This window comes from Maribacter sp. 4U21 (assembly GCF_002742365.1).
Taxonomy (GTDB): domain Bacteria; phylum Bacteroidota; class Bacteroidia; order Flavobacteriales; family Flavobacteriaceae; genus Maribacter.
Map to the genome: position 1 here is coordinate 1 of NZ_MDGN01000051.1, position 88635 is coordinate 88635.

The 88635-nt window shown below is 38.8% G+C and carries 78 protein-coding genes, 1 tRNA gene and 1 pseudogene; 38 read left to right on the forward strand and 42 right to left on the reverse strand.

Translation table 11 applies throughout. The features are described from left to right. Positions 1-162 precede the first annotated feature (162 nt). The 3 genes from BFP77_RS10320 to rseP all read right to left on the reverse strand — a co-directional run bounded on the left by BFP77_RS10320 (position 163) and on the right by rseP (position 2253). On the reverse strand, positions 163-597 hold the full coding sequence (locus BFP77_RS10320) for a hypothetical protein (RefSeq protein ID WP_099573951.1): 435 nt from the start codon (positions 595-597) through the stop codon (positions 163-165). A 148-nt stretch (positions 598-745) separates the two neighbouring features. After that, positions 746-819, reverse strand: a tRNA-Asn gene (locus tag BFP77_RS10325). 81 nt (positions 820-900) lie between these two features. After that, complete coding sequence (rseP, locus tag BFP77_RS10330) at positions 901-2253, reverse strand: RIP metalloprotease RseP (protein ID WP_099573952.1); 1353 nt, start codon at positions 2251-2253, stop codon at positions 901-903. A 160-nt stretch (positions 2254-2413) separates the two neighbouring features. On the opposite strand from rseP, the gene BFP77_RS10335 reads away from it, so the two are divergent. The 5 genes from BFP77_RS10335 to BFP77_RS10350 all read left to right on the forward strand — a co-directional run bounded on the left by BFP77_RS10335 (position 2414) and on the right by BFP77_RS10350 (position 7542). Then, complete coding sequence (locus BFP77_RS10335; RefSeq protein WP_099573953.1) at positions 2414-3088, forward strand: SCO family protein; 675 nt, start codon at positions 2414-2416, stop codon at positions 3086-3088. A gap of 109 nt (positions 3089-3197) precedes the next feature. Continuing rightward, entirely contained in the window at positions 3198-3431 is a 234-nt protein-coding gene (locus tag BFP77_RS10340; protein WP_099573954.1) for a FeoA family protein, read from the forward strand. Between the two features lie 7 nt (positions 3432-3438). Further along, entirely contained in the window at positions 3439-5682 is a 2244-nt protein-coding gene (feoB, locus tag BFP77_RS10345; protein WP_099573955.1) for a ferrous iron transport protein B, read from the forward strand. Position 5683: 1 nt separating this feature from the next. Next, positions 5684-5833 carry a hypothetical protein gene (locus tag BFP77_RS16990; protein WP_164721458.1) on the forward strand — a complete coding sequence of 50 codons (150 nt, stop codon included), beginning with the start codon at positions 5684-5686 and terminating at the stop codon, positions 5831-5833. Positions 5834-6039: 206 nt separating this feature from the next. Beyond that, positions 6040-7542: a carboxypeptidase-like regulatory domain-containing protein gene (locus BFP77_RS10350; RefSeq protein WP_099574024.1), complete on the forward strand. Its 1503-nt coding sequence runs from the start codon at positions 6040-6042 to the stop codon at positions 7540-7542. Between the two features lie 144 nt (positions 7543-7686). On the opposite strand, the gene BFP77_RS10355 is transcribed toward BFP77_RS10350, so the two are convergent. Beyond that, positions 7687-8073, reverse strand: coding sequence for a DUF423 domain-containing protein (locus BFP77_RS10355; RefSeq protein WP_099573956.1), 387 nt, complete (start codon positions 8071-8073; stop codon positions 7687-7689). Between the two features lie 109 nt (positions 8074-8182). Here BFP77_RS10355 and BFP77_RS10360 point away from each other — a divergent pair, with 109 nt between their 5' ends. Next, positions 8183-8587 carry a TonB-dependent receptor gene (locus BFP77_RS10360; protein WP_099573957.1) on the forward strand — a complete coding sequence of 135 codons (405 nt, stop codon included), beginning with the start codon at positions 8183-8185 and terminating at the stop codon, positions 8585-8587. A 10-nt stretch (positions 8588-8597) separates the two neighbouring features. Here the strand turns inward: BFP77_RS10360 and BFP77_RS10365 are convergent, their stop codons facing one another. Both BFP77_RS10365 and BFP77_RS10370 read right to left on the reverse strand, forming a co-directional pair. Continuing rightward, entirely contained in the window at positions 8598-9011 is a 414-nt protein-coding gene (locus BFP77_RS10365) for a DUF2141 domain-containing protein (RefSeq protein ID WP_099573958.1), read from the reverse strand. Between the two features lie 55 nt (positions 9012-9066). Further along, positions 9067-9507, reverse strand: a complete 441-nt coding sequence (locus BFP77_RS10370) for a hypothetical protein (RefSeq protein ID WP_099573959.1) — start codon at positions 9505-9507, stop codon at positions 9067-9069. 253 nt (positions 9508-9760) lie between these two features. Between BFP77_RS10370 and BFP77_RS10375 the strand changes: the two genes are divergently transcribed. After that, positions 9761-12490, forward strand: coding sequence for an alpha/beta hydrolase family protein (locus BFP77_RS10375; RefSeq protein WP_099573960.1), 2730 nt, complete (start codon positions 9761-9763; stop codon positions 12488-12490). A gap of 45 nt (positions 12491-12535) precedes the next feature. Here the strand turns inward: BFP77_RS10375 and BFP77_RS10380 are convergent, their stop codons facing one another. Genes BFP77_RS10380 through BFP77_RS10390 form a run of 3 tightly spaced genes read right to left on the reverse strand, consistent with a single transcriptional unit; the run spans position 12536 to position 14576 of the window. Continuing rightward, positions 12536-13018, reverse strand: coding sequence for a nuclear transport factor 2 family protein (locus BFP77_RS10380; RefSeq protein ID WP_143751894.1), 483 nt, complete (start codon positions 13016-13018; stop codon positions 12536-12538). A gap of 50 nt (positions 13019-13068) precedes the next feature. Next, positions 13069-13890 carry a ZIP family metal transporter gene (locus BFP77_RS10385; RefSeq protein ID WP_099573962.1) on the reverse strand — a complete coding sequence of 274 codons (822 nt, stop codon included), beginning with the start codon at positions 13888-13890 and terminating at the stop codon, positions 13069-13071. An 11-nt stretch (positions 13891-13901) separates the two neighbouring features. Continuing rightward, on the reverse strand, positions 13902-14576 hold the full coding sequence (locus BFP77_RS10390) for a metal-dependent transcriptional regulator (protein WP_099573963.1): 675 nt from the start codon (positions 14574-14576) through the stop codon (positions 13902-13904). A 101-nt stretch (positions 14577-14677) separates the two neighbouring features. Here BFP77_RS10390 and BFP77_RS10395 point away from each other — a divergent pair, with 101 nt between their 5' ends. Next, positions 14678-16945, forward strand: coding sequence for a TonB-dependent receptor (locus tag BFP77_RS10395; RefSeq protein WP_099573964.1), 2268 nt, complete (start codon positions 14678-14680; stop codon positions 16943-16945). 51 nt (positions 16946-16996) lie between these two features. Continuing rightward, positions 16997-18145 carry a lycopene cyclase family protein gene (locus tag BFP77_RS10400; RefSeq protein WP_099573965.1) on the forward strand — a complete coding sequence of 383 codons (1149 nt, stop codon included), beginning with the start codon at positions 16997-16999 and terminating at the stop codon, positions 18143-18145. Here the strand turns inward: BFP77_RS10400 and BFP77_RS10405 are convergent. After that, positions 18142-19116, reverse strand: coding sequence for a polyprenyl synthetase family protein (locus BFP77_RS10405; protein ID WP_099573966.1), 975 nt, complete (start codon positions 19114-19116; stop codon positions 18142-18144). The genes BFP77_RS10400 and BFP77_RS10405 overlap by 4 nt on opposite strands. Positions 19117-19258: 142 nt before the next feature. Here BFP77_RS10405 and BFP77_RS10410 point away from each other — a divergent pair, with 142 nt between their 5' ends. The 8 genes from BFP77_RS10410 to BFP77_RS10440 all read left to right on the forward strand — a co-directional run bounded on the left by BFP77_RS10410 (position 19259) and on the right by BFP77_RS10440 (position 27593). Then, positions 19259-19789 (forward strand): RNA polymerase sigma factor, encoded by a 531-nt coding sequence (locus BFP77_RS10410; protein ID WP_099573967.1) that lies wholly within the window; start codon positions 19259-19261, stop codon positions 19787-19789. A gap of 11 nt (positions 19790-19800) precedes the next feature. Next, positions 19801-20208 carry a hypothetical protein gene (locus BFP77_RS10415; protein WP_099573968.1) on the forward strand — a complete coding sequence of 136 codons (408 nt, stop codon included), beginning with the start codon at positions 19801-19803 and terminating at the stop codon, positions 20206-20208. After that, a complete protein-coding gene (locus BFP77_RS16995) occupies positions 20208-20354 on the forward strand; it encodes a hypothetical protein (protein WP_180272340.1) in 147 nt (48 codons plus the stop codon). Before BFP77_RS10415 ends, BFP77_RS16995 begins: the two co-directional genes overlap by 1 nt. Before the next feature lie 88 nt (positions 20355-20442). Beyond that, positions 20443-21048 carry a TetR/AcrR family transcriptional regulator gene (locus BFP77_RS10420; RefSeq protein WP_099573969.1) on the forward strand — a complete coding sequence of 202 codons (606 nt, stop codon included), beginning with the start codon at positions 20443-20445 and terminating at the stop codon, positions 21046-21048. Further along, entirely contained in the window at positions 21049-22389 is a 1341-nt protein-coding gene (locus BFP77_RS10425) for a TolC family protein (protein ID WP_099573970.1), read from the forward strand. Between the two features lie 24 nt (positions 22390-22413). Continuing rightward, a complete protein-coding gene (locus BFP77_RS10430) occupies positions 22414-22773 on the forward strand; it encodes a four helix bundle protein (protein ID WP_099573971.1) in 360 nt (119 codons plus the stop codon). Positions 22774-22830: 57 nt separating this feature from the next. Continuing rightward, the gene (locus BFP77_RS10435) at positions 22831-24003 is read left to right on the forward strand and encodes an efflux RND transporter periplasmic adaptor subunit (protein ID WP_099573972.1); all 1173 of its coding nucleotides are present in this window, start codon (positions 22831-22833) and stop codon (positions 24001-24003) included. A 92-nt stretch (positions 24004-24095) separates the two neighbouring features. Continuing rightward, on the forward strand, positions 24096-27593 hold the full coding sequence (locus BFP77_RS10440; protein WP_099573973.1) for an efflux RND transporter permease subunit: 3498 nt from the start codon (positions 24096-24098) through the stop codon (positions 27591-27593). A gap of 68 nt (positions 27594-27661) precedes the next feature. On the opposite strand, the gene BFP77_RS10445 is transcribed toward BFP77_RS10440, so the two are convergent. Then, positions 27662-28009 (reverse strand): toxin-antitoxin system YwqK family antitoxin, encoded by a 348-nt coding sequence (locus BFP77_RS10445; protein WP_099573974.1) that lies wholly within the window; start codon positions 28007-28009, stop codon positions 27662-27664. Positions 28010-28265: 256 nt separating this feature from the next. Between BFP77_RS10445 and aspS the strand changes: the two genes are divergently transcribed. From aspS to BFP77_RS10465, 4 genes are all read left to right on the forward strand, one after another. Beyond that, positions 28266-30014, forward strand: a complete 1749-nt coding sequence (aspS, locus tag BFP77_RS10450) for an aspartate--tRNA ligase (RefSeq protein ID WP_099573975.1) — start codon at positions 28266-28268, stop codon at positions 30012-30014. A 242-nt stretch (positions 30015-30256) separates the two neighbouring features. Further along, positions 30257-32044, forward strand: coding sequence for a chloride channel protein (locus tag BFP77_RS10455; protein ID WP_099573976.1), 1788 nt, complete (start codon positions 30257-30259; stop codon positions 32042-32044). A gap of 23 nt (positions 32045-32067) precedes the next feature. Then, the gene (locus tag BFP77_RS10460) at positions 32068-32334 is read left to right on the forward strand and encodes a hypothetical protein (RefSeq protein WP_099573977.1); all 267 of its coding nucleotides are present in this window, start codon (positions 32068-32070) and stop codon (positions 32332-32334) included. A gap of 71 nt (positions 32335-32405) precedes the next feature. Beyond that, positions 32406-32597: a cold-shock protein gene (locus tag BFP77_RS10465; RefSeq protein ID WP_099573978.1), complete on the forward strand. Its 192-nt coding sequence runs from the start codon at positions 32406-32408 to the stop codon at positions 32595-32597. A gap of 100 nt (positions 32598-32697) precedes the next feature. On the opposite strand, the gene BFP77_RS10470 is transcribed toward BFP77_RS10465, so the two are convergent. Further along, positions 32698-33141 (reverse strand): nucleoside deaminase, encoded by a 444-nt coding sequence (locus tag BFP77_RS10470; RefSeq protein ID WP_099573979.1) that lies wholly within the window; start codon positions 33139-33141, stop codon positions 32698-32700. A 97-nt stretch (positions 33142-33238) separates the two neighbouring features. On the opposite strand from BFP77_RS10470, the gene BFP77_RS10475 reads away from it, so the two are divergent. Continuing rightward, positions 33239-35005 carry a 1-deoxy-D-xylulose-5-phosphate synthase gene (locus BFP77_RS10475; RefSeq protein ID WP_099573980.1) on the forward strand — a complete coding sequence of 589 codons (1767 nt, stop codon included), beginning with the start codon at positions 33239-33241 and terminating at the stop codon, positions 35003-35005. Beyond that, complete coding sequence (locus BFP77_RS10480) at positions 35002-36126, forward strand: DUF3078 domain-containing protein (RefSeq protein WP_099573981.1); 1125 nt, start codon at positions 35002-35004, stop codon at positions 36124-36126. Before BFP77_RS10475 ends, BFP77_RS10480 begins: the two co-directional genes overlap by 4 nt. Here the strand turns inward: BFP77_RS10480 and dgt are convergent. Next, positions 36123-37466, reverse strand: coding sequence for a dGTP triphosphohydrolase (gene dgt, locus BFP77_RS10485; protein WP_099573982.1), 1344 nt, complete (start codon positions 37464-37466; stop codon positions 36123-36125). The genes BFP77_RS10480 and dgt overlap by 4 nt on opposite strands. A 163-nt stretch (positions 37467-37629) precedes the next feature. Between dgt and BFP77_RS10490 the strand changes: the two genes are divergently transcribed. The 3 genes from BFP77_RS10490 (at position 37630) to BFP77_RS10500 (ending at position 41189) form a co-directional block, all read left to right on the forward strand. Then, complete coding sequence (locus tag BFP77_RS10490) at positions 37630-38022, forward strand: carboxypeptidase-like regulatory domain-containing protein (protein WP_099573983.1); 393 nt, start codon at positions 37630-37632, stop codon at positions 38020-38022. Positions 38023-38221: 199 nt separating this feature from the next. Further along, entirely contained in the window at positions 38222-40465 is a 2244-nt protein-coding gene (locus tag BFP77_RS10495; RefSeq protein WP_099573984.1) for an inorganic phosphate transporter, read from the forward strand. Continuing rightward, the gene (locus BFP77_RS10500) at positions 40452-41189 is read left to right on the forward strand and encodes a DUF6503 family protein (RefSeq protein WP_180272341.1); all 738 of its coding nucleotides are present in this window, start codon (positions 40452-40454) and stop codon (positions 41187-41189) included. Before BFP77_RS10495 ends, BFP77_RS10500 begins: the two co-directional genes overlap by 14 nt. A 13-nt stretch (positions 41190-41202) precedes the next feature. On the opposite strand, the gene nadD is transcribed toward BFP77_RS10500, so the two are convergent. The 6 genes from nadD to BFP77_RS10530 form a co-directional block, all read right to left on the reverse strand. Then, a complete protein-coding gene (nadD, locus tag BFP77_RS10505) occupies positions 41203-41787 on the reverse strand; it encodes a nicotinate (nicotinamide) nucleotide adenylyltransferase (protein WP_099573985.1) in 585 nt (194 codons plus the stop codon). Next, positions 41784-42374, reverse strand: coding sequence for a guanylate kinase (gene gmk, locus BFP77_RS10510; RefSeq protein ID WP_099573986.1), 591 nt, complete (start codon positions 42372-42374; stop codon positions 41784-41786). The genes nadD and gmk overlap by 4 nt, the downstream gene beginning before the upstream one ends. Next, on the reverse strand, positions 42375-43232 hold the full coding sequence (locus BFP77_RS10515) for a YicC/YloC family endoribonuclease (protein WP_099573987.1): 858 nt from the start codon (positions 43230-43232) through the stop codon (positions 42375-42377). Positions 43233-43285: 53 nt separating this feature from the next. Then, the gene (locus tag BFP77_RS10520; RefSeq protein ID WP_099573988.1) at positions 43286-44104 is read right to left on the reverse strand and encodes a 3-keto-disaccharide hydrolase; all 819 of its coding nucleotides are present in this window, start codon (positions 44102-44104) and stop codon (positions 43286-43288) included. Between the two features lie 15 nt (positions 44105-44119). Further along, a complete protein-coding gene (locus BFP77_RS10525) occupies positions 44120-44869 on the reverse strand; it encodes a 3-keto-disaccharide hydrolase (RefSeq protein ID WP_099573989.1) in 750 nt (249 codons plus the stop codon). A gap of 87 nt (positions 44870-44956) precedes the next feature. Further along, positions 44957-46009 carry a sugar phosphate isomerase/epimerase family protein gene (locus tag BFP77_RS10530; protein ID WP_099573990.1) on the reverse strand — a complete coding sequence of 351 codons (1053 nt, stop codon included), beginning with the start codon at positions 46007-46009 and terminating at the stop codon, positions 44957-44959. A gap of 160 nt (positions 46010-46169) precedes the next feature. Here BFP77_RS10530 and BFP77_RS10535 point away from each other — a divergent pair, with 160 nt between their 5' ends. Then, on the forward strand, positions 46170-47873 hold the full coding sequence (locus tag BFP77_RS10535; RefSeq protein WP_099573991.1) for a GMC oxidoreductase: 1704 nt from the start codon (positions 46170-46172) through the stop codon (positions 47871-47873). Between the two features lie 68 nt (positions 47874-47941). Next, on the forward strand, positions 47942-48400 hold the full coding sequence (locus BFP77_RS10540) for an ASCH domain-containing protein (protein ID WP_099573992.1): 459 nt from the start codon (positions 47942-47944) through the stop codon (positions 48398-48400). A 51-nt stretch (positions 48401-48451) separates the two neighbouring features. Here the strand turns inward: BFP77_RS10540 and BFP77_RS10545 are convergent, their stop codons facing one another. Genes BFP77_RS10545 through BFP77_RS10560 form a run of 4 tightly spaced genes read right to left on the reverse strand, consistent with a single transcriptional unit; the run spans position 48452 to position 52322 of the window. Next, positions 48452-49591, reverse strand: a complete 1140-nt coding sequence (locus tag BFP77_RS10545; protein ID WP_099573993.1) for a Gfo/Idh/MocA family protein — start codon at positions 49589-49591, stop codon at positions 48452-48454. A gap of 45 nt (positions 49592-49636) precedes the next feature. Continuing rightward, positions 49637-50866: a nucleoside permease gene (locus tag BFP77_RS10550; protein WP_099573994.1), complete on the reverse strand. Its 1230-nt coding sequence runs from the start codon at positions 50864-50866 to the stop codon at positions 49637-49639. Positions 50867-50869: 3 nt separating this feature from the next. After that, positions 50870-51313, reverse strand: a complete 444-nt coding sequence (locus BFP77_RS10555) for a DinB family protein (protein ID WP_099573995.1) — start codon at positions 51311-51313, stop codon at positions 50870-50872. Between the two features lie 16 nt (positions 51314-51329). Next, positions 51330-52322 (reverse strand): sugar phosphate isomerase/epimerase family protein, encoded by a 993-nt coding sequence (locus BFP77_RS10560; protein ID WP_099573996.1) that lies wholly within the window; start codon positions 52320-52322, stop codon positions 51330-51332. 171 nt (positions 52323-52493) lie between these two features. Between BFP77_RS10560 and BFP77_RS10565 the strand changes: the two genes are divergently transcribed. Genes BFP77_RS10565 through BFP77_RS10575 form a run of 3 tightly spaced genes read left to right on the forward strand, consistent with a single transcriptional unit; the run spans position 52494 to position 55781 of the window. Then, positions 52494-54212 (forward strand): GMC oxidoreductase, encoded by a 1719-nt coding sequence (locus BFP77_RS10565; RefSeq protein WP_099573997.1) that lies wholly within the window; start codon positions 52494-52496, stop codon positions 54210-54212. Next, on the forward strand, positions 54212-54859 hold the full coding sequence (locus tag BFP77_RS10570; RefSeq protein WP_099573998.1) for a gluconate 2-dehydrogenase subunit 3 family protein: 648 nt from the start codon (positions 54212-54214) through the stop codon (positions 54857-54859). Before BFP77_RS10565 ends, BFP77_RS10570 begins: the two co-directional genes overlap by 1 nt. Position 54860: 1 nt before the next feature. Further along, complete coding sequence (locus BFP77_RS10575; RefSeq protein ID WP_099573999.1) at positions 54861-55781, forward strand: hydroxypyruvate isomerase family protein; 921 nt, start codon at positions 54861-54863, stop codon at positions 55779-55781. Positions 55782-56436: 655 nt separating this feature from the next. On the opposite strand, the gene BFP77_RS10580 is transcribed toward BFP77_RS10575, so the two are convergent. The 3 genes from BFP77_RS10580 to BFP77_RS10590 all read right to left on the reverse strand — a co-directional run bounded on the left by BFP77_RS10580 (position 56437) and on the right by BFP77_RS10590 (position 61083). Beyond that, on the reverse strand, positions 56437-58938 hold the full coding sequence (locus BFP77_RS10580; protein WP_099574000.1) for a ribonucleoside-diphosphate reductase subunit alpha: 2502 nt from the start codon (positions 58936-58938) through the stop codon (positions 56437-56439). Positions 58939-59078: 140 nt separating this feature from the next. Continuing rightward, positions 59079-60065: a ribonucleotide-diphosphate reductase subunit beta gene (locus BFP77_RS10585; RefSeq protein ID WP_099574001.1), complete on the reverse strand. Its 987-nt coding sequence runs from the start codon at positions 60063-60065 to the stop codon at positions 59079-59081. A 472-nt stretch (positions 60066-60537) separates the two neighbouring features. Beyond that, complete coding sequence (locus BFP77_RS10590; RefSeq protein WP_099574002.1) at positions 60538-61083, reverse strand: hypothetical protein; 546 nt, start codon at positions 61081-61083, stop codon at positions 60538-60540. A 508-nt stretch (positions 61084-61591) separates the two neighbouring features. Here BFP77_RS10590 and BFP77_RS10595 point away from each other — a divergent pair. Both BFP77_RS10595 and BFP77_RS10600 read left to right on the forward strand, forming a co-directional pair. Next, positions 61592-62326, forward strand: coding sequence for a LytR/AlgR family response regulator transcription factor (locus BFP77_RS10595; protein WP_099574003.1), 735 nt, complete (start codon positions 61592-61594; stop codon positions 62324-62326). Between the two features lie 191 nt (positions 62327-62517). Beyond that, positions 62518-64311 (forward strand): tetratricopeptide repeat-containing sensor histidine kinase, encoded by a 1794-nt coding sequence (locus BFP77_RS10600; protein WP_257212939.1) that lies wholly within the window; start codon positions 62518-62520, stop codon positions 64309-64311. Here the strand turns inward: BFP77_RS10600 and BFP77_RS10605 are convergent. After that, positions 64304-64873: a DUF3109 family protein gene (locus BFP77_RS10605; protein WP_099574005.1), complete on the reverse strand. Its 570-nt coding sequence runs from the start codon at positions 64871-64873 to the stop codon at positions 64304-64306. The two genes, BFP77_RS10600 and BFP77_RS10605, sit on opposite strands and share 8 nt — an antisense overlap. A 115-nt stretch (positions 64874-64988) precedes the next feature. Between BFP77_RS10605 and BFP77_RS10610 the strand changes: the two genes are divergently transcribed. Both BFP77_RS10610 and BFP77_RS10615 read left to right on the forward strand, forming a co-directional pair. Next, positions 64989-65573, forward strand: coding sequence for a MarC family protein (locus BFP77_RS10610; RefSeq protein WP_099574026.1), 585 nt, complete (start codon positions 64989-64991; stop codon positions 65571-65573). Positions 65574-65607: 34 nt separating this feature from the next. Beyond that, positions 65608-65814 carry a hypothetical protein gene (locus tag BFP77_RS10615; protein WP_099574006.1) on the forward strand — a complete coding sequence of 69 codons (207 nt, stop codon included), beginning with the start codon at positions 65608-65610 and terminating at the stop codon, positions 65812-65814. Positions 65815-66022: 208 nt separating this feature from the next. Here BFP77_RS10615 and BFP77_RS10620 read toward each other — a convergent pair whose 3' ends face one another. The 6 genes from BFP77_RS10620 to BFP77_RS10645 all read right to left on the reverse strand — a co-directional run bounded on the left by BFP77_RS10620 (position 66023) and on the right by BFP77_RS10645 (position 71361). Further along, positions 66023-66361 carry a hypothetical protein gene (locus tag BFP77_RS10620; RefSeq protein ID WP_099574007.1) on the reverse strand — a complete coding sequence of 113 codons (339 nt, stop codon included), beginning with the start codon at positions 66359-66361 and terminating at the stop codon, positions 66023-66025. A gap of 1 nt (position 66362) precedes the next feature. Beyond that, positions 66363-67667 (reverse strand): DUF6973 domain-containing protein, encoded by a 1305-nt coding sequence (locus BFP77_RS10625; protein ID WP_099574008.1) that lies wholly within the window; start codon positions 67665-67667, stop codon positions 66363-66365. Between the two features lie 86 nt (positions 67668-67753). Beyond that, positions 67754-69376: a S41 family peptidase gene (locus BFP77_RS10630; protein ID WP_099574009.1), complete on the reverse strand. Its 1623-nt coding sequence runs from the start codon at positions 69374-69376 to the stop codon at positions 67754-67756. A 19-nt stretch (positions 69377-69395) separates the two neighbouring features. Beyond that, complete coding sequence (locus BFP77_RS10635) at positions 69396-69827, reverse strand: deoxycytidylate deaminase (protein ID WP_099574010.1); 432 nt, start codon at positions 69825-69827, stop codon at positions 69396-69398. Positions 69828-69915: 88 nt separating this feature from the next. After that, on the reverse strand, positions 69916-70500 hold the full coding sequence (locus BFP77_RS10640; protein ID WP_099574011.1) for a HupE/UreJ family protein: 585 nt from the start codon (positions 70498-70500) through the stop codon (positions 69916-69918). A 120-nt stretch (positions 70501-70620) separates the two neighbouring features. After that, a complete protein-coding gene (locus BFP77_RS10645; protein ID WP_099574012.1) occupies positions 70621-71361 on the reverse strand; it encodes a TerB family tellurite resistance protein in 741 nt (246 codons plus the stop codon). 132 nt (positions 71362-71493) lie between these two features. Here BFP77_RS10645 and BFP77_RS10650 point away from each other — a divergent pair, with 132 nt between their 5' ends. The 3 genes from BFP77_RS10650 (at position 71494) to BFP77_RS10660 (ending at position 73407) form a co-directional block, all read left to right on the forward strand. Further along, the gene (locus BFP77_RS10650) at positions 71494-71904 is read left to right on the forward strand and encodes a BrxA/BrxB family bacilliredoxin (RefSeq protein WP_099574013.1); all 411 of its coding nucleotides are present in this window, start codon (positions 71494-71496) and stop codon (positions 71902-71904) included. Between the two features lie 91 nt (positions 71905-71995). Beyond that, positions 71996-72733: a lysophospholipid acyltransferase family protein gene (locus BFP77_RS10655; protein ID WP_099574014.1), complete on the forward strand. Its 738-nt coding sequence runs from the start codon at positions 71996-71998 to the stop codon at positions 72731-72733. Then, positions 72730-73407 (forward strand): HD domain-containing protein, encoded by a 678-nt coding sequence (locus BFP77_RS10660; protein WP_099574015.1) that lies wholly within the window; start codon positions 72730-72732, stop codon positions 73405-73407. Before BFP77_RS10655 ends, BFP77_RS10660 begins: the two co-directional genes overlap by 4 nt. Before the next feature lie 13 nt (positions 73408-73420). Here the strand turns inward: BFP77_RS10660 and BFP77_RS10665 are convergent. The 9 genes and pseudogenes from BFP77_RS10665 to BFP77_RS10705 all read right to left on the reverse strand — a co-directional run. Next, positions 73421-74746, reverse strand: a pseudogene (locus BFP77_RS10665) (glycosyltransferase); the annotation flags it as partial. Between the two features lie 259 nt (positions 74747-75005). Continuing rightward, the gene (locus BFP77_RS10670; RefSeq protein WP_099574017.1) at positions 75006-76079 is read right to left on the reverse strand and encodes a PA0069 family radical SAM protein; all 1074 of its coding nucleotides are present in this window, start codon (positions 76077-76079) and stop codon (positions 75006-75008) included. A 46-nt stretch (positions 76080-76125) separates the two neighbouring features. Beyond that, a complete protein-coding gene (locus tag BFP77_RS10675; RefSeq protein WP_180272342.1) occupies positions 76126-77679 on the reverse strand; it encodes a hypothetical protein in 1554 nt (517 codons plus the stop codon). Between the two features lie 17 nt (positions 77680-77696). Continuing rightward, positions 77697-78479, reverse strand: coding sequence for an enoyl-CoA hydratase/isomerase family protein (locus BFP77_RS10680; RefSeq protein ID WP_099574018.1), 783 nt, complete (start codon positions 78477-78479; stop codon positions 77697-77699). An 11-nt stretch (positions 78480-78490) separates the two neighbouring features. Further along, positions 78491-79924: a sensor histidine kinase gene (locus tag BFP77_RS10685; RefSeq protein WP_099574019.1), complete on the reverse strand. Its 1434-nt coding sequence runs from the start codon at positions 79922-79924 to the stop codon at positions 78491-78493. A 153-nt stretch (positions 79925-80077) separates the two neighbouring features. Beyond that, positions 80078-80629 (reverse strand): CopD family protein, encoded by a 552-nt coding sequence (locus tag BFP77_RS10690; protein ID WP_099574020.1) that lies wholly within the window; start codon positions 80627-80629, stop codon positions 80078-80080. 88 nt (positions 80630-80717) lie between these two features. Then, positions 80718-83843, reverse strand: coding sequence for a WD40/YVTN/BNR-like repeat-containing protein (locus BFP77_RS10695; protein WP_099574021.1), 3126 nt, complete (start codon positions 83841-83843; stop codon positions 80718-80720). A 93-nt stretch (positions 83844-83936) separates the two neighbouring features. Then, positions 83937-87071: a VPS10 domain-containing protein gene (locus BFP77_RS10700; protein WP_099574022.1), complete on the reverse strand. Its 3135-nt coding sequence runs from the start codon at positions 87069-87071 to the stop codon at positions 83937-83939. 297 nt (positions 87072-87368) lie between these two features. Next, positions 87369-88472 carry a lactonase family protein gene (locus BFP77_RS10705; RefSeq protein WP_099574023.1) on the reverse strand — a complete coding sequence of 368 codons (1104 nt, stop codon included), beginning with the start codon at positions 88470-88472 and terminating at the stop codon, positions 87369-87371. Between the last annotated feature and the right edge of the window lie 163 nt (positions 88473-88635).

The following is an 88635-nucleotide window of genomic DNA, read 5'->3' on the forward strand; positions in this document are numbered from 1 at the left end:
TCGACTTTTTAATGGTTCACTTTCGTCCGGCGCACGTGGCTCACTTTAACCCGGCAAGGGTGGTTCACTTTAATCTGGCGAGGGTGGTATACTATGACCGATTTTTGCACCATACCACGAAATTGAACGTGCAATGTTAAGTTGAAATTATTACAATCATGATTACTTACCAAAAAGTTTTTTAAGTTGCTTTTCATTGACCATAAAATAGGAATCAATCTCCCCTTTTTTACTAAAATGGAAAGACAGCCACTTTTCTTTAACTAACATTAAATCATATTCACCTACTTTCAAAGTTAAAGTATTTCCCTTCTCATAAACATCAAGTGCAGCTTGGTATAATAATTCTAATTCTTCCTTACTAGCATTAAATCCAACTATCCTAGTATCATCAATTCTTGCAAATTCCGCATTGGTAAATTTAAAAAAGTAATAGTCTTTTTCAGATGCTGATTTATAAAGACAAGTTTGGTTAATTTTAGGTTTCCAATGGCAGCCAATTAAAATAGGCTCATCAATTTGACCCTGTATAGATATTTGACTATGCAAGTTTTGAAACGCAATTAAGGTTGTGATAAGGATAATTAAATTTTTCATTTGAATAGCCGTTTTGCTACTAATTTAGGCTATAAATTTGGAAAAGAAAGAATAAAACAACTAGGCTAAAATTACTTTTGCGTTACAAATGTGTTACAAGGGAAAATAAAAAAAGGTTTACATTTCTGCAAACCTTTGATTTTCAATGCTCCCCCTCTTGGGCTCGAACCAAGGACCCTCTGATTAACAGTCAGATGCTCTAACCAACTGAGCTAAGGAGGAAAATAACCCGCTTTAATCACTCAAAGCGGCTGCAAATATAATCGTTTTTTAAAACTCGCCAAACAAAAAAAACCGCTTTTTCTATTTAAAAAGCCATTTATAGACATCATTACCGTTCGCAAACAATAACAAGGCAATTAAAAGAAAGAATCCTGTCATCTGCGCATACTCCAAAAACTTATCGCTTGGCTTTCTTCCCGATATTATTTCATACAAAAGAAACATCACATGGCCCCCATCTAACGCAGGTATCGGTAGGATGTTCATAAAGGCTAAGATAATAGATATAAAGGCCGTTGCGCTCCAAAATGCAGGCCAGTTCCAAGAATCCGGAAAAAGACCTCCAATGGCGGCAAAACCTCCAACTCCTTTGTAAGCACCTGTAGAAGGGTTAAAAATTTTCTTCATTTGCTTTACGTAGCCGGACAAAGTGCTTACGCCTTTATCAATTCCCGCAGGTATGGATTCCAGAAAAGAGTATTTAACCGTCTCTATTTCAAAATACCCCTTTTCTTGATATTCTTCCATGGAAGAAAGTCCGACGATTACCCCTAATTTTCCCTCGTCCGAAACTTCCGCTTCCATAGGTATGGTTACCCCATCTCTTAAAACCGACAACTGCACCTTCTTCCCCTTATTTTCTGTGAGAATAGGCACTATTTCATCTTGGTAGTGTACCTCGTTTCCATTTATACCTATGACAGCATCCTTTTCCTGTAGTCCAATATTGGCGTTTTGAGAATCTTTGGGCACCTCTCTAATGACGAACGGTGTACGCATACTTAAGAAACGAATCTTATCCTCATCCTCTAACAAAGTAGCAATGAAATCCACCGGGATTTCCTGTTCAAAAGTGCGACCATCCCTTTGAATGGTCATTGTATTGCCATTGACAATCTCTATAGGAAGTGCTCCGAATTTTTCAATTTTCTCACCATCAATGGCAAGTATTAAATCTCCCGTCTGTACCCCTAATTTATCGCCTATGTTTTTCTCCGTAACTAAAAGTCCGTCCTTTAGGCTATCCGCAGGTATATATTCTTCACCATAAGACCAAGCCATTCCTATATAAATGATGACCGCTAGAATAAAGTTTACCGTTACCCCACCTAGCATAATTATCAATCGTTGCCAGGCCGGTTTGCTTCTAAACTCCCACTCCTTGGGCTCCTCTTTCATGGCTTCGGTGTCCATACTCTCATCAATCATCCCGGCAATTTTTACATATCCGCCTAAGGGCAACCAACCGATACCATAGACGGTCTCCCCTATTTTCTTTTTGAACAAGGAAAATTTAACATCAAAAAACAAGTAGAATTTCTCGACGCGTGTCTTAAATAATTTTGCTGGGATAAAATGTCCAAGTTCATGCAATACGATAAGCAGGGACAGGCTTAAAAAAAATTGTATCGTCTTTATTATAATGGGACTCATCAGTGTCTTCTAAAATTTAAATCGGACAAAAGTACATTTTTACAGGGTCTTAAAAAAAGAAACTCGCTACCCTTGGTCTATTTTAAGAATATTTTGGCAGCGATTACCAACGCACGGCTTGAAACCTTCACAGCCCTAACGTACCTTTGTAAAAAAAACGATGCGCTCTTTTTTTGGCAGATTTAAATTTTTAGGAATAGTACTTCTATTATTGTCAGCGGTAATCATCTATTTGTTCTATAATGCGCTGAAACCTAAAAAGCTGCTGCCTGTTTATTCTCCGGCAATGGTTAATTCGGAACTGGTTCCAGAAGAAATACAGCATATTCGTAAGTATCATACTATCGCGGACTTTTCGCTTACCAACCAAAATGGGAAAACCATCACGGAGGCCGATTACCGGGATAAAATCTATATCGCCGATTTCTTTTTTACCACTTGCCCTACGATCTGTCCTATCATGACAAAAAATATGGCCGATATACAGGCCCAAATTATGGACGACCCCAATGTATTATTATTGTCCCATACCGTAACCCCCCAAATAGATTCCGTTGCGCAATTAAAAAAATACGCTTTAGAAAAAGGAGTGAACGACGCAAAATGGAATTTGGTCACGGGCGATAAAAAAGTTATCTATGAACTGGCCAGAAAATCATATCTAGCGGTAAAGACCGATGGTGATGGAGGTCCATTCGATATGATACATACAGAGAACTTTATTCTGGTAGATAAGGAAAAACGCATACGTGGTTTCTACGATGGCACTAAGAAAGATGCCATTGAAGAGCTCCTAGAAGATTTGGCGCTATTGAAAGCATCGTACCTAGAGTAATTTTTGAGAAAACCCTAAGTTAATCCAAAGGGCTTTTTTTATTTTTACAGATTCCCTTTCAGTTTTTTCCCTTATTTTTGCCCTTACTTAAAATGAATCTAAATAAAAATTGGAGACAACTGTTGGGCATCTAAAGCGGGGGGAGAGAGGAATCATAAAAGAATTCGCAGAGGACGCGTTGCCCATAAAACTCCTAGAATTGGGCTGCCTGCCCGGCAATGAAGTAGAGTTGATACAAGTTGCACCCCTCCAAGATCCCATATACATTAATGTTAACGGTTCGCATATCGCTATCAGACGATCCATGGCTTTTAAGATTGCCTTAGAAATCATTAAAGAGTAGCATAGCTATGGCCAAACAAATCAATGTAGCGCTTATAGGAAACCCGAATACGGGAAAAACTTCGGTTTTTAATCAGCTTACCGGACTCAATCAAAAGGTAGGGAACTACCCCGGAATCACCGTTGAGAAAAAAGAAGGTATTTGTAAGCTTCCCCGTGGGGTCAAGGCCCATATCTTAGACTTGCCGGGAACATACAGTCTTAACACCACCTCTTTGGATGAGAGTGTGGCGGTAGAATTATTACTGAATAAAAATGATAAAGACCATCCAGATGTTGCCCTGGTAGTATCGGATGTTGAAAATTTAAAACGTAACCTTCTTCTATTCACACAGATAAAAGACCTTAAAATTCCTACGATACTAGTCATAAACATGGCCGATAGAATGTCTCGTAAAGGCATTAGTATAGACATTCCTTTGCTAGAAGAGAAACTAGATACCAGAATTGCTTTGGTCAGCACCAGAAAGGGCACAGGTATTACTGAATTAAAGGAATTCATCGCCGATTTTAAAAATCTTTCTAAAAGACCAGTTGTAGATACTACCGTTATTGCTCCTGACTACTTTGACGGATTAAAAAATACTTTCCCGAACGAAGACCTGTATAAGCTGTGGTTGGTCATCACCCAAGATGTAAACTTTATGCCTATTGAGAAAAATCTCATTAAGGACACCTCTTCTTTTGATACCAAGTCAAAATCCGAGCTCAAAAGATTGCAGCAAAAAGAGACCATTTTAAGATATCAGTACATCAACGGCATTTTAAAGGAAACCTATAAGATTGATGTCAACGCGGCCAAAGGGTTTAGGGCCGGTTTAGATAAGATACTTACCCACAAGATTTTTGGTTACCTAATTTTCTTCTTAATCCTATTAATTATTTTCCAAGCTATTTATGGGTGGAGCGAATATCCCATGGATATGATAGATTCTTTTTTTGCCTCTGCAACGGAATGGGTGAAAAACACCTTGCCGACAGGGGTATTCACGGACCTTATTGCCGAAGGCATACTAGCGGGTATAGGGGGAATCGTAATCTTTATTCCTCAAATTGCATTTCTATTCCTCTTTATATCATTATTGGAAGAGACCGGCTATATGAGTAGGGTGGTTTTTTTAATGGACCGCGTTATGCGCCCTTTTGGACTAAGTGGTAAAAGTGTAGTACCATTAATATCCGGTACGGCATGCGCCATCCCAGCTGTTATGGCCACCAGGACCATAGAAAACTGGAAAGAACGTCTTATCACTATTTTAGTAACCCCTTTTACCACCTGTTCTGCCAGGCTACCCGTTTACTTAATTATCATAGCCCTAGTTATTCCAGAAGGAAGTTTTTTAGGACTTAGTTATAAGGCCCTGATTTTAATGTTGCTTTACCTCCTAGGTTTTGGGGCAGCAATACTCTCTGCCGTAGTGTTGAACAAAATCCTAAAAATAAAAAGCAGGTCCTTTTTCGTAGTAGAAATGCCAAACTATAAGCTCCCCTTGCCCAAAAATGTGGCCTACACCGTATTGGAAAAAACCAAAAGTTTTGTATTGGGTGCGGGTAAAATTATTCTAGCCATTTCAATTATCCTATGGTTTTTGGGCTCCTTTGGAATTTCGAACAATTTCAAAAACGCCGAACAGATTGTTGAACAACGTATTGAAAGGGACGGATTCTCCGCATTTAATCAATCGGACGTGGAAACGAAACTAGCGCTTTACCAACAAGAGCTGAACGATAGCATTTCTAAAAACGCTTACCAATTAGATAAAGTTGACTTTACGGATGCTATTGAGAACAAGAAGACCGAACTTTTTAAAGCTGCTAAAAGCCAGGAAATTGCAAGTTTTAAGCTCGAAAATTCTTTTATGGGATACGCAGGCAAGGTTATTGAACCCCTTGTAAAACCTTTGGGTTATGATTGGAAAATAGGTATTGCCGTTTTAACCTCGTTTGCCGCTAGAGAGGTGTTTGTTGGAACTTTGGCCACCATATATAGTGTTGGTAGTGGAGAGGAAAACACGGACACCATTACGCAAAGAATGGCAGCGGAGGTAAACCCAAAAACTCAAAAGCCGGTTTTTAACTTGGCGACCGGCATTTCAATTTTATTGTTTTACGCCTTTGCCATGCAGTGTATGAGCACCTTGGCCATTGTTAAACGTGAAACCAATTCTTGGAAATGGCCGGCAGGTCAGCTCGTTTTCATGAGTCTTTTTGCTTATATTGTAGCTTTAATCGCCTATCAACTTTTAAAATAAAATGGATATCCTACAACAAATACTGGTCTACCTTACTTTAGCGATAGCCATTGGGTACATCCTTAAAAAATTCTTCCTTCCCAAATCCTTGTTCGGAACCAAAAAACAGCAGTCCAAAGCATGTGGACAAGATGATTGTGGCTGTCATTAAGGTTTAAATGAGCAGTTTTTCAATTTTATCGTAACAAATGAGACGTTTTTGAAGTCTTCCTTAAACCGAACTTAGTTCGTCAAAAAAATAATAAATACATCCTAATAAAAACAAAAACAGGCCGGTATTACGCCTACCTATTCTTTAGTTTGTAATTAAGTTATTCCTATTATATGCGAAAGACCTTTACCTCAATAATTGCAATAATGACCGTTTTTCAATCATTCCCAACTATTCAGGCTCAGACACTCAGCTCCAAAATATTGGACAGCGTTACGCAGAAACCAATCCCTTACGCTACAGTTTTATTGAACAATAAAGGGGTTATAACCAACGAGGAAGGTCAATTTACTTTTTTGTTGGACAAAGGTATACAGCCAACGGATTCCTTGTTCATATCATGTATCGGTTATGAGTCTCTAGGCAAACCTATTGAAGAATTCAAAGAAAGTTCCATCTATCTCAGTCCTAAGGCTATTGAGCTAAAGGAAGTTATCGTTTCCAACAAGAATTACACCCCTAAAGAGATTATAGAGCTGGTCGAGGAAAACTTAGAAAAAAACTATAGGCTGGGTTTTACCAAAAAAAGGTTGTTTTTGAGAGAATCGTATGAAAATACCATCATCAAAACCGATTATACCATAAAAGAGTCTACCATACCTGCGTTTAGCAAACCCTTTTTGGATAGTGTTATACGATCGGTTCCTAAAAGGGATACCTATTATACGGAAATGATAGGCGATTTATATGGTAGTGAGGACGATGACGAACAGAAACTAGACTTGATTAAAGCTTCTGAACTGTATGACAAGAGTAAACGTATAGATATAGAGAACCTAGAAGAACGTTTTAATGAGATCATTAAGAAAAACGTGAAAACCGATTCTTATTTTAAGGTGAAATCCGGCTTGTTCGGCACTCGGTTAGACGCAGATGAACTATTTGATGCAGAAGTAGATTCCACAGATGTGGCGGCTTTAAACAAAGAACTGGAAAACAAAAAGAAGGAAAAGGAGAATCAGAAAAAATTCTTTGCCAATTACAAACGTAGAACGCTAGGGAATCTGTACGGCAATCTTCCCATATTTAAGGATACCGACTACAATGTACTTTTTAAACCTAGACGTTTTGAACTTACACTGGAAGACTTTACCTATATCGGTGAGAAAGCATTATACGTTATTCGTTTTGAACCTAAGGGGTCAGAAGAATTTCGCGGTAAGCTTTATATTGATTCCGATGATTTTGCCCTAGTAAAGATGGATTTTGAGAATACCGAACCCATCCGAAACTTTAAGCTCTTGGGCATTTCTATCAATGAATATCTCGCTAAGGGCAGCATCTTGTTCGGCAAGGACGAAGATGGATTATACGGTTTAAAGTATTATGAAATAACAAAAGGAAACAGGGTTGGCTTTAGAAGACCTGTTCAGATCATTGAGAAAAATAAAAACATAAAAGGAAGAAGAAAGCAAAATGAGCTTCATTTAAAAATCGATGCCGCCTTTGGTGGACTAAATCGTTATGAGGTCGTTGTTTTTGATACCGAGAAAATTAGCGATACCACCTTTGAAAACTTTAAAGAGTCTAACGAGGTGTTGCCACAGTACATGGCTAATTACGACCCAGAATTCTGGAAAGGGTATACGATTATGGAGCCTAATACTGCGATAAAAGAATTTACCTCCGAGGTGGCGGCAGAAAAATAAAGCCCTTATATTCTAAAAGAAAAGAACATTGCTTTAAAGCCTATTTTATCATTGGGTTTAGTAATTTCTTTAAACAATAAATAAATGGTCTAGGCTTATAAATCAGTTCCTAGGAAAACATGTGCTTCTAAAACAGCAGAGACTTTAAATCAAGTTCCGAATAAAGGAATACAATAAAAGCGCCCAGCCCACTACCAAAAATAATCCTCCAAGGGGAGTAATTGGACCTAAAAACTTCAATTTCTTCCCTTTTGAGGAACTAATACATAGTCCATAGATACTAAAGGAAAAGAGAAGGATCCCGATAATAAAACAGTACACCATATATTTTTCCAATGACGTATCCAGGTTTAGGTTAAAACCTAGCATCAATAGAACTAGGGCATGATACATTTGATATTTGACCCCAGTCTCAAAACTGTTCAACTGTTCCTCGTTAAAACGTTTTTTTAAAGCGTGCGCTCCGAACGCGCCAAAAACTATTGCCAATAATCCAAAAAGTGCTCCCAAGCATTGTGCAAGTAAAACCATAGTATTCCTTGTTTAGTTCCTTTAATTATTGAATAACGAAGTTCCTGATAAAGATTTACATATTACCCAACAAAATGGATTATATTTAGAAAGCTAATAATCCGCCATAATGAAAAACGTATCACTACTTTTAACCGTAATTGCTGTGGTAATTTTGTACAGCTGCGGTAGCTCAAAATCCAAGGATACTTCCAAATCGGAACTTGAACAAGAGCTCACCGAAAAAAATAGAGGTGCCGTTTCCCTACTTACTAGGGTAATACAGTTGCCCGGCATAGTTCGCAGAAACGGAAGGCCGGTAATCAACAAAACGGCGAATTCTATTTTGGCAAGTGCTACGGAAGAACCGCTGTATATCCTTAATTCCTATATCGTTGGTAGTTCCTTTAATTCTGTAAATCAGTTGGTAGATAGTTTTAATGTAAAAACCATAGAAATACTTTCGGATGCTGCAGCAGCGGAGTATGGCACCAGAGCGGCTAATGGCGTCATAAAAATCACAACGTATGACTAATAATTATTCCTTAGTCTAACACTATTGTAATTTCAGTGTTCCCAGCAATTTTGAATGCACATTCGTCAAATCTAGGAGGGCCGAACATTTTCATTTTTGCTTTTGAAAAGGCTACGGCTTCTTTGGGAATACCGAACATATTGGTATCTAAAGCATCATTCCCGTTTTCGTCATGGAAAATGGCCACGGCATAGTTACCTTCCGGAATATCGTTTATTTGAATAATCGTATTCCCTTCTGTTGCCTTTTTAGAACCCATTTTATAGACCTTATCAAACTTTAAAAATGATTCGTGGTCTTTATAGACAGCGGCACAAATAGCACCTGCGTTAGACGGCACACCCTCAATCTTAAGGCTAAGATTATGTTGGCTAAAACCGGTGTAAACCATTAAAATCAAAAAAGAACTGATTATTTTTTTCATAGGGATTTGAAGCGTTGATAGCTTCAATAATTTATAAATTATAGTGTCTATTGTTCTAGTTTGGAACGGTAACATCCAAACTTTTTTCTTGTAGGTGGTTAAATAAGTTTAATGTTTCAACAGAATCTTTAAGGTTTACGAACAATTTGAGCGAGTCCTTATAGACTATTTTTATTTTCTGTTGTGAAATATTATCTACGAAAACATGAATTTCACTTTCTGTAAGAGAATCCTTGAATGCTCTAAAAATACCTTTTTCCTTTTCCAACGCAGAAAATCCATTCAATCTTTCCATTGGCGGTATACGCTCTACGAACAGCACACTATCCATGTCGGCATAAGGAATAGTAACACGATAAAATCCAGAAAGTAATTGAATTTCATTAGGTTCTAATTTTACCCAATTTTTGTAATGCATCACCAAGCTAGAGAGGCATATGATGAAAGTAATAATCATTACCAAATTCCAAAACCAATGTCTTTTTTTGCTTGTCATACCATTCTTAACTATTGACCTACTGTAATTTAATTTCTTCAAAGATATCACTATGTACTATAATCATAACGACACCTTAAGAACACTATTGCCACCTCACTCTTATAATTAAAAATGTTCTTTTAAGGTTCTAACGCAAACATTATTCCAATAATCCCTTTATATTTAAAAGCATTAAATAATTAGACCCTATGAAAATTATAATACCCTTTCTGCTACTGTTTATTTCCCTGACTGTTTCCGCACAAAAAAAGTGCTGGACCACAGCGATTATGAGCTTTGGAGCACTATTGAAGGAGAGAAATTAGCCCCAAATGGCAAGTATGTAGTTTACGCTTTGGCAAAGGGAGAAAAGGACCATTTCCTGAAGATAAAGGACATTGACGGAAGGGAATTATTGTCGTACGACCGCGGGAAGCAAGGACTATTCGGTTATGATTCCAAACACCTGTTCTTTACAATAAAACCTTGGAAAGATAGCCTTAGGGCCATGAAAAGCAGAAAGGTAGAGAAGAAAAATTTGCCAAAGGATTCTTTAGGAATTTTCAACCTAGAAAATAAGAGCCTTACCAAAATAGGGAATCTAAAATCGTACAAAGTACCGGAAAAATGGTCCGGTTATGTGGCCTACATGCTAGAAGAGGTGAAAATTGATAATACGTCAAAAAGTAAAGATTCGGTCCAAAAGAAAAAGCCTAAAAAAAAGAACGTAAGTAAGGAAAATGGCTATCACATAGTGCTACGTAATCTCGAAGACCATACGGAGGATACCTTAAAATTCGTAACGCACTATACCTTTTCAAAAAAGGATAACATGTTTGCCTATAGTACTACGGGTCCAGGTAAAGACAGTAACTCGAGTGTCGTTGTTATGGATTTGGAGAATGAAGAAACAAACAATATTCACTCGGCAAAAAGCGCCAAATATTTCCAACTTGAGTTTAGTGAGACAGGCCGGTATCTTGGTTTTGTGGTAGATGCGGACACCACCAAAGCACAGATACGACCCAATGCACTTTTTCTATGGAAAAAAGATACTGAGAAAGCAGAAAAACTAATTGATTCGTCCAGTGCCCCTAAGGATTATTTGGTTTCATCTGATGGAAAAGTACATTTCTCCAAAGATGAGTCCAAATTATTCTTTGGTTTAAGAAAACCTCCTGTTATAAAGGACACTACCCTTACCGATGATGAAATCGTGAACGTAGAGGTATGGACCTATAATGAACCCCGGTTGTACACTGTACAAGAACTACAGTTAAAAAATGACACCATACGGTCCTTTGAAACCGTAATCCATTTAAAAGATAACAAACTAGTACAACTGGCAAATATCGAGTTTACAGAAAGTGAACTGGGTGATGAAGGCAATGCTGCTTATGCGTTAATAGGCACCTCAACACCTTATGAATTAGAAAGTCAATGGAAGGGTTTTAAGGAATATGATTATGCCGTACTGGATGTCCGTACGGGAGAAACCGTAAGGAAAATCAAAAAATCCGCTCAAATGAAGCTTAGCCCACAGGCTAAGTATGCCTATGGTTACAGCAGGGTAGATACCACTTGGTTTACTCATGATATGAAATCGGGAATCTATAAAGCACTAACAAAAGACAAGGTTTTTTATAATGAATTCCATGATTACCCAGACCACCCTTATGCCTATGGAATGGCCGGCTTTACAAAAGATGATGCTTCAGTTCTACTTTATGACAGATACGACATCTGGGAATTTAATCCAAAAACAGGCGAAGGAAATAGATTAACCAAAGGGCGTGAAACAAAGACCAGGTACCGTTTGGTTCAATTGGACAAAGAAGAACATTTCTTAAATCCCGATACGAAATGGTTATTTACGGTATTTGATGAAACTACCAAGAATTCCGGTTACGTACTTTTCAACCCAAAGAATCAAAAATTGACCGAGCTGGTATCAGGACCATATCGGTATTCCAATCCTAAAAAGGCTGTCTTGAGTGAACAACTGTTATTTACGAGGGAATCTTTTAAGGAATTCCCGAATCTAAGAACAACCGACTTCGATTTTGAGAATATCACTGTGCTAAGCGATGCCAATCCGCAACAAAGCGGGTATAATTGGGGCACCAATGAACTTATCAATTGGACATCCCTAGACGGTAAAGAGCTAACCGGAATGCTTATAAAACCAGAGAATTTTGACCCGAACAAGAAATACCCCTTACTCGTAAATTTTTATGAACGTAGTTCGGACGGTCTGCACCGTCACAGAATACCCAGAGCGGAGCGATCGTCTATTAACTATAGCTTTTATACCAGTAGAGGCTATATAATATTTAATCCTGATGTGGTCTATCGTGTAGGTTATCCTGGTGAAAGCGCTTATAATTGTGTCATTCCTGGTGTAACTTCCCTTATAGAAAAAGGATTTATAGATAAGGACAATATTGGTGTGCAAGGACATAGCTGGGGAGGGTATCAAATTGCCTATTTAGTGACAAAAACCGATATTTTCAAAGCAGCTGAATCCGGTGCTCCCGTACCCAATATGATTAGTGCCTACGGAGGTATTCGTTGGTGGACAGGGCTTAGTAGACAATTTCAGTACGAACATACCCAAAGTAGAATCGGAGGTACACCGTGGGAATACCCAGCGCGTTATATAGAAAACTCCCCAATTTTCAACATCGATAAAATAAATACACCACTATTGGTCATGCATAACGATGCAGATGGCCATGTGCCTTGGTATCAAGGTATTGAATTCTTCGTTAGCCTTAGAAGGTTGGGAAAACCATCTTGGTTTCTAAACTACAATGGGGAACCACATTGGCCATTAAAATTACAGAACAGAAAAGATTTTAACCTAAGAATGGCCCAATTTTTCGATTACTATCTCAAGGGCGCTCCAAAACCCGTATGGATGGAGAAAGGAGTCCCTGCCCTTGAAAAAGGAGTTAACCAAGGGTATGAGTTGATGGATTCTATTGAGCGGAACAACTAATAAGTCGGATAGGATTTCTATTGTATGTTGAAGGAATAATACACCCTAAAATTTTAAGAACTCTTGTTTTTGGAAGTCTTCTTGGGAGATGTTATTACCATTAATATGTGTAGTATCCCAATCTTGGGTAATTTTCCAATGGCCATCAATCTTTTTAATGACTATATGAAACTGTCCGTAATTATAGCTAAGTTCTTTTCCCGTATAGGTGGTTCCTATTTTATAAAAACCAACTTCATATGACGTTGTTTCATTGGTGTGTCTGCTATCAAACCAAAAATCTAGCGTTATACTGGCTCCATCCTCCCTATTTTTATCAAAACGCTTTATATTGTCAGACTTAAAACTATTGTTGGTATCTATGCCATTTAGTGTAACCCGCAATACCTCTTTCGCATAAGTTCTGTTTAAAGCCTCACCGTCCAAGGCTTCAAAAGCCTTTTGAAAAGGTCTCCAAACGCTGGTATCTATTTCTCTCTGAATATTCAAGACTTCGATTTGCGCACCCACCGTGACGGATGACAGCATAATCGCCATTGCTATAATATATCTCGTAAAAATTCATTTTAAAGTAAGTATTATCCTAATCCCACATCTAAGGTCATCATCACTATAAATCCTCCAATAAAGCCCAATACGGCAACATCAGAGTGTTTATCTTGCTGTGTTTCGGGAATTACTTCTTCCACTACCACAAAAATCATCGCTCCTGCAGCGAACGAAAGTGCATATGGTAATATAGGTTGAAAGGTCAATACCGCCCAGGCACCAATAACGGCAGCAATTGGTTCTACTATAGCGGAAGCTTGACCGTACATAAAGCTTCTCCTTCTAGACAATCCTTGTCGGCGCAAGGGCATCGCAACTGCAAAGCCTTCTGGGAAATTCTGAAGACCAATACCCAATGCCAAAGCCACGGCACCACCTATACTTGCTCCGTCAAAGCCGGCCGCTACCCCACCAAAGAGAACCCCTACCGCCAAACCCTCCGGAATATTATGTAAGGTTATAGCAAGTGTCAATAGGGTGGTTCTGTGCCACGGTGTCTTAACGCCCTCCGCTTCACTTTCTTTAAAGTTCAAATGCAAGTGGGGTAATACTTTGTCCAATCCAAACAAGAATAACGCACCAAGAGCAAAGCCAACAGCAGCGGGTATTACTTTTATAAACCCTTCACCGGGGCTCATTTCAATTCCCGGAGCCAAAAGACTCCAGAAACTAGCGGCTACCATGACACCTCCTGTAAAACCCAGCATACCATCCATGACAGCTCTATTGGGATTTTTAAATAAAAAAACCAGGCTGGCACCAAGGGCGGTCAATCCCCACGTAAAAAGCGTTGCATAGAATGCCGCCAAAATTGGGTTGATAGATTCAAAATAGTTAATTACCTGTTCCATAAAATCTTGCGCTAATTTTTATTCAACTCTTGTTCCACTATCTCTAAAAATAGATTGGATGCAATTTGAGCGGAAATACGTAGTTTTTGTTCAGAAGTTTCTAATTGTACCGACCCATCGAATTCCTCTTTGTCCAATATTTTCAGGGTATCGCCCAGAGCAATCTTATTTTTATCCAAGAATTTTAAAAAGGCCGCTGAAGAATCGTTTACACCAATACAAATGCCCTTACTACCAATAGGAAGTTCACTAATCAGCTTTTTTACCGATTTGGTAAATCTACCGTCCTTCGAGGGAATAGGATCTCCGTGGGGATCAACTTTTGGGCTTCCCAAATAGCCTTCCAATTTATCAATAAGCTGTTCACTCTTAATATGTTCTAGCTGCTCCGCTACCTCATGTACCTCATCCCAGGCAAAATCTAGTTTTTCTACTAAGAAGACTTCCCACAAACGATGTTTCCTAATAATGGACAATGCGGATAACCGTCCTCGTTCGGTTAAGGATACGCCTTTATATTTTTTATAGAAAATAAGGTCTTTATCAGATAGCTTTTTGATCATATCTGTTACCGAAGAAGGTTTGGTATCCATTTGCTTAGCTATTGCGTTAGTAGAAATCGCAATTTGCTCGCCTTTACTAAGGTGATAAATTCCTTTGATATAGTCTTCCTCAGAGAGTGTCATTCACAAATTAAAATATATGCTAAAATACATTTTTATATATAAAAACAAATTTTTAGCTTTGTCTAAATTAATATTTTGATTTATTTAAATATTATTCAAGAGTGTTCAAAAAGCTATATCTTTATTTTTCTCTTTTATTTCTGTTCTCTTCTTTTTGTAATGCACAGAGAGGGAGCATTTTAGGGGCCATTTCCTCCGAGGGAGCACCCGTACCATTTGCCAACATTTATTTAAAAAATACCCAGACGGGAACTACATCTGACGAGAATGGTACGTATCAATTAAATAATCTTGAGAGCGGAACACAAAGAATTATCGTTTCGGTACTGGGTTATCATACTTTTAGCACCAATATCGAACTGAACAAAGGACAAACTAGACTTTTAGATATTGAACTTGTTCCATCTATGGAAGCATTGGATGAAATGGTCGTAACCGGAACTTTAAAAGCGGTACGACGTTCAGAGAGTCCGGTCCCCGTAGAAGTATATAGCCCTACATTCTTGAAAAAAAATCCTACCGCAAGTATTTTTGAAGCCTTACAGAATGTGAACGGCGTGCGACCACAGATTAATTGTAACGTTTGTAACACAGGTGATATACATATTAATGGTCTAGAAGGTCCATACACCTTGGTTTTAATTGATGGCATGCCAATTGTCAGCGGCCTGGGCACGGTCTACGGCCTAACAGGAATACCAAATTCGCTCATAGATCAGATTGAAATTGTTAAGGGTCCCGCCTCCAGTTTATATGGAAGCGAAGCCGTAGGTGGACTCATTAATATCATTACCAAGAATTCCTTGGAAGCCCCGGATTTTTTTGCCGATGCTTTCGCCACGGGCTGGGGTGAATACAACTTGGATGTTGGCGCTAAAATAGCGATTGGACAAAAGACGGATATGTTACTGGGAGTAAACTATTTCAACTATGATGAGATCATAGATAATAACGGGGATAATTTTACTGACCTCACCCTACAGGACCGTATTTCTATCTTTCAAAAGTGGAACTTTAAGCGGAGTAAGTCCAGAATTCTCTCCTTAGCCGGTCGCTTCTTCTATGAAGATAGATGGGGAGGGGAGCTCCAATGGACTCCCGCATTTAGAGGAGGAAATGAAGTTTATGGGGAAAGTATTTATACCCGCCGATGGGAAATCATTGGAAAATATCAACTACCCGTAGACGAAAAAGTAATGCTTTCTTTCTCTTACAACGACCATAATCAAAACTCGGTTTATGGAGACCTTTCGTATTTGGCAGACCAAAGGATTGGTTTTACACAGCTAACTTGGGATAAAATATGGGGTAATCATGACGTATTATTCGGTGCTGCACTTCGCTATAACTACTACGACGACAATACAACGGCTACCATTGAGCCAGATGAAATTGTTATTCCTAGTCTGTTCGTACAAGATGAAATAGCCTTCTCCAAGAAGCATTCCCTTTTATTGGGTATGCGCTATGATTATGACAAAAGACACGGTAACATTTTTACCCCCAGAACCGCTTACAGATGGAAAATAACCGATAACGACATTCTCCGGTTTAATGCAGGAACAGGTTTTAGGGTCGTAAATCTTTTTACGGAAGATCATGCAGCATTGACCGGGGCAAGGGAAGTGGTGGTAACGGAAGAACTAAATCCGGAGCGTTCATTCAACTTTAACCTAAATTATCTTAAAAAGATATACGGTGATAACGGAACGTTTATAAGTTTGGATGCCTCCGCATTTTATACCAACTTTAGCAATGCAATACTACCTGATTACGACACCAACCCCAATCAGATTATTTACGATAATTTAGATGGAAAATCGGTTTCTCAAGGAGTTAATGCCAATATTGATGTTGTCTTCCCAAATGGATTCAAATTTTTACTTGGGGCTACCTTTCAAGATGTTGCACAGACTGAAAGCGGAGTTAAACAAAGGCAAATCTTGACAGAGAGTTATACTGCAACCTGGAATATTGGTTACACGTTTAGAAACCTTGACCTGAGTATAGATTACACAGGAAATCTTTATGGTCCTATGAGACTACCCGTTTTAGGGAATACCGACCCCCGAAGAGACTTTTCACCCGTTTGGAGTATCCAAAACATACAGTTCACCTATAAAGGTTTAGCGGACTTTGAATTTTACGGAGGTATTAAAAATCTTTTGGACTGGACCCCTAACAGAGGCAATCCCTTCATTATAGCCAGAGCAAACGACCCTTTTGATAAGGAAGTGGCTTTTGATTCCAACGGCAACCCCCTTGCCACACCTAATAATCCAAATGCCCTTACCTTTGATTCCTCCTATGTTTATGGTCCAAACCAAGGTATTCGCGGATTTTTTGGTATGCGTTACAGAATAAATTGAATAACCTATTCTTATTTTAAATACAAGGCTATTAATTGTTATTTTTGATTGATGCCCAAATTACAATACGATTACATCATTATAGGAGCAGGAGCAGCAGGTCTTATGCTTGCGGACGCTATGGGGAAAGATGTCTTTTTTGAAACAAAATCCATTCTATTGCTTGATAAAGAAACCAAGGAAACCAATGATCGCACATGGTGTTTTTGGGAAAAAGGAGAAGGTACATTCGACGCTATTGTTTATAAGAAATGGGACCATATTTTTTTCGCAGGAAAGGGTTTTTCCAAGCGGTATGATATAGCTCCGTATACTTATAAAATGGTCCGTGGTATAGATTTCTATTCTGCCTATTTAGCCCGTATAAGAAGCTATCCCAACATTACCTTCAAGACTGAAAGCGTTACCAATATAGAGGAGCAAAAAGAAGAGGTGTACGTACACACCTCGGCAGAAACCTATTCGACCAAGGAAGTATTAAATAGCATTTTCGACTATGAAATGGCGACCCAGCAGAATAAATACCCTGTACTTCAACAGCATTTTATAGGATGGGTGGTAAAAACTAAAAAACCAATTTTTGACGCTAGTCAAGCCACCTATATGGATTTCTCCATAGCACAGAAAGGGAATACCAGGTTTATGTACATACTACCCTACAGTGATGACACGGCACTTATTGAATACACCTTGTTCTCTGATAAGCTTCTTCCAAAAGAAGAATACGAAAAGGCCATAAAGGAGTACCTACATAACAATCTAGATTGCTCAGTGTACGAAATATTGGAAAAAGAACAAGGGAGCATACCCATGACATGTTACGATTTTAAGGAACACCACACTGATAAAATTCGGTTCATCGGTACCGCCGGCGGATGGGCCAAACCTAGTACTGGCTATACCTTTATGAGTACCTCAAAAAAAATTCCACAACTTATAACCTTCTTAAAAACCGGCAGGCCGTTAAAGGAATTAGATTTTAAGAATCGCTTTTGGTATTACGACCTACTTCTTCTAGACGTACTTCATAGCAAGAATGAAAGCGGACATTTAATATTCCAAAAACTCTTTAAGGAAAGGAATCCTCAATTGATCTTTAAATTCTTAGACGAAGATACTAGCGTCATGGAAGACATCTACTACATTTTAGGTTGTCCTAAAATACCATTTACGACTGCTTTGATAAAACGCTTATTCTAAACAGTTCTTCGCATAAGATTCTCACCAAAAGCTCTGAGAATATCCTTTTTTTCTTGTGTTAACTCTAAACTCTCTAATACCGCAAAAGCTTTTTTGGTATAGCTTACGATAGCGTCTTGGGTAGCAGTGGCTGCTCCACTTTCGCTGAAAATTGTTCTAACCGCTTTTACTTTACTGTCCGTTTCTTTAGGTTGTATGGAGTAGAGGTCCATAAGTTGTTTTCGGTTACTTACGGTGCCTGCCTCCATTGCCTTGATAAAGAGATAGGTCTTTTTGTTTTCTATAATATCTCCCCCAACTTGTTTCCCAAAGGTTAAAGGGTCGCCGTACACATCCAAATAATCATCCTGTAATTGAAAAGCAATCCCTAGATTCAAACCAAAAGCATACAGTACTTCTTGAGACTTTTCTGAGGCTTCGGCAACAATAGCTCCCATTTTCATGGCAGCCGCTACTAAAACAGCAGTTTTGTATTTTATCATCTTAAGATACTCTTCAAGGGTAACATCTTCCCTGGTTTCAAAATCAACATCGTACTGTTGGCCTTCACAAACTTCTAAAGCTGTTTTACTGAATAATTTTGCTAAATCTTTGAAAATATGAACTTCATAATTTTCAAATAGTTGATACGCCATAATTAGCATAGCATCTCCGGATAAAATGCCCGTATTTGTGTCCCATTTTTCATGAACCGTGGGTTTACCACGTCTTTTGGGGGCATCATCCATAATATCATCATGTACCAATGAAAAATTATGGAACACTTCAATAGCCAATGCAGCGTCCAAAGCATCGGTATGATCCTTTTCAAAGAGCTGTGCGGTTAATAAAACCAATACCGGTCTCAAGCGTTTACCACCTAATTGTAAGATATAGGTGATAGGCGCATAAAGGTTTTTTGGCTCCTTTGTCTCCGTTTTGGATTCCAAATAAGAGATAAAATCATTACGATACTTTTCTATGGAGAGCATAGTCGAATTTTTTTCAAAAATACATCCATTGTTACAAATAGTTCATATAACCGTCAAATGATATAAAGAAAATAGATAGAAAAAATGCAATAGATTTTTAATTCGTCGTCTTTACTAATAAGGATCGCTTTAAAAACCGTCAATGGTTTCTGAGAAACAAGATAATAACAACCTGAATGATTTTTTTAGAGACGAATACCAGTCTTTAAAAAGATATGTGCGCTCTAAAATTGAGCACACTACGGAAAGTGATGCTGAAGATATCATACAAGACGTGGCTTTAAGAATTTTTTCAAGACCACCCAATGCGATTCCTATTAAAAATGTGGGAGGGTTTGTTTACAATGCCGTTAAAAATAGGATTATCGACATTATGCGAACTAAAAAAGAAAGCATTAACGATGAGAAAGACATTGAGCGACTTTGGACGGATTTCACCGCAATGTTCTATGAAGGCCCAACGATGGCATATTCAGAGCGGTTAAGGGAAAAGTTGAAGCAAGCGATAACCGCCTTAAAACCGCCTTACAGAGATATTATACTGGCGGTTGATTTTGAAGGATATACCTACAGAGAAATTTCAGAAGAGACAGGAATTCCTCAAGGAACACTGATGTCTAGAAGACACAGGGCAATAGCATTATTAGTAAAACATTTAGAAATGAAACAATAAAAAAATAAGATATGGAGTACAAAGATCATTTAGAAAGGCAAGTAGAGAACAAAGTAAAATATTACGTAGTCAAAATCTGTAAAGTACTATTCTTTATAGTGCTTGGGTTAGCAATTGCCTTTTTGGTAGGGTATGTAGTTATGCGCTTATGGAATTGGCTCATGCCAGAACTTTTTGGCCTGCCTACAGTTGGGTATTGGCAAGCGGTAGGTATTTTAATCTTAGCCAAAATAATTTTTGGTTTTGGCGGTGGAGAAGGACCTAGGAGCAGTAGTAAATCCAAGACCCGCTCTAGTTCTAAAAAATGTGTATCACTACGAAGAGATTTTTCAGAGTGGCAACACTATGATGAATTCTGGAAAGCGGAAGGCGAGGAAGCTTACAATAATTATTTAGAAAGAATTAAAAAAGAGGAATAATGAGCGCAGCGAAAAATAATTTAGATAAGAGAAAGTACAAATATCCAACCAGACCATTTTACTGGAGTCTTAATGCTAAATCCGCATATACGGCAAGCCTGCAAGAAAAATCAGATGGTAGAACGATTACCGATAAAAAAGTGTGACCATACAATTAAGAATGTGTTAAAAAAGTGTAAAACTCAGGAAACTTTTAATGTTTTTAAAGTTTCCTGACGTACATTTGCTTTCGCTATGAAAGAAAACATTTTAATTAAGGCAACTGAACTATTCTTGGAACAAGGTTTCAAAAGTGTGACTATGGATGATCTGGCTGCGGAAATGGGTATTTCAAAAAAAACTATTTATAGTCATTATGATAATAAGACAAACTTAGTACAACAATGTACACTTCATCTCTTTGAGTTTATACGCACCGGTATTGATGCCATAATAGCGTTGAAAAAAAATCCGATTGAAGAGCTTTACGAAATTAAAAAGTTTGTTATGCTGCACCTTAAAGGTGAGAAATCCTCACCAGAATATCAGCTTCAAAAGTATTATCCGGAAACACATTTAGCCTTAAAGAAAAAGCATTTTGAAATGATGCAAGATTGCGTCGTAGACAATGTAAACAGGGGTATTGGTTTGGGAATATACAGGGAAAATCTGAACGTGGAATTTGTTTCCAGAATCTATTTCTCTGGAGTAACTAGTATAAAAGATCAAAAATTGTTTCCATTGAATAAATTTCCAATCGCTCAATTAATGGATGATTATCTAGAGTATCATTTACGAGGAATAGTAACTCCTAAGGGAAGGAAAACATTAAATAAAATCATCAATTCAAACCAAGAATAAATGCAACCAATCAGATTACTAATACTGGCATTGTGCATAGGTAGTTGGTCTTTTGCCCAAGAAAAGACCTATAGTTTTACACTTCAAGAAGCGATAAGCTTTGCACTTGAGAATAATTATAGTGCCATCAATGCGGATCGCGATGTGTTGGCCGCTAAAAAACAGAAATGGGAGACCATAGCCACCGGGCTTCCGCAGATTACAGGTGCTGTTAATTATCAGAATCAATTAATTCAGCAGGTGGTGCAACTACCCGGGGAAATTGCAGGTGGTGAGCCCGGCACCTTCGTAGAAGTAGTCTTTGGTCAGCCGCAACAGGTCAATGCCGCAGCAACATTAAGACAACAACTTTTTGATGGATCCTACATTGTGGGCGTACAGGCAACCAAATCCTTTTTAAGTTATAGCGCCAATAACAAAGAAAAGACAGAACAGGAAGTAAGAAAGGCCGTAGTGGAGGCCTACGGCAATGTATTGTTATCTCAAGAAAGTGTGCTAATTCTACAAAAGAATAAGGAAACATTGGAAAAAACACTTTTTGAGACCACAAAAATCTACGAAAATGGCTTAGGAGATGAAGAAAGCGTTGAGCAGTTACAAATTACGCTATCCTCAATAGACAACCAATTGAAAAATGCCATGCGCTTGGAGGAAATTACCCTTCAAATGCTCAATTTGGTGATGGGAATCGAGTTAGATGCACCTACCCGATTAGAGGAAAATTTAGACAATCTTACGCAAACTCAAATAGATTTTAATCTTTTAGAAAGTGAATTGACTATTGAAAATAATGTCGATTATAAATTAATTACCAATCTTAACGAACAGCGGTATTTTGAATGGAAACTCGCCAAAAGCAGGGCCTTACCAACGCTTAACGCATTTGCCTCTTACGGTGGTCTATCTTTTGGAGAGGATTTCTCTTTTTTTGATAACGGACAACAATGGTTTGAATTTTCTACGGTTGGCGTAGACCTGAGCATTCCCATTTTCAGTTCAGGAAAAAGAAGTGCCAGCACGGCTAGAGCCAAAATAGCCCTGGAAAAAGCCAAGACGCAGCTCACGGAGGCGGAGCAACAGATACGTCTTCAGTTACAGACTGCAAAAAGTAATTACACTTTGGCCATAGAACAATATCAAACATCAAAGAATAACCTTAACCTAGCGGAGCGCATAGAAAATAAAAATCAGATTAAATACGCAGAAGGTCTTGCAAGTAGTTTTGAACTTCGCCAGGCACAGACACAACTCTATGATGCGCAACAAGGTTATTTACAAAGTATGGTAGAGGTAATTAACAAAAAAACGGCATTGGAAATTATTCTAAACGAAAGTTTATAAAGTTTAATGGTTTAGAAGTTAACTATGAGATTATTCTCTTTTGAAAAATTAAAAGTTTGGCAGAAATCAAGAAATCTGGCCATTATGATTTACAAAACAACCAAGGTTTTCCCAGATGACGAAAAGTTTGGCTTAATATCTCAAATGCGGCGTTGTGCCATTTCAATTTCCTCAAATATTGCAGAGGGAACGGGTAGACATACAGCAAAAGATAAAGCTCGTTTTACAGAAATAGCATATGGTTCGGCACTAGAACTATTGAATCAAACTATAGTATCAAATGATTTGGAATTTCTAACCAATGAAAACTACGAACTTATTAGAACAGAACTAACGGAGATTACTGCAATGTTGAACGCACTAAGAAAATCACAATTGGCATGAAAAATCTAGATAAAAACCTAAACTTTTCAACCTTATAAACTATTAAACGTATTACAAATGAAAAACATTAGTTATTTTTTATTCCTTGCAATTCTATTAACAGCTTGCGGAGGTTCTAACGAGAAATCCGTAACAGAACTTATCGCTGAAGGGAACCTTGAAACGATTAGGGAAAGGAAAAATGAGATTTCAGAAGCTTATAAAAACTTAGGTCAAGAGATTAAGCAGCTAGATTCTGCGATTGCCGCGCAGACCGGGGAAGGTAATCTACCCCTTGTTTCAGCCATTACTGCGAAAACAGAAAAGTTTGACCACTTTTTGGAACTTCAAGGCGATGTTACTACAAAACAGAACGTGCTCATTTACCCAGAAATGCAGGGTACGCTGCAACGTGTTTATGTAAAAGAAGGACAGCAAGTTTCCAAAGGGCAGCTATTGGCCTCCATTGATGATGGTGGTATGGCCAGTCAACTTTCACAATTAGAGACCCAAGCAGATTTGGCGAAAACAACCTTTGAAAGGCAAGAGCGTCTTTGGAATCAGAAAATTGGCTCTGAAATACAATATCTGCAGGCAAAAACAACCTACGAAGCAGCGCAAAGTGCCGTAAAGCAAATTAAAAGTCAGTTAGGAAAATCAACCATCAGAGCCCCTTTCTCCGGCATTATAGATAATGTGATAAAAGATCAAGGAACGGTAGTTGCACCAGGCCCAGGTTCGGAAGTATTTAGAATAGTGAACCTTTCTGATATGTATATAGCGATAGATGTCCCTGAAACGTATTTAGGTGATATTAAAAAAGGAAATTCCGCCATAGTATATTTTCCTGTCTTAGGCGACACGCTAATTTCTGAAATAAGACAGACCGGAAATTTTATCAACCCAGGAAACAGGGCATTTAAAGTAGAGGTTGCTGTTCCTAATAGGGATAATACGATAAAACCGAATTTAACGGCAAAAGTAAGCCTCAATGATTACTCTTCAGAAGCCGCGGTCTTAGTTCCACAAGGGATTATTTCAGAAAATGCAGAAGGACAACAATACCTTTATATTGCGAGCGACAGAACAGAGGACAAGGCGACGGCAAAGAGACGGATTATCACTACCGGACGTACACAAGGTAACATGGTTGAAGTATTATCTGGAATTACAGCTGGAGATTTGCTCATAAAAGAAGGAGCAAGGAGCGTAAAGGATGGTCAAAGCGTACAGATTTTAAGTACGGACTAGCATCTACATAATTAGCATAAAAACTTAAGTAACAACTAGAAATGTTTTTAGTGTAATTACTCACTCATAAAAACAATAACTAAAGACTTAAAATGAGTAAACAAAAGAAAAACGCCGACAAAGAATTTAGCTTATCGTCCTGGGCCATAGATAATCCATCTGTAATCTATGTAATGATTGCACTCTTCCTTTTAATAGGCTATTCAGGGTATCAGGCCATGCCCAGAGAAGATTATCCAGAAATTGTGGAGACCAAAATATACGTGAGTACCCCCTATCCGGGAAATACCGCTGAGGATATTGAACGATTGCTTACCGACCCTCTTGAAGACCGACTAAAAAATGTGAGTAATGTAGTGGAAACCACCTCTACCTCTCAAGAAGATTATTCTATTATTACGGTCGAATTCGATGAGGACATCACCGTTGAACAGGCCAAACAAAAGGTAAAGGATGAAGTAGACGGGGAAAAAGCCAGTGAAGATTGGCCCACCTTCAACGGTGCTAAGGTAGAGCCAAATATCTTTGACCTTAATCTTGCGGAATCCTTTCCCATCATGAACGTGAATTTCACGGGGGATTATCCAGTAGAAAAACTAAAAGAATTTGCGGAATACTTAGAGGAAGAAATTGAAAATTTACCGGAAATAAAACAAGTGGATATTCGCGGTGCGCAAAAGAAAGAGGTAGAAGTAGCTGTTGATGTATATAAAATGATGGCGGCCAAAGTAAATTTTCAAGATGTAATCGGTGCCATCAGTAATGGCAACATGACCATGTCCGCTGGCAATATTAAAACTTCGGAACAACGGCGTACCATCCGCGTATTGGGCGAGATTGAAAAACCGGAAGAACTGAACAATTTCGTAGTAAAATCGGAAAATGGCTCCGTCTACCTTAAGGATATTGCCAAAGTGTATTTTCAGGAAAAGGAAAAAACCACTTATGCACGTGAATTTGGGGAAAGTGTAGTAATGCTGGATATAAAAAAACGGTCCGGCAAAAATACGATTGCCGCCACTACACAAATTCGCGAAATAGTCAAAAAAGCTCAGGAGAATTACTATCCCGCTGACCTGAATATATCAATTGCCAACGATTCATCGGATAGAACTTTGAACCAGGTAGATGATTTGGTGAACAACATCATCTTTGGTATTATTCTGGTGGTCACCGTCTTAATGTTTTTCCTCGGTTTTAGGAATGCGTTGTTCGTAGGATTTGCCATACCCATGTCCATGTTCATATCCTTTGCTGTGCTAAACTTAGCGGGTTACACCTTAAATACCATGATTCTTTTTGGAATGATCATGGGGCTTGGAATGTTGGTGGATAATGGTATCGTAGTGGTAGAAAACGTGTATCGTTTAATGAGTGAGGGCATGAGCCGCACAGAGGCTGCAAAGAAGGGAATAGGGGAAATTGCGTTCCCGATCATCATATCTACGGTTACCACGGTAGCAGCCTTTGTTCCGTTGGCATTTTGGCCGGGTATATTCGGTCAATTCATGATTTTCTTTCCTATAACCTTATCCGTTGTTTTAGGATCATCACTATTCGTAGCCATCTTCATGAACTCCATGTTGGTTTCACAGTTTATGGACACGGAAGAGAAAGAACTTACTAAGAAACAACTATTGCGCATTAGTGCCATACTGAGCGGTTTTGGTATTTTCATACTCATCTTCGGTGGTGCCATGAGAGGTCTGGGTACGGTAATGATTTTTACCGCTATCCTCTTTTGGGTATATAAATACGCCATAAAGAAATGGGCTACGAAATTTCAGAACAGCACCATGGTGCGTTTTGAAAATTGGTACGAAAGGCGCATAAAACACGCTTTAAGAGGCAAAAACGTGTACTGGTATTTCGGAATCACCTTCGCTTTATTGATAGCAACTTTTATGCTCTTCGGCATGTCGGTAGGCTCTGGCAGAACAAAAATCGAGTTCTTCCCGGAGAACACCCCCAACGAAATATACGTCTATATTGAGTATCCTGAAGGGACTTCCATCACCAAAACCAACACACTTACCAAAGCCATAGAGGATCGTGTTTATGAGGTTGTCAATAGAGAAATGTATATAGACCCGGACGGAGAGAACTACTTGGTAGAATCTGCCGTTTCTCAAGTTGGGGAAGGTGCCGGAAACCCCCAGACCGATGGTGGCTCCTCAGCAGAGATGCCGCACCGTGGTAAGGTTACCGTTTCTATGAGAGAGTATAAATACCGAAACGGCCTGGATACGGAGAAGTTGCGTGGTGAAATTCAGGAAAGCCTAACAGGTATCTATCCCGGCGTTTCTATTTCCGTTGAAAAGAATGCAGATGGCCCACCACCGGGATACCCCGTAAATATTGAACTGGAAGGTAAGGACTATAACGAATTAATTGGAACGGCTGAAGATATCAGAAACTTTATCAATACAAAAAACATCGCCTTCATAGAAGAATTGAAGATTGATGTAAATAAGAGCAAACCTTCCATGCAGGTAACGGTAGACCGTCAAAAAGCAGGAGAACTGGGTGTAGCCGTTGGTCAGGTAGGGCAACAATTAAGGCGTTCTCTATTTGGGGAAAAAGCGGGTGTTTATAAGTTAGATGGCGACGATTATGATATTAACGTGCGCTTTAACGAGGATATCCGTTTTGATAAGAATGCCCTTTTCAATCAAAATATAATTTTCAGGGACCCTGCTACCGGTCAAATAAAAGAGGTTCCCGTCTCTGCCGTGGCGTCACAGAAAAACTCGTCTGGCTATAGTGCTATAAAGCATCGTAACGGTAATAGGGTAGTTACGGTATATTCCGGACTTAAAGCAGGAGGTAACCCGGCCTTGGTCGTGGAGGAAATTAAAAAAGTAATGGAAAACTACGAAGGTATTCCAGATACGGTAAAGGTAGATTTTACTGGAGAAATTGAAGAACAGAATAAACAAATGAACTTTTTAGTAGGTGCATTTTTCTCGGGACTTGGGCTTATAATGCTTATTCTCATTTTTCAATTCGGTGGTATTTCCAAACCACTGATCATAATGATTGCTATATTCTTAAGTTTTATCGGAGTATTCGGAGGACTAATGCTCACTGGGTGGTCCTTTGTAATTCTTATGACCATGATGGGAATTATTTCCCTTGCCGGTATTGTGGTAAACAATGGAGTAGTACTTCTAGATTATACACAGATATTGATAGATCGTAGAAAGGTTAAACTTGATTTAGAGGATAAAGACTTGTTACCTATGGATGAAGCTACCGAAATCATTGTTAAAAGTGGAAAAGCCAGATTAAGACCTGTAATATTAACGGCGATTACAACAGTGCTGGGTTTAATCCCCTTAGCTATAGGACTCAACATAGATTTCTTTTCGTTGTTCTCTCAATTTGACCCAAAAATTTATATCGGCGGAGATAACGTTATTTTCTGGGGTCCTCTGGCCTGGACCGTAATTTTTGGTTTGATAGTAGCCACTTTCCTTACCCTGATCATTGTGCCGGTATTGTTCAATATCGTATACAGAATTAAAACTGCCATAAGAGGTCGTGGAAGTAAAAATGCCGTAACAGATCGTTTAGAAGCGGCAGCTTAAATAAACATGAACACTAAAAAAAGCCTGTACTTTGAAAGTACAGGCTTTTTCCATTACATAAATTATCGTTAGTCCTTTGCAAGAGACCTACTTTGTTTCGCATTGGTTACAGCAGCTATCTTGTTGTTATCAAAATTAACTTCTCTTAGCACATCACCTTCCCAGAACAACCATTTTCCTGTTTTGGCACCTTTTACGTAGTTTCCCATTGCAATTTTATCACCTTTTTCGTTGAACATAATCCATTCACCTTCCAGTTTTTCGTTCAGGAAATAACCCTGCTGCGCCACTGCACCATTAGCATGAAAATAAGTCGCTTTGACCATGTCTCCTTCTTTTTCAAATTTCGGAGCTATGTCTTGGGCAAAGGCTCCTAATGAAAATGACATCAAAGCTATTATTAGTATTTTTTTCATGATATAATTCTTTTAAATTGATATTTATCTAACATTAACGTTACAAAGTTAGAATTATTTTACAATAAATAAATTATTACATAACTTTTAATTTACATTAAATTAACATTGAAAATCTAATTTATTGATATTTAGACCATTAAATTAAACACTTTAACATATTTGAATTTGCTGTTTCACCTATAAAACCTCCAATTTAGATAGATATTTAATGGATGAGACTTCTTAAATTTGCCCTTTATTTAAAGATACGACCATGTACAGAAGCCATTCCTGCGGAGAATTAAGAGAATCACATATTGATAGTGCTGTCACACTTTCTGGATGGGTATCTAAGACAAGGGACAAGGGTTTTGTTGTTTGGGTAGACATTAGAGATCGTTACGGAATTACACAATTGGTATTTGATGCGGACCGGACTTCCCCCGAGTTGTTGGAACAAGCGAGAAATCTTGGTCGCGAATTTGTTATACAAGTAAAGGGTAAAGTAATTGAACGTGCCTCTAAGAACGCCAACATCCCAACAGGAAATATTGAAGTTTTAGTTGAAGAACTTATTGTCTTGAACGAATCCAAGACTCCTCCTTTTACCATAGAAAACGAAACGGATGGTGGAGAAGATTTGCGTATGAAATATCGTTACTTGGATATTCGTAGAAATCCGGTAAAAAACAACCTCATCTTCAGAAGTAAGGTTACCATGGAAGTTAGAAAATACCTGTCTAACCAAGATTTTATAGAAGTAGAGACACCTTATTTGATTAAATCCACACCAGAAGGTGCCCGCGATTTCGTGGTGCCTAGTCGTATGAACGAAGGACAGTTCTATGCATTACCACAATCGCCACAAACCTTTAAGCAATTGCTTATGGTAGGTGGTATGGATAAATATTTTCAGATTGTAAAATGTTTCAGGGATGAAGATCTAAGAGCGGACCGCCAGCCGGAATTTACACAAATAGATTGTGAAATGGCTTTTGTTGAGCAAGAGGATATATTGGATGTATTTGAAGGTTTAACAAAATATCTGTTACAAGAGATAAATGGTATTACCGTAGATAGCTTTCCTAGAATGACCTATGATGAAGCCATGGCCAAGTACGGTAACGATAAACCGGATATTCGTTTTGGCATGGAGTTCGGCGAATTGAACAACGTGACTCAACACAAAGAATTCAATGTCTTCAACAAGGCCGAATTGGTCGTAGGTATTGCCGTCCCGAGTGCAAATACGTATACACGCAAGGAAATTGACAAACTGATAGATTGGGTTAAAAGACCACAAGTGGGCGCTTTGGGTATGGTGTACTGCCGGTGTAATGAGGATGGCAGTTTTAAATCTTCTGTGGACAAATTTTATGACCAAGAGGATTTGGCCAAGTGGGCAGAAGCAACGGGAGCCAAACCGGGAGATCTTATTTGCGTGCTATCGGGACCAACGAACAAGGTACGAGCTCAATTAAGTGCTTTACGTATGGAGTTGGCCACACGATTGGGCCTAAGAAAAAATACTGAATTTGCGCCATTATGGGTGGTAGACTTTCCTTTATTGGAATTGGATGAAGAGACCGGTCATTACCACGCCATGCACCATCCGTTTACTTCACCGAAACCGGGCCAGTTAGCATTATTGGAAACAGATCCGGGAGCCGTACGCGCCAATGCCTATGATTTGGTATTGAACGGGAATGAAATAGGCGGTGGCTCCATTCGTATACATGATAAAGAAACCCAAGCTACCATGTTCCGTCACTTAGGGTTTACCCCTGAAGAAGCCAAGGAACAATTTGGGTTTTTAATGGACGCCTTCCAGTATGGTGCACCTCCGCACGGTGGAATTGCTTTTGGCCTGGATAGACTAGTAGCTATTTTAGGCGGACAGGAAACCATACGTGATTTTATCGCCTTTCCTAAAAATAATAGTGGCCGTGACGTAATGATTGACGCTCCTGCCGCTATTGATGACGAACAATTAAAGGAATTGAACTTGAAATTAGATTTGTAATTTTCTTTAATTATAATTTTCTGGTTCTACGAATTCCATTCGTATCCAATGATGAGGTAAAGTCAATACGACTTATTTCCCTTTTTTAAAGGACAAGGAAGTCCATTGAAAACGCTGTAATTATAACGAGATCTGCGCTGTTTAAAAAATCGTCTAACAAAATAGATTATTTTTAAGAAGAAAATTACTCCGAGGGAAGCTTAGGAGTATTTTTAATCTCGGTTATCGAGTAAAGCACAGTAATGCCCAACCAGAAAAACAGTCTTTTAAAACGTATATATAAGTGGAGGTACAAACATATTTCCAACAAAACCTTTATTTACATTCTTAGCGTAATCGTTGGACTATTAGCTGGCCTAGCTTCGGTAACCCTAAAGAACATCACCTATTTTATAGAGGCCTCTTTAGAGAATGGTATTATCCTTACAAGGAATCAACTTTACTTTGTACTTCCTATCCTAGGATTAACGCTGGTTTTTCTATACGTAAAATACATCCATAAAGAAAAATTGAAACATGCCGTTTCATCCATTTTGTTCTCGCTTTCAAAAAACAAAGGTATCATCAGCAAAAAACAGATACTAACCCAACTTGTTGCAGCACCGCTAACGGTCGGTTTTGGTGGTTCGGTAGGTTTATTGGGACCCGCGGTGGCCTCTGGAGCGGCCATTAGTTCCAATCTTGGACAACTCTTTCATATCAATACCAAAACACGGTCATTACTAATTGCCTGTGCCTCGGCCGGGGCTATATCTTCCATCTTTCAAGCTCCGATTGCAGCGATAATCTTTGCCGTGGAGGTCTTTAGTCTAGACCTGACCATGATCTCTATGTTACCCCTATTGCTCGCTTCCATTTCCGGCGTACTTACCTCCTACTTTTTTTTGGGTAACGAAGTGCTTTTTAAATTCACCATTACACAATCATTTGAGGTAAGAGACACCTTGTTTTATATTCTGCTTGGTGTGGGTACGGCAATAGCCTCCATATACTTTACCAAAATGTACTTTGGTATTATGAAACTATTTAAACCCCTTAGAAGTCCAAAATACCGTTTATTGGTTGGTGGATTGGCCATAGGTATAATGCTCTACTTTATTCCGCCTCTTTACGGTGAAGGCTTTGGGTTTATTAACCACCTATTAGACGGGAATCACTTACTTGCACTGGGCACTACGCCTTTTGATGCATTTATGGATAATATTTGGGTAGTCATTGCCCTATTGTTCGGTATTACCATCTTCAAGGCGGTGGCCATGACCACCACTTTAGCCGCAGGCGGTGCAGGAGGTATTTTTATTCCCACCATGGTTATGGGCAGTGCATTGGGGAACGTTGTGGGGAAGGTCATCAATAACCTAGGCCTCGGTCTGTCCGTATCAGAAAGCAACTTTACGTTGATAGGTATGGCTGGTCTTATTGCGGGAGTACTCCATGCCCCTTTAACGGCCATTTTCTTAATAGCTGAGATTACCGGAGGATATGAACTTTTTGTTCCTTTAATGATTACCGCTTCCATTTCATACATCATTACCAAAAATGCGATAGACTACACTATTTATACAAGGGAACTGGCAGAAAGCGGTGATTTGTTAACGCATAACAAAGACCAAGCGGTTTTGACACTTATGCAGCTTGATGATATCATTGAAAAGAACTTTAAGACCGTACGCCCGGATATGACCTTGGGAGCTATGTTGCACGAGTCCGTTGCCAAATCGGCAAGAAACATTTTCCCGGTAGTGGATACCAACAATTCCTTGGTAGGCATTATACTATTGGACGACATACGTGAATTTATGTTCGACACCGCATTGTATAAAACAACCCGAATAGAGACGTTTATGCATAACGCTCCAGAACATATATTCTACGGTAAGGATAATATGCAACAGGTAATGCAAAAATTTCAGGATAGTGGGGCGTGGAACCTTCCGGTCATTAAAAATGGAAAGTATATAGGCTTTGTTTCTAAATCCAAACTGCTAACGGCCTATCGCAGAGAGCTTATTAATTTCACGAGCAACTAATTTTCATTCTGTAAATTTGCATTATGAAATATCTGATATCGCTTATTGTCTGCATTGCTTTTGGCCTTATCATTTATGGCTTTTCCTTAGATGAAACAGAAGAAGCGATTGCCGATAAGTATATCGGTTCCGGAACTTTGACCCTATTTCTTGTTGCTATGCCGCTTTTCTTATATAAAGAAAGCAAAACCAGAAGGTGGAACGACTATATGCTTACGGAAGAAAACGTAAGGAAAATGCAAGGAAAAGAACCTAAGAATACTGATAATCAGGATACTCCGTCCAATTAAATTCTTCAACGCCACGTTTCTTAGACAAAAAATGATTAAATTAGAGTACTAACATTTAATCTTTAATTTTCATGACTGGCACAGTTAAATTTTTTAATGAATCCAAAGGATATGGCTTTATTACCAATGACGACACCGGAAAGGACATCTTCGTTCATGCAACCGCCCTTAACGGAACGGAGCTGAGAGAAGGAGACAAAGTGGAATACGTTGAAGAAGAAGGAAGAAAAGGAATAGTTGCAGGGCAAGTTCAAGTCCTTTAACCAAACGTATTACATCTTGTAAGAATTAGAACCATGCCAATGCATGGTTTTTTTATCGGTTCTTTTGAATTTTCCTGAAATTCAGTACTTAGGTACGTCACTACTTCCGCCTTTTTTCAAAAAAACGTTTCAATAGGGTCGTTGATTCCATGGCCAAAATACCACCCGTAATGACTGTTTTAGGATGTAATTGCGTCCCCATAACCCCACACCCCCTTTGTTCATCTTTTGCACCAAAAACAATTTTGCCTATTTGGCTCCAATAAAGGGCACCAGCACACATTTGGCAGGGTTCTAAGGTAACATATAGGGTACAGTCGCGGAGGTATTTTCCGCCCAGGAAATTGGCCGCCGCCGTAATGGCCTGCATCTCGGCATGTGCAGTAACATCGTTCAACTGCTCTGTTAGATTATGGGCCCTAGCTATAATTCTATCCTGGATAACGATGACAGCTCCAACAGGTATTTCGTTCTGATCAAAGGCATATTCCGCCTCCTGAAGGGCCTTTTTCATAAAATAGGAATCATCATAGGGTAAAATCATAAATCAAAAATACAATAAGCCTAGCTTTAATAACTAGGCTTTAAAACAATTGTTTAACCTATTAAAAGAAGTATTTTTGTGGCTTAGCACTTCAATCTTGGATACGTTTTTAGACCATATTAACTCCCCGGCTGATTTAAAAAAGCTTTCCGTGCATCAACTTCCTGCACTAGCGAAAGAACTTCGAACATTCATCATAGACATCGTAGCCACTAAAGAGGGTCATCTAGGAGCAAGCTTGGGCGTTGTGGAACTTACCATTGCGTTGCACTATACATTCAACACACCCGAAGATCAACTTATATGGGACGTTGGTCACCAAGCATACGGACACAAAATTTTAACGGGCAGAAAGGAAATTTTTGAAACCAATAGGCAGTTAAACGGAATAAGCGGTTTTCCAAAACGAGAAGAAAGCAGCTATGACGCCTTTGGCACCGGACATAGTTCTACATCTATCTCTGCCGTACTGGGCATGGCCCTAGCCGCGCAAATTCAAGGGAAAAGGGAACAACAACATATTGCCGTCATCGGGGATGCCTCTATTGCCAGCGGAATGGCTTTTGAAGGACTTAACCATTTAGGTGTTACAGATGCCAATGTGCTCATTGTCCTAAACGATAATGCCATTGGTATAGACCCTAGTGTAGGGGCATTGAAAAAATATCTCACCAATGTCAAGAAAAGAGTTGCAAAGGACGAAAATATTTTTGAATGTTTAAACCTTAATTATTCTGGACCCATAGATGGCCACGACCTCCAAGCACTGATAACGGAGTTAAATCAACTAAAATCTGTTCCAGGTCCAAAGCTATTGCATGTCATAACCACCAAAGGTAAAGGGCTTCAAAAGGCAGAAGAGAACCAAGTGGTTTATCATGCTCCGGGTAAATTCGACAAAAACACCGGAGAGTTAATTCCAAAGGCAATGAAACCAGGGCCGCCAAAATACCAGGATGTTTTTGGTCATACGTTGGTAGAGCTGGCTAACGATAATGAAAAAATTGTTGGTATTACCCCTGCAATGCCTACGGGAAGTTCCTTGAAGTATATGATGGAAAAAATACCCGATCGCGCTTTCGATGTGGGCATTGCCGAACAACATGCCGTAACGATGGCAGCAGGGATGGCCACGCAGGGCCTAGTTCCTTTTTGTAATGTTTACTCTACCTTCCTACAACGTGCTTATGACCAGCTCATACATGACGTTGCCCTACAAAATCTACCTGTCATATTTTGTTTGGATAGAGCAGGAATCGTAGGACAAGATGGCCCCACGCATCATGGTGTTTTTGACATTGCTTATCTCAGGTGCATTCCTAATCTTATCATCTGCGCACCAATGAACGAGATACAATTAAGGAATATAATGTATACTGCTCAACTAGGTCTTCAAAAACCGATTGCCATTAGATATCCGAGGGGAAAAGGTCGTTTGGAGCATTGGAAACGACCCATGGTAAAAATGGAAATTGGCACATCTTTTGAACTCAAAAAAGGAAATAAGATAGCCTTATTAAGTACCGGTCCAGTTGGTAATACGATAACCGATATAATCGAAGAAATTGATTCTAAGGACATGATAGGGCATTATAATTTTCCTTTCGTAAAACCATTAGATCAAAAAAGACTGGCACACCTATTGGCATCTTACGAACATATTATCACAATTGAAGATGGCAGTAGTATCGGTGGCTTTGGGAGTGCAGTGGTAGAATTTGCGAACGAAAATGATATCACTAAAAATATTAAGATATTTGGAGTTCCGGATGAATTCATACCACATGGAACCGTGGAAGAACTTTATAAATTAGCCGGGATAGACAAACAAACTATCAAAGAGTATTTAGCGTATATCACATGACCAGGATCACGAATAAGACCGTATGGTTTACCATTATATTAGGGTTAGCTACAAATTTATTTTTCGCTCAAAATACAATTCCGGCTACAACGCCTACCGACAGTGTTTCAATAGATACAACTGTTGTGGATACCATTGTAATACGAAAAACACTCACCAAGATAAAGCATATACCAAGGGGCGTTAACCTTACCAATCCCGTTATCTCATTTAAAAAAACAAAACCACTTAAAGATAGATACAACCGATTTAGGGTGCCTTCTTTTTGGAAAAAGGAGAATCAGCTGGGGATAAATGTGAGCGAGACGGCATTTGTGAATTGGAATGCAGGTGGAGACAATGCCATAAGCGGTCTAGGATTTCTTAAATTTTCCCGTAACTACAAATTTCGATATTTTAAATGGGACAATAATCTGGATCTTAGATATGGTCTTAACGCACAGGAAGGTCGTAAATTAAGAAAGACAGAAGATGTTATACGGCTAAACTCAAATGTCGGTTATCGCAGGGATACCATCAGTAATTGGTACTATTCCGTACAGTTAAACTTTAACACCCAATTTTCCAACGGTTTTAAATATCCAGATAGAACTACACCAATATCCCGTTTCATGGCTCCCGGATATTTGTTTTTTGGTGCTGGAACATCGTATATAAGTCAAGACCAAAAATTTAATCTTTACCTCTCTCCCTTAACACAGAAATCTACGTTTGTTCTAGACCAAAGATTGGCGGACAGGGGTGCATTTGGTGTTGAAAAAGCCGTTTTGGATGCAGATGGAAATGTGATTACACCCGGGGAAAACCATCTTTTAGAACTGGGGTTTCTGGTTACGCATAATTGGAACCTGAACCTGGGCAAGAATATTGACTTGAACAGTAGGCTAAACCTGTATACCGATTATCTCGCCAGCTTTGGGAACATAGATTTAGATTGGGAACTTAATATTAAGATGAGGGTGAACAAGTATATTTTGACCACCATAGGCACACATCTTATTTACGACGATGATATTCTTTTTGATGAAGTAAAGAATGCAAACGGTATCGTTACCGACCCCGGAGAACCTAGGTTGCAATTTAAACAAGTGCTAGGGGTAGGTGTAGCTTACGATTTTTAAAGTTGTCTTCCTTGAATTTTATTATGAATATGAACGGCACTACTATCGGAAAGACTAGCTACGTAACAGCAGGTATTCAGTAAAATTTCATAAAGTGAAATATGGGTATGCTGGTATGGTTCCGGTAAAGTTTGAACGATTAGCTTATGATAATTAGAGGCACTATCATTTTTTTTCTGAACCAACGCATCTATATAAACATCCAGGATATTTGAGATGATCTTATAGCCCGCAATTTCTTTTTCAACTACTTCCTGAGCACGATAAACCCGCTCAACACTGATTCCTATAATATCCCTTATTTGCGCATCATATTTGCTCTTATCTAAAAGTGATACTTCAAAATTACCGCTTAAAATCTGTTCTTCGTTTTCCATGAAAATTGAAACAGCATCTTGTATCAATGTGTTGATCGCCAAAGCCCTTAGATAACTTAACCTATCCTCTTTATAAGCCAAAGAACGATACTTTTTGGTGTTGATACTGTCCTTGACCAATTTTATAAGGTATTCCAAAGCAAAATCTTCCGAAATAAGGCCAAGGTTAATGCCGTCTTCAAAATCTATTATCGTGTAGCAGATATCATCCGCTGCTTCGACTAAAAAAGTCAAGGGATGCCTAGCGTAAGAGACAGACGCTCCTTTTCTAGTCTGTATAAGTCCTAAGTTATTCGCTATGTCCTCAAAAGTTTGCTTTTCCGTTTGAAAAAACCCGAATTTCTTATCTGAAATATGTTTGGTTGGTTTCTTAGGTAAAGACTCTTTTGGATATTTCATAAACGCCCCTAACGTAGCATAACTTAAACGGAGTCCACCCAAAACTCCTTCTCTATCTTGGGCCAAAAGCTTAAAACCGTTGGCATTTCCTTCAAAATCAATAATATCCTGGTATTGCTTATCGGTCAACTGCTCCTTATATTTTTTACCGCTACCTGTTCTAAAATATTCGCCGATGGATTTTTCACCACTATGTCCAAACGGAGGATTCCCAATGTCGTGTGCAAGAGCCGCCGCAGCGACAATAGCGCCAAAATCGTTGAATTTAAAACCATGAACTTCTTGAAGATAGGGGTGTTTTTCCAATATTTTTTTACCGGCTAATCTTCCCAGGCTTCGTCCTACAACGGATACCTCTAAACTGTGGGTTAGTCGCGTATGTACAAAATCTGTTTTTGAAAGCGGTATTACTTGCGTTTTATCCTGTAGACTTCTAAAGGCCGAAGAAAAAATAATACGGTCATAATCAACTTCAAAACCAAGTCTGGTTTCATCCTGCTCGTTTCTGAGCCTTTTATTGGTATCCCCGTTTCTTCGTAATGAAAGTAATTGCTCCCAATTCATGTTTAAAATTTAGTACGCGCAAGATACATTTTTTGCCATCCTTTTAACATCGCAAGCAAGCAAAACGATCATAATCTTAACCATTTGAAAATAAATAAATAACAGACAGCTAACCTTAACTTAACCTTGTAAAGCGTTATTTGTATAGAAACAAAGTCCTTCAATGAAACAGTTACTTTTTGTATTCTTATTCGTGGTTTTTTACAATGTATCAGCCCAATCAAATGGTGTTTTGAGTGGTAAGGTATTAGATGCGGAGATATATAATGAACCCTTACTTATGGCTTCATTGTCTTTAAAAGGAACGCCTTGGAAAGCACAGACTAATTTTAACGGCAATTTTGAAATTACTGAAGTAACTCCCGGTAGATACACGTTGCAGATTAGCTTTTTAGGTTATGAAACGGTGGAAGTACCCGTAGAAATTAAGGATGGTGAACGTTTAGATGTACTACAGTCCTTAAAGGCAAAATCCTTACCTACCCTTCCCGCCTCTGTAGTTTCGGCAAAAGAGGACTACGCTACCGATAGTCAAATTTCAGGTTTTAAAAAGTAAGTTATCCAATTCTTTTAGCGAAGGATACTATTATGGACTAGGGTCTGAAATTACCTTATTTCTAGTACCGTTTATTACAAAAGATTTTAGTATTTTTCAACTTTACGGTCCTGTTAGGAAGATAAACTTTTTACTTCATAACCTTATTTTAACCTTACTGATGAATTATAATATGATTTTTGCTTTTATTTCTTTTTAGATGAGCGAAAACATTTACTTGTTTATGATTATTGCCTTGGCCGTTCTGGCCATCACCGACCTGGTTGTTGGGGTAAGTAATGATGCCGTAAACTTTTTGAATTCTGCAATTGGCTCAAAGGCCATCTCATTCAAGACCATCATGATCGTTGCAAGTGTAGGTATTGCCTTTGGCGCAATTTCCTCTAGTGGTATGATGGAGGTTGCACGGAAGGGAATTTTTAATCCGAGTGAGTTCGTCTTTGCTGAAATCATGATTATTTTCATGGCGGTAATGATTACCGATATTCTTTTGTTGGATTTTTTCAACACCCTTGGAATGCCTACTTCAACCACGGTTTCCATAGTTTTTGAATTATTGGGTGCCGCTGTCGCTATTTCAATGGTAAAAATATATGCCGCGGACGGTGGTGTTTCAGATTTGGTCCAATATATCAATACAGAAAAGGCTACTGAGATTATATTAGGTATTCTACTCTCCGTAGTCGTAGCCTTTACAATAGGTGCTTTGGTCCAGTTTGTTTCTAGAATACTTATTTCTTTTAAATTCGAGGAAAAACCAAAATGGATAGGTGCTGTTTTTGGTGGGTTTGCCATAACCGCCATTGTTTATTTTATTCTGGTCAAGGGCCTAAAGGGAACCTCTATTCTGTCACCTGAAATATCCATGTTCATAGGCACCCAACCAGAATTATTCATACTGGGAAATATTCTATTTTGGTCCATATTATCCTTTGTGGTTACCCAATTTTTAAACTGGAATATTTATACTGTAATCATAGTTTTAGGCACGTTTGCACTTGCGATGGCTTTTGCGGGCAACGACCTTGTTAATTTCATAGGAGTACCGCTAGCAGCCTTGGCCTCTTATGAAAGCTGGCAAGCCTCCGGTATATTGGCTTCTGAATTTAATATGAAAGGACTGAATACGGCAAGCCAAGCACCAACCTACCTTTTGCTGGCATCCGGTCTTATAATGGTCATTACGCTTTGGTTTTCTTCCAAGGCTAAAAACGTGGTAAAAACCAGTGTAGATTTATCCAGGCAGGACGAAGGGGACGAACGTTTTCAACCGAACTACTTATCGAGACAAATCGTAAAGTATAGTATAATGGCTTCCGAGAACTTATCGGGAATCATTCCAAAGAACATTCAGAAAAGAATAAATAACCAGTTTGAAAAGCCTTATGTGTACATTCCAAAAAGTAAAGTAAAGGATCTACCTGCTTTTGACTTAGTCAGGGCGTCTGTAAACTTAATGGTGGCCAGCGTATTGATATCGTTGGCAACCTCCATGAAATTACCACTTTCTACAACCTACGTGACTTTTATGGTTGCCATGGGTACTTCCTTGGCAGACAGGGCATGGGGTCCAGAAAGTGCTGTTTATCGGGTAGCAGGTGTACTTAACGTCATAGGAGGCTGGTTCTTTACTGCCTTCAGTGCTTTTACGGCAGCGGCCATAATAGCTTATATTATTCATCTAGGCGGTATCGTTGCCATTGGAATTCTTTTGACCTTGGCATTTTTGCTTATTGGTAAAAATTACCTCTCGCATTCCAAGAAAATGAAGGAAACCAAACTTGAGGAAAAGTTACAGAAGGCAGAGAGCAATACTATAATTGGATTGATCGAAGAAAGTGCCACCAATGTAGCGCTAGCCATGAAGCGCGGCAGTAAAATTTATACCCAGAGTATAGATGGTCTTGCAAAGCATGACATTGACACCCTAAAAAAAGGAAAAAAAGGAATTTCAAAATTAGATAAGGAAGTAGAGGACCTCAGAGGCAACATTTTTTACTTTATCAAAAACCTAGATGAGTCAAGCGTAGGAGCCAGTAACTTTTATATTACAGCTTTAAGTTACCTTCAAGATATGACCCAATCTTTGGAATATATATCCAAAGCTGGTTTCAAACATGTAAACAACAACCATAAAAAACTAAGATTCAATCAAATCAAAGACCTCAAGGAAACGGACCAATACGTAGAAAAACTGTTTGTAGAGGTACGCGAAATATTCGAATCAAGAAATTTTGGAAATCTGACCAGCCTTTTGATGGGAAAAGAGGAACTACTCCTTAAACTAGATCAAAAAATAGCCAAACAGGTAGAGCGCACCCGTTCCGATGAATCTAGTCCAAAGAATACGGCGCTATATTTTAGCTTGCTACTAGAAACCAAAGACTTGTTGCAAGCAACAATGAACTTGATAGAAACCTATGACAAATATGCAAATAGGTAAGACACTAAAATTTATACTTTCCTTTATTTTGGTGATATTCTTAAATCATCTGGGAAACTCCCAAGAACTATCGGGACAAGAATTGTTGGAAAAAGCAATCCAGTTCCATGATAAAGAAGCTAATTGGAAAAGTTTTAAAGGTAAATTGGCTATCACCATGAAATCTCCAAATTCTAGCGACCGTCATAGTATCTTGTTCATGGACCTACCTGCGGAATATTTTAAATCTAAGGTTAGAAGGGATAACAACACTATTGAATCTGTTTTGATGAAGGACAGTTGTAATCTAAAACTAAACGGAAGTCCGGTAATATCTAAAAAATATAGGGATAGCCTTAAAATAACTTGTGATAGGGCTAAAATGATGAAAAATTATTACACCTATCTCTACGGCTTACCGATGAAGCTAAAAGACCCAGGAACAATCATTGCTCCAGAAGTAAAAACGAAATCGTTCAAAGGAAAGGAATATCTCGTTTTGAAGGTAAACTACGATGAAGAAGTGGGCAAAGATACTTGGTATTTCTATTTTGATCCTTTAACCTATGCTATGGAAGTTTATCAATTTTTCCACGACGAGTCTAAAAATGATGGCGAATATATAGTACTAGATGATTTGCTCGAGGTCAATGGTATAAAAATGCCCAAAACTAGAGCATGGTATTACAATAAGGATGATAAATATTTGGGGACGGACATTCTTACCAAAGGCGGTGCTTTATAGAATTTGCTGTCCATTACCTGTAAAAATTCATTTCATCCATATATTTCCAAACATTATAGGGTAACATTGGGCTAATGTTTTTACCTTTTTTATGTTCATTTCTAATAAAGGTCGATGATATTTCCATTATGGGCGCTTCAACTTTATGAATCTTAGGATGCCCCTGAAATCTATGTGCTACGGTGCCTTCAGAAATTCTAGGATATACATAGAGCTCGTAGTTTTCCAAGATTACTTCATAGTTCTTCCACTTGTGAAACCCTTTTAAATTATCCTCTCCCATAATAAGGCAAAACTGGTATTCATCTGTATACTTTTCTCCAAGATGTACAAGGGTGTTAATAGTATAGTTAGGTTGAGGCAAATCAAATTCAATCTTATTGGGCTTTAACTTTGGGAAATCTTTGGTAGCTTCAAGTACCAACTGATACCTGTGATGATTTTCCAAAAGGGTTTTCTTGACCTTAAAGGGACTTTGAGGTGTTACTACGAACCAAACCTCATCCAACTCGGAAAACTCTGCCATGTGGTTCGCTATGACCATATGACCAATATGAATTGGGTTAAAGGTTCCAAAGTACAACCCTACCTTTTTCATCTTTCGTCGGTCTCCGTTTGGTTAACGAAATCGGACACTAGTTCTTCTGCCTCTTTTAGAGCTGTATTTAAATCGTAATTTTTGATAATCCTGTCAAACTGTGGCGCCGTCGCAAGTTCTACAGAAGCCTTTGCAATTCTCATATTAATTTTATCGTCGGTCTCCGTGCTTCGCTTCTTCAAACGTATCTTAAGCTCATCCACACTCGGTGGTTTTACAAAAACAGCTAGCGTCTGTTTTGGAAATTTCTTTTTAATACGAAGTCCACCTGCCACGTCTATATCAAAAATTACATTCTTCCCTTCTGCCCATAAGCGTTCTACTTCGCTCTTTAAAGTGCCATAAAAATTATCCCTATACACTTCTTCCCACTCTAAGAAATCATCATTTTTAATATGTTTCTTAAATTCGGATACAGTCATAAAATAATAATGCTCTTTATTCTTCTCCTTTCCACGTCTAGGCCTTGAAGTGGCTGACACAGAAAAAGCCAAGTTAAGGTCTTCACATCCAAGTAAATGTCTAACGATGGTAGTTTTACCACTACCAGAAGGAGCCGAAAATATAATAAGTTTACCGCCTTTCATCTAAAGTACATTTAGCATCTGCTCCTTTATTTTTTCTAACTCGTCTTTCATTTGAACAACGAGCTGTTGCATTGGTGCATAATTGGCCTTTGACCCAATAGTGTTTATTTCTCTTCCTATCTCTTGGGAGATAAAACCAAGTTTTTTACCATTACTATCATTGGATTGTATGGTTTTCGTAAAATAATCCAAATGATTGGCTAAGCGCACCTTTTCCTCGGTAATATCGTACTTCTCTAGATAATAAATAAGCTCCTGTTCAAATCTATTCGCATCCACATCCTGCTTTATCTCCTGCACTGCTTTTTCCAAACGCTCCCTAATGGTACCTTGGCGGTCCGGGTCCATCTCAAGCACCTTTTGCAGTAAATTCTTTAAGGATGAAATACGATCTAAGAAATCTCTCTCTAAAACGTTTCCCTCTTCTGATCTAAACTTATTTATTTCTGATAACGCTCCTTTCAGCGCCTTAATTATAGCCTGATATTCCTCTTCATCTATATCTTCCTTATCCGTTCGCATAGCATCAGGAAAACGCAGGGCCATCTCTAATAACCTAAGATCATCCCCATCAGCAATGGACTTCAGCTGCTTCATATATTGCTTTACAGCACTCTCGTTTACCTGAGCGGAGGTTTCATCTCCAGTGATTTCAATGTACAAACTAAAATCAACTTTTCCTCTTTGAAGTGAGTTGGCGATCAGTTTCCTCAACTCCAACTCTTTTTCCCGATATGCAGATGGCATACGAGCGTTTAAATCTATGCTCTTACTGTTCAGGGATTTAATCTCTACCGTAATTTTCTTAGTTGGAAGCTGTACAACATGCTTGCCGAATCCAGTCATGGATTGAATCATAGGTTCTAATTATATTTCGCAAAGGTAATTCTTTTGTAAAAGAAAATTTAAGACTACAATTCTCTTACCCAAATATTACGATAGCTTACACGACTATCGTCCCCATGATCTTGAAGCATTAATGGCCCTTTACCATGCGCTGGATTCTTTGGCCAACCGATATAAGGCGTTGTACCCTTAATTTCTGTATGATCTTGAATTACAACACCATTATGGAAAACAGTTAGGGTGCCAGATTTTATCTTGCCGCCCTCCTCATTAAACTCCGGTGCGTGATAAATAATATCGTAAACATTCCATTCCCCTGTCGGGGCCGATGCCATGGCCAAAGGTGGACCTTGTTTGTAGATGGCACCAACCTGTCCGTTAACATAGGTATCGTTATTATTATTGTCCAAGACCTGTACCTCATAAATACCGTTCAGGAAAACACCGCTATTTCCTCTATTCTGACCGTCTCGCTGAACGGGAAGGGGCGATTTCCACTCAATGTGCAATTGTACGTCTCCAAATTCTTGTTTCGTCCTAATATTTCCCGTCTTATCTGCAACCGTCATGCTACCATCTTCGTTTAAATGCCACTTAGCGGCCGTACTATCTTGGACATGCATCCACCCTTCTAAAGAAGTTCCATCAAAAAGAACAATAGCGTCACTAGGGATGTTTCCATTCAACGCGGACCCAACCACAGGTACTTTTGGCTCGTAGTATTCCGTACCTTCTGGAGTTGTGGGCTCTGGCTTTTTATATTCTTCATACACAATAACAGCGTCTCTATTCTCAATATCAGAGCTAACTTTTTCTTTGGACGGTTCTTGGCAAGAACTCAATAGTAGCGCACATAGTACACCGAGGGCACGTAGTTTATTCATTCTAGATACTTTAGTTTACAGTTCTTTAATATTAATATTTCTATAGGCAACAACATCGCCATGATCTTGTAACCCTATTTTACCAGTGGTATATTTTCCAAAATGCTCCCAACCATTAAATTTAGACTGGCTTACCATGGCACTCCACTCTGGGTCGTTCACTGGGAAATTTACGATTTCAACATCGTTAAGCACAACGATTCCTGTATTTGTCTTATGGTTTACTGTAATTACACAGTGATTCCATTCTCCTATTGGTTTGGTAACATCTTCCGAAGGAGCCACCATGTCGTATAGAGCTCCTGCCTGATGTGTCGTTCCGTTCTTACCGTCAGGGTGCTTGTCGTTGTCCAGCACTTGTATCTCAGGACCACTTTGATAAGCTTCGCTTAGGGATGGGTCTTCATGAACTCCCCAAAAAATACCGCTATTCCCGGCCTCGGCTATTCGCCACTCCAGAGACAGGACGAAATCTGTATATTCCTGTTTGGTCACAATGTTAAATGCTTCTCCTTTTTTTCTATCCTGCGGAGGATAAAAAACCATTGCTCCGTCTTCTAGCTTCCAGGGTTCCGTAACTTCGCCCCTGCCGTAGTAATGCCAATTATCAAAAGAACTTCCGTCAAAAAGTGTGGTCCAGTCTGCCGGCGTTTCTTTTTTTTCTTCCAATTCTACTTTTTGTTCTGCTATATCCGTTGGTTTTGTTTTCTCCTTACAGGAGCCGAACGCAAAAACCAAAGCCGTTACTACTAATAGTTGTTTCATGATTCTAAGTTTAAGCGTTAAAATAAAGCAGAAAAGCTATTTGACATTCTTTTTTCTACGAACAACATTTTTAGGCACCAGTAGGCACTAAATTCCAAGGATTTTTTTCAACATTTCCTTGTCCACGGCCGACCCGGCAAAATCATCAAATGTTTTTTGAGTAGCTTCTATGATGTGGTCCTGAATAAAAATAGCCCCTTCTCTTGCACCCTGCTCGGGACTTTTAATACAACATTCCCATTCCATCACTGCCCAAACGTCACAACCGTACTGCGTTAGTTTTGAGAATATGGTTTTGAAATCTATCTGTCCGTCACCTAGTGAACGGTACCTTCCTGCGCGATTTCCCCAATCATTGTACCCCCCAAAAGCTCCTTTTTTACCCGTAGGATTAAACTCTGAATCTTTTACATGAAATGATTTGATAAACTCATGATAGTGGTCTATATATTCGATATAATCCAGTTGCTGTAATACAAAATGGCTAGGGTCATAAAGAATATTTACCCTCTTGTGGTTTCCCGTAGCTTTTAAAAACCGTTCAAAAGTATCTCCATCATGAAGATCTTCTCCCGGGTGTATTTCATAACACACATCAACACCTTGCTCATCGAAATGGTTCAAAATGGGCATCCAACGCTTGGCAAGCTCTTCAAAGCCCATTTCTACCAGTCCCGCAGGTCGTTGGGGCCATGGATGCCATGTGTGCCAAAGTAGGGCTCCGGAGAATGTGGCGTGCGCCGTAATCCCTAATCTACGGCTCGCAGTAGCAGCTTTTTTCACAACATCTACCGCCCATTCCGTTCTGGCTTTAGGATTATTCTTAACGGCATCCGGGGCAAAATTATCGAACATTAAGTCATAAGCAGGGTGTACGGCAACCAGTTGTCCCTGTAAATGCGTAGAAAGTTCTGTGATTTCCAAACCATAGGAGTTTACCTTGCCTTTTAACTCGTCACAATAGGTTTGACTTTCTGCCGCTTTATCCAAGTCTATTAAAAAACTTTCCCATGTGGGTATCTGTATACCCTTATAACCTAGATCGGCAGCCCATTTACACATCCCGTCTAGCGAATTAAAAGGTGCTTTATTATCTACAAATTGTGCCAAAAATACTGCTGGCCCCTTTATTGTTTTCATATTGTCCTGTACTATTTGTTAATTAAAATGTGTCTTATCTGAACTTTATAAAGTTCAGATTTTAATCCTATATTTAGAAAATACTTGTTTGATATTGGGTTTTAAACGAGTTACGTTATAAATATAGGAATTACATCAGTATTAGAATAAAATTATCCGGATGAATCAAGATAACACGTATGACGCAATCGTCGTAGGAACAGGAATAAGCGGTGGTTGGGCTGCCAAGGAATTGTGTGAGAATGGCTTAAAGACCTTAGTCTTGGAGCGAGGTCCAATGGTGGAACATATTAAGGATTACAAAACCATGAACGATGACTCGTGGGACTATCCGCTTAGGGGAGAACTTTCCAAAGAAGATAAAGAGAAATACCATAAACAACGTCGCGTAAATTGGGCTCCACGGGAAGACGTAAAACACTTCTTTGTGAACGACTTGGAACATCCTTATGAAGAAATAAAGCGTTTTGATTGGATAAGAGGATATCACGTTGGTGGACGTTCACTGACATGGGGCAGACAAAGTTACCGCTGGAGCGATTTAGATTTTAAAGCAAATAAAGAAGAGGGTATTGGCGTAGACTGGCCTGTTCGCTATAAGGATATAGCGCCATGGTACGACAAGGTAGAGGAATATATAGGAGTAAGTGGAGAAAACCTTGGTTTGGCACAATTACCAGATGGCAAGTTTCAGCCACCAATGGACCTAAATTGTGCCGAGGAAGAATTTAAAACTGCCGTTTCAGATAAATTTGACGATGGCAGGCTGGTTACCATTGGCAGGGTGGCACACATCACCGATAAGGATGCTAAAGTAGAGGGAAGAAATCCGTGTCAATATAGAAATAGATGTTGGAGGGGCTGCCCATTTGGGGGTTATTTTAGTAGTAATTCTTCTACGTTACCCGCCGCGGAACGCACCGGAAACATGACTCTGAGACCAAATTCTATAGTTCATGAGGTGGTCTATGACGACAAGACCAAAAGAGCGACCGGGGTAAAGATTATTGACGCAGAAACCAATGAGGCACTAACCTTTAATGCAAAAGTCATATTTTTATGTGCTTCCGCAATGGCCTCCGTTGGCATTATGCTGCAGTCTAAATCAGAGCGTTTTCCTAACGGTCTAGGAAACGATTCAGATGCACTGGGTAGAGGAATTATGGACCATCACTACAAACTAGGGGCCACCGCTAAAATCGATGGATATCTGGACAAATACTACAAAGGCAGAAGACCCAATGGCTTTTACATTCCTCGTTTTGTAAATCTAGACGAAAAGACCAAAAGAGAGGGTTATCTAAGAGGCTTTGGTTACCAAGGAACTGCAAGCAGAGAAGATTGGTCCTCTTCTGTAGCCGAAATGGGTTATGGGTCTGCGCTGAAGGAAGAAATACTCAAACCCGGAAAATGGCAAATAGGAGTTACCGGGTTCGGTGAATTCTTACCTTACGACGATAACCGGGTAATGTTAAGCACAACAAAGAAAGATAAATGGGGTTTACCACAGCTTGCCTTTGATGTGGAATTCAAGGAGAACGAATATAGAATGAGGGAGGACATCAAAAAAGAGATTGTAGCAATGTTCAAAGCTTCGGGATTTAAAGATGTACAGCCGTACGACGAACCATCCGGACCAGGGTTGGGTATTCATGAAATGGGAGGTGCGAGAATGGGTCACTCTTCAAAAACTTCAATCGTCAACAAGCACAATCAGGTACATCTTGTACCCAATGTGTATATGACTGATGGTGCTTTTATGAGTAGTTCTAGTTGTGTAAATCCATCTTTGACCTATATGGCGTTCACAGCAAGAGCAGCCAACCATGCGGCCAAGGAATTTAAGGCCGGGAAGTTTTCTTGATGCCTTGAACCGCACTACAGTTTTGCAAAAAGTAACAATATAAACCAAATACCGTACGTTTAAATTTCATGGAAAACGCTTCTGCTAACAATATGTGGGGAGATTACTTGAAAAATCACCTTGAGGATGTCTTTCATGAGGCACCAAAAACCGATTATTTCTGTGATAATGAAAAAGATGCCAACGAATGCGCCGCCTTGGTAAAAAAGGGCATTAAAAGAGCCACCTCACATTCCTTGCTTGGTCTACAATATAGGAATGAACCACTTCCTAAAATAGGAGATTTCTTAGTAGTTACAAACTGGGAGGGTACAGCACAATGCATTGTACAAACGACCGCGGTAAAACTTAAACCATTTTTTAGTATCGATGAAAGCTATGCTAAGTTGGAAGGAGAAGGAGATAAAAGTTTAGCATACTGGAAAAAAGTTCATTGGGATTATTTTACCCGTGAATTGGAACCTTTTGGACGTGTTCCGAGAGAAAGTATGATTATTGTATGTGAAGAATTCGAAAAAGTATTTTAAAACAAAAGCCGCAAAAAGCGGCTTTTGTTTTATATGAGCAAAAATCCTTGGTTACTCTTCCAATTGCACCCAGGTATTTCCGTTCTTATGTGATGCTACCGTAGATTCAATAAAATCCATACCACGTACGCCATCGGTCATGGTAGGGAATTCTCCGTCATTATATTGCTCTCCCCTTATGGCACGTGCAGCTCCCAGATAAATATTGGCCATAGAATCAAAAATACCCTCTGGATGGCCAGCAGGAAGTTTTGTTCCATCTAAGGAAAGCTCGGAATTATAAGCATGGCCAGGTTTGTATACTTGCATGGGCTCCGTATCGCTCATTTTATAAAGGAAATTCGGTTTTTCCTGTTCCCATCTAAAGGCCCCCTTTTCACCATAAATTGCAATTGCCAAACCGTTTTCCTCTCCAGTAGCTACCTGGCTGCCTCTAATAACACCTTTTACATGATCTTCCAAACGGATAAGTACGGTCCCGTCCACGTCCATCTGATTGTCTTCATACAGGTAATTGAAATCACACAGCAATGATTTTACTCTTAACCCAGTGGTGAATTCTACCAGATTAAAGGCATGTACGCCAATATCTCCCATACAAGAACTTATCCCGGCTTTTTTAGGGTCAAGCCTCCAAACAGAAGAACGTTTGTCCTTATCATGGATAATGGTGTTTATCCAACCTTGGTAATATCTGGCATCTACCTTATGTATTCTTCCTAGGACGCCTGCTTTGATCATTTCTCTCATTTGACGCACCATTGGATAACCCGTGTAGGTGTGTGTCAAAGCGAAAACAGTTCCTGCTTTTTTATGGGCCTCTTGTAATATCTTAGCTTCTTCCAATGTTGTGGTCATTGGTTTTTCGCATATAACATGAAAACCGTTATCCAACAACTTCTTTGCCATAGGGAAATGCAGGAAATTTGGCGTAAGGACGGAGCAAACCTGAATCCGTTCTTCAAAAGGAAGCTTCATCTCCTCTTCTATAAACGTATCAAAATCCTTGTAAATTCTATTAAGAGGAACGTCTATCTCCTTCGCAAAAGCCAAGTTGGTATCAAAATCCGGATTAAAAACAGCACCGGTAATCTGATAATTATCGTTTATATGGGAAGCTACCCTATGCAAAACTCCAATAAGAGAATCTCCTCCCCCTCCTAAAATTCCTAATCTAATCTTCTTTGGCATGTCGTAATCGTCTTTAATTATTTAAACTTCAATTTATATAAAATTCTAAGATTTATAGTCGATTTTTTCTGATTTGAACAAAAGAGCGAACAAAACCAACACAATCGCTGCAAAGCCCGATGGATATAACCAAATAGCATCCCATAAATGGGTTCCATCGCTAAGCGTATGACTATTGGAAATTTCCCCTGCTATCCAAAAACCTATTAACATTCCTACGCCGTATGTAGCCAATGTTATTAAGCCTTGAGCGGAACTTTTATATTTGACTCCGGCTTTGCTATCCGTATAAATCTGTCCAGAGACAAAAAAGAAATCATAACAAATACCGTGCAGTGCTATACCTATCAATAACATGAATCCTAAGGTTCCTGTATTACCGTAAGCAAAAAGCAAATACCGCACCGCCCAGGCCAGCATGGCAACAAGAATGGTCTTCTTAAACCCAAATCTCGTAAAGAAATATGGTAATAATAGGATGAAAAGAATTTCGGAGATTTGTCCTAAGGTCATTTTTCCCGTCGGATTTTCCATTCCTATTTCTACCAAGAACGGATTGGCGTTTTGATAATAAAAAGCTAAGGGAATACAGATTAAAACGGAAGAGAGAAAGAATATGAAGAAGTTCTTATCCTTCAATAATTTTAGCGCATCTAAACCTACCATCTCGGACAAGGTTAATTTTTGCGTGCTTTGGGCTTTTGGAGGTGTTTTAGGTAGCGTAAAACTAAAAACTCCAAGTACCAGGGAAGCAATGGACGTCATCAAGAAAGTATTTTTAAGCGAACCTGTAGAAATCCTGACATCGGAGTCCCAATGAAAAAAATAGCTGATTAAAAGCCCAGCAAAAATCCAACCTATCGTACCAAAAACACGCACTAAGGAAAACTCCTTCGCCGGATTCTTCATTTGATTAAAAGAAACGGAATTAACCAAGGCCAAGGTTGGCATATATAGTATCATATATCCGAGAACGAAGGGATAAAAGAGGGCAAACGAGGTAGTTCCGTACATCATGTAAAGCAGCCCAGCGCCAATAATATGCAGAACACCGAGTATTCTTTCCGCATTAAAATATTTATCCGCAATTAACCCTATTATAAAAGGAGCGACGATGGCACCCCATGACTGCGTAGAAAATGCCTGGGCTATTTGCCCGTCCGTAGCGTTAATATTACGCCCCAGAAAAGTACCGAGCGTAACGAACCATCCTCCCCAGATAAAAAATTCCAAAAACATCATAATACAAAGCTGTATTCGGACCCCGGTTTTCATATTTTATCTTTTGTAGTAAACGTAGTCTAATACAATGGGTTGTATGTCGTTATTTCTAAAGTCTGTGGCTATTTGTCCCCTATGGTTTGTTGAGTGGTTTATTATATGAAAAAGCATATCCTGGAGGGTGTTGGTAAACAGTCTACCCTCGGTATTTTCGTAATCTATTCTCTTTTCAAAATTATCCGCGTTAGTGGTAATTTCAAAAGAACTCCTTTGGTTTTCATAGTGAATGTCTGCCCAATTCTTAATCGGATGTTTAACCCAAGCATCAAAGTCCGATGGTCTACCTAAGATTCTAGCATTCCAAATATGATGGGCATTTAATATATGACTAAAAAGATCCTGACTTTTTTCTGGAACCTTCTCCAGAGTCATAGCGTTGTCTATAATTTTCTTGTTACAATAAAAATTGTAATCAAAAAGCTCGTTAAAAAAAACTTTCATAGGATGTTGGGCTCTTTTAAACCACCTCTTTAGCGGCCTTAAGTAATAAATCTCTGGTGGCTTTTATCCCGGCTTCCTCATCCAATACACTCCCTTCATATTCCACTCCTATAAAACCTTTATAGCCATGATCTTTTACCATCTGTAACATTTTTACGTAATCTATTCCAATTTCATTACCATCGGCATCAAAATTATTAGATTTTGCACTGACTGCCTTGGCATAAGGCATCAATTCTTTTACTCCTTTGTACTTATCGTATTCTAACTCGCACTCCCGGCTATCCGGTTTTCTGGTGATACAGAAATTACCAAAATCCGGCAATGTCCCACAGTTATCCATATTCACCATTTTCATGACCTCGGCATGCATTTCTCCGTTTGAAGAAAGACCTCCATGGTTTTCCACTAGTATATTAATGTTTTTCCCTTTAGCGTAAGTTGATAATTTGGTGAGTCCGTCTACCGAATTCATTTTCCATTCTTCGGGATCAAGACTTCCGTTAAGATTCACCCTAATGGAGTGGCAGCCCATTGCAGCTGCGGCATCTACCCAACGCTTATGCTTTTCAACAGTTTCATTTCGTTCAGCTTCATCACTTACGGCTAAATTTCCTTGACCGTCAATCATAATAAGCACGTTTTTCATTCCATGCTTCTCCGCCTCAGCATTAGATTTGTTCACGAAAGCAGCCATAGCTTCTTCGGAATACTCTGCATCCGAAAGCTCTGGATTATAAAGCTGACTCACATATTCCAATCCCGTAAAGCCCCAATTTTTCGCCTTTTCAGCAAAGGTGTAAGGATCTACCCCATCTTCCCTTATCATACGATGTATAGACCACTGCGCCAGTGAAAGGGTAAAAAATGGTGCTGCATCGGCCACTTCATCCGTTACTTCGGCTGTACTGTCATTCTCTTTCTTTGTTTCCTTACAAGCGTATGTTCCTAGGAACGAAATGCCAACACTTGCTACGGAGGTTTTCCTAATAAAATTTCTTCTTTTCATCGGTTCGGTATATACTTTTAAAGGTTAGCTGTTTACTAATAATACAACTGTTAAAAATAAATCTAAAAATGATGTTCTCTAACGTTTTAGTTAGGAATCATCAGGAAGATTGCGGATTAAATGTAGAGAATTAATTTTATATTTAATAAATTTAGGAACTAAACAATTTCTATGAGTAAATTTTATTACAACGAAGAGCAGGAATCTTACGACGCAATTGTTGTCGGAACTGGTATTAGCGGTGGTTGGGCTGCAAAGGAATTATGTGAAAATGGCCTAAAGACTCTTGTTCTAGAGCGGGGAAGAATGGTAAAACACAGGGATGACTATGAAACGGCCAATATGGACCCGTGGGATTTTCCAAATGCAGGGCAACCTACTCAAGAAGATATTGCTAAACAAGAAAAACAACACAGAACAGGATACACCACCCAAGCTGCCAGCAAAATGTGGTTCGTGAATGACTTAGAGCATCCTTATAATGAAGTTAAACGTTTTGACTGGATGCGCGGTTACCATGTTGGTGGACGTTCCTTACAATGGGGCCGTCACAGTTACCGTTGGAGCGACATAGACTTTAAAGCAAATTTAAATGATGGTCACGGCGTGGATTGGCCTGTGCGTTATAAAGATATTGCACCCTGGTATGATAAGGTAGAGTCCTACATTGGCGTTACCGGCGAGAAACTTGGCCTTCCGCAACTTCCTGATGGGCAATTTGAACCTATGATGGAGCTGAACTGCGTTGAACAACACGTTAGGGAAAAAGTAGCGGAAAATTTTAATGGCAGAGTTATTACTGCCGGTCGTGTAGCGCATATCAATAGTGATAAACAGTTTGATGGCGATGGCCGTTCTAGATGTCAATACAGAAACAGATGTATTCGCGGATGTCCTTTCGGCGCCTATTTTAGCAGCCTTTCCTCAACATTGCCTGCAGCCGAAGCAACCGGGAACATGACACTGAGGCCAGACTCCATTGTACATGAAGTTATTTATGATGCAGATTCTAAAAAAGCGACCGGTGTAAAAGTTATAGATCGTGTAACAAAAGAAGTCTATGAATTCAAAGCTAAGGTAATTTTTCTTTGTGCTTCTGCCATAGCATCGACCTCTATTTTAATGCAATCCAAATCCGACCGTTTTCCAGATGGTATGGGGAACGATTCCGACCAACTTGGCCGTAACATTATGGATCATCATTTAGGAGTAGGCGCACAAGGAAAATTCGACGGATTCGAAGATAAATACTACAAGGGAAGAAAACCCAACGGAATTTACCTTCCGCGTTTTAGGAACCTAGGAGGTGATTCCAACAGAAAGGATTACACAAGAGGTTTTGGTTATCAAGGAGGTGCCGGAAGAGGTAATTGGGAGGAAAGTATTGCAGAGCTTTCCCACGGTGCAGCACTCAAAGAGGCTATTCTTAAGCCAGGAGGTTGGACCTTTGGTATGGGTGGTTTCGGCGAAGTATTGCCCTATCAAGATAACCGTTTCACCTTGGATTATGACAAATTAGACCAATGGGGCTTACCCACGGCAACCTTTGATGCAGAATTCAAGGAGAACGAATTGAATATGCGAAAAGATATGATGCAGTCCGCTGTGGACATGCTTACCAAGGCAGGACTAAAAGAAGTAGAACCATTTGATAAAGAGACAGCTCTTGGTCTTGGAATCCATGAAATGGGTACTGCCAGAATGGGTCGTAATAGAAAAACGTCTGTAGTAGACGGGAACAATGCCTTACATGATGTGCCCAATGTTTATGTCACTGACGGTTCATTCATGACATCCGCCAGTTGCGTTAATCCATCGTTAACATATATGGCATTTACGGCAAGAGCGGCAAACCATGCAGCAAAAGAACTTAAAAAAGGAAATATATAATGGATAGAAGAAAAGCACTTAAGAACTTGGGGTTAGCAATGGGCTACACCGTAGCCACCCCAACATTAATTAGCCTAATGCAAAGCTGTAAAGGTGAACCTGCGGTAGTATGGACGCCAGATTTCTTTACAATCGATGAAGGCTCGGCTGTTACTAAATTAGTAGATATTATATTACCTAAAACAGATACTCCTTCTGCCTCAGAAGTTAATGTTCATCTTTTCATTGATAAATTTGCAAATGAAGTGATGGAAAAGGAGCAACAAGATTTTGTTAGAATGTCCATGAACAAGTTTATGGATAAAGTCTTGGCGGATAGTGGAAAGGAACAAATAAAGGATATAACCACAGAGGATCTAGAACCGGTCTTAGCGGCCGCTTTAAAAGTGAGCAACGAAGATAAGGTAACGAACATGAAGATGATAAACACGTATAATAAAGCTGTCGCCGCAGGTGAAGAAGCCCAGCTGGATGATACGGTCTCGCGTTTTGCCTTTGCCGATAATTTGCGAGGTATGACCATTTGGGGCTATAAAACATCAGAATATGTGGGTGAAGAAGTATTGGCCTATCTTCCAGTTCCTGGGGAATATATCGGGTGTGCCGATACCCAAGAACTAACCGGAGGAAAGGCTTGGTCTTTATAATATGAGACGAAGAGGTTTTATTCAGAATTCAATTTTGACCGGTGGTGCAATGGTGTTAGGTACCAATTTTTCATTTGCATCTGGCAAAAGTGACGTTACAGCACCTGTGTTTAACCTTAAGTATGCGCCTCATATAGGCATGTTTGAACATCATGCGGGTAAGGATCCTATTGATCAACTTAACTTTATTGCTGATCAGGGTTTTACCGCTTTTGAAGATAACAATATGAGAACACGAGAAATCAGTGTTCAAAATGAAATGGCTAAAACCATGCAAAAACGTAACCTTGAAATGGGCGTTTTTGTAGCGCATAAGATTTATTGGAAGGAACCCAATTTGGCATCCGGAGATAGCGAAAAGAGAACTGAATTTTTAAATTTCATAAAAGAGTCCGTTGAAGTTGCCAAACGTGCTAATGCTAAATGGATGACCGTAGTTCCTGGGCATGTCGATTTAAAACTGAACATGGGATACCAAACAGCTAACGTTGTTGAAACCTTAAAGCTAGCATCGGCTATTCTTGAACCTCATGACCTTACGATGGTATTGGAACCTTTAAATTTTAGAAATCATCCAGGACTATTTCTCACGAAATCTCCACAAGCCTACGAAATTTGTAAAGCTGTTGATTCTCCTTCTTGCAAGATTCTTTTTGATATATATCATCAACAGATACAGGAAGGTAATTTAATCCCTAATATGGAAGCTTGTTGGGACGAAATAGCCTATATACAAATTGGCGATAATCCAGGGCGTAAGGAACCTACTACCGGGGAAATAAACTATAAAAATGTCTTTAAGTTTATACATAGCAAAGGATTTAATGGCATATTAGGCATGGAGCACGGTAATTCACGACCAAATAAAGAAGGCGAGCAAGCCGTTATAGATGCGTACAGAAAAGTAGATAACTTTCTCTAATATTATACTTCTAGAGATAGGAAAGCCGCAATTGAGTATTGCGGCTTTCTTGTATATTCAAATTGCTGCATCTTCTTATTAGCTTTTTTGCTTATAACTTTTTCTTTCTGATGTCGCTCATCGAATAAATTCAACATTTCGATGAACTACCATGTGCAATGGTAAGTAATAGCGCATTTATCCGTTACTTTATATAAGTCCCAAATTTATAATTATGTTTCCCTACTTATACCTACTTACAGTCTATGTACTGCTATTTTGTATTTCTAAAATCAGCTTTCATTTTTACATGAAACGAAAAACTGGTCTTAGCCAAGAAAAATCTTTATCCCATAGCACAGGTCTAAAAAAACCATATTTATTAAATTTTAACAATTTTTTTAATGATTTAATAAAATTTCCATAGTCCATTTTGCGTTGTTATTACGTATATAGATTAAATCCCCTAAAAAAAGCACTATGGATAATTATGTGATTATATTAATGATATATGCAGCGGCCCTTGTATTCACAAGTGTTTTAAAGCCTTATATAAAAAATAAGTAGATATTATATTCTGGAATGAAATCAAAAAGACACCGTTAATAACGGTGTCTTTTTGGTTAAACGATATTCAATATATCACTAAAAGAGTTTTAAATTTAAACTGTAGGGCCTAGGATCCACACATGAGACAATCATCGTCTGCTTGCCCTTCTTTTGCCCGTGCTATCATCTCTTTCATCTCCGCTGGTGTCATAGGTTTAATATCTGTCTCTACTTGTCCCTTAGTTTGCCCCTGTGGCATGTCCGTATTAACTTTTAATTCCGCTGTAGAAGCTGAATCTACTCCCGTGGCGGCAAGAACCTCTGCCTCTGCTGCAATACTCACAGGAACCTCTTTCTTCTTGGTGTTATCCAAAGTAAATTTGATAGCATCAACAGCAGCCTTGGTTCGCAGGTAATACATTCCCGTCTTTAGACCGCTTTTCCATGCGTAAAAATGCATTGACGTCAACTTTGAATAGTTAGCGTTTTCCATAAACAGGTTAAGGGACTGGCTTTGATCAATGAAATAACCTCTATGACGGGACATATCGATTATATCTTTCATACTTAATTCCCATACTGTCTTGTACAATTCCCTAATCTCTTGTGGAATGGTCTCAATATGCTGAATAGATCCGTTTGCTCTCATCAGCTCCTGCTTCATATTTTCATTCCAAAGACCTAGACCCACCAAATCCTCCAATAAATGCTTATTTACTACAATAAACTCACCTGACAGAACCCTTCTGGTATAAATATTAGAAGTGTAAGGCTCAAAACACTCATTGTTTCCAAGTATTTGAGAAGTAGATGCTGTTGGCATAGGAGCCACTAACAAAGAGTTCCTAACGCCGTTCTTTTGAACCTGCTTTCTTAATTTTGCCCAATCCCAACGTCCTGATAATTCTTCGTCCTTAATGCCCCATAGGTTATGTTGAAAGTCTCCTTGCTCAATAGGTGAACCTTTATATGAAGAATATGGACCTTCTTCCTTTGCCAATTCCATAGAGGCGGTAACCGCCGCAAAATAGAGTGTTTCAAAAATTTCCTGATTCAAGTTCTTGGCCTCATCACTAGTAAATGGCAAGCGTAGCATTATAAAGGCATCTGCAAGGCCTTGTACACCCAATCCAATAGGTCTATGGCGCATGTTAGAATTCTCGGCCTCTTTTACGGGATAATAATTCCTGTCAATTACTTTATTCAAGTTTTTGGTAACTCTTTTGGTTACCTTGAAAAGTTCCTTATGGTCAAATGCACCGTTCTTAACGAACATTGGAAGGGCTATAGAAGCCAAATTACACACAGCAATCTCATCTGGAGATGTATACTCCATAATTTCCGTACATAGATTTGATGAACGGATGGTTCCTAAATTCTTTTGATTGCTCTTACGGTTGGCAGCATCTTTGTACAACATATAAGGCGTACCTGTTTCTATTTGAGATTCCAATATCTTTTCCCAAAGATCTCTGGCCTTAACGGTCTTTCTGCCTTTTCCTTCTGCTTCATACTTAAGATATAACTCCTCGAACTCCTCACTGTGCTTTGTAAATAACCCTGGACACTCGTTAGGACACATTAAGGTCCAATCCTCGTTGCCCTCTACTCTTTTCATAAATAAATCGGATATCCACATGGCATAGAATAAATCACGTGCACGCATCTCTTCTTTACCATGGTTCTTTTTTAAATCAAGAAAATCATAGATATCTGCGTGCCATGGCTCCATATAAATTGCAAAACTACCCTTACGCTTTCCACCACCCTGATCAACGTATCTCGCCGTATCATTGAACACTTTCAACATAGGCACTATTCCATTAGAAGTCCCGTTAGTTCCTCCAATATAGGAACCTCTTGCTCTAACATTATGAATAGATAGTCCTATGCCTCCTGCGGATTGCGAAATTTTTGCTGTCTGTTTAAGGGTATCATAAATCCCGTCGATACTGTCTTCTTTCATTGCCAATAAAAAGCAAGAGGACATTTGGGGTTTAGGTGTACCAGAGTTAAACAAGGTTGGCGTTGCATGTGTAAAATACTTCTTGGACATTAATTCGTATGTCTCTATAGCCGCATCTAAATCCTCTAAATGAATTCCTACGGAAACACGCATTAACATGTGTTGTGGACGCTCCGCTATTTGTCCGTTAACTTTTAGCAAATAGGAACGCTCTAATGTTTTAAAACCAAAATAATCGTAACCAAAATCTCTGTTGTAGATTATGGTAGAATCCAATCTTTCGGAATTTTCAGAAATCACCTTGAACACTTCGTCTGATAATAACGGTGCTTTCTTACCCGTCCTTGGGTTAATGTATTCGTATAAATCCTTCATTGTTTCAGAGAAGGACTTTTTGGTATTCTTATGTAGGTTAGAGACCGATATCCGCGCAGCTAATTTTGCATAGTCCGGATGCGTGGTTGTCATTGTTGCTGCTATTTCCGCAGCTAAATTATCAAGCTCGGAAGTAGTAACCCCATCATACAGACCTTCAATAACTCTCATAGCTACTTTCAATGGGTCTACAAGACCATTGAGCCCGTAACATAATTTTCTAACTCGAGCTGTTATCTTATCAAACATTATCAGCTCTTTTCTTCCGTCTCTTTTTACTACATACATTCTGTTACAGTTGTTTTTATGGGTTATTCATTCTGTCCATGTCATGCACTAAAAAGTTATCTTAAGCCAATACATGGAAAATTCTATTTATGGTATTATATATCTTTTGAAACCTCTAAGTTTCCAAAAGTGATCGATTTCTAGAAATCTGCGTCGAAACTAATTTTTTGGGCATCCTCATCTTTTTCGTTGTTGAGGACTCCTGCTTTTTGGTATTCAGAAACACGCTTTTCAAAGAAATTGGTTTTCCCCTGCAGGGATATCATATCCATGAAATCGAAAGGATTCGTTGCATTATAAACCTTATCGCACTCTAATTCTACTAATAATCTATCGGTAACGAACTCCAAGTATTGTGTCATTAGTTTGGAGTTCATTCCTATAAGACTAACGGGTAATGACTCCGTTATAAATTCACGCTCTATATCCAGAGCGTTGGTTAAAATCTGCTTTATTCTATCCTTTGGGACTTTATTCATCAAGTGCTTATTATGAAGATGAACCGCATAATCACAGTGCATACCTTCATCTCTAGATATTAACTCATTAGAGAAGGTAAGGCCCGGCATAAGCCCTCTTTTCTTTAACCAAAAGATAGAACAAAAAGCTCCTGAAAAGAAAATTCCTTCCACAGCGGCAAAGGCGATAAGGCGCTCTGCAAAGCTTGGGGACTCAATCCAGTTTAAGGCCCATTCCGCCTTTTTCTTTATGGCAGGAAAGTTCTCTAATGCTTTGAACAAAACATTTTTCTCCTTTTCATCTTTCACGTAGGTATCGATCAAAAGTGAATAGGTCTCTGAATGGATATTCTCCATCATTATTTGAAAACCATAGAAAAACTTAGCTTCTGCATATTGTACTTCACTAACAAAATTCTCGGCCAGGTTTTCATTTACGATTCCGTCCGAAGCTGCAAAAAACGCAAGGATATGTTTTACAAAATAGCGCTCGTCCTCACTCATTTTGTTCTCCCAATCATTCAGGTCTTCGGTAAGGTCTATTTCCTCAGCCGTCCAAAAACAGGCCTCACATTTTTTATACCATTCCCACAAATCGTGATGTTTGATAGGGAAAATTACAAAGCGGTCGTCATTTGGTTCCAGGATAGGTTCTAAGGCTGCGGACATAGTTATTACTTTTTAAAATTAATTGTAAAGAAGATGAAAACCACCTTCTAATAGGGACTAACAAAGATGTGGAAATACGAACGATTTACGAAGTCTGTTTTATCATTTGAAGCACAAAGTTTTTAACACAACATGTTGAAATCTAAGCTCACAAGTGATGTTTGCTGCCTTCAGGGACTACTCCAATGAAATATAAAATAAACTCGAAGATTGAACACGAAAAAATAAACCAAAAAGTATAATTACTATACCTCTTGGTTTATTCAAAAGCTAAAAATAATTTAAGCCAAATTGTACGGCTCTTCCTGTGCTTCATATAATGAAAATGCCCACCAAGTGCTAATTAAGGTAGTTCCCCCGAAACCTATATTAGACTTGCAACTTGACAGACTAGCTGTATCAGTCACTTTTTTGGCGCTCAAAACACCGGTTGAAAATACATCCGAAAACATATTCTCTGAACCGTACCTCTTTATGGCTTTACATCTTTAATTGTATTAAACTCACCATATATTGTAATGGTTTTTCCTTTTTCGTTTGAAAATTGCATATTTAAATTAGCTTTGAGCCTGTTATTGGCCATTGCTACTAATTCGATATTTCCGGTTTTTGAGAAAAATGGTTTTTCTCCAAGAGAATCCATATTAACAACTCCAAAAATACCGCTGAAATCACTCAAGAAGCCTTCAATTGGGGCAACGGTATATTTCTTATGAAACCTCCCAGCAGATTGGGAAACACCGGAAATGAAAAGCGATATAGTATAGGGCTCCCCATCTTCCTGAATCAAAAGTTCTAATTCTAAAGAACTTTTACCATCTGGCATATCAAAAGTGTTGGCCTTAATTTCAACGTCACTAGAAGTATCTAAAGTTTTAACAAGATTGTTACTGTGAAAAGAAAAACTTTCAACACTTTGGGACGGTAATTCAATATCCTTATGTCTATTCGATATTAGAAGCATAGGTACAAGTCCCAAAAACAATACTTTAAAGATTTTTATTAACGTGTTCGGCATTGGTCTTGATTTATTTCCCTTTGTGGTTTACAAAAGACTTATTTTCTACAATCTCTTTTTGACCTACCGGACATTCGCTGTCTGTGTTTTTTGAACTGTCAATTAAAACTGCAATACATAACGTAAGTTTAAAAAACACCAACATTAACATACATCTTTTCATGACTACTTTGACTTCTTTAGTTTTATTGTTTATACGTTAAACAATAAATTGTTGGATTATCTTCTTTAAAAGCTAAAATAGACCAACACCTAATACTTAAGGGTCATTATGTATAATCTGCATATTTTATTGTGTAAACGGGGGAACTAAAATTTTCTAGTCCCATTAGAAAACAATTTATGTAATATTTTTCTTGTTAATAAATAATTTTAAATCATTCGGCCAGGTACCTGAGTTTTAGTGCCAATTATACTATAATAACTTCCATTGATACAAAAAAAACCTCATTCTCACTAGTGAAATCTTATTTTTAACTAACTTTCATTTTTGATTTTTCTCGTATATATGTTAGAAGCCGTAATTGTAGATGATGAAATAAAAGCCTTGAAAAGCCTGACTTGGGAGCTTACCAACTTTAGTGAAGAAATAAACGTATCCGCATCTTTCACTAATCCGTTTGAGGCCTTAACTTATTTGGAAAAGAATACGCCCGATTGTCTTTTTCTAGATATTGAGATGCCTACTATGGACGGATTTCAATTTATACAGAAACTTACCAACAAAAATTTTCCGGTAGTCATTACTACAGCCTATAATCAATATGCGATTAAGGCTTTAAAAAATGAAGCTATTGATTATCTTCTGAAACCAATAGATACCGATGATCTAAAGGAAACGATTATCAAAATAAAAAAGTTCAACACCAAAAATTTCACTGCGGAAAAATTGGAGCAAATATTGCTTAATTTTAATTCCAATCTCATAAATAGAAAAATTACCTTGAATACGGACGGTAAGCTATTGTTTTTAGAAAGTGATGAAATACTGTATGCAGAATCTGATGGTAATTACAGCACTATTTTTCTTGCCGATGGTCAAAAAATAGTTTTGACCAAGAAACTAAAAGAAGTTAATACCTTATTACCTCAAGATTCATTTTTCAGAATTCATAATTCCTATATCATCAACCTCAACAAAATAAAGGAATTTTTAAAAACCGATGGTTATGTGATCTTGAAATCCAATCATAAAATTCCAGTTTCCAGACAAAAGAAATCGGACTTCCTTGATTTATTATAGTACGATTTATGGGATTTCGTAAGTCAATTAATCAAAACCGCTGTCATAATAGCACATCGCTACGTTTCAATTTTTTTAAGTTATTTATAGTACTCTTTTTCACAAGTTCAAACTACGGACAGGAAATTCCCGAAAATTTTAAGAACAGCGTAGATAGTTTGATAAGGGTTACACCTGAAACTTACTCTGAGATGGATAAAGTTCTGCGCCCCTTTAGGAAGGATACCCTATTAATGCGCTATTTTAACACCAAAGCAAGGCAAAATAATTATTTGGACGGGCAAGCTTATGCACTGAATCAAATTGGGCGTACGTATAGAAGTATTTCGGAATTCTCTAAGGCACTCATATTATTTCAAGAAGCACTAGAGGTTTCCAGAAAATCAGAGAATATCGAATTTCAGGTCTACAGTCTAAACATGATAAGTGTTGTTTTCAGAAGAACTGATGCCATTAAATCTGCCCTGGACTACAGTCAGGAGGCTTTAGAACTTGCCGAAACCGTTAAAAACCCATCTGTTGGCTTAAAAAGAAGTATCAACGTCTCTTTGAACAGTATTGGAAACATATATCAGATATTGGAGCAGTACGACTTGGCAATCGAAAAGTTCAAGCAATCAATGAGATTAGAAAAAGAGCTGGAGAATAAGTTGGGTCTGGCCATAAACCATCAAAATATAGGTGAATGCTATGAAGCTCAAGGGAAACTTAAGAAAGCTCTGGATAACTTCCAAAAATCACTAGCCTACAATATTGATATAGACTCGGATAAGGGTAAAATCATCTGCAATTATAGCATAGCCCATGTTTATGTACATTTAGGGAAGATGCAAGAAGCACTAAAGTTGTTGAATAGCGCTCTTGTTGCAGCAAAACCATTGGGCGACCAAAAGATTATTTCATCTATCTTCATTAACCTAGGTTGGACCTATATTCAATTAAATAAGTACGATTTAGCCGAAAATAATCTTACCGAAGGCTTAAGAATAGCGCAACAATATAATTTACCTGCCGAAATTGCGGAATCCAATAAGTTTCTCTCGGAGCTCTGGATAAAAAAGGACGACTTTAAAAAAGGGATGGCTTTCTATAAGGAAGCAAAGAAATATGAAGAACAGATTACGAACAACCTTAATTTAAGATACGTAAATGACATGATTCTAAGGTATGAATCTGAAAAGCGCGCTAGTCAACTAGAAACTTTGGCCAAAGAGAACGAGACGGTACGGCTTAAGTTAAGAAAGAACCGAACCATGTTGCTTATTAGCGGTATTGGCTTGGCTCTGTTGGCTGGCATCCTATACATTCTATACAGACAATACCAACTGAACAACGAAAAAAAGCTCCTCACCTTGGAACAGACGATGTTACGAAGCCAAATGAACCCTCATTTCCTTTTCAATTCGCTTAACTCCATTAAATTGTACATCATCAATAATGAGAAAAAGAACGCTGTTCATTATTTGAACAAGTTCTCCAAATTGGTTCGTAAAATACTGGAGGCCTCCTCGCAGCGGGAAATTCCTCTGGCAGAGGAGTTAGAGACGGTAGAACTTTATATGAACATTGAAAATATAAGATTCTCGAACGAGATAAATTTTAAGATAAAAGTGGAAGAAACCTTAGATGTACACACCATAAGGATACCATCTCTTATATTACAACCCTTTTTAGAAAATGCTTTATGGCACGGACTCTCCTCAAAAGATGGGGAGAAAAACATAGTATTAGAAGTCATGAAAGCTCAAGAGGGCTTTATAAAAATATCAATTATAGACGATGGTGTGGGCAGAGATGCTGCGGAAAAAATAAAACAAGGAAAGGTCCTAAAACGAAAATCTGTTGGTATCGATATTACAAAAGAAAGATTGGCCAATTTTTCCAAAGACTATCAAAATTCCTTCCACGTAGAGATAATTGACGTTTACGATGATTCCAATAACCCGTCGGGAACTAAGATAGTACTACATATACCCACTATTTAAGGTGCTCTTGAGCTACTTCTTCTAATTCGTTGTACCAATCGGCTCCGAACTTTCGGATCAAAGCTTCTTTCACAAATTTATAAATAGGCACTTTTAGCTGCTCTCCTAAAGCACAAGCGGGGTCACAAATTTGCCATTTATGGTAGTTTACGGCTGTTAGCTCGGTGTATTCTTTAATTCTGACAGGATAGAGATGGCATGAGACTGGCTTTTTCCAATTGGTCTCACCTTGGTTATAGGCCTCTTCAATACCACACTTGGCTATTTTATTTACATCGAAAATAACGTAAGCGCAAGCATTTCTGTTTACCAATGGCGTTTCCCATTCGCCATCGTCTCCTTTTACAAAAGCTCCCTTTTCTTCTATAACGGAAACTCCTTCCTCACTTAGAAAAGGTTTTACTTTGGAATAGATATCAACCAAGATTTCCGTTTCATTATCTTCAAGTGGTGCGCCGGCATCGCCATCTATGCAGCAAGCTCCTTTGCAGGCATTTAGATTACACACAAAATCGTTCTCAATGATTTCCTCAGATACTATAGTCTTTCCTAATTGAAACATGTGCAGTTATATTGGGAGCAAGATACATTATTTCTCTACTTTGAATAAAGGAGGAATTGAAAGATTAAACATCCAAAACCACATTTATAGACGTAAATTTGCAAAAATATTGGGAATGGATTTTAGTTTTAGCTTTAGAGAAATCGCAACGGCAAGCATGGTTCTTTTTGCCGTCATAGATATACTGGGTAGTATCCCTATAATCATTGGGCTCCGTAATAAGGTTGGTCATATTCAATCTGAAAAGGCTTCTATCGTGGCAGCCTGTATCATGGTGGCTTTCCTATTTTTGGGAGAAGAAATTCTTAAGCTTATCGGTATCGATGTAAATTCCTTTGCCGTTGCAGGTGCATTTATTATCTTTTTTCTAGCTATAGAAATGATTTTAGGAATACAGTTGTACAAGGATGACGAGCCGGAAAGCGCCTCAATAGTTCCTATAGCATTTCCACTCATTGCAGGGGCCGGAACATTAACCTCGTTACTCTCTTTAAGAGCGGAATATCATGTTGAAAATATAATCGTTGCCATCATCGTAAATATTATTTTCGTCTATATGGTTCTTAAATCTTCCGTTAAGCTGGAAAAAATATTAGGAAAAAACGGCGTCAACGTTATTAGAAAAGTCTTTGGGGTTATACTAATGGCTATTGCAGTAAAATTGTTTGCCACAAACATCAACGAACTTCTTAATCACTAAAAAAGGACGTATTTTTACTTGTAATTTTTTAATTATGAACAAAACACTTCTTGTAGTTCTGATTGTCCTGGCCCTGGCTTTAATTGCTTACAACGTGACATTGGTAAATTTTTCAAATCCATTGGAAGGCAACAGCATAGTGGCAATAATTGGAATCATGGCCTCATTGTGTGCCATAGTACTTCTGCTACTTTATGTAATGAGTAAAAAAGTGCAGAAAGAAGTTGATAAAAAAAATTAAATGGAAATACTTCAACCTAAAAGTTTATCCATTTCCTTAAAATTAGTTATTCACAAAACTCCCTCAGTTAATTTCTGATACGAAAAATCAGTATCTTTCCCAACACTGTAAAATTATGATTCAAACCTTTGTCTATTTCTACAACTCTCTTTTTTTGGATATTAAATCTAAAGAGAATCATAACAAATAAACCCTAAAAGTAACCGTTTTATTGAATATTATATTCAACCTTGATTTCACCTTCTGCAGCATTAAGAGGATTGAATTCAAATTCGACATCTAGTCCTCCATAATAATCCATATTCCATTCATCTGAAAATTCATTATAATATTTTCTTTCAATTCCCCAAAATTTTATTGAAATCGTATCGTTTACGTATCCTTCTACTTTACAAATAGCTAAACTATATCCTATGATTGGATTGTCATCTGGAACTAATGTATCCTTTATTGGCTGCGAAAAATCACTTATAACATATTTATTCTGCCTTTTACCACAAGATAATAACGTAATTAATAAAGTAGTTATTATAAATCGTCTTACCATTTTATTGATTTGTTTTAATCAAACTAGAACTATACGTTGCTCTGCAATTACTAGATGCTTGGTTACTCAAATACCTAAGTTCTCCTCTATTTAATGCCCCTAAAATTCCTGAGGCCAAATCTGTATGGTTTTGCTTGGCTATTTCTCTACCTTTATTGTTATTAAATAAGTCCATTTGCCTTTCCTTAGAGCTGTAGGCATAATTATAAGGCTTGTTTTCATGTGCATCCGTTAATCTTTTTGTTAAATAATCTCCTATCTTAAGAGAAGATAGTGCATTCCAATAGGCATGCCTAAAAGCATCCCCTTTACCATTATAACGCTCGCAAGGAGTTAAATATAATTCATTGGCCTTAGTTTGAGCATCGTAAGCACTTTTCAAATAACCTGTTTGTTGAGAAAATGTTAATGTATCAAATATGTTTAATTCAGAATCAGACATTTTGCTTCTATAATCCTGTTTAAATTCTTCAAAGGCCATTAAATCATTTTCATAAGCCTCAATATAGGCATCGAAAGGACTTGTACCAATACCGCCGCTGCCGGAACCACCAAAACTACTCCCTGGACCACTAGCTCCACCTGTATTGTCTCCACCAACACCTCCAACACCTCCTGTATCGCCAACAGAACCACTGCCCCCAGGAGCCTTTCCTACACATTGAGTTTCAATAATTATTTCAGAAATAAAGCAAGTATAGGCACAACCTACGACATAGGTAACCTTAAAAAAACATTCACCGGTTCTAGTATCATATTTAATCTTATTGATTGTACCATTTTCTAGAGAAATCCTATAATTAAATTTTCCGAATTCATCATAAACACTAATTCTACCCGAATAATGTGTATACCTATCTTTGTCGTTTTTGAATTTCAACCAGTTCTTTTCTGGTTCATATCGTATGATATTCACGGTCTTATTTCCATCTGAATCCAATTGAACAAGCATATTGTCAAAATACAGTTCTTCTTGATTTAAATTTTTAAGTCCCAAAGTATATGAAATACTGCCATCGTCATGTCTTCCTACATTTACCTTTTCTGTCAAAATTCCTCCAAACGGAATTTTCTTTTTAGATGTTGAATATACCGATTCCAATCTTGCTGAGTTTTCCTTGAAAGTATTTTTCAAATCTTCTGATAGTTCCGCAAAAGGACTAATACTAGTTGGAGAAATTATGTCCTGGGATTCCAATTCTTCGAAAATAACATCCTCAATAATTTCTGAATCTGTATTGTGCTTTTCACAAGTAATGAGGCTTATTGCAAGAATTAAAAATAAGGAGTTTTTGATTTTACTCATATCTGTTTAATTATTTTCAGTGAATGTAACTTTATTCTGATAATAAAATATATATTTACCTACAAATAATAAACAAAATTCCTTTTCTAATTTCTACTCTCAATAGCTTCCGCTTCTTCCTGTTTTACGGGTGGGCTATCCAATTGTATCACTTTCTGAAGCATTGCGTCCTCACTACTTTTTATTTTAGCGTGAATATCTTTATTGAACAGTTGCTCCGCTAAAGCTGCCTTGAGATACAGTTTTATGCTATCTTCAAAATCATAAAAATTCATTTTAAGGTTTCGGTTCACGGAGTAATCTACAAATCTTTCAAAAAGGATATCATCGACCCTAAAATCACTTACAAATTCCTCTTCGGTGTATTGATTGTACCTATTTCTGTCTTCATCCAAATGCTCAAAAACAAAAAAGGAAAGAAACCCTAGACTATCCATACTCTCTACCGCCTCTTCTTCGTTAGATCCTATCGGAACAAAAACATCTGGAACTATACCCCCACCACCATAAACTATCTTTCCTTTGGGTGTAGTAAATTTTAGGGAGTCGGCCACCTTTATACTGTCTACCGATATCATTTCTCCACTATGATATCTTTCCGTAAAGCGTTTATAGTAGTCCTTGTTTCCTTTTGCATAGGTCTTTTGGATGCTTCTTCCCGTAGGGGTGTAGTATCTGGATACGGTTAACCGTACTGCCGAACCATCTCCTAGAGCCATCTCCCTTTGCACCAATCCTTTTCCAAAAGAACGGCGCCCAACTATAGTGCCGATATCATTGTCCTGGAGTGCTCCCGCTATAATTTCGCTTGCAGAAGCAGAACGTTCGTTAATTAATACATAAATGGGTTTATCTTCAAAACTACCCTTATCGGTAGCATAAGTCTTATCCACTTTTCCTTTTTTATTCTTGGTAAAAAGTATCAATTTTCCTTCCTTGAGAAATTCATCTGCCATCTCCTCCGCTATACCTAGGTATCCCCCAGGGTTATCGCGTAAATCCAATACCAGCTTTTTTGCCCCTTTCTTCTGAAGTTTCTTTAAAGCCGATTTAAATTCTTTGAACGTAGATTCCGCAAACCGGTTCACCTTAATGTAGCCCATGTCGTCTTTTAACATATACTGCGCCTCTACACTTTTAATTGGTACTACGCCCCTAATAACGTTGATCGTAAATACCTTATCCTCTGACTTTCGGTAAACCGTTAGTTTAACAGGAGAACCCTCCTTCCCTTTTAATTTATCTACAATAACATCGCTAGGCATTCCCTTACCAAACAATGTATCCTTATCTGCCATAAGGATACGGTCCCCAGGTTTTATGCCCTTTACAAAACTAGGCCCATTTTTTATGGCTCTGATCACCGCTATAGTATCTCGGTAAGGATAAAAGTTTACCCCTATACCTACGAAATCGCCTTTCATATTCTCTGAAACGCGCGTCATATCTTTTTCTGGAATATAAACGGAATGTGGGTCAAGTTTTTCCAAAATACTATTCACCGTTACATCCACTATGCTATCCGTGTTAACGTCGTCTACATACTCATAGTCTATGTAGTCTATAAGCCTGTTTAGTTTATCCTTTTTGGAATTGGTAGTAAAGAGACGTTCTGGAGTATCATTGAAATGGAGTTTTCCTCCTACGAATATGCCCAGCGCCAGTGCAGCCGCAATCAGTGTTGGTATGAAGTAACTATATTTTTTCATTCTAAACCTTCTTTATCTACTACTCACTTATTTCTGGCATATGCACCAAATCCACCCCTGCCTTTTCTAAAAATCGTAAGCCCGAATCATCTTTATAACCAACCTGATAGACTACACGTTTTATGCCAGATTGATGAATGAGTTTACTACACTCTCTACAAGGAGACAGCGTAATATACAGTGTCGCGTCTTGGCAGGATTGTGTTGAGGCCGCTACTTTTAGAATTGCATTAGCTTCAGCGTGCAGGACATACCATTTGGTATAACCGTCTTCATCCTCGCAATAGTTCTCAAAACCTGTTGGAGTACCGTTATACCCATCTGAAATAATCATCCGATCCTTTACAATAATCGCTCCTACCTGTTTACGTTCACAATAGGAGAGTTTTCCCCACTCCTGTGCCATTCTCAAATAGGCTTTATCGTATTTCTTCTGTTTGGATTTCTTCATCGACTTTTCTGATACTACCCTTCAAAAACTAAGATACCGGCTTTACCATTCCCCTACAACCTCTTATGGTTAATTTTAACAAAACACCCTACCAAGGAAATGTTTGGTAAAGAAGCGGGATAGTAATTAAGAGTACAATAATACTTGCTATCCACACAAATAAATGATATTTAACGTTTAGGACAGACTGCACAACAAAAGCCAAAGCCAACATTAAGAGAACAATAATAACTTGAGAAATCTCTATCCCTGTCGCAAACCCAAAAAGTGGCACCAACTTTTCCTCGGCACCGGAAATCAACATCTTAAAGTAGTTTGAGAAACCAAAACCGTGGATAAGTCCAAAAAATGTGGTTGCGACCACATGTAGTGCTATATTCCTATGGTTTTGTACTGTTTTTATATAGATGACATTAAAAACTGCCGTTAAAAAAATGGTGACCGGGATTAGAAACTCTATCAACGACACATCCATTACAACAACTTCATAGACAGATAGCATCAAAGAAAAGCAGTGCGCAACGGTAAAGACAGTAGCCAATAACAGAACTTTATTCCAATGCTTGAAGGTAAACGGTATGGCCAAGGCAGATAGAAATAGAATGTGATCGTACGCGCTAAAGTCTAGCACATGATATAAACCTAATTTAATATAGAACCAAAAATCTCGCATGGCTTACATATTTGAATTAATTAACGGATATGATAGTTATTTACTCGATAATCGAGATTAAATGCTCCGAGGCTTGCCCCGAGGTAGTTTACTAATTACGCATATTTAAGCTCCGGCCGGCTATCCTATACCTCGTTCCTTTTGTATGGTTTCATAAGCCATTTGAACTTGTTTGAACTTCTCTTCCGCACCCTTTTTAATGGCCTCATCTTGGGTATTCACCCTATCGGGATGATACTTTTTGGCCATCTTTCGATATGCTTTTTTCACCTCATCGTTAGATGCAGATTTATCAATCTCCAATATTTTATAAGAATTGTTGGCCGACTTTATGAACATGGCCATAATACTCTCAAAATCATTTAGAGAAACTCGTAAATACCCAGCGATTTCTCTTATTTTATTAGCTTCAGAGTTGCTTACATTTCCATCTGCCTGGGCAATACCGAACAAGAAATGAAGTAGCTGTAAACGTACTTCATAACGCGTTCTTTGATTTAAAAACGCACAAATACGTTGTGCCGATATCTCCCTTTTCTTATTGATATCATTAAAACTTCTAAAAATGGCATTTGCCTTCTCCTTACCGTACGTACCCACGAAATACTGGCGTACATAGTCCATTTCCCTCTGGCTCACCTGACCATCGGCCTTAATTACGATAGAGCAAAGCGAAAGTAAGTTCAGTTCAAAATCAGCTGGCGACACACTTTGTCTCGTAAAATCATCAAAAACCGTTTTTGCCCTACCGCTGTTTGAACCGAAGAGACTGTCCAAAACACTACCTGCGAAAAACCCTAGAACAGCACCTGATAATCCTCTAATAAAAAAACCAATAAAAGCTGCAATCCACTTTATCATGTCCTGTTTTTGATATTTGCCAAAGATAAAATATTAACCCATAAATAAGGAGCCAAGTAAAAGTTAAGGTCTACTAAAGAAATACGACAAATTGGTTATCTTTGTTTATTGATTTAATTTAAAAAATAGTCTATGTACCCCGCAGAATTAGTAAAACCTATGAGAGACGACTTGGCATCAGCCGGGTTTGAAGAATTATATACGGCAGAAGCTGTCGAAAGTGCTATAAAAAAAGAAGGGACAACATTGGTAGTTGTTAATTCCGTTTGCGGTTGTGCTGCTGCCAATGCCAGACCTGCCGCTAAAATGAGTCTGCAGAACACCAAGACTCCAGATTATGCAGTAACTGTATTTGCAGGTGTTGATACCGATGCCGTAAACGCCGCTAGAAATCTTATGGTTCCCTTCCCCCCTTCATCTCCATCTATGGCCTTGTTCAAGGATGGCGAATTAGTTCATATGATAGAGCGTCACCATATTGAAGGAAGACCGGCCGAAATGATAGCAGAGAACTTGGTTCAAGCTTACGACGAGTTCTGTTAAAATTTATATTTGGATCAACACTTTAGTGTTCCGTCTGATTTTAAAAAAATAAAAAACCGCTCTATATAGAGCGGTTTTTTATTTTTGTACCATGCAGAAATTACTGTCCTACATACTAACCCCTATTTTCTTCATTGCCTTTGGAGCTTGCCTGCTCTTTTTTCATCCCATACAATGGTTAGGTTTGAAACTGTTCGGATATAACGGCCTTAAAAAAACAGTAAGTATTCTAAACTGGTGTCTGATGCGCAGCACCAACATTCTTGGTACCACCTATACCTTTTCCAATTCACATGAGATTCCTACTGAAAAACCCCTGGTTATCGTTACCAATCATCAAAGCATGTACGATATTCCGCCCATTATTTGGTACATGCGTAAATATCATCCCAAATTCGTCAGTAAAAAAGAACTAGGAAAAGGAATCCCCAGTGTTTCTTTTAACTTAGTTCATGGCGGTTCAGTATTAATCGACAGAAACGACGGAAAAGGAGCCATATTGGAAATTGCAAAGTTGGGGAGCTACATAGAAAAACACAACAGAAGTGCCGTTATTTTTCCTGAAGGTACTAGAAGTAGGGACGGACATCCGAAACCTTTTAAACCCATGGGGCTAAAAATGTTATTGAAAAAGGCTCCGTCCGCACTTATTGTCCCCATAAGTATTAATAATTCTTGGAAGTTGGTACGCTACGGAAAATTTCCAATGGGTCTTGGGGCCAGCGTTTCCTTCAAAGTTCATGAGCCTATAGAAAATGTTGGTGACGCCGAACTAATTATCCAGCAAACAGAGGCAGCCGTAAACTCAGGCATAAATTCATTTAAATGACCGATTCAGAACTGATAGAAAGAACCATTACTTATGTCCAAACAACATTACAGGGGGCAGAAGGAGGTCATGATTGGTTTCACATACAACGGGTTTACAAGAACGCCCTGCTTATAGCGAAGAACGAAAAAGTTAATATGCTCATTGTGAGCTTGGGCGCCTTACTACATGATATAGCAGATGCAAAATTTTATGATGGAGATGAAACCGTTGGCCCTAGAATGGCCGCGGAATTTTTGAAATCAATGGAAGTAGCTCCTGATATCGTTAAACATGTTGTAAACATTATTGAAAATATTTCTTTTAAAGTCAGTTTGAAATCAAATGGACAACATCAAAGCCATTTTAACTCAAAAGAACTAGACGTTATTCAGGATGCCGACCGTTTAGACGCCATAGGTGCCATAGGAATTGCACGCGCTTTTAACTATGGCGGTTTCAAAAATAGAGAAATCTATAATCCCAACGTTGCCCCCAACCTGAAAATGACCAAGGAGGAGTATAAGAAAACTACCGCACCAACTATCAATCATTTTTACGAAAAGCTATTGCTGCTAAAGGATAAAATGAACACATTAACAGGTAAGAAAATGGCCGAACAACGCCACCAATATATGCTGGGATTTCTAGACCAATTCTACGCAGAATGGAATCCCCTTCCGCCCAAAGCATAGTAGCAACTAGGTGCTATTTCTTCTCGGACAACCCCCTTGTTAACCATCCTCTTCTATTGGCCGTTGCAATAGCGTACGGCGTAATCCAAAACAGCCCAAAAGTGTATAATATGCTATAGGAATATGCCCAAACAGATTCTGAAAAGTTATATCTTTTAGCGTAGAACAACACTGGAAAAGTCGATAAAATTAAAATACTTGCCAATGTAGAACTTAGAAAAAGTAATGGATGCATTACGATGAAGAAAAGCATGAACAGCAAGAATGGATAGCTCATAATAATTTTCAAAGACTGGCTGATGAATAATAATCTTGCCCCTAATTTTGAACCTTCTCTAAAGTTTTTGAATACATATTTGGACATTTGTATGTTCTCCCTAACGTTACTTCTTCCCCACCTAATGAACATCTTGTACAAGCCACGGTATTTTTCGGGTACATTAGTATAGGCATAGGCATTTCTTTGAAAGAGTACATGAAAACCTTGTTTAAGAATCATGTTGGTCATAGCTCTATCTTCACCTATGTCAGAACGTTGTCCCATAAAGGTCTGGTTGATCCACTCCTCCAAACAATTAAAAACAGCCGTTCTTTTGTAAGCAGCTAACGCCCCAGGCGTACATAACACCGAATTCAAGGTGCTCTCCGCAGAACGGACAAACTCAAAACTCATTACAAAACTAACATCGAGCATCTTAGGCAATAGCGCCTTTTTATTATTCAAGACCCTTATATTTCCGGCAACTGCTCCACATTTTTCATTGGTAACAAACGGAGTTACTAGATTGCGAAGTGTATCTGGTCTTACGATTGAATCACTATCAACGGTTACAAAAACAGCCCCTGTTCCTTCGTTGAAACCTCTGTACAGCGCATGACGTTTTCCCATATTCTTCGGCTGTTGAAAAATGGCAACTGCATCGCCTAGTACTTTTTTTGCCTCTTTCATCCAGTGCCAGGTATCGTCTTGGCTGCCATCGTCTATGGACAACAATTGTAATTTTTCTTTTGGGAAATCGCTCTTCGCCAAACTCATTAACGTATCGTAAACCTGTTTTCCTTCATTATAAGCGGGAACTATAACCGTACAGGTCGGCAACTTTTCATCAGAGACGGACGGTATCGCTTTGTATTTAAAATATTTGTAAGTAACAAACATAAAGAACAAGGCCTTAAAAGCGAACAGTCCCAAAGCAAGATTCATGAAGAAAGAACCAATAGTAGTATTGGACCGATCTAAGTTAAACTGCGTGAAGTCATTTTGTAAAATATAGGCGAGATACACCGCGCCTATCATTAGAACAAAGGTACTGCCCATAACAAAAATGCCCCATGGGTTGGCTCCTTAAATTATTGATTTCCATCGTGTTATATATACATTTTTCTTAGAATTGGGAAGAGTAGAAATTTCAGTTTTCATAGTTGACTTAAATCAGTATTTATAGTGTTCCCCTCATCTACGTTGACAAACACTTTTTAGATTAGAACTTTTGAAAGTTTTAAGACAAAAAGGTCCTTGTTAACATTTATTTTAAATACCGTATTGAAACGTACAACCCTTACTTAATCAAAAACGAAAAACTATACAGAAATAAAGTTCAAAACAATTTCATCTGACCATTCTTATATTGTTCGTGTAATTCCGTGTTTAATTTAGGAAAAGACTTTTCTTTAAAATACTTGCGCCTAGCAAGGCCAACCATATCGTGAATTTGAGTTGCTATTTTACCTTCTCCGCGTGCCCTTATACCAAATCTACTATCGTTGAGATTATCTCCATGACATTCCTGTATTTGATGGAGAACCTTTTCAGCCTTATCTGGCATTGTCTTTTTAATCCAATCCGTAAAAATACCTCCAATAGCCCCGTTTAGACGCACCACTGTAAAAGCGAATGACCTTGCGCCATTTTCAGAGACAGCTTTTGCCAATTGCAGAACCTCATGACTATTGATTCCAGGAATTATAGGCGCAAGCATGGCATTAACGGGAATATTATGTTCGGAAAGTACACGTATGGCCTCCAATCTTTTTTTAATGGTTGTTGTTCTGGGTTCTAAAATTCTTCTGGTAGTCTCCGACATGGATGTCACCGAAATATTTACTCCGATCAAACCATCTTTGTTCAGTTCTTTAAGCAGGTCCAAATCCCTTAAGACCAAGGCATTTTTAGTAATAATACCAACGGGATGCCGATGCTTTAAGAATACTTCTAGACATTTCCGGGTGATCTCATATTTTTTTTCTGCGGGTTGATAGCAATCGGTATTGCCGGATAGCACAATGGTACAGGCTTTCCAATTCTTATGCTTCAATTTCGCTTCCAAAAGTCTTGGCGCATCTTTTTTAATGAGAATTTTTCGCTCAAAATCGAGACCTGGACTATAGCCCCAAAATTCATGGGTATTTCTGGCGTAACAATAAATACAACCATGCTCACATCCTTGGTAGGTATTCATAGAATATTGCATACCAACATCGGGGCTGGTAACCTTATTGACAATGGTTTTGGGAAAAATTGGTATATACTGTGTTCTATTGTTATCCGCTTCCTCACCCGCTAAGCGGCAATACTCCAAAAAATCAGCTCGGGTTTCGTAAATATGCTCTAAAAACTTGTTCGGAGTGTTCTGTTGGGCACCTCTCCCTTTTATCGTTTCATTAAAAGTCATAAATTGGATTTATTCCAAAAATATGGAATTTACCCAATACTTGATTTTATTTAACGGCTACCCGTACCAATTGTTTTTTACTTCCTCTTTTCGCATAAAAAAGAAGCTCATCCGCACCACTATCAATCAGGGGCATCGAAACCATTAATGGAAGGCGGACATCCGTATCATCGATGACCTTGTCATAGCTCATATGACCTTGTGCATCCAACTTAATAAGAAAAATGTTCCTATTTCTACTTAAGCCCTGTTTAAACATAATACGTTCCGCACTAAGTTGTTGCGGATTTTCTGCAGACGTACTTATAAAAAAGTAAGTGTCGTTATCCTTCGTATAGGCACTATAAGAAGCATAGGCCCCATCTCCTTGGGTAACTTCGGTCTTATTAATATTTCGCGCCCATAGCATATCTCCCGTTGCGTTTAACTTAGCACTGACAATATCATTGTGATGGTATCTTGTGACCATAACACGACCCCCACTTGTATTTGCCTGCACGCTATTACTGGTAAAATATTCTTCGGCATTGAAAAGTATTTCCCCGTTGTCCGAAACATCCATACTTTTAAAAACAAGGTTCTTAATGTTTTGATCCTCTTCCCTGCCAAATTTATCTAACATAAATTGCTGCGAAAATGCATTGAACTTTTGAGATTCAATGCTAAGGGACTGTGGATTCAATTTAAAGTATGCAATGCCATTGTAGCGATTATCCTTTCGGTCTGCATAGAAGCCTATACATAGTAATTCTTTGTCCTTAAAAATGGGCTTTAGGGCCTCAGGAAACTTTCCCGGGGTGTAAAAGGATTGTGTATCACGGTCATTTTTAGATATGCGAACCAATTCGTATTGAAATTTGCGCTCCGTGGCATTAAAACGTTTCTTTTTAAAATAAGCCTTACCTACCAAGTAAACGTTACTGAAATCTTCCGAGAACACAACATTCTCAAAGGCGTAGTTCTTCTCCTCTACTTCCTCGGAAAAATCGTGCTCCATCAATTTGCGTAAACTGGAATCGAACACATAAATAAAATGTTTGTGCTCTTTACGCCTTTTAAAATGAGAAGTTATGGCGAAAGCGGTTTTATCGTCATTAAAAAGGACCGAAGTTGTAAAGCCTTTGCTAAAATTACGGTTGTAATAATTTCTATCCAAAGGTTGTTGTACGATTTCAGATGGAATGGAAAGCAATACTTCTTTGGTAAATGCAAATTCTGTAAACGGACTTCTGTGCACTATGTATTCATAAGATAACGAACTGTAGTTATACTCTAAAAACAGGAGGTAAACCTGACCGTTCTTAACATAGGCTTCAACAAAATTAGATTTCTTGAGCTTATAGTTGTACTCGGACAACAACTCAAGGTTCTCATCATAATGCTCTATTAGATATCCCTTGGGCTTTAAGACTATTCCCGAAAAGTATGACCGCACCACAACAGTGCCGCCATTACCATCATCCGCAATGGATAGTAAATTAGAGTATTTATGTTTGTCGTTATACTTCTCACCAATATCATAAGCTATATTGGTTTCTTGAGCTTTAATGCCCCAAACAGCTATTAAAACAAGGATATAGGAAATACTTTTTTTGAACATGTTAGGCACGCTTAGCGTTACGAACCCGGAAATTCTGCCTTACGTTTTTCTAGAAAAGCCGTTGTACCTTCGGTAAAGTCGTCCGTTCCAAAACAAGCGCCAAATGCTTTAATTTCCTGCTCGTAACCGTTAACAGTATTCTTAAAACCAGCATTTATAGCTTTTATTGCATACGATATGGCAACACTTGAGTTACTACATATTTTATGGGCGATTTTATTACATAAGGGAAGTAGTTCCTCTTGCGTGGTGATGTGATTCACCAAACCGTACGACTTAGCTTCCTCTGCAGAAATCATTCCCGCTGTCATAATCAATTCCATGGCCCGGCCCTTGCCTATTAACTGTGGTAATCTTTGCGTACCGCCGTAACCAGGAATAACTCCTAAAGAAACTTCAGGAAGTCCCATTTTAGCATTATCACTGGCAATTCTAAAATGACAAGCCATTGCCAACTCCAAACCTCCTCCAAGGGCAAAACCATTTACAGCGGCAATAACCGGCGTGGATAGGTTCTCGATAAAGTCGAACAAAATTTCTTGCCCTTTGGCAGCTAGCTTTTTCCCCTCTTTAACCGAAAAATCGACAAATTCGGATATATCCGCTCCCGCTACAAAGGCTTTTTCTCCGCTTCCCGTAATAATGATTGCCTTTATTCCACTATCCTCCTCTAAATCCTTGATTCCGTCATGCAATTCTTTTATAGTTTCTTTGTTCAGGGCATTGAGTTTGTTAGGGCGATTTATCGTCACTGTGGCGATAGCCGCCTTTTTTGCAATCAAAATAGTATTGTAGGACATAAGCTGAAAATTTATTTTTTTATGATAAAAGGGTGATTTTTCTCTTGTGGGAATTTTACGCAAAAAACAGTTCCTTTACCCGGTTGCGATGTAAAATTAATACTGCCCTTATAGGTTTCTACGATATTTTTAACCATCCCGAGACCTAGGCCCATTCCACTGGTCTTAGTGGTAAATTTTGGTTCAAAAATCTTATCGGTGAATTCGGGCTCTATTCCTATACCATTGTCCGCCACAGAAATTTTTACCATATCCTTATCCGAGGCTACGGAAACCAAAATGCGTGGAGATTTTACTTCAGGTACCGCCTGAATAGCGTTTTTTACCAAATTGGTAACCACTCTTATGAGCTGCGTGCGATCTAGTTTCGCTATAATTTCCTCCTCTTCGGCTATAAAATGTATGTAATCCTCATTAAAGATATCCAGGGCCAGCTTTACGATTTTGACTACGTTAAGCGTTTCATTCTGCTGTGCCGGCATTTCAGCAAAATTGGAAAAGGCCGAGGCAATACTGCTCATAGTATCTATCTGCTGTATGAGTGTCGTAGAATACTCCTTTACCTTTTTCTCTATCTCTGGATCGTTCGCATCGAACTTTCGCTCAAAACTTTGCACACTTAAACGCATCGGGGTTAACGGATTTTTTATTTCATGCGCTACTTGTTTTGCCATTTCTCGCCAAGCTTGTTCCCGCTCACTCTTCGCCAATTTGGCCGCACTCTGACTTAGTTCGTCAATCATAGCATTATATGATGAAATCAGCTTTTCTATTTCTTCGCCGGGTTTTTCAATATGAATTTTTTCATTCCTCTTGGTAAGATTGGTTCTACCCATCATATCAGAAATGGTTTCTAATGATCTTGTAATATATTTAGAAATAAAGAATGCAAAGCCAATGGCAATAAGCAACATAATTAGGTAAACTCCTCCCAAACGTATTAGAAATTCCCTGAGCTCTTTATCGTTGAACGAGTTATCCTCAAAATAGGGTAGGTTTATAATCCCTATGGGCTTAAACTGGCGGTCGGCGATGTAGGTATAGGAAGCTTGATATTTATCACCCGCAGCAGACCGTTCCTCCACATACCTTTTATCTGCACTGGCCTCTAGGTGGTTTAGGATTATGGGGTCCAAACAAATAGATAAGGAATCGTTCTCGAACTTTGGCCTGGAACTTTTAATTAGTTGACCTTCCAAATCGTAAAGGTTAAAGTTCATATTCTGGACAACCGCAATCTCATAAATTTCGTCTTTGAAAATAAGTCCTAGATTTTCTGTGGTAACAGGATACGTGGTTTTTTGAATGGCCAAATCAATACTTTGCCGTATCTGTTCCTCTTTCCTTTCCATCCTATCTTGATGGTAATCCCTATTTATTTCTTGAAACTGGTAAATTGTAGTTGCCAAAATCAATACCGAGGCCAATAGCACCAAGAAAATCATGGCAAAGAAAATACGGGATCTTAGGGATAATTTTTTAAGCAAGACTCTGGCGTTTCATTCAAAGTTAGCAAATATCGAACCAAATAATTGAAACTTAAATAGAAGTGACGAATACGAACTTAAAAAGGGAAAGAAATTTGATTTCGGTTTTCCTTAGTCCTCTTGGCTTTTATGACGAATACGCTTGTAAAGTTTTATCCCTAGCATCAATATTACCCCGAGCACTAGGATTCCGGCAACTCCAAAAATCCAATTAAAAGAACTTTTCAGAATCACGAGAAAAACGACCGAGAAAAGAATCAGCGTAGCACCCTCATTCCAAATACGCATATAATTAGAGGTATAGTTAATTTCATCCTTTTGAAACTTTTTGAAAATAAAATGATTTCTAAGGTGATAAATAATGAGTAACAGCACAAAACCAAGTTTAATGTGCATCCAGGGTTGTTGTAGCCAGTATGGTGCTAAAACCAATAACCATATGGCAAATACCGTTGCTAGAATTGCGGATGGCCAAGTGATAATGTACCAAAGCCTCTTGGCCATCAGTTTCAACTGTTTGGAAAGAATTTCTTTCTCTGGGGATGCCTTTTGGTTGGCCTCAATATGATAAATGAAGAGTCTGGGCATATAAAAGAGTCCTGCAAACCAGGTAATCACAAAAATAAGGTGCAGGGCTTTTATATAGTTGTAATACTCACTCATAACAATAGGGTTCTAACTTCCAGTCTATACAACAAACATCAACAAAGATTTCATCACTCAAAGTTAGTGAAAGACGCATCAATTGGCTTTAAAGTTTTAGCGCTCCAATACCATTCTCCCATAATTTCTTGTTCACTGTAGGCAGGTCTTTTTCCAAAATGGCTTTACCCCTAGATTTTAAAATGGTCCATTGCTCGTCCAATTCCTGTTTCCGATTCAAATTAGCCTTGTTAACCCTTGGGATACTACTACTGGTTTGATTAATTAAAAACAGATACTCTGCCGTAAATTTATTGGGAAAATTTTCCACATCGTCATACGCCTGAGACTTACGCTGAATCATGTCATTGTCCCATGCTTCCATTTTTTCCAATACGGCATCAACCTCTTTTTTAAGTTCGGCATTTTCAACATCTTTTAAATGTTCCTTAAGATCACCCTGAAGACGGTACAATGTATTGACCATGTGATGCATTTCTGTAACCTTAGTCTCCATTTCCGTCATTATATCATCGAACGCTTCATATTGTCCCGGTTTCGTCTCAAAGGTAGGAACGGCCTTAATTTCTCCCTGAGTCTTAACTAGCTTGTCCTCCACCTTTAATTGAATATCGTATATTCCTGGGATAGCCTTATGACCGTTAAACCCTGCTTCAATATATGCGCCAGGAATCCCCGGCATGGTATTATGGCTCATATTCCATACAAAACGGTTAAGACCTTCATTTTTAGACAACAAAGGTTCTGGTGAGGGTCCGCCACCATTATGCGGTTTGTAATCAGGGTCCTTTTCAGAGCTTAAGCTTCTGACCAAGTTTCCTTTGCCGTTTTTAATTTCCATCGTCAAGACGGTCGAGTCTTTCAATTCTGGAAGCTCATAGTATATGACGAGTCCGTTTGCGGGATTAACCCCATTGAAAGGATGTGTCCCCTTGAAAGTTTTGGCATTACCGTTTAATTGACTTCGCCATGAACCGTTATAAGCAGGCGCTGGCTTGTATACATGGAGCTGTTTTTTGGGAGATTCATATTGTGGAAGTAGTTCTAAATCATCTAAAATCCAAAATGCACGACCCGAAGTGGCTACAATCAAATCTCCTTGATGTACCTTTAAATCGGTTATGGGGGTCACGGGTAGGTTTAACTGCAAGGATTCCCAATTTTTACCATCATTATAAGAAATGTATATTCCCTTTTCGGTACCTGCATATAAAAGTCCTTTCCTATTAGGGTCTTCTCGTACTACTCTCGTAAAGGCACCGTAGGGTATGCCCGCACTGATATTAGTCCACGTTTTCCCGTAATCCGCCGTCTTATATATAGCTGGAGTATAGTCGTTGAATTTATATCTTGTAGTAGCAATGTACGCAGTAGCAGGCTCATGTGGTGACACCTCGATAGCATTAATTAAACACTCCTTCAAAACCTTTGGCGTAATGTTTTGCCAAGTTTGCATGTTATCTTTAGTTATCTGTACAAAGCCATCGTCACTGCCCGAATAAAACACCCCTTTTTCGTGCGGAGATTCAATGAGGTAGGCTAAGGTTCCGTAGTTTTCGGCTCCTACGGCTTCGTTCGTATAAGGGCCACCACCATTTCCTTGTTTTTCATCGATATCCCTTGTTAAGTCTGGTGACATCTCTTTCCATGAAACTCCCATGTCCGTAGTTTTCAATACCAACTGTGCTCCATGGTAAAAGACATTTGGCTCATGTTGCGAGCGGATAATGGGCGCATTCCAATTGTAGAGGTATTTCATATTTCTGGCTTGCCTACCCAAATATTGAATAGGAGCCGCCATTATCTGTGTAAACCCCTTGGATTTTGTATCCAAAATCTCTATTGTACCCAAATAACTTCCGCCCATAACGTATCTTGGATTATCTGGGTCAAAAGCTAAAAAGGCACTTTCTCCACCGGCCGAAGGGCTAAATTCCGCCATGGAGATACCACTACTGCCATTCGCCATATTGGCGATCATTGCAGAAGAATAATCCTGCTGCCCGGCATACACGTTGTACGGAAATAGATTATCTGCATTAATGCGGTAAAACTGACCGGTAGGCATATTGAGTTGGGTAGACCAACTAGCCCCAAAATCAAAGGAAATAGCGGCACCACCATCGTTAGCTATGACCATATTTTTAGAATTATCCGGATTTATCCATAAATCATGGTAATCCCCGTGCGTGCCCGAAAGTCGTTCCCAGGTTTTACCACCATCCGTAGAACGCAAAGCAGGTGCGCTTAACACATAGACCGTATCTGCGTCGTTGGGGTCGGCAAATACCTCAATATAATACCAAGCGCGTTGTACCAAGCGGTTATCTCCGCTGACCATAGACCAACTTTCTCCTGCATCATTTGAAACGAACAACCCACCTTTATCCGCATTGGAATCGCTTTCTATCAAGGCATATACCTTATTGGAATTTGCTGGACTAACCGTTATCGCAATTTTTCCTTTTTCCTCAGGCAAGCCTTTGTGAATTTTTGACCAAGTTTCGCCTGCGTCCGTAGATTTGTACAACCCACTTCCTTTGCCCCCACTAATGACCATATTAGGTTTCCGTTGGTGTTCCCACATAGCGGCATACATAATCTCTGGATAATTGGCGTCCATGGAAAGTTCCGCAGCGCCAGTCAAATTATTGACGAACAAGGTTTTTTCCCAAGTAATACCACCATCTACTGATTTATAGATTCCTCTTTCCGCGTTACCTTCGTGCAGTGCACCTTGTGCAGCAACATAAACAACGTCCGGATTGGTAGGATGAATTATAACCCGAGAAATATGCTGCGTTTTTTCCAGGCCTAAATGCTTCCACGTTTTCCCAGCGTCAGTAGACTTATAAACACCGTCGCCATAAGAAGTCATTACGCCTCTTGGTGCATGTTCTCCCATACCCACATACACGACATTCGGATTTGATTTTGATACGGCTACTGCCCCAACGGAACCGGTTTTAAAATAACCATCGGAGATATTTTCCCATTTTTGTCCCGCTGTTTCTGTTTTCCAAAGGCCACCTCCGGTTGTTCCCATGTAATAAGTCATAGGGTCGCCAACAACACCACTTGCCGTTACGGAACGCCCACCTCGATAAGGGCCAATATTCCGATATTTGACAGGCTGAAAATAGTCGTTGACCGTTTGTCCGAAAGTAATGACTGTTACCAGGACGAGTACTAGGGATAAAAATTGTTTTCTCATTATGTTTTTATATAATTAAATTTGGTGTTCATGCGCTTCTCGACTCCGCTCTGAATGACAGAAACATCACGAAACACTTAATTCAATAGCTGGCTATTCAACAAATAAATAATTCAGCTTTAAATTATTAAAAGCACTATTGAATTCTTGAAGCTCTTTTGAGATAACCGCATCAAAAGTGTCTAACTGCTTATTTATTTTTCCCGTAAGTTCATTCTTTACAGCAATGTCCTGCTCCGTAGGTGGAAAATCATCAATGGCCACCAGACTATTTAGATGCCCTAATTTATTTGTTAGCTTAATGGGAAAATTCAAGGGATCTTGATTACTTCTGTTTTTCGTTTGATATAAGGCCTTCTCCACTTCTTCCAAACGTTCTTTCATCGCCTTAGCCTTCGTTACTAATTCCTTTGTGGCTTCATTATCCTTGTACTGGGAAGAAAAGGCATCTAGCTGGGTATTGATTTTCCTGATTTTCTTTATAGATTGATGCGCTTTATCAATTGTTGTATTGATATCGGTGATGAAGTTGAATTGTTCTTGCATTTCCTGCACCGAAGCTTCTGCTCTGGGATCCGGTACAATTTTAAAAGTCTCCGTACTTTTATCGCCATTGACATTTAAGTGTACTTTGTAGCTTCCCGGAACGGCTTTGGCACCATCAAGACTTGCCCACCATAAAATCATGCCATCTAATTTTTCAGCTCCCTTTCCACGGGTATCCCAAACGAAAGTATTTCCACCTTTTTTTACCTCCAACTTTTTGTTTTTCTCTTTGGCAGTATTACTGTAATTCGCCAAGGTATCACCCGCCATTGAGGTGAAGGTTAAGTTAATACTGTCCTTTTCCGATAGATTCTTTAGATAGAAGTGGGTTATCACTCCGTTAGGATGGTTTTGTCCCGCGGTTTTAGACGTGGTTTTAGCTGCTCTTCCCTTGGTCCTGTAAGCGTCCTTTGGTTTGTATAAAATTGAAGAAGCGGATTTCTTGTTAGTATCTAGCTGATGAAGAACGGTAAGGTCGTCTATCATCCAAACACTTCGTCCTTGCGTGGCAACAATCAAGTTGTTATCCTTAATTGTTAGATCCGTTATGGGCACAATAGGTAGATTCAACTGAAAAGAGCTCCAATTTGCACCATCATCAAAAGAAATATACATGCCTGTTTCCGTTCCTGCATACAACAATCCTTTTCTTTTGGGGTCTTCGCGAACCACTCTAGTAAAATGCTCTTTATCGATACCGTTTGTAATTTTTGTCCAGGTCTTCCCGTAATCCGTTGTCTTGTATAAATACGGTTGAAAATCACCCAGTTTATAGCGTGTAGCGGCAATGTAGCAAGTGCCTTCATCAAATGCGGATGGTTCAATACTATTGATCATATTCCACTCGGGCATCCCGGTTGGAGTAACATTATCCCAAGAAGCTCCTCCATCTTTGGAAACGTGCACCAATCCATCATCACTACCTACCCAAAGCAAACCTTCTTTCAGAGGACTTTCGTTAGCAGCGAAAATGGTACAGTAGTACTCCACACTGGTATTATCCTGAGTTATTGGACCTCCACTTGAACCCAACTTGGTAGGGTCGTTTCTTGTAAGATCGCCACTTAGCACCTTCCAACTCTGTCCTTCATTTTCTGACAGATGTACGTGTTGCGAAAAGGTGTATAGTTTCTTTGGATCATGTCTGCTGAAAATAATGGGAAAGTTCCACTGAAAACGGTATTTCATAGCTTCCGCTCCTGCTCCCATAGGGTTATCTGGCCAAACATTAATGCCCCTCACCGTTCCTTTGTCGTGGTTTACCCGGGTAAGGAAACCGTCATAACTACCTCCATATACAATATCGTTATTAGTGGGGTCCACGGCAATATGCGCCGATTCTCCTCCGGCCGTTGATTCCCAGTCTGACTCGTCTATGCTACCCCCATCACTGCGATGGTTGATACGCAAGGTAGAATTATCCTGTTGTGCCACGTAAATACGGTACGGGAAGGCATTATCCGTAGTTACCCTGTAAAATTGGGCGGTAGGTTGGTTATAATAGGTACTCCAAGTTTCGCCTCCGTCGTAGGATATCTGTGCGCCGCCATCGTCCCCGATAATCATGCGTTGGGAATTTTCAGGCGCAATCCATAAGTCATGATGATCCCCGTGAGGCGCATTAAAGGTATTGAAGGTTTTTCCACCATCGGTAGATTTGTGATATCTAACGTTCAACACATAAACCACATCTTCATCTTCGGTATCAGCATAGACTCTTGTATAATACCATGCCCTTTGGCGTAATTTTCTTTCACTGTTGACCTGTATCCATTTTTTACCCCCATCGTCAGAGCGGTACAGACCGCCTTTTTCTTTATTCTCAACAATGGCCCAAACACGTTCCGAATTCTTGGGTGACACCGTAATCCCCATAATTCCCAAGGTATCTTTTGGAAAACCTTCATTCTTTGATATTTCTGTCCATGTTTCCCCACTATCCGTACTTTTCCAAAGTGCCGAACCTGCTCCGCCACTACTTAAACTGTACGGGGTTCTTTGTGCGCGCCATGTAGAGGCATACAAAATTCTTGGATTGTTCGGATCTAAGGTCAAATCAACGGCACCTGCCTGGTCGTTTACGAATAAAATCTGTTTCCAATTTTTCCCCCCATCGGTACTTTTGTAGATTCCCCTTTCTTTCGTGGCCTTATAAATATTACCGAGTACCGCTGCATAAACGATATTGTAATCCGTAGGGTGCACTTTTATTCTTGGCACATGACGACTATTTTCTAATCCGGCGGACATCCATGTCTTACCTCCGTTTTCCGTTTTCCAAATTCCATAACCAGAGGAAACGTTCCCCCTTAAGGTTTTTTCGCCTCCACCTACATAGATGACATTGGGGTCGCTCTTTGCTACTTCAACGGCGCCGATACTACCGCCAAAGTAACCATCGGATATATTACTCCACTTACGGCCACCATCTAGAGTTTTCCAAACACCACCACCAGCAGCCCCAAAGTAAAAAAGATTAGGTTCACCCGGCACTCCGGTTACCGCCGCAGAACGACCTCCTCTAAAAGGGCCTACCAAACGATAGTCAAGACTTGAATATAAATCTTCTGGATATTGGGGCGTAACGGTATTGGATTTTTTCTTGCGCTGTGCTTCGGTATTCGTTGGAAACAGTAATAAGACAAGCAATAGAGCACTTGCCCATGTGTAGAAATTTTTCATTTTTTAAGTAGTTGAATTAGTCTAGCTTAAATGTAATGAAAAGCAGTATTACAAGGAAATTACGAAGTAGGTTTATTCTTGATTTTTCTCAGAAATCTTCTTGTACGCTTTCTTCGATTTGAACAATTCTATGAAACTGTAAATAAGTAACCCAATGGAAATAATGAATATGCCGATAATAAGTATGCCCATAATAAGTGGTAAAGTATTTTAGTATTAGAAACATGTTTCAACACCAAAGTCACATCTAAGGCGAACTTAAAACCATCGAACAAGAAGTTTCAGCAGAGGTATTCGCTAATTCAAAAATTCCAAACAAACGGGACTCGGCAGCTGTTCCTTTTTAAGGAAGGTCAATATACCTGACTCGGTATCTCGCTTAAAAATTGAGATATTATTACTCTTCTGGTTGGCTACGAGAAAAAAGTTATCAGTCGGGTCTATTGTAAAATTTCGTGGCCAATCTCCTCTAACCGCTTCTCTACCGACTAATTTTAATTCGCCTGAAACTTCATCAACCATAAAAATCACTATCGTATTTTCGCCCCTATTGGATCCATAAAGAAATTTTCCGTCTCTTGATAAATGTATATCAGCGCAATAACTATCTCCATTGAAATCCTTTGATATCGTACTAATTGTGTCCACTTCATTAAATACATTTTCCGCATTCCTTTGCAAAAGGGTAATAGTAGAATTCAATTCGTTAATAACGTATAGAAATTCGTGGTTCTCCGAGAAAACAAAATGTCGGGGACCTGCACCCTTTTTCAAATCTATCGACGGCTGCTTGCCTGCAATGAAATCGCCGTCGACGTTTTGGTAACGCTTTATTGCGTCAAGACCTAGATCAGACACGAATAGCTCGCCTCTACTACCTTTTGCCATGTGGGCATGTGGTTTGGAGAGTGTATCAATACTTATGTGGTTGATTATTTGATGTTTTTTAGACAAACTACCATCATCCTCCAAATCGGCAACCATGACATTGCCACCAGTGTAGTTTGATACCACTAACTGATTTTTCCCTATAAGCGAAACATGACAAGGATGTGCTCCCCCCGTACCTAAACTATTTTGAAATGTCAAAAGTCCATCGCTTATTTTGAAAGCAGAAACACCCCCGCCCAAGGAATCAAAATCAGCCGTTTCCTGTACGGCGTACAAGTTCTGTTTATCGTGTGAAATCGTTAAGAAAGATGGGTTGGGCAAAGTAGCCGCCAATTTTTTAGCGGATAATTCACCTGTACTGGCGTTAAAACTGTAAGAATAAATTCCTTCACTCTCACCATCTGTATAAGTACCTACAAATAACCGATATGTTTTAGAGGGTTGGTTCATTTCACATCCAATGAGTAGGGTTCCACAAAAAAATAATAGATACGCGTATTTGCTTTTCATTAGTATAGCCTTAACAATCCTAAAAATAGGTGCTTCTGATGAAATTTGGGTTTTATAAGTCGGAAAAAATGCTCAATTAATGAAATTTCTAAGTTCAAGTCATAAGTGCAACATGCATATTTAAAATACTTGGGGCTAGCCCCAAGTATTTTAGGTTCAATAT

Excerpts from the sequence above, each read along its gene's own strand:
- BFP77_RS10320 (WP_099573951.1), bottom strand. The coding sequence starts at position 597 with ATGAAAAATTTAATTATCCTTATCACAACCTTAATTGCGTTTCAAAAC.
- rseP (WP_099573952.1), bottom strand. The coding sequence starts at position 2,253 with ATGAGTCCCATTATAATAAAGACGATACAATTTTTTTTAAGCCTGTCC.
- BFP77_RS10335 (WP_099573953.1), top strand. The coding sequence starts at position 2,414 with ATGCGCTCTTTTTTTGGCAGATTTAAATTTTTAGGAATAGTACTTCTA.
- feoB (WP_099573955.1), top strand. The coding sequence starts at position 3,439 with ATGGCCAAACAAATCAATGTAGCGCTTATAGGAAACCCGAATACGGGA.
- BFP77_RS16990 (WP_164721458.1), top strand. The coding sequence starts at position 5,684 with ATGGATATCCTACAACAAATACTGGTCTACCTTACTTTAGCGATAGCC.
- BFP77_RS10350 (WP_099574024.1), top strand. The coding sequence starts at position 6,040 with ATGACCGTTTTTCAATCATTCCCAACTATTCAGGCTCAGACACTCAGC.
- BFP77_RS10355 (WP_099573956.1), bottom strand. The coding sequence starts at position 8,073 with ATGGTTTTACTTGCACAATGCTTGGGAGCACTTTTTGGATTATTGGCA.
- BFP77_RS10360 (WP_099573957.1), top strand. The coding sequence starts at position 8,183 with ATGAAAAACGTATCACTACTTTTAACCGTAATTGCTGTGGTAATTTTG.
- BFP77_RS10365 (WP_099573958.1), bottom strand. The coding sequence starts at position 9,011 with ATGAAAAAAATAATCAGTTCTTTTTTGATTTTAATGGTTTACACCGGT.
- BFP77_RS10370 (WP_099573959.1), bottom strand. The coding sequence starts at position 9,507 with ATGACAAGCAAAAAAAGACATTGGTTTTGGAATTTGGTAATGATTATT.
- BFP77_RS10380 (WP_143751894.1), bottom strand. The coding sequence starts at position 13,018 with ATGCTGTCATCCGTCACGGTGGGTGCGCAAATCGAAGTCTTGAATATT.
- BFP77_RS10385 (WP_099573962.1), bottom strand. The coding sequence starts at position 13,890 with ATGGAACAGGTAATTAACTATTTTGAATCTATCAACCCAATTTTGGCG.
- BFP77_RS10390 (WP_099573963.1), bottom strand. The coding sequence starts at position 14,576 with ATGACACTCTCTGAGGAAGACTATATCAAAGGAATTTATCACCTTAGT.
- BFP77_RS10400 (WP_099573965.1), top strand. The coding sequence starts at position 16,997 with ATGCCCAAATTACAATACGATTACATCATTATAGGAGCAGGAGCAGCA.
- BFP77_RS10405 (WP_099573966.1), bottom strand. The coding sequence starts at position 19,116 with ATGCTCTCCATAGAAAAGTATCGTAATGATTTTATCTCTTATTTGGAA.
- BFP77_RS10410 (WP_099573967.1), top strand. The coding sequence starts at position 19,259 with ATGGTTTCTGAGAAACAAGATAATAACAACCTGAATGATTTTTTTAGA.
- BFP77_RS10415 (WP_099573968.1), top strand. The coding sequence starts at position 19,801 with ATGGAGTACAAAGATCATTTAGAAAGGCAAGTAGAGAACAAAGTAAAA.
- BFP77_RS16995 (WP_180272340.1), top strand. The coding sequence starts at position 20,208 with ATGAGCGCAGCGAAAAATAATTTAGATAAGAGAAAGTACAAATATCCA.
- BFP77_RS10420 (WP_099573969.1), top strand. The coding sequence starts at position 20,443 with ATGAAAGAAAACATTTTAATTAAGGCAACTGAACTATTCTTGGAACAA.
- BFP77_RS10425 (WP_099573970.1), top strand. The coding sequence starts at position 21,049 with ATGCAACCAATCAGATTACTAATACTGGCATTGTGCATAGGTAGTTGG.
- BFP77_RS10430 (WP_099573971.1), top strand. The coding sequence starts at position 22,414 with ATGAGATTATTCTCTTTTGAAAAATTAAAAGTTTGGCAGAAATCAAGA.
- BFP77_RS10435 (WP_099573972.1), top strand. The coding sequence starts at position 22,831 with ATGAAAAACATTAGTTATTTTTTATTCCTTGCAATTCTATTAACAGCT.
- BFP77_RS10440 (WP_099573973.1), top strand. The coding sequence starts at position 24,096 with ATGAGTAAACAAAAGAAAAACGCCGACAAAGAATTTAGCTTATCGTCC.
- BFP77_RS10445 (WP_099573974.1), bottom strand. The coding sequence starts at position 28,009 with ATGAAAAAAATACTAATAATAGCTTTGATGTCATTTTCATTAGGAGCC.
- aspS (WP_099573975.1), top strand. The coding sequence starts at position 28,266 with ATGTACAGAAGCCATTCCTGCGGAGAATTAAGAGAATCACATATTGAT.
- BFP77_RS10455 (WP_099573976.1), top strand. The coding sequence starts at position 30,257 with ATGCCCAACCAGAAAAACAGTCTTTTAAAACGTATATATAAGTGGAGG.
- BFP77_RS10460 (WP_099573977.1), top strand. The coding sequence starts at position 32,068 with ATGAAATATCTGATATCGCTTATTGTCTGCATTGCTTTTGGCCTTATC.
- BFP77_RS10465 (WP_099573978.1), top strand. The coding sequence starts at position 32,406 with ATGACTGGCACAGTTAAATTTTTTAATGAATCCAAAGGATATGGCTTT.
- BFP77_RS10470 (WP_099573979.1), bottom strand. The coding sequence starts at position 33,141 with ATGATTTTACCCTATGATGATTCCTATTTTATGAAAAAGGCCCTTCAG.
- BFP77_RS10480 (WP_099573981.1), top strand. The coding sequence starts at position 35,002 with ATGACCAGGATCACGAATAAGACCGTATGGTTTACCATTATATTAGGG.
- dgt (WP_099573982.1), bottom strand. The coding sequence starts at position 37,466 with ATGAATTGGGAGCAATTACTTTCATTACGAAGAAACGGGGATACCAAT.
- BFP77_RS10490 (WP_099573983.1), top strand. The coding sequence starts at position 37,630 with ATGAAACAGTTACTTTTTGTATTCTTATTCGTGGTTTTTTACAATGTA.
- BFP77_RS10495 (WP_099573984.1), top strand. The coding sequence starts at position 38,222 with ATGAGCGAAAACATTTACTTGTTTATGATTATTGCCTTGGCCGTTCTG.
- BFP77_RS10500 (WP_180272341.1), top strand. The coding sequence starts at position 40,452 with ATGCAAATAGGTAAGACACTAAAATTTATACTTTCCTTTATTTTGGTG.
- nadD (WP_099573985.1), bottom strand. The coding sequence starts at position 41,787 with ATGAAAAAGGTAGGGTTGTACTTTGGAACCTTTAACCCAATTCATATT.
- gmk (WP_099573986.1), bottom strand. The coding sequence starts at position 42,374 with ATGAAAGGCGGTAAACTTATTATATTTTCGGCTCCTTCTGGTAGTGGT.
- BFP77_RS10515 (WP_099573987.1), bottom strand. The coding sequence starts at position 43,232 with ATGATTCAATCCATGACTGGATTCGGCAAGCATGTTGTACAGCTTCCA.
- BFP77_RS10520 (WP_099573988.1), bottom strand. The coding sequence starts at position 44,104 with ATGAATAAACTACGTGCCCTCGGTGTACTATGTGCGCTACTATTGAGT.
- BFP77_RS10525 (WP_099573989.1), bottom strand. The coding sequence starts at position 44,869 with ATGAAACAACTATTAGTAGTAACGGCTTTGGTTTTTGCGTTCGGCTCC.
- BFP77_RS10530 (WP_099573990.1), bottom strand. The coding sequence starts at position 46,009 with ATGAAAACAATAAAGGGGCCAGCAGTATTTTTGGCACAATTTGTAGAT.
- BFP77_RS10535 (WP_099573991.1), top strand. The coding sequence starts at position 46,170 with ATGAATCAAGATAACACGTATGACGCAATCGTCGTAGGAACAGGAATA.
- BFP77_RS10540 (WP_099573992.1), top strand. The coding sequence starts at position 47,942 with ATGGAAAACGCTTCTGCTAACAATATGTGGGGAGATTACTTGAAAAAT.
- BFP77_RS10545 (WP_099573993.1), bottom strand. The coding sequence starts at position 49,591 with ATGCCAAAGAAGATTAGATTAGGAATTTTAGGAGGGGGAGGAGATTCT.
- BFP77_RS10550 (WP_099573994.1), bottom strand. The coding sequence starts at position 50,866 with ATGAAAACCGGGGTCCGAATACAGCTTTGTATTATGATGTTTTTGGAA.
- BFP77_RS10555 (WP_099573995.1), bottom strand. The coding sequence starts at position 51,313 with ATGAAAGTTTTTTTTAACGAGCTTTTTGATTACAATTTTTATTGTAAC.
- BFP77_RS10560 (WP_099573996.1), bottom strand. The coding sequence starts at position 52,322 with ATGAAAAGAAGAAATTTTATTAGGAAAACCTCCGTAGCAAGTGTTGGC.
- BFP77_RS10565 (WP_099573997.1), top strand. The coding sequence starts at position 52,494 with ATGAGTAAATTTTATTACAACGAAGAGCAGGAATCTTACGACGCAATT.
- BFP77_RS10570 (WP_099573998.1), top strand. The coding sequence starts at position 54,212 with ATGGATAGAAGAAAAGCACTTAAGAACTTGGGGTTAGCAATGGGCTAC.
- BFP77_RS10575 (WP_099573999.1), top strand. The coding sequence starts at position 54,861 with ATGAGACGAAGAGGTTTTATTCAGAATTCAATTTTGACCGGTGGTGCA.
- BFP77_RS10580 (WP_099574000.1), bottom strand. The coding sequence starts at position 58,938 with ATGTATGTAGTAAAAAGAGACGGAAGAAAAGAGCTGATAATGTTTGAT.
- BFP77_RS10585 (WP_099574001.1), bottom strand. The coding sequence starts at position 60,065 with ATGTCCGCAGCCTTAGAACCTATCCTGGAACCAAATGACGACCGCTTT.
- BFP77_RS10590 (WP_099574002.1), bottom strand. The coding sequence starts at position 61,083 with ATGCCGAACACGTTAATAAAAATCTTTAAAGTATTGTTTTTGGGACTT.
- BFP77_RS10595 (WP_099574003.1), top strand. The coding sequence starts at position 61,592 with ATGTTAGAAGCCGTAATTGTAGATGATGAAATAAAAGCCTTGAAAAGC.
- BFP77_RS10600 (WP_257212939.1), top strand. The coding sequence starts at position 62,518 with ATGGATAAAGTTCTGCGCCCCTTTAGGAAGGATACCCTATTAATGCGC.
- BFP77_RS10605 (WP_099574005.1), bottom strand. The coding sequence starts at position 64,873 with ATGTTTCAATTAGGAAAGACTATAGTATCTGAGGAAATCATTGAGAAC.
- BFP77_RS10610 (WP_099574026.1), top strand. The coding sequence starts at position 64,989 with ATGGATTTTAGTTTTAGCTTTAGAGAAATCGCAACGGCAAGCATGGTT.
- BFP77_RS10615 (WP_099574006.1), top strand. The coding sequence starts at position 65,608 with ATGAACAAAACACTTCTTGTAGTTCTGATTGTCCTGGCCCTGGCTTTA.
- BFP77_RS10620 (WP_099574007.1), bottom strand. The coding sequence starts at position 66,361 with ATGGTAAGACGATTTATAATAACTACTTTATTAATTACGTTATTATCT.
- BFP77_RS10625 (WP_099574008.1), bottom strand. The coding sequence starts at position 67,667 with ATGAGTAAAATCAAAAACTCCTTATTTTTAATTCTTGCAATAAGCCTC.
- BFP77_RS10630 (WP_099574009.1), bottom strand. The coding sequence starts at position 69,376 with ATGAAAAAATATAGTTACTTCATACCAACACTGATTGCGGCTGCACTG.
- BFP77_RS10635 (WP_099574010.1), bottom strand. The coding sequence starts at position 69,827 with ATGAAGAAATCCAAACAGAAGAAATACGATAAAGCCTATTTGAGAATG.
- BFP77_RS10640 (WP_099574011.1), bottom strand. The coding sequence starts at position 70,500 with ATGCGAGATTTTTGGTTCTATATTAAATTAGGTTTATATCATGTGCTA.
- BFP77_RS10645 (WP_099574012.1), bottom strand. The coding sequence starts at position 71,361 with ATGATAAAGTGGATTGCAGCTTTTATTGGTTTTTTTATTAGAGGATTA.
- BFP77_RS10650 (WP_099574013.1), top strand. The coding sequence starts at position 71,494 with ATGTACCCCGCAGAATTAGTAAAACCTATGAGAGACGACTTGGCATCA.
- BFP77_RS10655 (WP_099574014.1), top strand. The coding sequence starts at position 71,996 with ATGCAGAAATTACTGTCCTACATACTAACCCCTATTTTCTTCATTGCC.
- BFP77_RS10660 (WP_099574015.1), top strand. The coding sequence starts at position 72,730 with ATGACCGATTCAGAACTGATAGAAAGAACCATTACTTATGTCCAAACA.
- BFP77_RS10670 (WP_099574017.1), bottom strand. The coding sequence starts at position 76,079 with ATGACTTTTAATGAAACGATAAAAGGGAGAGGTGCCCAACAGAACACT.
- BFP77_RS10675 (WP_180272342.1), bottom strand. The coding sequence starts at position 77,679 with ATGTTCAAAAAAAGTATTTCCTATATCCTTGTTTTAATAGCTGTTTGG.
- BFP77_RS10680 (WP_099574018.1), bottom strand. The coding sequence starts at position 78,479 with ATGTCCTACAATACTATTTTGATTGCAAAAAAGGCGGCTATCGCCACA.
- BFP77_RS10685 (WP_099574019.1), bottom strand. The coding sequence starts at position 79,924 with ATGATTTTCTTGGTGCTATTGGCCTCGGTATTGATTTTGGCAACTACA.
- BFP77_RS10690 (WP_099574020.1), bottom strand. The coding sequence starts at position 80,629 with ATGAGTGAGTATTACAACTATATAAAAGCCCTGCACCTTATTTTTGTG.
- BFP77_RS10695 (WP_099574021.1), bottom strand. The coding sequence starts at position 83,843 with ATGAGAAAACAATTTTTATCCCTAGTACTCGTCCTGGTAACAGTCATT.
- BFP77_RS10700 (WP_099574022.1), bottom strand. The coding sequence starts at position 87,071 with ATGAAAAATTTCTACACATGGGCAAGTGCTCTATTGCTTGTCTTATTA.
- BFP77_RS10705 (WP_099574023.1), bottom strand. The coding sequence starts at position 88,472 with ATGAAAAGCAAATACGCGTATCTATTATTTTTTTGTGGAACCCTACTC.